Consider the following 114490-nt stretch of genomic DNA (forward strand, 5'->3'; position numbering starts at 1 on the left):
ACTCCGAGGGTGGCCCGGCCCGCCGACGGCGAATGACTCACTCCCGAGGGTGATCCGGCCCGCCGACGGCCACGGGCCGCAGCACGAGGTGGCCGTCCGTCCGGGAGGCCGCCATGGCGAACGGAAAGGTGTCCGCCTCCAGGCACAGCCCCACGTCCTCGGGATGGACACCTGCCGAGCCGCGCCGCACCCAGTCGGCCAGCCGGGCGGCGGCGTCGGAGCGCCGGGCCCGGTCGAGATAGGGGGCCGGGTCGGTGGCGCCGGCCGTGCGGACGCGCTCGGCGATGTACTGGGCGCAGGCCAGATCCTCCGCCGCCTGCCCGCCGTCCCCGGTGACGACGAAGGTCACCGACTCCGGCCGGGCGCGCCGCAGCAGTTCGGCGGTCGCCCCGGCCACCACGAAACTCGCGCACAGCAGCAGCCCGGCGTCCGCCACCGCGAGCGCTCCGGCGGTCCCGGCGGTGGTCTTCTGCACCACCGTGCGGCCTCGCACATCCAGCGAGCGCAGCCGGGCGGGTGAGTTGGCGAGGTCGAACCCCGGCACCGGCTCCCCGTCCTGGAAGGCGAGCCACCCCGGGTGACGGGCCTTCAACTCCAGCGCCTCCTGTTGGCTGCCCGCGAACACGATCCGCTCGGCGCCGCGCCGGAACGCCCAGGCCGCCACGGTGAACGCGCGCATCACATCGACGACGACGGCCACGGCCGGGGCCTTCGGAGCACCGGTGATGCCGGTGAACACGGTTTCCATCGCACCATGGTGCCGCCCGCACCGTCGGTCCGGCAGGCGTTTTCCCGGCGGGCGGACGTCCTACGACGGCAGGTCGTGACCGGTGCCGGTTCCGCCGGCGGTGCCGGTGTCCTCGGCGTCGGCCTTGCCCCGGCCGCCGAACCGCAGCCGCTCGAACGTGCGCGTCAGCTGCTGGAGCGCGGCGGGTGCCTTGACGGCGGGCCGCTGCTGCGGCAGCGCGGCGGGCGGGACGTCCCGGTAGGCGGCCAGCGCCTCCAGGGCCTGCTCGGCGGCCTCCTTGTACAGGTCCCGGGACTTCGTCATCGCCTCCAGCGCCTCGGCGTACATCGTGACCCGCCGCCGTTCGCGCTCCAGCTCCTCCTGGAGGGTCATCAGGGTCCAGTGGTCACGCAGATCCGTCAGCGCGGCCGCGGCGTCCTGGGGCAGGGGGCGGGGCACGGCCACGAAGTGCCGCAGCGCCGCGAGGAGTTCCTCCGGCACGGAGCCGTCCAGGAAGACGGTGCGCACGCGGTGGTCCCCGCCGTCGTAGCCGTCCGGTGCCGGGTCCGGTGGCAGCAGTACGGCCCCGCCGCGCGGCACCTCGACGCCGAGGTCCTTCAGCGCCCAGTTGACGGCCCGGAACTGGTGCGGGGCCGCGCGGTGCTCGATCACCCGGTGGCGCAGGCCGGGCGGCAGCAGCCGGGCCAGCGGCAGCCTGCCCTGCTCGTCCGGGGTCATCGCCTCGTGCACGACGAGGTTGACGCACCAGGCCTCGCGGGCCGCGTCCCGCAGCCGCCGCTTCATCTCCTTGTCGTCCGCGGGCAGCGGGTTGACCTGGCGGAAGCGCACGCCGACGGCCGTGGCGTGGTGGTCCCAGGAGCCGTCGGCCCCCTCGGCGGGGCCGCCCTCGGGCCAGAACAGCGTCGCGGGGGATGGCCATGCGTCGTCCCAGGGGCGCTCCGCCTCCGCGACGAGCCGCCACTCGTGCCCCTGCGGCCTGGCCCGGCGGGGTTCCAGGAAGAGCCGGGCCCGGACCGTCACCGTGCCGCCGGCCCGCCATCGGGCCTCGAAGATCCGGCCGGTCGCCCCCTCGGGCGCCGGCGGCTCGGCGAAGTCGTCGATGTCCCCGCTCTCCTTGTGCCGGCGCAGGGTGCGGCGTACGACGTCGTCCGGGTCGGGACCGGTGTGGCGGCCCCGGGCCGCCCAGAGGGTCTGCGGAAGGGTGGCGTGGTCGGTGGCGGAGTTCGACATGAGCCAATCTGCTGATGGGGGCGGGTGTACCTCCCAGTATCACCGCTCGGCCGCCCGGACCGAAGGCGGGGGGCGGCGCGCCGCGCGACACGCGCGGGCGGACCCGCGCACGGGGTGTGCGGCGCGCGTCCGGAGTGCGCGGTGAACGCCCCGGTCGACCGCCGCACACCCGTGGTCCGGCCCCGGCACGCCGCCCACAATGGTCCGGCGAACGGGGTCCGCCCGTCCATCCGCTCAGGGGCGGATCCCGTTCCGCGGCCCGTCCGCTCACGGGCGGATCCCGTTCCGCGCCCCGTCCGCTCACGGGCGTGTCCCCCTTCGGCGACCCGCACGAGTGAATCGCTCGATATATATCGGCGGCCGATATATCCTGGCCGTATGACAGCGAAGAGCATGACCCGGGCGGCGTTCTTCGTCCTCACGGCGCTCGCCGACCAGCCGCGGCACGGCTACGGCATCCTGCGCGAGGTCGAGGAACTGTCCGACGGCGAAGTGCAGTTGCGGGTCGGCACCCTGTACGGCGTGCTGGACCGGCTCACCGCCGACGGCCTGATCGTGCTGGACCGGGAAGAGGTCCAGCAGGGCCGGCTGCGCCGCTACTACCGGCTCACCGACGACGGCGTCACCGCACTCGACGCCGAGGCCGAACGGATGGCCGCCGGTGCCGGTGCCGCCAAGCGGCGCATCGCCGAGGGCCGCCGCACCGGCACCGCGGCCCGCCCCGCTCCCGGCACCCCGGCGGGCCACGAACCCCCCACGGCACCCGGACTCGCGGGAGGCTACGCATGACCACCCTGCTGGAATCCCGCTACCGCACCGTCCTGCGCCTGCTCCCCGCCTACTACCGCAGGGAGCGCGAGGAGGAGATGGTCGAGACCTACCTGGGCGACCTCGACCGGGACACCCAGGACCAGAGCCGGCCCACGCTCGGCGAGATGGCGAGCATCGCGGCCCTCGCCGTACGGTGCCGGCTGGGCGCCCCCGGCGCGCCGCGCGGCTACGCCCTCCTCGGCTCGTCCGTCCGCGTCTTCGTGCTGTGGGCCGTGCTGCTCCAGGCGGCCTCCGCGGTCGTCACGCCGGTCCTCCAGCTGACCTGGTCGTTCACCCGCGGCAGCGCGGAGCGGCAGATGTTCCTGGCGGAGTTCACGGACCACGGCCCGCTCGCCGCGGCCGTCGCCGCCGCGCAGTGGATCCTGCCGCTGGGCTGGGCGGCCGCCTACTTCGCCCTGCTGTACGACCGCCGCCGCCTCGCCCGGATCTGCGCCGCCGTGGCCGCGCTGCCGACGCTGTGGCCGCTGCTCGGCTCGGTGCTGGGTATCGCCTTCCTCTCGATGCCGGCGTTCACCTTCACCTATCTGCTCTTCACCTGGCTGCCGGTCCTGGCGCTGTGCGCCGCCCACCACCGGGACGCGCCCCCGGCCCGGCTGCCGGTGGGCTCGCCCGGGCTCGTGCTCATGGCGACGTGCGTGGTGATGGGCGCCTCCCAGGTGGTGCTGCCGGCCGCCGCGGCCGACCTGGCCTGGGCGCCCGCCAACTGCTTCGTCGTCGGGGCGCTCGGCTGGCTGCTGTGGCGCGCCCGCCGGACCGAACCGGGCGGGCCGGGCGTGGCCCTCGCGCTCGCGGCGCTCGGCCTGCTGCTCCTGGCCGTCCGCGTCACCGCCCTGTATCCGTGGCTCGGGCTCGACCTGCCCGCCGTGTACGTCGGCGGCGGCCTCGGCCAGACGGCCGCGCTCACGCTGCTGACGGCGGTCCTGGCCGTGGTGGGAAGCCGCGAACTCGCCCGCCACTGACCGGATGTGACGGATGGGCGGCCGGGGCATGGCGCGGGCCCCGGTGGGGACGACCCCGACCTTTCCCGGGGTGTGCCGGGGGGCCGCGTCCGGGGCTTCCCCGGTTGTCCACAGGCCCGTGACCGGTTGTCGTACCCACGTGCCAAGATCGGTCGCATGCTCACTCACGCCCTGCTGCCCACGGAGTCCCACCGGTCGGCGACCTACGTCCTGTGGGTCACCTCCCACGACCCCGGCGCCGCGCCCGCCGCCGGAGCGCTGCTCGACGAGGTGACCGCGGCCGTGGCCTCGGCGTATCCGAAGATGGGCCGCTGCCTGGAGACGCTGCGGCGGCGGGCGGGCCGGCTGCCGGCCGCCCATCTGCCCTGGTTCTGGGACACGGTGGCACACCGTCTGCTGGGCTACCCCGGCCGCGCCGCCGCCAAGGCCTACAGCCTGGCCCGCAAGGCGGAGCAGGAACACGCGCTGCCCGTCGACCCGGACTGGCGGCGGGCCAACGCACTGCTGTGCGCCTCCCGAGGCGGCCTGCCGGTGAAGGAACTGAGCGAGCATCAGCGCTGGCTGGCCGGGCAGCTGCCGCCCGCCGAGGCACACGCGGAGTATGTGCGCGTGCTCACCGCCTGGGCGGACTCCTCGGGAGAGCTGCCCGCCGACCTCGCCCGCCGCATCAGGGCGTCCGCCCGGGCCGCCGGGCTCGGCATGGACGAGGACGCCCGCGTCCTCGGGAGCGTTCTCGCCGGCGCCCGGGGCAAGGCCGTCCCGGACGCGCTGCTGGAGGCCGCGACCGCGCCGCTGGCCGACCACCCCCAAGGCCCGGACGTACAGGCAGCGTTGCTCGACCTGTTCCCGGACTCCCGCACCGACGCGGCCGCCTGGCTACGGCTGCTGCTGCGCGGGGGCGTCGTGGACGCCGCCGCGGCCGGCCACCTGGTGCCCGAGGACGGCCTCGCGGGCTGGCTCGCCCGGTACACGCGCAGCTACGCCCACCGGAAGGTGCCCTACGGCGGCGTGGCCCGCCAGCCCATGCCGGCCGAACTCTTCGAGATCGTCACCCGCTTCGCACCCCGGCTGCGAGCCGCCGGCACCCCGGTGCGGATCCACGAGGACCGGTACCGCCACCCGGGCCTGGACGCCGACCTGCTGGACGCCTGCCTCGCCGAAGGCATCGTTGTCCACGACCCGGGCGACGCCGTACGGCTGACCTTCTGGGGCGACCGTTCCCGCCGCGACCTCAGGGCACTGGCCGCCCACCCGGTCTTCGGCCGCCGCCTGGAAGGCACCGTCCACGAGGGACTGCGCGGCACCGGTACGGCGATCACCCGCCTCCCGCGGAACGCCGGCATCGCGGCCGAGGTGCACACCCGTGTCGAAAGCCTGCTCGGCGCGCTCCGCGGCGGTGGCCTGGCCGCCGCCGACGAGGCGGTGACGGAACTGGCCGGGCTCCTCGACCGGCCCACGGCCACCGCGCTGGAGGGCATCGAGGAGGCGCTGGCCGCTCTGGACCTCACCGGCCCGCTGGCCCGCGCCCTGCGCGCCGGACTGCCCGAGGAACTCGTCTGGCCCGCCCTGGAGGCGGCCGTCGCCGGCTTCGACCGGGCCGACACCCTGCGCGTCACCTGCACCTGGCCCGTCCTCACCGTCTTCGACGGCGGGCGCGCGGTGGCGGTCGGGCCCGCGGGCACGCGCGCGAGCTGCACCTACCAGGTGCCGGACGAGGCGACCTCGCACGCCGTCCACTACGTCGGCGGGGCGTTCCTCGTCAGCTGGCGGACCGGAGGCCGGTACTCGGTCAGCTCCCAGAGGGCGTTCTGGGCCGACCGCCCGGACGAGGTCTTCACCCCGCAGCACGTCCTCGGCCTCCAGCCGTACGGCGGACTGACCGACGGCGCGTTCGGCTACCAGTTCGAAACCCTGGACGGGACCGGCCGGTTCGACGGGGAGCGGGTGCTGCGTCCCGGCGGACGCGAGGGCATCGGCGACCACGAACTCCAGATGAGCGACGGCCACCGCTTCTACAGCGCCGAGGTCTTCCACTCCCGCGGCCGCTGGACGCCGTACGACCCCGTGACCGGCGCCCCGCTGGGCGGCCCCGACCTGCCCGCGTTCCACCGTGACCGCGAAGTCCCGCCCGGCATGGAGGAGTTCGAGGACGGCCAGTACCTCGCGGCGCTCCCCGAGGACGCCCCCGACTCCCCGCTGGGCCAGTCCGGACGGCTGGTCGGCTGCCGGATCCTCAACCGCACCCCCTACCGAGGCCCGTCCCCCACCGACTTCCTGCTGGAGTCCGTCGACGGCCGCACCGCCCGCTACCGCAGCCGCCGCCTCGGCCGGCGCCCCTGGGGAATCCTCGCCCTCCCGGCGGGCGGCGAGCAGACCGTGACCGTCGGCGACACGACCGTCCGCTGCCACGCGGCCTCGGACAACTCACCGCTCTGGCAGGTCCAGGGCTTCGCGCCGCCGGCCGAGCGGGACCGCGACCACCCGCCCACCCTCGGCGAGCACGCCGGGCCGATGCCCCCGCCCGCCTACTGGCACTTCCTCACCCCACGCGACGAGGCCTCCTCCAAGACCCTGCGCACGGTCGACGAGACCACCGTGCGCGCCCTGCTCGACGCCGCCCTCGACTCCCCCGACGAGGACCGGCTGCGCACCCGCGTCACCCGGCTGCTGCCCGGGGTCGGCGACCCCCGCATCCGCGACGGCGTGGCGCGCGCCGCCCGGCTCGCGGCGGACGTCCTGCGGCGCCGTCAGGACCTGTCCCGGCGCGTCGGCATCATGCGGGCCGGCCCCGTGGTGCACCTGCCCGCCGACATCCCCGACACCGTCCTCGTCCCCGCCCTGTCCGGGCTCCTGCCCGAGCTGCGCGCATACGAGGCCTACCGGCCCGAGCGGCACCCCGGCACCCTCACCGCCGTCGCCGCCGACGGCCGCTTCCTGCGCGGCGACGTCGACGACGAGACCCGCAGCCTGGCCCCGCCCTCCCGGCCGGCGGAGTGGCAGACGCTGCTCGGCGGCATCGACGCGGTCGCCTGGCGGGCCGCCGTCGAGACCACCCCCGACGAGCAGCGGGCAGCCCTGACCGCGCTGCTGCGCACCTGGAGCGGGCAGCTGTTCGCCGCGCCGGGAACCGTCTGGCGCACCGGCCGGGCACCCCAGGAGGAGGTGGCCGCGGTGCCGCGCGCGGCGGCCGGCCCCGCCCGGGGCGGACTCTCCCGCTTCGTGCAGCCGGCCGACGAACCCGCCCCCGCACGGACCGAGGAGGAGCGCACCGTCACGATCGGCCGGGACGACGCCGCGCGCCTCGCCCGCTTCGTGGAACTGGCCGAGCACCACGGACCGCTCCCGCTGACGGAGGAGGCCCTGGCGGTCTTCTGCTGGCGCACCGGGGTACGCCGCTCCATCGCCGCCCTCGCCCTCGGCGGCTTCCCGCAGCGCGACCGGCACGACGACCACCAGAAGATGCTGCGCTCCGCCCCCTACAAGGCGAACAAGGCCATCGCCGCCGAGTACGGCGACTTCCGGTACAAGCTGGGCGTCGACGGCCGGCGCGCGGTGCTGGCCGCCGGCATACCGGACGACCCGGCCGAGCTGTGGACACCGCAGGGCATGAACCGGGCCGCCGAGCGCATGGCCTCGGTCTGGGCCGAGCTGGTCGGCACCCGGCCGTACGCGGACGAGGCGCTGGCCGCCGCGCTGGAGACCGACCTCGGGCTGTCCGCCGACTGGGCGCGCAGCCTCCCGGAAGGACGGCCGCCCGTGGCGGAGCGGGGCTGCGCGCTGGTCGGCACCCGCACCGGCGCCCTCGCCCTGCACCCGGTGCTCGCGGACGGGACGGTGGGGGAGTGGTCCTGGGGCACGTCCGCCACCCACGTCCAGGCCCTCTCCGTGATCGCCTGGGCGCTGACCGAGCGACCGGTCGGCGACCCCGTCGCCCAGGGCGCGCTGCGGCTGCACGAGGCACTGCGGGCGCGGCTCGCCGACCCGGGCACGCTGATCGGGCTGACCGGGGACCGCGCAGCGGCCCGGGCGGCCGCCGACGACCCGGCGTTCCGGCCCTACGAGGGCACGGTGCTGCCCTGCCCGAGGCCGTTGCACGACGGGGTCACCGAGGTGTCGACGGCGGTGGACGACGGGCTGTTCGTCGTCGCCGTACCGACCGGCGACGTCTTCCTCCGCCCGGCCGCCCTCACCGACCAGGAGCGCGTGGCCCGGGCCCTGGACCTGTGCGACCGGGCCGGCTTGGGTTCGCTGCGGCGCTCCCTGGAGCAGACCCGTGCCGTGCTCGACGGGACGGCCCGGATGGCGGCCCGCGCCATGGCGACCCCCGTCCCGGTCGGCGGGTACGAGGCCAACCCGGCGCTCAGCGTCCCCGACCTCGTCGCGAGCACGGCCGGCAGACTCGGGGTGAGCCCGGACGCGGCCGCGCTCCACCTCCAGCTGCACGCGCTCGCCCGCCCCACGGACCGCAACGTCCGCCTCTGGAACGGCTGGACGGCCGCCCGGCACAAGGCGGCACAGGCCGAGCTGGTCGCTGTGGGGGCGGTGCAGACCGGCCGACGGCCCCGGGCCGGCCGCACGGCGTTCGCCCACGACACCTGGGACGTCCTGGACGCCCCCCATCTCCCGGTGGAGAGGGGGAAGCTGACCAGCCATCTGGCGGCGGCGGTGGGCAAGCGGCTGTGGGGCCCCTTCCTTCGCCTGCTGCCCCCGGTCCCCCTGCACGAACTGTTCGCCCGGGCCGCCGAGGCGTGAACGGCTGGGTCGGACGGCCGGGGTCTGAAGGCTGGTGGGCCCTGAACGGCGGGTGGGGGCCGGCGCTGATGCGCCGACCCTCACCCGGGCCCCACGGATTCGGCGATCCGCTGGTCCAGCGGGCTGCCGATCCGTCGGCCGAGGACTTACGCCCCGCTCTCCCGCAGCATGTCCTCGCGCTCGACGATCTTCACGCGCTCGCGGCCCTGCGGCTCGCCCAGCGCGCGCTCGGCGGCGTCCAGCTTGTACCAGCCCTCCCAGGTGGTGAAGCGGACGTTCCGCTCGGCGAGGAAGGCGTCCACGGCCTCCGGCTCGGGTGCCGAGGGGGTGTGCAGCCGGCCGTTCGCGTGGTCGTCCAGCAGATTGGCCACCGTCTCGTTGGCGTCGCCCTTGGTGTGCCCGATCAGGCCGATCGGTCCGCGCCGGATCCAGCCGGTGACATAGGTGGACTGGAGGTGGCTGCCGCTCTCCTCGATCACCCGGCCGCCCTCGTCCGGGACGGTGCCGGACTCGATGTCCCAGGGGAGCTTGGGCAGCTTCTCGGAGAGGTAGCCGACCGCGCGGTAGACGGCGGTGACGTCCCAGTCCTTGAAGACGCCGGTGCCCTTGACGTTGCCGGTGCCGTCGAGGGCGGTGCGCTCGGTGCGCAGACCGACCACCTTGCCGTCCTCGCCGAGGATCTCCGCGGGGGACTCGAAGAAGTGCAGGAACAGCTTGTGCGGGCGGTCGCCGGCGTCGCGGATCGCCCAGTTCTCCAGGGTCTTGGCGACCATGTCGGCCTGCTTGTTGCCGCGCCGGGTCTCGATCGAGCCCTTGTCGTAGTCGATGTCCTCGGGGTCGACGATGACCTCGATGTTCGGCGAGTGGTCCAGCTCGCGCAGCTCCATCGGGCTGAACTTGGCCTGCGCCGGGCCACGGCGGCCGAAGACATGGATCTCCCGCGCCTTGTTGGCCTTCAGACCCTCGTAGACGTTCGGCGGGATCTCCGTCGGCAGCAGCTCGTCCGCCGTCTTGGCGAGGATGCGGGCCACGTCCAGGGCGACGTTGCCGACGCCGAGCACGGCGACCTTCTCGGCCTCCAGCGGCCAGGTGCGCGGCACGTCCGGGTGGCCGTCGTACCAGGAGACGAAGTCGGCGGCGCCGTAGGAACCCTCCAGGTCGACGCCGGGTATCGGCAGCGCCCGGTCGGCCATGGCGCCGGTGGAGAAGATCACCGCGTCGTAGAAGGCGCGGAGGTCGTCCAGGTTGATGTCCGTCGGGTAGTCGACGTTGCCGAACAGCCGGATCTGCGGCTTGTCCAGGACCTGGTGCAGGGCGGTGATGATGCCCTTGATGCGCGGGTGGTCGGGCGCGACGCCGTAGCGGATCAGGCCGAACGGGGCGGGCATCCGCTCGAAGAGGTCGATGGACACACCGGGGTCGGCGGCCACCTCGGACTTGAGCAGGGCGTCGGCGGCGTAGATCCCGGCGGGGCCGGCTCCGACGATGGCTACCCGCAGGGGGCGCGGCATGATCAGGTTCCCTTCGAGCGTGAACAGGCGACTCGATCGGGAAGCCTAAACTAAGGCAGACCTAAGTTGGTACGCGGGTCCGGTCTATGACCTCATAAGGGCATCTTATGACTTGTCCAGTGCGGCCTTATGGTGGGTGTCCGGGTCGCGAGTGCCCCTAGGCGGGCCTGACGATCCGGTGGATCGCCGTCTCCCCGGCGCCGAGGACCGACTCCTCGCGGATCGACGACCCCGGGCCCGGTGCGTGCACCATCATGCCGTCGCCGGTGTACAGACCCACGTGCCGGTCGTCGTCGAAGAACAGCACGAGATCACCGGGTTCGATCGCGTCGAGCGTGACCGGGGCACCGGCGAGCGCCTGCTGGTGCGCGGCGCGCGGCAGGGTGACACCGGCGGCCTTCCATGCGGCCTGGGTCAGGCTGGAGCAGTCGTAGGAGTCCGGCCCGGTCGCACCCCAGACGCAGGGCTTGCCGAGCTGCGCCCGGGCGAACGCGATGGCCTTGGCGGCCCGTGGGCCGACGACCGGCGCGGCCGTCGTACCGGCGCCTGCGGTCCGGGCCGGCTGCTCGGCAGCCCGGGCGAGCAGATCGCGGGCTGCGGTGAATCTGCGCAGGTTCTCCGCCTTGGTCACGGTGGGCGCGGCGCGCCCCGGCGCGGCGACCCCGGGCAGGGTCCAGGGCCCCGGCGCCGCTGCTCCGGCCGCACCGGTCACGGGAAGCACGGCCGTTTCCATGGCGCCGTCCCCGCCCGCCGCCGGGCCGGCTCCCAGAGGGGTTCCTTCCAGCGCGCCGAGGCCGACGGCTTCGGCCGCTCCGGTACCGGGAACCGGCGGCTCCGGCGGAGCCGTGGTGCCGAAGTCCGTTGCGGGCCAGTCCATGGGCGCGGCAGTGTCGAGAACGGGGGCGGGCCAGCCTGTCGTGCGTTCCGCTGTGTCGGGGCCCGGACCGACGACCGACCAGTCGAGTCCGGACGGCGCCGACAGCGGGGCCGGGCCGGAAGCGACCGGCAGCGGTGCCGTGAGGTCGGGGAGGTACGGCGATGTCTGTGCAGCTGTCCCGGCAGCGGTGGGCAGTTGGGGCTGGAGCAGCGCCGGGGGTGGGCCGGATGGGCCGGTCAGCGCCGGGTATCCGGGGGCCGCGCTGACGGCCGGCATAGGGCTGGTCGTGTCCGGTGCGAGGGCGGCCGGCATGAGGCTGGTCGTGTCCGGTGCGAGGGCGGCTGGGGTACGGCTGGTCGTGTCCAGTGTGAGGCTGGCCGGGGGGAGGCTGATCGCGTCGGACGTGGTGGTGGCCGGCGGGCGACTGGGCGTGTCCGGTGTCGGTGCCGGGGGCAGCTCGGCCATCGGGCGCCCCGCGGCTCGCTCCAGGGCGGGGGCCGGGAGCGCGGCCCGCAGGGGCTCCTCCCCGGTTCCGGGAGCCCCGCCGGACTGGCCGAGGGCGCGCGGGGGTGCGGCCGGGCGGGGCGGGAGCCGGTCGGCCGGCAGCACCGCGGGGACGGTCGGGCCGAGTTGGGCGCGTGCCGCCTCGAACCACTGCCGGGCCACCTGGTCGAGCACGGGATCGGCGGTCCGCCCCGCCCGCCCGGCCGGCGGAACCGCCCGTGAGCGCGTCCGGGCCGACAAGGCACGGGTGGCGTTGTAGTTACCGGTCGCGTTCTCGGCCTGGTCGTACAGCGAAGCGACCCGCCGCCGCACCTCGTCGCGACTCTCCGGCGCCATGGAAGACGTGCTCCTTCCTTGCCCCGCAAGGCAGTTGGACGGCGGGCACCCGGTGGTCAGCCGGGCGGCCTCCGCGTCAACCTAGCCAACGTGTGTACCCCCTGTGAAGGTTGAGGCGTGGAATGTCCGATACGTATTTGTGATGTTCGCCGCGATGTTCGACGGGGAAGAAGCGATGCCCGTGTTTTCCTGTGAGAATCCGCTGAATGCGCGATTCCGTTGAACACGTCGGCCCCGCGCCGCGTATGACACGGGGGCGCTCCATGCCAACGAGCAGTGATCAGACACAGAGGCCCACCTTGGCACGCAACCGGCCCAGACGCCCGACCGGTCCCCGGCGCACGACCCTCGCGGCGCTCGCCCTGCTGCTCGGCGGAGCAGCTCTCGCCGCGGTGAACGCCCCCACAGTCCCCGCCGTGGCCGCCGAGGGCCGCAGCGGCGCGGGCCAGGCCGGCAACGGCCCCGTCGTCTCCGACTACGCCGACATCACCGCCGTACCACCCGCCGCGCCGAACCCGGCCCTCCGACCCGGGGCCTCGCGCGGCAGCTTCAGCTCCGACTGCGGGGCCGACGCGGAGGGACTGTTCAACTCCGACAACCTCATCGTCGCCCCCGGCGTGTCCGATGGGGCCCACCACGTCCACGACTACATCGGCAACCAGGGCAACAACGCCTTCGCGAGCGACGCCGACCTGGCCAAGGCTCGCACGAGCTGCGCCGACCAGGGGGACAGGTCCTCGTACTACTGGCCGGTGCTGCGCCTCCAGGACGGCACACGGGAGCGGGACGCCGACGCCCCGGGCGGGGGCACGGAGGGCAACGCGGGCAGGATCCTCACGCCCAAGCAGGTGACGCTCACGTTCGTGGGCAGCCCGGTCGGCAGGGTCACGGCCATGCCGCGCTTCCTCCGCATCATCACCGGCGACGCCAAGGCCCTGGTCAACGGCCCCGGCAACGCCAACGCCTCGTGGAGCTGCACCGGTTACGAGGACCGGCAGCTGACGGACAAGTACCCGCTGTGCCCGTCCGGCAGCGACGTCGTCCGCGCGTTCCGCTTTCAGAGCTGCTGGGACGGCCGCAACACCGACAGCGCCGACCACCGCACCCATGTGGCCTTCACCGACGCCGACGGATCCTGCCCGGCCGGATTCCGCGCCATCCCGCAACTGGTGCAGCGCATCGTCTACGACGTGCGCGCGCCGAGCCTGCGGGACGGCGGCCGTACGGTCCCGCTGTTCGCGGTGGATTCCTTCCCCGACCAGCTGCACAAGCCCGTCACCGACCACAGCGACTTCATCGCCGTCTTCGCCCCGGACCTGATGCGGAAGATCGTCGACTGCATCAACACGGGCCGTGTCTGCGGCCGCCCGGACCCCGCCGCCCTCACGGCCGCGGCCACCCCCGCGGCGGGCTCCGGCGCCGGTGCCGCGCCCGTGACCGACGCCCTGACCCCCGTCTCCGCCGCACCGCGCCCGGCCACGCCCGGCCGGAGCGCAGCCCACCTCTGGCCCGCGGCCGTCGGCACACTGCTGGGCCTGTCAGGGCTGTTCATGTTCCTGCGGGCCCGGCGCCTGCGCTACTGACGCAGGACTGAGCGCCGGCACACCGGTTGCGGCCCTCAGCCGAGCTCGAGGGTCTGCTTGGCCAGGTCGTACGCCGGCCGCATCGCCTCGTGCTCCTCGGTGTCCATGCCGCCGAGGTGCAGGACGACCGGGCCGTCCGGCGTGCTCACCGCGAACGCGCACTCCTTCTTCGTCTCGTCCAGGAGCTTGCTGGTGTAGAGGTACTCGACCTCCACGCCGGAGACCCCGCCGCCGGTCGTGAAGGAGTGGTACTTCTCCTTGCTCACGTTCTCCTCCGCGGCGACGAACTCCCGCAGCACACGGCCCGGGTCGGAGGAGCCGGGCTTGCCGGTCCACACCCGCAGGAAGCCGATGTTGCCGGCCGGCTTGGCGTCGACCTCGCAGGCGGCGGTGACCGGCCCCTGCCGCAGCAGGGCTTCGGCGAGCGCCCCGCCCGGGTCGCCGCCGGATCCGTCCGAGCCCTTCGACGCCTTCGACGACTCCGCCCCGGAGTCGACGGACTTGGCCTTCCAGTGCCGGGCGATCTCGAAGCGGACGGGGAGTTCGCAGGCGCTTCCGGCGGCGCCGATCGTGCCCCCGCTCGCCGCCTTCGCCGTCGCCTTCACGGTGCCCGCCGAGGTCGAGGCACCCGGGCGGCCCGCGCCGTCCGAGTCGGCGCAGCCGCTCAACACCGCCGCGAGCAACGCCGTCCCCGCCGCCGCGCACACCGCGGTCCTCCGTACGATCCCCACCTTGACCTGCACCTTTTCCTCCCCTTGGTCCGGCCGGACACTGTAGCCGAGGGCACGGACGACCGAGGAGGCAATAACGGGCGGGGTTTGCGGCGAGCGGCGGCCGCACGGCAGGGTGCTGGACGTGCCTACCTTGCTGATCGTCCATCACACCCCGTCGCCCAACTGCCAGACCCTGTTCGAGTCCGTCGTCTCCGGTGCGACGGCCCCGGAGATCGAGGGGGTGCGCGTGCTGCGGCGGGCGGCCCTCGCCGCCACCGCCTCCGATGTGCTCGAGGCCGACGGCTACCTGCTCGGCACGCCGGCGAACCTCGGCTACATGTCCGGCGCGCTGAAGCACTTCTTCGACCAGATCTACTACCCCTGTCTGGACGCGACCCGGGGCCGCCCCTTCGGCTACTACGTCCACGGCGGCAACGACGTCACGGGTGCCGTCCGCGCCATCGAGTCCGTCACCACCGGACTCGGCTGGCGGCGCGCGGCCGAACCGGTGACCGTCACCGGCGAGCCCGGCAAGGCCGACACGGAGGCCTGCTGGGAGCTGGGTGCCACGCTGGCGGCGGGTCTGATGACCGGCGACTGACGACTGTGAGGGAGGGGGTTCGGGTGCTCTCCCGTGTCGAAGCGCTTCGACACCGCATGGCCCTGCGTCGGGGGTCAATCGACATGTAGTTCAGTTTTCAAAACCCCCTTGTTCAGCATGGGCGTCGCCGGAAAGGCGCAGCTCAGGTGTGGAAACGCCACGTGAGAGACCCTGTCTTCAGTCGATTCGAACAGGTCAGTTACCGGAACGTTACCTAACGGACCGTTGTCGCGTCCGGTTGCGCGGTCCTACTGTCACCGAACGTCGAAGCGCATCGATTCGCATTGCTTCCGCCCCTCCCGACGTCAGGCCACCGGACGACTCGGCGTCGGCCGCCCGCCGGTCGGACCACGAAAGCGAAGCGCCGCACCTACGGACCCGCACCCGAAAGGCCAGGACCCGCCATGCACCCTGCCCCGCGCCTCTCCCGGCGAGGACTGCTGGCCGTCGGCACGGCCGCGGCCGCTCTCCCTGTGCTCGCCCCTTCCACCGCCTCCGCCGCGTCCACCCGTGCGTCAGGGAAGGTCGGACACACGCCCTACACCTTCCGCAACGCGGAAATAGTCGGCGGCGGTTTCGTCCCCGGCATCGTCTTCAACCAGCGCGAACCCGGACTGGTGTACGCCCGTACCGACATCGGCGGCGCCTACCGGCTCGACAGGGCATCCCAGCGGTGGATCCCGCTCACCGACTGGATCGGCTGGGACGAGTACGGACACACCGGCATCATCAGCATCGCCACCGACGAGGTCGACCCGGACCGCGTCTACCTGGCGGCGGGCACCTACACCATGCCCGAATGGGACCCGAGCATGGCGGCGATCCTGCGCTCGACCGACCGCGGCCGCACCTGGAAGACGACTCCCCTTCCGTTCCGGCTGGGTGGCAACATGCCCGGCCGGGGCATCGGCGAGCGGCTGGTCATCGACCCGAACCGCAACAGGATCCTCTACCTGGGAGTGCGCGGGGGCCACGGGCTGTGGCGCAGCACCGACTACGGCAAGTCCTTCGCGAAGGTGACGAGCTTCCCCAACGCGGGCAACTTCGTCATCGACCCCACCGACCCCGACGGCTACAACGGCGACAACCTGGGCGTGCTCCAGGTCGTCTTCGACAGGCGCACCGGCAGAGCGGGCAGGGCCACCCGGACCATCTACGTCACCGTCGCCGACAAGGACAACATCCTGTACCGGTCGACCGACGCGGGCGCGACCTGGGAACGCGTCCCCGGGCAGCCCACCGGCTTCATCCCGCACCACGCGGTCTTCGACCACGTCGGCGGCTATCTGTACCTGGCGACCAGCAACACCGCCGGCCCGTACGACGGGTCCAAGGGCGACGTGTGGAAGCTGGACACCGCCACCGACACCTGGACCCGCATCAGCCCGGTCCCGTCCACCAGCGACGACGACCAGTACGGATACAGCGGTCTGACCATCGACCGGCAGAACCCGGCCACCCTGATGGTGTCCACCCAGGTCAAGTGGTACCCCGACTGCCTCCTGTTCCGCTCCACCGACGGCGGCGCGAGCTGGACCCGCATATGGGACCTGGGCGCGAACTCCGAGCGCACCCTGCGCTACGACATCGACATCTCCGACGCCCCCTGGCTGACCTGGAACGCCTCGCCGTCGCTGCCGGAGATGGCTCCCAAGCTGGGCTGGATGATGGAGTCGGTGCAGATCGACCCCTTCGACTCCGACCGCTTCCTGTACGGGACCGGCGCCACCATCTACGGCTCGGACAACCTGACCGACTGGGACCGCGGCGGCACGGTGCACCTCTCCGTGCGGGCCCGGGGGCTGGAGGAAACCGCCGTCACGTGTGTGATCAGCCCGCCCGTGGGCCCCGCGCACGTCTTCTCCGGCGTGGGCGATGTCGGCGGCTTCCGGCACACGGATCTCCGCAGGGCGCCGAAGATGTACGACAGCCCGACCTTCGGCGGCACCCCGGCCCTGGACTTCGCGGAGCTGGCGCCGCACACCATCGTGCGGGTCGGCAACCCCACCAGCGGCTGGACCCAGCATTTCGCCATCTCCACCGACAGCGGCGGCACCTGGACGCCGTCGCGCAGTGAGCCGTCCGGCGTCACCGGGCCCGGAGCCGATGACCAGGCCGTCGCCATCAGCGCCGACGGCAGGCGGATCGTCTGGTCCCCGGCCGGAGCGCCGGTCAGCTGGTCCGACGACCACGGAGCGACCTGGACGGCTTCGAAGGGGCTGCCGGCCGGGGCCCCCGTACGCTCCGACCGGGTGAACCCGGCGACGTTCTACGCCTACGACTCCGGCGTCTTCTACGTCAGCACGGACGGCGGCAAGAGCTTCACGGCCACGGCGGCGACCGGTCTGCCCACCGCGGGGAACGTCCGGTTCAAGCCGGTACCGGGCCACGAGGGCGACATCTGGCTGGCCGGCGGCACCGACAAGCCAACCACCCCCACACCGTACGGGCTGTGGCGCTCGACCGACTCCGGAACGTCCTTCACCAGGTTCGACGCGGTGGACGAGGGCGACGTCGTCGGATTCGGCAGGGCCGCACCCGGCGCCACGTACCCCGCCGTGTACACCAGCTCCAAGATCCGCGGAGTGCGCGGCATCTTCCGGTCCGACGACGCGGGCCGGAGCTGGACCCGCATCAACGACGACCGCCACCAGTACGCCTGGACCGGCAACACCATGACCGGAGACCCCCGGGTCTTCGGCCGCGTCTACTTCGGGACCAACGGCCGCGGAGTCGTCTACGGCGATCCCCGGTGAGGTTCGGCTCCCGGCCGCCTCGCTCCGCACCCGCCGTCCCGAGGGGGAGACCGACGTAGCCCTGCCCCCACGGCAGGACGACCGATTTCTCCCCTCCTGTGTGATCCCCCACCCAGCACACATTCCGGAGGGCTGATGAAATTCCGTATCGGCTGGGCCGCGCTTCTTGCGGCTCTCGCTCTCGTCTGCGCCCTGCCGAACTCGGCAGCGGCAGCGTCTTCGACGTACTGGTTCAAGTACTACGCGACCGGCGGCAACGCCTCGACGTGGTACAGCGACGACAACAACTGGGGCGTGAACTCCTCCACCGGCACCGGCTTCGTCGCCATGGTCAACGGCAAGGACTGGGGCTGGACGTCCCCGGTGACCACACTCCCCAAGAAGATCCGCGACGTCAGCCCCAACAACACCACCTGGTTCAGCCAGTCGGCCTACCCGAAGTCCGGCTCGTACTACGACGCCACGTACGACATCTTCATCGACCCCTACCCCGCGCCGACCGACCGCAACTCCAAGACCGAGCTGATGATCTGGCTCAACTGGTACAACGCCAAGCCGCTGGCCGACCACTACGACGCGAACGGCAACGCGGTCCCGGCCGCGACCAACGTCAGCCTGGGCGGCCGCAGCTGGGACATCTACGAGTACACCTGGAGCAACGGCGGCCACACCCTCAGTTTCCTGGACAGGAACAGGTCCGGCTGGTGGTCCGGCAGCCTCACCCCGTTCTTCCACTACGGTCTGAACAGGGGCTTCTACACCCAGGACCACTACCTCAACAGCGTCATGGCCGGCTGGGAATTCGGGCCGGGTGACTACACCGCTCACTCCTGGGGAGCCGTGGGCTTCTGACGCCCCCACCAGCCGCCCGGCTCTCCGTACGCAGAGCCGGGCGGCCCGGGGACCCCACGCAGTATCACCGACCGCAACACGCTCGGACGGGACACAGAATCCACCCGGACAGCGCCGACCGGCACTGACCGTTCGTCAGCGAGATTCGCGCATCCGGGTGGCAGCGCGCCCTCCGTCTGGACCGATCGAGTTGTGGCGGCCCGGGACCGGCACCGGGAGCCCGAATAATCACGGTCCATGCAGCTCGTGACAGCACAACGCCGCGCGGGGCGCGCCCCCGTCGCCGTCACCGGACTGGGACTGGTCACCCCGGCGGGCGTCGGCCGCGAGGCGGCCTGGGCCGGGCTGTGCGCCGGGCTCTCCACCGCCACCGCCGACCCCGCCCTGGCCGGGCTGCCCGTGGCGTTCTCCTGCCAGGTGCCCGAGCTGGACGCGACCGGAGCACTCGGCCACCGGCTGGCCCGCCGACTGGACCGGTTCACCACCTTCGCGCTGCTCGCCGCCCGGGAGGCCGCCGCCGACGCCGGGCTCACCCCGGACACCTGGGACGACACGCGCGTCGGCGTGGTGATGGGCGTGGGCACCGGGTCCATGCAGAGCTGGCAGGCCGAGTTCGACCGGCTCGCCGAGCACACACCCGAACGCGTCTCACCGCTGGCCCTGCCGCGCAGCGTCCCCAACATGGCCGCCGCCGAGATCGCCCTCGACCTCGGCGCCCGCGGCCCCAACATGGTCGTCAGCACCGCCTGCGCCTCCGGCACCAGTGCGATCGGCGTCGCCCGCGACTGGCTGCTGTCCGGCCACTGCGACCTGGTCCTGGCCGGCGGCAGCGAGTCGGCCCGGCTGCGGATGACCGCCGCCTGCTTCGCCCAGATGCGTGCTTTGTCCCGCCGCTCCGACAGCCCGGAGAGCGCCTCCCGCCCGTTCGACCGCGACCGCGACGGTTTCGTCCTCGGCGAGGGCGCGGCCGTGCTCGTCCTGGAGCGCACCGCGGACGCCCGCGCCCGCGGCGCACGCCCCGCCGCCCTGCTCGCCGGGTTCGGCGCCTCCTGCGACGCCCACCACTTCACCGCCCCGCACCCCGGCGGCGACGGCGCCGCCCACGCCATCCGCGGCGCCCTCGCCGACGCCGGACTCGCCGCCGAGGACATCGACCACGTCAACGCGCACGGCACCGCCACCCCGCAGGGAGACGCGGCCGAGCACAACGCGCTGCACCAGGTCTTCCGCCGGCCGCCACCGGTCACCGCGGTCAAGGGCGCCATCGGGCACGCCATCGGCGGCGCCGGCGCCATCGAGGCCGCCTGCACGGTGCTGACCCTGCGCCATCAGCTGATCCCGCCCACGGCCAACCTGGACACACCCGACCCCGCGATGGACCTCGACGTCGTCGCCAAGGCCCCGCGCCCGCACCGGATACGAGCCGCCCTCAGCAACTCCTTCGGCTTCGGCGGCCAGAACGCCGTCCTCGCCTTCACCGCCGCCGACCAGTAGACCCGATCCCGGAAAAGGTATCCATGTCCTCGGAATCCACCTCCCTGGCAGGCGGCACACGCTCCTGGCCCACCGGTGAGCAGCTGATGGTCGGCGTCTTCGTCGCCGTACCCTTCCTCGCCCTGCTCGCCGCCGTGCCGCTGGCCTGGCGGCACGGGCTCGGCCCGGTCGACCTCGTGCTCGCCGTCGTCTGCTACCTGGTCAGCGGGCTCGGCATCACGGTCGGCTTCCACCGGCACTTCACCCACGGCTCGTTCAAGGCGCGCAGGCCGCTCAGGATCGCGCTCGCCCTCGCCGGCAGCCTGGCTGTGCAGGGCCCGCTGATCACCTGGGTGGCCGACCACCGCAAGCACCACAAGTTCTCCGACCGGGACGGCGACCCGCACTCGCCCTGGCGCTACGGCCGCACACCCCGCGCCCTCGCCAAGGGCATGTTCTACGCCCATGTCGGCTGGCTCTTCGAGACCGATCACGCCTCACCCCGGCAGTACGCCCCCGACCTCGTCCGGGACCGCGCGCTGATGCTGATCTCCCGGCGGTTCGGGCTGCTGGTCCTCGCCTCGATCGCCCTGCCGGCCCTGCTCGGGGCCGTACTGACCCGGTCCTGGCAGGGCGCGCTCACCGCGTTCTTCTGGGCCGGGCTGGTCCGCATCTGCCTGGTGCACCATGTGACCTGGTCGGTCAACTCCATCTGCCATGTCACCGGCGCCCGGCCCTTCCGCAGCCGGGACCGCTCGGGCAACGTCTGGTGGCTGGCGCCGCTGTCCTTCGGCGAGTCCTGGCACAACCTCCACCACGCCGACCCCACCAGCGCCCGGCACGGTGTGCTCACCGGCCAACTGGACGCGAGCGCCCGGCTGATCCGTTGGTTCGAACGCCTCGGCTGGGCCTACGACGTGCGCTGGCCGGACCGGCAGCGGGTGGCCGGGCGGCGCCAGGCCCCCGACGCACCCGCTGCGCCGCCCGGGTGAAGTGCCGCCGGACCGGCGGTCAGGGCTTGCGGGCCACGCCCCCGTACAGCGGCTGCTGCACGCGGATCCGCATGTCCGGCTCCGGGTGCCAGTCGGTGGCCGGGACGACACCCGGCTCGCACAGCTCCAGACCGTCGAAGAACCGCAGAACCTCGGCGTGCGACCGCAACCGCACCGGGGTGCCCCCGGAGCGGTACACGGCGTCGATCCGCTCCCACACCTCCGGGTCGAACAGGTCCGAGCCGCCGTGGGACAGCATCAGGTAGCTGCCCGACGGCAGCGGGTCCAGCAGCGTGCGTACGACACCCCACGGGTCGTGCTCGTCCGTCACGAACGGCAGCAGCGCGACCAGCGACAGCCCCACGGGCCGGGTCAGGTCCAGATGCTCGCGGGCGAACGCCACGATCTGCTCCGGCTCGCGGACATCGGCGTGCACATAGGCGGTACGGCCCTCCGGGGTGCCCTGGAGCAGGGCCTCGGCGTGCCGCAGCACGATCGGGTCGTTGTCCGCGTACACCACCCGGGCGGCCGGCACGACGGACTGGACGACCTGGTGCAGGTTCGGCTCGGTGGGGATGCCGGTGCCCACGTCCAGGAACTGGTCGACGCCCTGGCGGGCGACGAAGCGGGCGGCCCGGTGCATGAACTCGCGGTTGGCCCAGGCCGTGTCCTTGGCGCCCGGGTAGAACGCCAGCACCTGCTCCGCCGCCTCGGTGTCCACCGGGTAGTGGTCCTTGCCGTCCAGGAACCAGTCGTACATGCGGGCGGAGTGCGGCTTGCTGGTGTCGATCCGGTCCGGGCTGAATCCGGTGTCTGTCACGTCGGGTCTCCGTGGTCGAGGAGGATGGGTGTTCTCGCTGAGAGGGCGGTTGGTTGTCGTTGAGGAGGCGGCTGCTCCTGCCGGCGGGGGCGGTTGTCTCCGGTTGCTCGGCGGCAGGTGCCGGTCAGCGGCAGTGGCGGACCGCCGTGCTGTCGTGCCGTACCCAGACCGCGTCCACCACCCGGCCGTCGGGCAGGGTGTGCCGGGGCGGCCCGGTGTCCGGCACAAAACCGGCGCGGACCAGGGCGCCCAGGCTCGCGGCGTTCCCCGGTTCGGCGCCGGCCCGGATCCGGGCCAGTCCGGCGTGGGTGTGGGCGAGGACCAGGCCGGCGCCGAACAGCTCCGCGCCCAGCCCCTGGCCACGGCAGCCCGGCGCCAGCCAGCCGCCCATCTCGCCCCGGTCCGGGTCGAGTTCGAGCCCTCCGGCATAGCTCAGGTCGGAGCTGCGGACGCAGACCAGCAGCAACGCCCCGCTGCGGTCCGGGACATACGGCACGGCCAGCTGCCGCGGCAGCCTGCGGCCGTCGTCCCCGGCGGGCCGCCACGCGAGCAGCGAGCGCCGGCCGGCCGGGTCGGGCAGTACCTGGTCCGCCCGGGTGCCGAGCCAGCGCTGCGCCTCGGCGTCCGCGCTCGCGGCGAGCACCGCCGCCACGTCGAGCCGGTGGCGCGGCGTGAACAGCAACAGCCGCTCCGTGGCCAGGACATGCCGGTCCGGCCCGCACCGCCCCGGGACCGGCAGCGCGGACCTCGACCGCACCCGGCGGATGAGCGACCACACCACGAATGCCCCCGGCCGAACGGTGAACGCGGCGACCCGGAACCCGTACGGATGACGGACCGCCGTCGGGCACGGACTTCCCGCACCGGCGGTGAATCTACCGGGGATCGGGACGGCGGGGGCGTGCGGGGAGCCCGGCGCGTGCGGATCAGCCGACCCGCTCCTGCGAGCCGGGCTTGGGCCGGCTGGTCCAGGACGGGTCGGCGGCCGATCCGGAGACAGGGGTGATGCGGTGCATGGAGATCCTTCGCAGGAGTGGGGGGATGGTCCCGGTCCGGGGCGGGGCGGATGCCGCGCCGTGCCGGTACGGGGGTGGAGACGCCGGTGATGCCGCGGAACCGCCCGCGGTACGGCGGGGTCGTGGTCGAGCCGTGCGGGCCCGGCGCGCCGGGCGGGGTGGTCAGCTGCGCGCCGCCGGCGCCACCGCCCGGTCGGGTATGGACGGCATGTCCCGGCCGCTGCCGGCCGTGTGCGCCACCGCGTCGGTGACCGGCTCGGAGGCGGCGAACACCGCGTCCACGCGCAGCTTCGCCGGCACCGCCCGGGCGGCGGCCGGGCCGGGGCGCGGGGCCCCGGAGGCGAGCCGGTCGAGGCCGGAGGGCCCAGGGAGTCGACCGAGGCGCTCGCCTCCGGGTGGTCCGTACGGTCGGTGGAGGGAGGGCAGAGCCATCGCTGTGCGCCTTTCGTCCGGCCTCGCGTGCGGGGGTTTCGGTCCGGGCCGTGCGGCGTGGGGGTGAACTCGGGGTGTCGGGTTCTGCCGGCCGCTCGCCTGCTCCTGGCCGGCCGGAGCAGTGCATCCACTCTGACACCAGCCAACAACAGACCGCAACCAGCAAGTTGAAATTTGCAAATAGCCACATGCATGCTTCAGCCAGGACGCGATCGCATCACCGACGGGCGCGGTCGCGTGGCAGGCTGAGCCTGACACCGGTGAGGGGGTTGGGGCATGACCGCGGAGACCGACTGGGGCGGTGCCCCGTCCGTCCTGCGCATGATCCTCGGCCGCCGGCTGGAGGAACTGCGCAACCGGGCCGGCCTCAGCTACGCCGAGGCGGGCACGGCCATCGGCGTCAGCCACTCCACGATCCGCCGCATGGAGGCCGCGAAGGTGGCCCGGCTGCGGCTCGCGGACGCCGAGAAACTGCTCCGGGTCTACGGCGTCACCGACCAGGGGGAGATCGACACCTTTCTCGAGTCCGTGCGGGAGGCCAACAAACGCGGCTGGTGGCACACGTACCGCGATGTGATGGCCGACTGGTTCGCCGCCTATCTCAGCCTGGAACAGGCGGCGTTGCAGATCCGCGCGTACGAGAACCAGTTCGTGCACGGCCTGTTGCAGACCGAGGACTACGCCCGCGCCCTGCTGACCGCCAGTCATCCGCACGCGCCGGCGGAGGAGACGGAACGCCGGCTGGCACTGCGGCTGCGCCGGCAGCGGCTGCTGGCCCGGGAAGGGCCGCCGCGGCTGTGGGTGGTGATGGACGAGACCGCGCTGCGCCGGCCGGTGGGCGGCCCCGAGGTGATGCGGGCGCAGATCGGCCATCTCATCGACGTCGGCCGGCTGCCCCATGTCACCCTGCAACTCATGCCGTTCGCCAACGGACCGCATCCCGCGCTGACCGCCGGCGCCTACCACCTCTTCCGGTTCCGCGCCCGCGAACTGCCCGACGTCGTCTACCTCAGCGGGCTGGTCGGCGCGGTCTATCTGGACAAGGCCGACGAGGTCGTGGTGTACCGCGAGGCGCTGGACCGGCTGGGCGCCCAGGCCGAGCCCGCCCGTCGCACCGAGCCCCTCCTCGAGGCGCTGCGCAAGGAGATGTGAGGCCGAAAAGCGACGCAACCGGGCTCGTGGAAATACGGTCTTAGGTTCCGCCGACGGCCGGGAGCGACCCGGTCGCGACGTATCACGGGGGAACAGAAACATGTCCATGCCCAGCCGCAAGACCCTGCTCACCGCCACCGCCCTCACCGCCGGCCTGGCCCTGACCGCCGTGACACCGGCGCTCGCGAGGACCACCGAGAGCCGGCCCGCCCACGCCGCGGTCGCCCACTCCGCCCAGGGCGACGCGCGCAACGCCACCCAGCACGTCGCCGACTTCTACGGCGCCTACATCGACGCCGTCTGGGCCACCGATGACACGTCCGCCGGCCCCGCCGCCAAGGCACTGCGCGCCTTCTACCTCTCCACCGCCGCGCAGCACAAGGTCGCCACCTTCGAGCGCAAGGAGCACGCCGACGGCGTGCTGTTCGCCCAGAACGTGCCGGTGAAGTGGCAGGTCGCCTACACCGGTTCCGCCGCCGGGCACGCCACCAGCCGGGTCACCCTGACCTGGAGCGACGGGCCGCACGCCGAGGTCAGCCGGATCGACGTCCAGTCCGACCTGAAGACCCTGAAGATCACCGACCTGAAGCCGGTCCGCTGACCGCGGGCGTGCGGTCCCGCCCCGCCCCACTCGAGGCGGGGCCCACGCCCGCCGTGCCGCTCGGCCGCGCCCCCAGGGGAAGCGGGGGCGCGGCAGGGGCTCACCGGCCGGGCCCACGGCACACCGGCAGCCGGGATGCGCAGGCGGCCCCGGGTGCCGGGGCCGCCCGCGGGCGTCAGGCCGGGACGTGCTCGTGGTGGCGGCTGATGTTCCGCTCCAGCAGCGCCAGGCACTCCGCGACACCGACACTGTCCGGTCCGGTCCCGGGCAGCCGGCCGTCCGCCTCCTTCAGCTCCAGCAGGGCCCGGTCGATGGCGGTCTGCGCCGCGAACAGGCACGGGGTGCTGTAGATGGCGACGTCGACGCCGAGTTCGGACAGCTCGCCCAGCGACAGCCGGGGCGACTTGCCGCCGGCGATCTGGTTGAACAGCAGCGGCTTGTCCCCGATGACACGCCGCACCTTGTGGATCCAGTCGACGCTGCGCACCCCGTCCACGAGGACGACATCGGCGTCGGTCGCGGCCAGCGCCTTGGCCCGGCGCAGGATCTCGTCCTCCTCGGTCGCGTCGGTGCGGGCGACCACGACCAGCTCCCGGCGCGCCGACAGCACCATGTCGAGCTTCTCCAGGTACTCCTCCAGCGGCAGCACCTGCTTGCCGTCCACGTGCCCGCACCGCCGGGGCCGCTTCTGGTCCTCCAGGATGACCCCGGAGGCGCCGGCCGCCTCCAGGCTCTGTACGACGTGGCACGCGGTCTCCGGGTCGACGTAGCCGTCGTCGATGTCCACGAGCAGGTGCTGGCGCGGGAACGCCAGCCGCAGGCGCTGCACGAAGCCGACGATGTCCGGCCAGGCGATGAAGCCGATGTCCGGCAGGCCGTAGTGGGAGGCGGCGAAGCCGAACCCGGAGACGAACATCCCGTCGTAGTGCTGCGCCGCGACCGACGCGGAGAACATGTCGAACACGCCGATCAGGGGCGTGGTGCCGGGGGAGCCGATGGCGGAGCGTAGCCGGTTGGGGTGGGTCACGGTATCCTCCGTGGGAATGGTTGCGTGAGTCGTCTGCCGCTGCGGCCCTGCCCGCCAAAGCCGTGGCCGCGCGGTGTACTTCGCACCGGACAGGCCGGGTGCCCTTCAGCAGAAGGAGCGTCCGGCCTGTGTCGTCCGGTGCGGCGGCAGACTAAAGAACGGCTTTACCGAATCACAACCATCTCTTGGGTCTTCCGATACGGAAATGGCCGGACTCCGCCCCGCCTCCGCGCCCCGAAGTGTCTCCTTGCACGGCAGTGACCGCCGGGTTCGGTGGCACGGACGGAACAGGATGACCGGAAAGGTGCGTCCGCCCCTGCCGGTCGACCCGTTTTCACGCCTCGGGTTCGGCGCCGTGGTTACTCGCGCGGCCGTGATGGCGGCGCCGCTCGACCCGGGTGCGGTGCAGCGCGATCAGCGCGGCGTCGTCGTCCAGCCGGCCGCCGACATGCAGCAGTAGATCCCGCCGCACATGGTGCATCAGCGCCTCGGGACTCTCCTCCGTCCACCGGGCCACCCGGTCCGCGAGCGGATAGAACCGCCCCTGGGCGTCCCGCGCCTCCACCACCCCGTCGGTGTACAGCAGCAGCGTGTCACCCGGCTCGAAGGAGAACACGTCCAGCGTGTGCTCGTCGCTCGCCTCCACCCCGAGCGGCGGCGACGGATGCAGACTCGGCACGGTCACCACATGGCCCGGGCTCAGCAGCAGCGGCGGCGGATGACCGCAGCTGGTCATCCGGGTCACCGGATCCCGGTCCGGGATCTCCACCAGCAGCGTGGTGGCGAACCGCTCGCCCATCTCCTCCGGGGTGTCCAGATCGGCCGCGTACCGGGTGATGCTCTGCTCCAGTACGGCGGCCAGCTCCGCCAGGGTGATCCGCCGGTGCGCACTCTCCCGGAACGCGCCGAGCAGCAGCGCCGCCTCCCCGATCGCCGGCAGGCCCTTGCCCCGCACATCGCCGATCATGACCCGGACGGCGTTGTCGCTCCGGGTCGCCGCGTACAGGTCACCGCCGATCTGCGCCTCGTCCTCGGCGGCCAGATAGATCGAGGCGATCCGCAGCGGGCCGATCTGCTCGGGCAGCGGCCACATCAGCACGTGCTGAGCGGCCTCCGCGACCGTACGGACCTGCGCCAGCTGCGCCTGCCGGCGCTCGCGCAGCGCGCCGTAGACCACCAGCAGGATCGTCAGCACCGCGAGCGTGATGATCTGCACGACGTGGTTCTCGGTGCTCACCCCGCCATGGGTGAGACCGATCAGGATCTGCGCGGCCAGCGCGAGCCCCCCGATGGCCGCGGTGGTCCGCGGCCCGGCGAACGACAGCGTCAGCGCGGGCGCGATCACCAGGGCCGGGCCGAGATGGACATTGACCGGCGCCTGCATATCCACCGCGGTGATCACCACGATGAGCACCACCGGGAACAGCAGCAGCGCGCGGGGCCTCATGCCTTCCAGCCTGCTCCCGGCCCCGGCGCCCGGCCACTCGCCCCGCGCGTGCCGCTCCCTCTGCCACCCGTGCGCGCCGTGTCGGTGCGGGCCCGCCGGGTACCCGTACCTCCCCGGAGCGGCCCCGGCCGTGCGGGGCCGCAGAGTGCCGTGAATGGAGAACCCATGACACACAACGGGGAGGAGTCCGCGCCGGTCCGGCGTCCGGAGGTCACCGAACTCCGCCTCGCCGCGGACGGGCCCGACCGGTCGGCCGCACCCCCGCCGGACACCCCGGACCTGCCGCACGACCGCAGCCAGGCCATCCTGGAGGCCGCCAAGCAGATCGGCGCGCTCCTCAAACGGGCCGGCCACCCCTTCGCCCTGGCCGGCAGCGTGGCCGTGTACGCCCACGGCGGCAGCCGCTACCTCCAGCACGACGCGGACTTCTGCGTCCTGCCCGAGGACGCCGAGGCGGTGGCCGCCACCCTGCGCGAGGCCGGCCTGCCCATCCGCACCCCGCCGGAGGACTGGCTGATCAAGACCACCTGCCGCGGTGCGAACGTCGACATCATCTTCGCGCTGGCCCACCAGCCGGTCAGCAAGGACCTGCTCGCCCGCGCCCACGTCCTGCCGGTCGACTCCGTGCTGATGCCCGTGCTGTCCCCGACCGATCTGATCCACAGCCTGCTCAGCGCCTTCTCGGAGCACTACTGCGACTTCGGGGCGGTGCTGCCCGTGGCCCGCGCCGTCCGCGAGAAGGTCGACTGGGACGAGGTACGGGCCGCCTGCGGCGGGCAGCCCATGCCGGCCGCCTTTCTCTTCCTGCTCGAACAGCTGAACGTCATCGACCCCCAGGAGGGGCAGCCATGACCGAGGCAAGCCCGTCGCCCCCGCCGGAGGCCGGGAACCTGGACTACCGCGTCGCCCACCTCGCCGACCACCTGGCCGCCGGACCGCTCGGCGAGCTCGGCGTACGGCTGGAACTGCGCGGCGACGCCGTACTGCTCACCGGCACGGTGCCCTCCACCCAGTGCCGGGACGAGATTCTGCACATGGCCCGCGAGGAGCTGGCAGGGCATCCGGTGCACTGCGACCTCATGGTCGCCGGCACCTCCTCGCCCGACCACGGGGAGGACCTGACATGATCCGCGTCGCGGCCGTCGGCGACATCCACATGGGCCCCGAGAGCCAGGGCGCGCTGCGCCCCTCCTTCGAGAGGCTGCCCGAGTGCGCGGACATCCTGCTGCTCGCCGGCGACCTGACCCGGCACGGCACCACGGAGGAGGCCCGGGTCGTCGCCCGGGAGATCAAGGACCTCGGTGTCCCGGTCGTCGCCGTCCTGGGCAACCACGACCACCACGACGAGCGGCCCGAGGAGGTCAGCGCGATCCTCCGGGACGTCGGCGCCCATGTCCTGGAAGGCCAGGCCGTCGCCGTCGCCGCCGACGGGGCCACGATCGGGGTCGCCGGGACCAAGGGATTCGGCGGAGGCTTCGTCGGACGCTGCGCCGGGGAGTTCGGCGAGCCGCTGATGAAGGAGTTCGTCCGCCACACCCGGCGGTGCGCCGACGGTCTGTACGGCGCGCTGAAGGAGCTGGACGAGTGGGGCTGCGACGTCCGGATCGCCCTGACCCACTTCTCCCCGGTGCCGGACACCCTGGCCGGCGAGCCCCCGGAGATCTACCCCTTCCTCGGCAGCTATCTGCTCGCCGAGGCGATCGACACCGCCGGCGCCGACCTCGCCGTGCACGGCCATGCCCACGCCGGCACCGAACACGGCATGACCAGCGGCGGCGTCCGGGTCCGCAACGTGGCCCAACCGGTGATCGGCCAGGCCTTCCACGTCTACCACCTGCCGACGGGGGAGGGCTGAGAGGGCCGATCAGACCGGCTGGACGGGGCCCGAGAGGCGGGTCCGACGATGGGCGGCGGGGCTGAGAGGTCGGTCAGGCCCGCCGCGCAAGGGCGAAGAGGCCGGTCAGATCGACCGCGCAAGGACGAAGAGGCCGGTCAGGTCGACCGCGCAACGACGAAGAGGTCGGTCAGGCCGGCCGCGCAAGGACGAGGAGGTCGGTCAGGCCGGTCACGCAAGGACGAGGAGGCCGGTCAGGCGGCCGTGCCCAGTGCTTCCCGGCCGGTCAGATCGCCGTCCCGCGCGGTCAGCGGGGCCACCGGCAGCGCCTCCCGGCGGCGCCGGACCAGCAGCCCCGCGCCGATCGACCCGGCGATCACCAGACCCCCCGCGACCAGCGCGCCCCGGGCCCCCGCCCACTCCATGAGCAGACCCAGCGCCGGCGGCCCGCCGAGGCTCCACACCGTGCCGACGCTGCTCCACACCCCGAGCACCCGGCCCCGCAGATGCGCGGGCGGATCGGTCTGGAGCACGGCCGTACCGGCGGTGTCCGAGACCGACTCCACGACGGCCATCGGCAGCACCAGCACCAGCAGTACCGCCAGCGACGGCGACAGCCCCGCCACCACCTGGAGCAGCGCGCCCGCGGCGGCGAGCAGGCCCACGGTCCGCACGGACGGCCGGCGCAGCCGGGCGCCGAGGACCGCGCCGAGGATCCCGCCGACGGCCAGCACCGTGGAGACCGTGCCGAACGCCCCGGCTCCGCCCGCGAGCGGCCCGGTGACGAGGACGGCCAGGGTCAGGCCGTAGTTGCGGCCGAAGACCGAGCTGAGCCCGGTGATGCCGGCGAGGGCCACCAGCCGCGGCCGGCGCACGAAGAAGCGCAGCCCCTCCCGTACGGTCATCTCCGCGGGCGCCGGTACGGCCGACGCCTCGGCCGCCGACTGCCCGGCACCCCCGCGGACGGGCCGCAGGAACGGCACCACCGACGCCACGAACAGGAACGACACCCCGTTGGCGGCATACGCGGCGCCCGTGCCGAGGAAACCGACGGTCACGCCCGCGAGCGCCGTACCGGCGAGCCGGCCCGCGCTGTGCACGAGGGCGCCCACGCCGATCGCGGACGGCACGTCCTCCACCGGCACGAGATCGTTGCCGAGCAGCGCGCACGCCGGTCCGTCCACGGTGGCGATGACACCGGTCACGGCGGCCAGCACCAGCAGCGCCGGCATGTCGATCCGGTCCAGCGCCACCAGCAGCGCCGTGACGAAGGCCACCGCGCCGAGCAGGGCCTGGCTGATGGTGACCGTCAGCTTCCGGGGCCAGCGGTCCACGGCCGCGCCGCCCAGCAGGCTCACGAAGAGCGCGGGCGCAGCCTGCACGGACATCGACAGCCCGGTCGCCGCGGCCGAGCCGGTGATGTGCAGCACCAGCAGGTTCTGCACCGTGAGCTGCATCCACGTACCGGCGTTGGAGACGAAGTTCGCCGCCGACCACCAGCGCATGCCGCGATGCCGCAGGGAGCGCCAGGGCGAACGCGAGGCGGATGCGGAGCGGGGCGCGGGTGTGGGCGCGGACGTGGGCAGGGCAGGGGCAGCGGACACAGCGGGGTACTCGCCAGAGACACTCGGGGAAGGGACCGGCGAGCCGCGTAGAACCGGCTGCACTGCACGTCCGGGCCGCCTTGGTCAGGGCGCCGACCATGGTGGCAGACGAAGCCCCGCAGTGGTCGCCACCCTGCCCTCCGCCGGGTCTGCGCAAGCCCCAAATACCTCCGCCCGTAAGCGACTTGGGCCGAGCGTGTGCTTGCTCACAGGATCCGGGGCCACCCCAGGAGGCCTCAGCGGTTCACGGTGCGCATCCCGGCCTCGTCGTACCGCTCACCCGCCGCGGCCGGCAGCTCGGCATCGATCCGCGCCAGCTCTTCCGCGCTGAGCCGCACCGTCCCGGCGGCGGCGTTCTGCTCCAGGTACTCCCGCCGCTTGGTCCCCGGGATGGGCACCAGATCCTCCCCCTGCGCCAGCACCCAGGCGATCGCCAGCTGGGCCGGGGCGACGTCCTTCTCCGCGGCGATCTCCTTCACCTTCGCCGCGAGCCGCAGGTTCGCCGCCAGGTTGGCGTCGGCGAAGCGGGGGTTCTCGCGCCGCCAGTCGTCCTTGTCCAGCTGCTCCGGCGAGTCGAAGCGGCCGGCGAGGAAGCCACGGCCGAGCGGCGAGTACGGCACGAAGCCGATGCCCAGCTCCCGGCAGGCGGGCAGCACCTCGGCCTCCACGTCCCGCGTCCACAGCGAGTACTCGCTCTGCACCGCGGTGACCGGATGCACCGCGTGGGCCCGCCGGATGGTCTCCGCGCTCGCCTCGCTCAGCCCGATGTACCGCACCTTGCCCTCGGCGACCAGCTCGCCCAGCGCGCCGACCGTCTCCTCGATCGGCACGTCCGGGTCGACCCGGTGCTGGTAGTAGAGGTCGATGTGGTCCGTGCCGAGCCGCTCCAGCGAGCCGTGCACGGAAGCGCGGACATGCTCGGCCGAGCCGTCCTGCGGGCCGACGGTGCTGATGTCGCCCGGCACCGCGTCGTCCATCCGGTAGTTGAACTTCGTGGCGATCACATACTCGTCGCGATGCCCCCGGATCGCCTCGCCGACCAGCGACTCGTTGGTCAGCGGGCCGTACATCTGCGCGGTGTCGAGAAAGGTGACCCCCAGCTCGAGGGCCCGCCGGATGGTCGCGATGCCTTCCTCGCGGTCGGCGGCGCCGTAGAAGGCGGACATGCCCATGCACCCGAGGCCGATGGCCGACACCTGTAGATCCCGCAGACTGCGCTTTTGCATGCGATGTCCCAGCCTTTCTTGCACACTCGACGGTCGTCGTGTACGGCACACGAGGGGCATGCCCTCGTGTGCCGCACGTCTGTGACGCTACGAGTTGGAGCGCTCTCGAAGTCAAGCAACGCTCCGGGGCCGGTCAGGAACCCAGCCGTACCGGGAGTTCGTACAGGTCGTTCTGGGTGACGACCGGCTTGTGGCGCAGCTCGCTCGCGGGCACCGCCAGGTCCAGGCCGGGGAAGCGGGCGTACAGCGCGGGAAGGGCGACCGCGGCCTCCAGGCGGGACAGCGCGGCGCCGGGGCAGACGTGGGGGCCGTGGCCGAAGGAGATGTGCCGGTTCCGGCTCTCCCGGGTGATGTCGAACTCCCCGGCGGTCGGGCCGTGGGCGTGCTCGTCGCGGCCGATCGCGGCGTACGACACGATCAGCGCGTCCCCGGCCGGGAGCACCTTGTCGCCGACCGGCACGTCCTCGGTCGCGAACCGGATCAGCACATGCGAGGACGGGGTGGACCAGCGCAGGGTCTCCTCGATCACCGCCGACCAGTCGGCCGCGCCGGACAGCACCAGGGCGCGCTGCTCGGGGTGGGTGGAGAGGTTGACCACGGCGTTGACGATCAGCGAGATCGTCGTCTCGTGGCCGGCCGCCACGATCAGCTGGAGCGTGGAGACGATCTCCTCGTCGGTGAGGCGGTCGCCGTCCTCCGAGGCCAGCACCAGCGCGCTGGTCAGGTCGTCGCCCGGCTCGGCCCGCTTGGCCGCGACCGTCTCGGCCATGATCTGCGCCAGCTCGGTGAGCGTGGCCATGACCTCGTCGCCCGGGGTCAGCGTGGAGAAGAACCGGTCGAACAGGACCCTCAGCCGCGGCAGGCGGGCCGGGTCGAGGCCCATCAGGTCGGCGATGACGTACATGGGCAGCGGGTAGGCGAAGGCCGCCTTCAGATCGACGGTCTCCCCGCTCGCGGGCAGCGCGTCCAGCAGATCCTGGGTGAGCTTCTCGATGCGCTCGCGCATCCGCTCCACCCGGCGCGGGGTGAGCGCCTGCGCGACCAGGCCGCGCAGCCTGCGGTGATCGGCGCCGTCCACGGTGAGCATGGAGCGGCCCGGGTTGACCAGACCGATCAGCGGCCAGTCCGCGGGGATCTCGCCACGCCGCCAGGCGCCCCACACCTCGATGTCCTTCACCAGACGCGGATCGGTGAGCAGCGCCTTGGCCTCCGCGTGGTGGGTGACGGCCCACACCGGGACACCGCCCGGCAGCTCGACGGCGGCGAGCGGACCGGCCGCGCGCAGCGCCGCGCTCTCGCCGTCCAGGTCGGTGACGAAGGGGTCGAGCGCGATCCGGGGGGTTTCGGTACCAGTCGTCATCGTGACATGCCTCCCAGGGCAGGGGTCGGGGTGCTGCGCCGGTCCGGGGGATGGCCCCGGACCCATCGCAGGAGCGGGTGACGCTCGCTCAGAGGGCGGGTACGGGGGTGAACCGCACGGGCAGCTCGGTCAGCCCCCGCAGCCAGGGCGAGGGCCGGCGGGTGAGGGAGTCGGCGGGCCCCGCCAGGTCGATGTCCGGCAGCCGGTCCAGGACCACCTCGATCCCGGTCCGCGCGATCACTTCGGCGATCTCCTGCGCGGGGAACGGACAGCGGTGCTCGCCGTGACCGAACGCGAAGTGCGCGTTGTTGCCGCCGGTCAGCGCGGAGGCGTCGGTGCGCACCTGGGGGTCGGAGTTGGCGCCCTGGAGCCCGAGCAGCAGCAGGTCGCCGGCCTGGATGCGGCGGCCGCCGAGGTGGGTGTCCCGGGCGGCCCAGCGGCCGGCCACGTTCTGGGTGGGGGTGTCCTCCCACAGCACCTCGTTCATCGCCTCGGCGACGCTGTGCCGGCCGCCGAACAGCGAGGCGGCGAACCGGTCGTCGGTGAGCATCAGCCGCAGCGAGTTGCCGATCCAGTCGGCGGTCGGCTGGTGCCCGGCCGCCATCATCACCATCAGGTCCTGGGTGATCTCCTCGGCGGTGAAACCGCTGTCGTCGGCGAGCATCCGGGACACCACGTCGTCGGCGGGCTCCTTCGTCCGGTCGGCGATCAACTGCCCCATGGACGCGGCGAGATGGGCCTGCCCGGCGAGTGCCCGCTCCCGGCCGTCGATCATGTCGTTGAGGGCGGTCACCAGGCCGGGGCCGTCCTCGTCCGGGAAGCCGTACAACCGCGCGAGCACCCGCACCGGCAGCAGCATCGCGTACTGCCCGACCAGATCGGCCTCACCCGCCGTGCACAGCGCGTCGATCAGCTCGTCGGCGAACCGCTCGGCGTGCCGCCGCAGTTCGAACGGGTCCACCGCCTCCAGCGCGCTGCTGATCATCGCGGCGCGCTGCCGGTGCCGTTCGCCGACCGTGTAGAGGATCGAGGGCTGCCTGCGGCCGATCATCGGCAGCAGCGGCCAGTCGGCCGGGATGTTCTCCCACTGGTTCCACAGCTCCGAGTCCCGGCTGAACAGCACCGGGTCGCCGGTGACCTGGTGCAGTTCCCGGTAGCCCAGCACCAGCCAGGCCGGGATGCCGCCGTCGAGCAGCACCGGTACGACGTTGCCGTGATCGCGCCGCATCTCCCGGTACAGCCGGGCGGGTTCGGTCTGGAACCGGGGTCCGCTGAGCGGGACGGCGTCGGGGGTGGTCACACGAACTCCTGTCGGGGCAGGCCCGCCCGCGCGGACGGGTCGGCGTACCGGTGCTTCACATGCTGGACGAGCGTGATCAGGACCTGTTTGCTCGACTCCCGGGAGCGGGCGTCGCAGTCGACCAGCGGTACCTGCGGGTCCAGGTCGAGCGCCTCGCGGACGTCCGCGCCCGCGTGCACCGGCCCGCCGAAGTCGTTGCAGGCCACGATGAACGGGGTCCCGTGGTGCTCCAACCGGTCGATGGCGTACCAGGAGTCGTCGATCCGCCGGGTGTCGACCAGCACGACCGCGCCGAGCGTGCCGGAGAAGAGCCGGTCCCACAGGAACCAGAACCGCTCCTGGCCGGGCGCGCCGAACAGGTACAGCACATTGTGCGCGTCCAGGCTGATCCGGCCGAAGTCGAAGGCGACCGTGGTGGCGGACTTGCCGCGCACCTGCCGGATGTCGTCCACCGTCGCGCCCGCCTGGGTCATCGTCTCCTCGGTGTTGAGGGGGCGGATCTCGCTGACGGAGCGGACCAGGGTGGTCTTGCCGACGCCGAAGCCGCCCACCACCACGATCTTGAGACCGTTGTCGGCCGAGGCACCCAACGGCGTGCGCGCGCCGGAGAGTTCAGAGATTGCGGAGTCCAACGAGCACCTGCTCCAGGATGTCGGGGTCGGTTATGGCCGGTCTGCGCGGATGCCGGGCGCTGACACGGCCCGCCGCCAGCAGGTCGCACAGCAGCACCTTGGTGATGCTCACGGGCAGCTTCAGCTCCGCGGCGATCTCCACCACCGAGGTGGGGGAGCGGGTCAGCTTCAGGATCGCCACGTGCTCCGATTGCAGCCCGGCCACCGGCTCCGACTCGGCGACGACAAGGGTGACCAGGTCGAACGGGTTGTCCGGGGCGGTCCGGCTGCGTCCCTGGGTGATCGTGTAGAGACGGTCGGGCGCGTCGTCCCTGCCCGGACGGCTCATGACGTACGCGGCAGCGCGGTCAGGTGCTCGCCGAGCTGCTCCACCAGTTCGCTCATGGTGTGCCCGACGACGCCCGGGTCCGCGTCCTCCGTGGTGACGACGGCCAGATGGGCGCCGGCGCCGGCCTCCACGATGAACAGCACGCCGCCGTAGAACTCGGTCATCGCCGAGCGCACACCGCCGCTGCCGTCGCCGAACTCGACGGACGCCCCGTGCGACAGCGACTGGATGCCGGCGGCTATCGCGGCGAGCTGGTCGGCCTGGTCGACGCTCAGCTCCGGGCTGCGGCACAGCTTCAGCCCGTCCCGGGACAGCACCAGCGCGTGCCGGGCGCCCGGGGTCCTCTCCAGCAGGCCCTCCAGGAGCCAGGTGAGCTTGTCGTCGGCGGTGGTCGGGCCGGTCATGAAGTGGTGTCGCCTTCCGGGTGCGCGTGCGGGTGGGAGGGGACGGCGGGGGAGGAGGAGTCGTCCGCCGCCGCGGTTCCGGGGGAACCGGACGGAATGCCGCCCGGTGCGATGGCGCCGCCCGGCACCGCGGTCTCCGCGCCTCCGGGGGAGTCTTGGCGTACGCCGGAGCCGTGGGGGACACCGGTGTCCGCCGGGCGCTGGGTACCGCGGTGGCCCGGCCCCGCGTCCCCGGCCGGCCCGGTCGAGCCGACCGAGGGCCGCTGGTGGGAGTCCCGGCTGTCCGGCGCGGCGTCCGGGATGGGTCCGGCTGTGCCGCTGGCCGGGTGGGGGCCAGGGGATTGCGTGGGCGCGGCCGAGTCGGCGGTGCCGGAAGCCGGGCCGTGTTCGGCGCCCTCGCCGTCCGGCACCGGGGGCGTGGCTGAGCGGGTTGCTCCGGTGGAGGGTCCGCGCTCGGCGTGCCGGCCGGTGTGTGCCGCGTCCGCGGTGGAGCGGGCAATGCCGCCGGACGGCCGGTGCTCCGGGCTGTCCGGCGCGGCGTCCGGGATGGGTCCGGCTGTGCCGCTGGCCGGGTGGGGGCCAGGGGATTGCGTGGGCGCGGCCGAGTCGGCGGTGCCGGAAGCCGGGCCGTGTTCGGCGCCCTCGCCGTCCGGCACCGGGGGCGTGGCTGAGCGGGTTGCTCCGGTGGAGGGTCCGCGCTCGGCGTGCCGGCCGGTGTGTGCAGCGTCGGCAGTGGAGCGGGCCGTGTCGCCGGAGGGCCGGTGTTCCGGGCTGTCCGGCGTGGCGTCCGGGATGGGTCCGGCTGTGCCGCTGGCCGAGCGGAGGCCAGGGGGTTGCGTGGGCGTGGCGGAGCCGGGCGCGGCGGTGTCGGGGCCGTCAGGGTTCGAGGGCGGGGCCGTGGCGGTGGTCTCGGGGCCCCGCTCCTTTGCGGTGGGGCGGACGGCCTGGCGGAAGCTGCTGAAGCGGGCGGCGCGGATCTTGCCCTCGTCGGCGCCGGGCGCGGGCCGGGTCTCGCCGGTGCGGGCCGCCGACCGGGCGCTCTCGGCCTGAGCGAGGGTACGGCCGCGGCGCCGCTTGGGCAGTCCCGCCGGGCCCTCCTCGGCCGGTGCGGCCGGTTCGTGGACCGGGGCGGTGTCGGCGGGCGCCGGAGTCCGGCGCGGCTCGGCGGGCGCGGGCCGCGCCGGGGCGGGCGCCTGCTCGGCCGCGACCGGGCCCGCCAGGATGTCCTGCGGGATCAGCACCAGCACACCGGTGCCGCCGCGGGCCGACGGCCGGAAGGACACCTTGAGCCCGTGCTTGCGGGCCAGCCGCCCGACCACGGCCAGCCCGAGCCGGGTGCCGGTCAGACCGCCCAGCTCGGAGACGTCACCGGCCACCGCCCGCTCCGCGCGGCGCAGTTGCACCTCGCCCATCACCAGGCCGCTGTCCTCCACGGACACGATGACCCCGGCCGGGACCTCCTCCACATAGACATGGACCTCGGCGGTCGGCGGCGAGAAGTTCGCGGCGTTGTCGAGGATCTCCGCGAGCGCGTGCATCACCCCCTCGGCGGCATGCCCGGCCACGGCGGTCTCGCTGGCCGAGTGCACCCGCACCCGCCGGTATCCGGCGATCCGCCCCATCGCACCGCGCAGGATCGATTCCATGCCGATGGGCCGCGCCCACCGTCGGCCCGAACGTGCTCCGGTCAGTACGGCGATGGAGTCGGCGAGCCGACCCGCCTGGGCGGTGCGGTGGTCCAGATGGAGCAGATCGGCGAGGACGTCCTCGTCGGTGTGCCGGTCCTCCATCGCCCGCAGGTCGGCGAGCGTGGCCGTGGCCAGAGCCTGCATCCGGGCGGCCGTGTTGGAGGTCGCCGAGACCGCCGCGGCCCGGTCCCGCCTGGCCCGGGTCAGCTCGCCCGTCAGCCGGGCGTTCTCCTGCCGCAGCCGGTCCAGCTCCCGGGTGGCCTGCTGCTCCAGCCGGGCCCGCTCGGCCGCGAACGACTCGGTGAACTCGGCACGCTGCGCGGCGAGTTCGTCGACGAGTCGCTGCCGCTCCTGGCGGGCCTCCTCGCCGGTGCGGGCCTGCTGCTGGAGCAGGCGCCCGATGTCCTGGGTGGCGGCGTCCAGCCGCTGCCGGGTGGCGCGCGCGGTCCGCAGGGCGTGCGCGGCCACCGCCACGGCCACGCTCAGCACCACGGCGGCCGCGCCCGCGCCGCCGGCGAGCGGGGCACGCGCCCGGCCCGGCGCCATCGCCACGGCCACGCAGACCACCACCGCGGAGAGTGCACCGGTCACGGCGAAGGCGGGGACGAACGAACGGAGGAAGGGGCGGTCGCCGGGGTGCGTGGGCGCGGTCATCGGTCCGGTCTGGTCCTCGCGGCAGGAGCGGGTGGCTGACGGGCGGGCAGGTGGGGAGCGTGAACTGGCGGTCACTATACGAGAGTTCGCGATCGGATCAGAAAGGTTCGCCGCTCGTTCCAGGAAGTGGACGGTCATATCCGTGCGTTGGCCGTGAACGGGGCGTCTTGAACACGTCGGTACGGGAGGGATGGCTCCCCGGTAGGGGAGGTCGCTCTGCGGTCCGGGATGTCCGCTCTGTACACCTGTGGGTCCTACCACCCGTAAATGATCTTGACGGGCGTCTCCCGGCTCGCAGAACTGTCCCGGGCCGGGGGCGAAGGGGGCGATGGACATTCCCGCACCGGCGCCCATCCACACCCCGGCACCGGCCCCCACCCACACCCGGCACCAGCGACCATCCACGCCCGCACACCCCCCGCGCCGGGGGACCGTTCCGCCGTTCGCGCGACTGTGGCGCCGCACACCCTCACGATGTGACCGTTGTCGCACCTCGACCCCTGCGGGTACCCCCTAGGGTGACCGCGAGGTACGGCAGGGCGTGGCAGACACGATCGTGTGCGTCGCCGACAGGCAGCTGAAGGGAATCCAGGATGTTCCGCAAGGTGCTGGTCGCCAACCGTGGCGAGATCGCGATCCGCGCGTTCCGGGCGGGCTACGAACTCGGCGCGCGTACCGTCGCCGTGTTCCCGCACGAGGACCGCAACTCACTGCACCGGCTCAAGGCCGACGAGGCGTACGAGATCGGCGAGCCGGGCCACCCGGTGCGCGCCTACCTCTCCGTCGAGGAGATCGTGGCCGCCGCCCGCCGGGCCGGCGCGGACGCCGTCTACCCCGGCTACGGCTTTCTGTCGGAGAACCCCGAACTCGCCCGCGCCTGCGAGGAGGCGGGCATCACCTTCGTCGGCCCGAGCGCGGCCACGCTGGAGCTGACCGGGAACAAGGCCCGTGCGGTCGCCGCCGCCCGGGCCGCCGGCGTCCCGGTGCTCGGCTCCTCCGCGCCCTCCACGGACGTCGACGAGCTGGTGCGCGCCGCCGAGGAGATCGGCTTCCCGGTCTTCGTCAAGGCCGTCGCGGGCGGCGGCGGGCGCGGCATGCGCCGCGTCGAGGACCCCGCCCAGCTGCGCGAGTCCATCGAGGCCGCCTCCCGGGAGGCCGCGTCCGCCTTCGGCGACCCGACCGTCTTCCTGGAGAAGGCCGTGGTCGACCCGCGCCACATCGAGGTGCAGATCCTCGCCGACGGCGAGGGCAATGTCATCCACCTCTACGAGCGGGACTGCTCGCTCCAGCGCCGCCACCAGAAGGTCATCGAGCTGGCCCCGGCCCCCAACCTCGACCCCGAGGTACGGCAGCGGATCTGCGACGACGCGGTGCGCTTCGCCCGCGAGATCGGCTACCGCAACGCGGGCACCGTCGAGTTCCTCCTCGACCCCGACGGCAACCACGTCTTCATCGAGATGAACCCGCGCATCCAGGTCGAGCACACCGTCACCGAGGAGGTCACGGACGTCGACCTGGTCCAGGCCCAGCTCCGGATCGCCTCCGGCGAGACCCTCGCCGACCTGGGCCTCGCCCAGGAGACCATCACCCTGCGGGGCGCCGCCCTGCAATGCCGTATCACCACCGAGGACCCCGCCAACGGCTTCCGCCCGGACACCGGCCGGATCAGCGCCTACCGCTCGCCGGGCGGCTCCGGCATCCGCCTGGACGGCGGCACCACCCACGCCGGTACGGAGATCAGCGCCCACTTCGACTCGATGCTGGTCAAACTCACCTGCCGGGGCCGGGACTTCCGCGCCGCCATCGGCCGGGCCCGGCGCGCGGTCGCCGAGTTCCGCATCCGCGGCGTGGCCACCAACATCCCCTTCCTCCAGGCCGTCCTGGACGACCCGGACTTCCAGGCCGGGCGGGTCACCACCTCCTTCATCGAGCAGCGCCCCCATCTGCTCACCGCCCGCTCCTCCGCGGACCGCGGCACCAAGCTGCTCACCTACCTCGCCGACGTCACCGTCAACAAGCCGCACGGCGAACGGCCCGACCTGCCCGACCCGTTGACCAAGCTGCCCCCGCTGCCCGCCGGCGAGCCGCCGGCCGGCTCCCGGCAACGGCTCGTGGCGCTGGGCCCCGAGGGCTTCGCCCGCGACCTGCGCGAGTCGCCGACGCTCGGCGTCACCGACACCACCTTCCGCGACGCCCACCAGTCGCTGCTCGCCACCCGGGTGCGCACCAAGGACCTCCTCGCCGTCGCCCCGGCCGTCGGCCGCACCCTGCCGCAGCTGCTGTCCCTGGAGTGCTGGGGCGGCGCCACCTACGACGTGGCGCTGCGCTTCCTCGCCGAGGACCCCTGGGAGCGGCTGGCCGCCCTGCGCGAGGCCGTCCCCAACCTCTGCCTCCAGATGCTGCTGCGCGGCCGCAACACCGTGGGCTACACCCCGTACCCCACGGAGGTGACGGACGCCTTCGTGCAGGAGGCGGCCGTCACCGGCATCGACATCTTCCGCATCTTCGACGCCCTCAACGACGTCGGCCAGATGCGGCCCGCCATCGACGCCGTACGGGAGACGGGCACCGCGATCGCCGAGGTCGCCCTCTGCTACACGGCCGACCTCAACGACCCCGCCGAGCGGCTCTACACCCTCGACTACTATCTGCGCCTCGCCGAGCAGATCGTCGAGGCGGGCGCCCATGTCCTGGCCATCAAGGACATGGCCGGCCTGCTGCGCGCCCCGGCCGCGGCCAAGCTGGTCTCGGCGCTGCGCCGCGAGTTCGACCTGCCCGTGCATCTGCACACCCACGACACGGCAGGCGGCCAGCTGGCCACCTATCTCGCCGCGATCCAGGCGGGCGTCGACGCCGTCGACGGAGCGGTGGCCTCGATGGCCGGGACGACCTCGCAGCCGTCCCTGTCGGCGCTCGTCGCCGCCACCGACCACTCCGAGCGGCCCACCGGCCTGGACCTCCAGGCCGTCGGCGACCTGGAGCCGTACTGGGAGGGCGTACGGAAGATCTACGCCCCCTTCGAGGCGGGTCTGGCCTCCCCGACCGGCCGCGTCTACCACCACGAGATCCCCGGCGGCCAGCTGTCCAACCTGCGCACCCAGGCCGTCGCCCTCGGCCTCGGCGACCGGTTCGAGGACATCGAGGCGATGTACGCGGCCGCCGACCGCATCCTCGGCCGCCTGGTCAAGGTCACCCCGTCCTCCAAGGTGGTCGGCGACCTGGCCCTGCACCTGGTCGGCGCCGGCGTCTCCCCGGACGCCTTCGAGCAGACCCCCGACCGGTTCGACATCCCCGACTCGGTGATCGGCTTCCTCCGCGGCGAGCTGGGCACCCCGCCCGGCGGCTGGCCCGAGCCGTTCCGCACCAAGGCCCTCCAGGGCCGGGCCGCCGCCAGGCCCGCGCCCGAGCTGTCCGCCGAGGACCGCGAGGGGCTGGCGAAGGAGCGCCGGTCGACCCTCAACCGGCTGCTGTTCCCCGCGCCGACGCGCGAGTTCGAGACGCACCGCCAGACCTTCGGCGACACCAGCATCCTGGACAGCAAGGACTTCTTCTACGGTCTGCGCCCGGGCAAGGAGTACGCCGTCGATCTCGAGCCCGGGGTGCGGCTGCTGATCGAGCTCCAGGCGATCGGCGAGGCCGACGAGCGCGGTATGCGCACGGTGATGTCCACGCTCAACGGCCAGCTGCGGCCCATCCAGGTCCGGGACCGCGCCGCGGCCTCCGACCTGCCGGTGACGGAGAAGGCCGACCGCGCCAACCCGGGCCATGTGGCGGCCCCGTTCGCCGGTGTGGTGACCCTCGCGGTCGCCGAGGGCGACGAGGTGGCGGCCGGTGCCACGATCGCCACCATCGAGGCGATGAAGATGGAGGCCACGATCACCGCGCCGAAGGCGGGCCGGGTGGCGCGGCTGGCCATCAACCGCATCCAGCAGGTGGAGGGCGGCGACCTGCTGGCCGAGATCGCCTGAGACACCGTGCGCCGCGGCCGGAGACTTCGGCCGCGGCACCCTGGCAGGGCTTCAGCTGCGGTGGATGTGGTCCGGGGCGTCAGTCCCAGAGCGGGTAGACCATGACCGGCTGGAAGCCTTCCGGCCGGTCGGCGGTGTAGGTCAGGCTCATCCGGGTGTAGTGCTCCAGGCCCGGATGCTTCTTCCAGGGCTTGGGGCCGTCGAGCCGGACGGTCACCGGATAGGCGTGGAAGCGGCCGGCCGCGCAGTACGGCTTGCAGTCGTTGACCATGTTGACGCCCGTCGCGGTGGCCGCACCCCGGCTCCACGCGGTCCAGTGCAGTCCGACGAGGCGGCTGTTGCCGTCGCCGCAGGCCAGGATGAAGTCCGTCGGCCGGACATTGCGGTGCCACAGGCAGTCGACCAGGACGGGCCGTGCCGGGCCGTCCTGTGCGGTCGCGCTGGCCGGGGGCGCGCTGGCCGAGGCCGTCGTCATGGCCGCTGTCAGCATGGCTCCCGCCGCGAGGGTGACCACCGTTCCCACCACTGATCCGCGCATGGCCGCTCCCACCCGTCGTGCTGTGTCCGACCGTGCCCCCGACGCTACGACCGTACGGCCGTTTGCACCAGTCGCGCAGGTCGGACCGCGTGTCAGCCGTGCCGGACGGTCAGCCCGTAGAAGGCGACGCGGGCGCCGTCCACGGTGCTGTCGGAGGAGGACTGGTTGTAGGCGCCGGCCTTGAAGTACTGCTTGTACTGCCGGAAGGACGAGGCGATGGGGTAGTGGGTCGTCGTACCGTTCACGGTCAGGTCGATGGTGGTGCCGCCGGAGACGGCGATGGTGTAGCTCCAGGTTCTGCCGACCGGCACATGGCCGACCGGGTGCGGGGTCTGGCCGCCGGAGGGCGAGTCCTCGGTGCCGAGGACGATGTCCCCGTTCGCGTGGTAGTACAGCTCCAGCAGTGGCTTGGTGGAGGAGCCGCCGGTGCCGAGGTGGATCTGGCCCACGCAGACGTTCTTGGTCACCGACACCACCCGCAGGGTCGCGCTCATCCGGTGCGCCCCGCCGAGCGCCCAGTCGGCCGGGCTGCCGTCACGGTTCGTCTCGCGCAGCTCGGAACGGGCGTAGTGCGAGTTCGGGGTGGTGACGCCCTTCTCGGGTGCCCAGAACGTCATCGCGCCGTCGCGGGGGTCCGTGGAGAAGTAGGCGTCCTGGTAGCCGTTCGGCCCCTGGAGCCGGGAGGACGGGATGGTGGTGGGGCTGCCGGGGGAGCCGACCGGCTCCTGGAGCTCCCAGACGGAGAGGTCGAAGGTGCCGCCGGGAGCGGGCCGCGTACCGGCGGCGGCCGCGCCGCCGGAGTCGAGAAGGGTGAGGGCGAGGGCGAGGACCGCGGTGGCCGTCGCCGTGCGGAGCCGAGAGCGGGTCATGTGGGGGTCCCTTCATTGGACCAAGGATGCGTTCAGTCACATGAACACTGAACGCATCCTTGGTCATCGGTGACCCGTGAACCTAAAGGTCTGAACCAAACACGTCAAGAGGGTCAGCAGCTGCCCTCGTCCTGCCAGGGACCCCACTCGGAGGCGCCGGGCACCTCGTTCTGGGTCCACCACTTGGCCTTCCAGTTGTGCTTGTTGTACGAGACCTCGTTCCCGGCGGTGTACACGGCGGAGGAGCTCCAGGCCGTCTTGCAGGAGGTGGGGGTGGGCGTCGGCGTGGGGGTCGGGGTCGGCGTCGGCGTCGGGCTCGGCGGGGTGGCGCCGGCGAACCTCACCGAGTACGTGGCGAACTCCCAGGGCTTCTGCGCCACGCTCGAGCATGTCCCGGACGTACGGCCCCCGTTGTCGACCGGGTCGCACTGCCGGTCGCGGTTGAGCGACCAGAAGGTGAACCGGTCCATGGAGTGGCTCGTCGCGTAGTCCAGCACGGTCTGGAAGTCCGCCTGGGTGAAGTACTCGCCGGTGTCGCTGCGGCCGTTCATGCCGGAGAAGCCCTCGTGGGCGTAGGCGGTCGCCTCGTCCCAGCCGAAGGTGGACCGCAGGACGGAGTTGAAGTTGGTGAGCGCGCTGGTCTGGCTCGCCCCTCCGTTGAAGCCGCCGTCGAACGGCATGATGGAGAAGTTGTTCGGCGTGAATCCCTGGGACTTGGCCTCCAGCAGCATCTGCTTGCCGAACCAGCCGGTGCCGTCCGCCGTACCCGCCGTCGTCACCGAGACATAGAGCCCGGGGTTGTTCTGCTGGAGGATCTTCGCGGCGCCGATCTCGTTCTTGATGGCCGCGCTGTTCTCGTACTCCGGCTCCTCCAGGTCGAAGTCGATGGCGTGCAGCCCGTACTTGGTGATGACCTGCTGGTAGGCCGCCGCCGTCGACGCCGCGTCCGCGCAGGCCTGGCCGAGCTTCGTGCCGCCGTAGCCGCCGATGGAGACCGAGACGTCACCGCCCTTGCTCCGGATGGTGCCGATCATCGACTGCACGGCGGTGTCCGAGGAGACGGCCGCGGTGCCGCCCCAGGTCGGCGAGCAGCCGCCGCCGTCGGGCGCCAGGATGAACGCCAGCTGGAACGCCTTCAGGCCGGTCGCGTCCATGATGGCGGCCGGGTCCGGCGGGTTGTTGTCCAGCGGCATCAGATAGGGCGCGGCGGCGTACCAGCGGTTGCTCAGCGCGGTGGTGGCGCCCGAGGCGCTGCCCGCGACGAACGCGGTGGTGCCGGCGGCGGCGAGCGTCACGGCCGCCGCCGCGCCCAGACAGGCCCGAAGAGGTCTCATTGCGTGCCTCCCAGAGGGGTGGGGTGGGGAGTCGCCCCAGGCTCTGGGAGGTGAAGCGGTCACGTCAATAAGTTGGACTAGACCAACACTCGCTTTGGACTAGACCATACGATTGCTTTACCTCCCGTCGACCAGCCGCAGGGCGAAGCCCCGGTCGAGCGGCAGCATCGGGGTGCTGACGGTGGTGACGTGGGTGGCGGGGTCGTAGGACCAGGCGGTGTCCGGCAGCCGGCGTCCGTCGAGCAGCACCCGTGCGGGCGCCCCGGCGCCGTGGACCGTGAACCGGTACGTGCGCGCGGCCACCTTGCCCGCGTACGCGCCCCGGCTCGCACCGACGGAGACGGCCGTGCCGTCGGCGTCCCGCCGCACCGAGACCCGCTGCGTGGCCGCAGCCCCGCCGGCGAAGTCACGGGTCACGCCGTCGTCCTCGTACAGGGTGTAGCGGCTGCTGCCGTGGGCCGCCGGATACAGGTCCCAGTCCAGCTCGTGCCGGTCCCGGGTCTGCCAGCTCGTGGTGCCCTTCGGCCACATGGGGACCACCGCCCCCTCGCGCACGAACAACGGCAGGGTGTCCAGCGGGGCGTGATAGCCGTTCAGGATGGTCGGGCCCCGGTAGGTGCGCCCGGTCCAGTAGTCGGTCCAGGTGCCCTTCGGGAGGTAGATGCCGTCGCGGGTGTCGGAGTCCTGGTAGACCGGGGCCACCAGGAAGTCCGGACCCGACAGGAACTCGTACTGCGCCTGGGCGCCCAGCGTCGCCGGGTCGTCCGGGTACTCCAGCCAGAGCGGACGCACCGCTCCCACACCCGTCTTCGCCGCCTCGGCCGACAGGGTGTACATGTACGGCAGCAGCCGCTCCTTCAACTGGAGGTAGCTGCGGTTGACGGAGGTGTACGGCTCGCCGTCGCGCCAGGGTTGCTGGTCGGCGGGCTGCTTGGTGGTGAGGTCGGTGGCCCAGCCGTCCATGGTCATGATCGCCGGCAGGAACGCCTTCCACTGGAGGTCGCGGGTGTACATCTTCGCGTCGTGGCGGTAGATGCTGCCCACGTCACCGGTGTCGTAGACGATGCCCGACAGGGTCGCCCCGGCGTAGGTCGGGATCTGCCAGCGGATGTAGTCCCAGGACAGCTTCTGGTCGCCGCTCCACAGCACCCCGCAGCGCTGCGCCCCCGCCCAGGACACCGGCAGCCAGACGAACCCGCGGGCGTCGCTGTTGTCCTCGATGCCCTTCTTGGCCGCGTCGCAGGCGTCCAGCGCGAACTTGTAGCCGTTGCCCACCCAGGCCACGTCCAGCTTGGCCACCCGCTGGCCGGCCTTGACCTGGTCGGCGAGCTTGCCGATGCCGTCCTGGGTCCACAGGCCGAGCTGGGTGTGGTGGTCCTGGAGGCCCTTCGCGGTCTGCTCCAGGTTCTCGTACCCGCAGCCGTAGCCGTCGTTGACCAGCATCCAGCCCAGCGGCATCCGGTTCTCGGTGTACTGGTCGGCGATCTTCAGCGCGTCCAGGGTGTGCCGTTCGCCCCGGTTGGCGTTGTGCAGGTAGCAGTCGGAGTCGCCCGGCTCCAGGCCGTAGACCGGCGGCATGAACGGCCTGCCGACCAGTGCCGTGTACTTCCCGATCACCTGCTTGGCGTCACCGAGGAAGTAGTAGGCGTCCAGCCGCCGTTCCTGCTGGCCGGTGGTGACCGGGTCGCCGAAGGTGTACACGCCCGGCGCGAAGGTGTTGCGGAAGACGCCGTAGCCCGCACTGGAGAGGTAGAACGGCTGGGAGTTGTTGTAGCCGCCCTCGTTCCAGTCGAAGCTGTTGGCCACGTACATCGTCTGCCCGCGGTGGGAGAAGCTGCCGTTCTGCTCGCCGCCGCCGAAGAACTGCTCGTCCGCGCCCCGGCCGAGGCTCTGCCGCATCCCCCCGGTGGACCAGCGCAGCGGCTTGTCCTCCTGCCAGATCCGGGTGCGGTTGTCGGGCTTGTACAGACCGAACCGCAGCGGCTTCTTGTACACGCGCAGTACGGCCTCCGGGGAGCGGATGCCGTAGTAGTCGCCCGCGTCGAAGGACGAGGTGTGCCGCTGGAGGGCGGGCCGGTCGCGCACGATGGCGGTGCCCGCCGGGTCGCTCAGCGAGCCGGACGGGTCGGCCTGGAGCCGCAGCCGGCCTCCCGTCAGGAAGTCGGCGCGGGCCAGCAGTTGCCCGGCCCGCACGGTGTAGCTGCCGTCGCGGCCGGAGAAGGCCGTGAGGTCGCCGGCGTCCGTGGTCGCGGGCAGATAGGCGCTGCCCGTGAAGGGGTCGTCGTGCACGTCGTACGGCACCACCACCACGTGGTAGGTGCCCGAGGCGCGCGGGATCACCGTGGCCTCGGGGTCCGCCGTGCCCGCGCTGGAGGCCACCTGCTTGCCCTGGCCGTCGTACACGTACAGGTCGAAGTCGTCGGAGGGGCGCGCCCAGTTGATCGACAGGGGGACGCCGCCCTCGGGGTTGTCGTCCCAGTAGCCGTCCGGCACCGAGACGGTCAGGTCGAAGCGGTCGCAGACCGTGTTGTCGGGGTCGGTCGCGGCGTCGGGGCAGTTCTCCGGGCCGCCGCCGGTGCCCTTGGCGTAGACCGGGCTCTGCCAGCCGACGCTGCTGTGGGCCGGGTCCAGGACGGCGCCGGATGCGGTGGCGGCGGCCCGGGCGGGTGCCGGCGTGGCCAGCAGCGCCCCGGCCAGGGCGGTCGCCAGCCCCAGCGGCACCCAGGCCGGCCATGGCACACCCCGGCGCAGTCTTCGTGGTCTCTGCACGGCGGAACAGCTCCCCTCGCGTCATTGCGGACTGACTGTTCTTGCTCGGTGTGCTTGGAAGCGCTCGAAATGCGCTTCAATCAAGCAACTTCACGCACGAAGACTCGGAGTCGAAGCAGGTTCATGTCAATACCGCGGAACGGACCGGACCGGGGCGCTCTTGACAGGGTGCGTCTGTTTCGCGACGTTTGAGCATCAGCGCGTCTTGGGGGGAGGGGTCGCCATGCGATCCACCAGTCACGGTCCACACGCCTCACCGGCCGGCGCCGCCCACGGCGCGTCGCGCAGGGCGCCCGGGGAAGGGCGGGCGAGCTGAGGTGGAGATCACCATCCACAGACCCGGCGAGCTGACGGCCGGGCTGCGCGGGGCCTGGCACCGGGCGATGGACGAGTCGCCCGAGTACGCCAACCCCTTCCTCGCACCGGAGTTCGCCATCGGGGTCGGCCGGCACCGGGCCGGGGTGCGGGTGGCCGTGCTCCGCGAGGGCGGCGAACCGGTCGGCTTCCTGCCCTACGAGCGCAGCCCGCTGGGCGCCGGACGGGCCGTCGGCCTCGGCCTGTCCGACTGCCAGGCCCTGGTGCACCGGCCCGGGGTCACCTGGGACACCGGGGAGCTGCTGCGGGCCTGCGGGCTCAGCATCTTCGAGTTCGACCATCTCGTGCAGGAGCAGCGGCCGTTCGACCCGTATGTCACCGGCACCTTCGCCTCACCCGTCATCGACGTCAAACCCGGCGACGGCGGCTATCCGGAGTGGCTGCGCGGCGCCTATCCCGGGCTCGCCAAGACGACCCTGAAGAAGGAGCGCAGGCTCGGCCGGGACGTCGGAGAGGTGCGGTTCGTCTTCGACGAGCGCGACCCGCGGGCGCTGCGCACCCTCATGCGCTGGAAGTCCGCCCAGTACCGCAGGACCGGCCGCATGGACCGGTTCTCCCGCCCCTGGATCGTCGGCCTGGTCGACCATCTCTTCCACGTCCGCGAGGAGCACTTCACCGGGGTGCTGTCCGTGCTCTACGCGGGCGACCGCCCGGTCGCCGCCCACTTCGGCCCCCGCTCCGGCACCGTGCTGGCGGCCTGGTTCACCGCGTACGACCCCGAACTCCCCGCGTATTCGCCGGGGTTGATGATGCATCTGCGCACCGCCGAGGCCGCCGCCCGGCACGGAGTGACCCTGGTGGACCTCGGGCGCGGCGACAAGGAGTACAAGGACTGGCTGAAGACGCGTGAGCTGCGGGTCGGCGAGGGCTTCGCGGCCCGTCCGCACCCGGTGGCCCTCACGCAGAAGCTGTGGCGCCGCCCGGTCCGCGGGCTGCGCAACACCGTGCTGGCCCACCCCCGGCTGCGCGAGCCGGCCGACCGGCTGCTGAGGAGCGTGGGCGCGCTGCGCACCCGGAACCAGATCCCGGGCGGCAAGTCCGCGACCGCAGAAGGGAATTGACGGCGCTCACCGCTACGGGACACCGGAACGGCGTCAGCCCTCGCGCGGGTACGGCACCACGTCCACGTCCAGCGTGAACGCGGTCCGGGCCGCGCCGGCCAGGTCCGGCGCCTTGGCCGCCGCGGTGACCCGGGCGGCACCCCCGCGGCTGCCGGCGCAGCGCAGCGAGGCCCGGGCCGTGCCGTCGGCGGCCACCTCCCAGCCGGACACCAGGACCAGCGCGGGCGCCGAACTCCGCACCCCCGTCCAGCGCTCGTCGTCCGCCCGCGGGCGCAGTTCGAGCGTCACCAGCGTCCCGGGCCGTACACACAGCCGCCGCCGCACCGCGTCACCGGGGGAGACCGCGACGACGGCCCGCCCGGTCGCACAGCGCAGGCCCGGCGTGCCGGTCGTGCCGGGCGGCAGCGAGGACCCGGAGGGCCGCGGGGAGGCGGGGGAGCCGGCGGTGGACGGCGGCCGCGGCGAGCGGCTCCCGGACGCCCCCGCACCCGAGTTCGCGCCGGAGCCCGGCCCCGCCGACGTCCCGCACCCCGCCAGCACGACCACCGCCGCCAGCGCGCACCCACCGGCCCACCACCGCATGCCCCGCCACCTCTCCTCGCATCCGGATACGGCCACCAGGATGCCTCAGCCGCCGCGCACCGCCCGTCCCACCTCCGTGCGCAGCCGCACGAAGTCCGGCAGCCCGCGGGTGGTGAGCTGGTCGCGCCCGGCGGGCAGGCCGACCGGCAGGTCCCGTACGACCCGGGAGCCCGGGCCGGGGGAGAGGACCACGACACGGTCGCCGACGTAGACGCTCTCGTCGATGTCGTGGGTGACGAACACGATGGTCGGTCCGTCGGCGCGGTGCACCTCCAGGAGCAGGTCCTCCAGGTCCTCCCGGGTGCGCGCGTCCAGGGAGCCGAACGGCTCGTCCATCAGCAGCAGCGCCGGCCGGCAGACCAGGGCACGGGCGATGGCCACCCGCTGCTGCATCCCGCCGGACAGCTCCCGCGGGTGCCGGCGGGCGGCCCCGGGCAGGCCGACCCGCTCCAGCATGGCCTCCGCCTCGGCCCGGCGCGCGGCCCGGCCGAGGCCCCGGCGGCGCAGCGGCAGGGCCACGTTGTCGCGGACCGTGAGCCAGGGCAGCAGCGAGCGGCCGTACTCCTGGAAGACCACCGCGAGCCGGTCCGGGACGCCCGTCACCGGCGTCCCGTCCAGCGTGACCGTGCCCTCCTGGGCGGGCAGCAGCCCGGCGATGGTGCGCAGCAGCGTGGACTTGCCGCAGCCCGAGGGCCCGACCACACAGAGGAGCTGCCCGTCGGGCACCGTGAGGCTGATCCCGTCCAGGACGTGCTGGTCCCCGAAGTGCCTGCCCACCGAGTCCAGGCGCAGCATCCCCTCACCCGGCCCAGGGCTCGTACAGGGTGCCCGTGCTGCCGGTGACCCGCACGTGCAGCAGGAAGGGGCCCGCGGTGTCGCCCGGGCCGAGCGCGCGGTCCAGCGCGGCCGGCAGCTCCCTGGGGTGGGCGACCCGGGCGGCCGGGCAGCCGAGCGACTCGGCGAGGGCGGCGAAGTCGATGCCGGTGATGTCCGTACCCGGGACCGGCGCCACGCCGATCCGCCGGCCGAGGGCCCGCACCGCGCCGTAACCGCCGTTGTCCAGCAGGACATAGCTGACCGGGACCGCGTGCCGGGCCGCGCTCCACAGGGCCTGCACCGAGTACATCGCCGAGCCGTCACCCACCACGCACACCAGCCGGCGCCGGTCGGCGAGCGCCCGGCCGGCCGCGAGCGGCAGGCCCCAGCCGAGCGCCCCGCTGCCGGTGGTGAGGAAGCCGCCGCCGCGCTCGACCGGCACCCGCGCATGGAGCGTGTCGCGGTGGCTGGGGGCCTCCTCGACGAGGACGCGGTCGCGCGGGAGCCGGGCCCGCAACAGGTCGAAGAACAGCTCCGGCGTGATGTGCCCGTCGGGGGACTGCGCGGGCGGCGCCGCCGGGCGGGGCGGCGGTGGGTCCCGGTCCGGCCGCTGCGGCACCAGCTCGGCCAGCCGGGCCAGAGCGGGCCGCAGGGTGGTGACGAGGCTGGTGCCGACGGGCAGCCAGGCCGCCTGCTCCGGGTCGCAGTCCAGGTGGAACAGCTCGGTGCCGGGCGCCAGCCGGGGCCCGTCGTCCGGCACGTGGTAGGTGAACAGCGGGGCGCCGAGCGCCACCACGACGTCGTACGGCGCCAGGCGCGCGGCCAGCTGCCCGGCCACTGGTGGCAGGAAGCCCTGGAACAGCGGGTGCGTCTCCGGGAACCCGGACCGGCCGGACAGCGGGCTGATCCACACCCCGGCCCGGATCCGCTCGGCCAGCGCCCGCACCTGCTCCAGCGCGTCCTCGTCGTCCACGCCCGGGCCCACCACCAGGGCCGGGCGCGCACAGCCGGCCAGCCGCGCGGCGAGCGCGGCGAGCGCGTCCGGGTCCGCCGTGAACCCGCCGTGCACCGCGCGCGGCGCGACCGGCTCGGCGGGCCGGTCCCAGTCGTCCTCGGGCACGGACACGAACACCGGCCCGCGGGGGTGCGCCAGCGCCGTCCGGTACGCCTCGGCGAGCACGGCCGGCACATCCTCGGCCCGCTCCGGCTGGCAGGCGTACTTCACGTACGGGCGCGGGAACAGAGCCGGTTCGTCGGCGCCCAGGAACGGCCGCAGCCGGAGCAGCGAACGCGCCTGCTGGCCGGCCACGATCACCAGCGGCACCCGGTCCCGGAAGGCGTTGAACACCGCGCCGAGCGCATGCCCGACCCCGCCCGCCGAGTGCAGGCTGACGAAGGCCGCGCGCCGGGTGCCGAGCGCGTACCCGGCCGCCATGCCGACGGCCACGGACTCCTGGAGGGCCAGCACATAGCGGAAGTCCTCCGGCCAGTCGCGGAACATCCGCAGCTCGGTGGAGCCGGGGTTGCCGAACACCGTGGTCATGCCGGTGTCCCGCAGGAACCGTACGACCGCGTCGCGCACCGTGGTGGTGGTCATGCCGTCTCCCTTCCGGACCCGGCCGGCCGGGTGCCGACGAGCCGTCTCTCGACCGCCAGCAGGCCGGTGTTGAGGAGATACCCGAGCGCGCCGAGCAGCAGCAGCGCGGACCACACGGTCAGCAGGTCGGAGCGGGTCTGGGCGTCGGTGAGCGTGAACCCGATGCCGTCGTCGCTGCCCGGCAGCAGCTCGGAGAACACCATCAGGACGAGGCTCAGCGACAGGCTCAGCCGGAGCCCGGCGAAGATCCTGGGCAGCGCGGACGGCAGCAGCAGGAACCACAGCCGCTCGGGCCCGGTCAGCCGCAGCACCCGGGCCACGTCCAGCCGCAGCGGGTCCGTGGCCCGGGCACCCTCCGCCGAGTTGACCAGCACCGGCCATACGGCGCTGAACGCGATCGACGCCACCTGCATCGGCGTACCGAAGTCGAACACGACGACGAACACCGGCACCAGAGCGGGCGGCGGCACCGCACGGGCGAACTGGAGCACCGGGTTGCACAGCGCGTACGCCCGGCGCGAGCGGCCCACCGCGACGCCGAGGGCGATCCCGGCGAGCGCGGCGAGCCCGAACCCGGCCGCCATCCGGCCGAGGCTGGGCAGGATCGTGTCGACGGCGGCCGGGGTCAGGAACAGCCGCCCGGCGGGCCCGGAGAACCAGAGGTCGCGGGCGTGCCGGGCGATGCGCAGCGGCGGCGGGAAGTAGACGCTCCTCCGCACCCGGGCGGCGGCCTCCCAGCCGCACAGGGCGAGCAGCAGCACCGACCAGCGCAGCAGGAAGGGGACGCCGGAGCGGCGGGCACCGGCACGGGCGCGCCGCGTGCCGCGGGCGCCCGGCACCGGGATGCCGGCCCCGAAGCGGCCCGTCCCACAGCCGTACGGCCGCCGGCCCGGCGTCCCCTTCCCGCTCCGGCTCTCTTCTGCACCCCCGTCTCTCACGCCCGCGCCCCCTCCGCGGGCCGCCCGGACTCCCGCGCCCACCCGAACAGCCGCCGTTCCGCGCCCACCAGCACGCCGTCGACCACCAGCCCCAGCGCACCCGCCCACACCACCCCGGCCAGCACGTCCCGGGTGCCGTCCGGGTCCGTCCCGGCCTGCGCGATGAAGATGCCGAGACCCTGCCCGAAACCGGAGAGCAGCTCGGTGGCGACGGCGAGGATCAGCGCGACGGCGGCGGAGATCCGCACCCCCGCGGCGATGAACGGTGCGGTGCCGGGCAGCTCGACCCGCAGCAGCACCGCGAGCCGCCCGAAACCGAAGGCGCGCAGCGTGTCCTTGGCGAGCGGGTCGGTCTCGCCGAGACCGTAGACGGTGTTGAACAGCACCGGCCACACGGAGGCGTACGCGATCAGCGTCACCTCCGTCCCGGTGCCCGAGCCGAGCAGCAGCGACACCAGCGGGATCAACGCCACGGACGGCAGCGGCCGCAGGAACTCGACGACGGCGCGCACGGCGGCCTCGACGACCGGCACCGCGCCCAGCAGCAGCCCGAGCGGTACCGCGACCGCGCAGGCCAGGCCCAGGCCCAGCGCCCACGCCCGCAGGGTCACGCCGACCCCGTCGAGGAAGGACCGGTCGCCCGCCAACTGCACGGCGTGGACGAGGACTTCGGAGGCGGGCGGCAGATAGGTCCGCCGTACCAGCCCGGCGCGGGACACCGCCTCGCAGACGCCGAAGGCCAGCACCGCGCCGAGCAGGCCGAGCAGCAGTTCCCGGCGGCGCGTCATATGACCAGCAGCGGGGCCGGATCGATGTCCTTCGTCAGCATGCCCTGGTCGCGCATGAGCCGGATCAGGCGGCGCAGCCGGCCGGTGTCGGCGGTCGCCGGGTAGGCGGGCAGATGGAGCGACCCGGCCTGCTCCGCGGTGACCTTGGTGTACTTCGGCAGCTCGGCCCGTACGGCCCCCGGCTCGTCCGCGGCCAGCTTCGAGGCGGCCTCGATCGCCCGCCGGAAGGCCGCGGCGGTCTTCGGATGCTTCGTCACGAAGGTGGCGGTGGTGACGTACCCGCTGGCGGGCAGGCCCCGGGCCGGTCCCGAGCCGCCGTCCAGCAGCACCCGGGCGCCCGAGGTGCCCTGGATCGCGGTGTCGAAGGGCTCGACCGCGTGCACGGCGTCAACCTGGCCCCGCTCCAGCGCCGGTCCCATCTGTGGGAAGAGGACCTGCCGGTAGACGGGCCGGCCGGCGCCCTCGGCGTCCAGGACGGCGTTCAGGGTGAGGGACTGGATGTTGTTCAGCACGGCGACGGCGACCTTCTTGCCCGCGAGGTCGGACGGTTTCCTGAGCGCCGAGTCCCTGGACACGAGGACGTCCATCATGTGCGGGGCGATCCGTACGCCCTCGGCGAGGATGCGCAGGTCCAGGGTGCCCTTGTCGTACGCCTGGAAGTAGGTGACGTAGTTCGCGCTCGCGATCACGTCCACCTGGCCCTTGAGCAGCGCGGGCAGTGCCTGGATGCTCTGCTGCACGGGCTGGATGCGCACGTCCAGGCCCTCCTTGGCGAACAGCCCCCGGTCCCGGGCGAGATAGAGGGCCGCCGAGTCGGTGAGCGGCAGGGCGGCGACCGTCAGCCGCTGCCGTCCGTCGTGCGCGGGTGTCCCGCCGCTGTCGCAGCCTGCGAGGAGCAGGGCCGCGGCGGCGGCGAGGACGGCGAGCCGTTTCGTTCCCGATCGTGATCGACGTAATGCCGTGAACGCCCTACGGGATGCCATACGGGCATGCCTACCCTCCTTTTGTCATGATCGCTACATGTCGGCGGGTCTCCGTCATTGCTCCGTGCTGGGAATCCGCGCCGTTCACCCCAGGGGACCGGCGATGCGCAGCGCCGCCGCGGGCGCCGGTGCCGCCGTCTCGGGCGATGCGGCGATGTCAGTCCACCAGTCGGCGCCGTCCTCGATATAGCGGAGCAGCACACCCTCGCGGATCGCCCACGGGCTGACCATGGCCCGGCGCACCCCCATGAGCTGCAACGCGGTGTGCCCGACGACGGCCCCGGCCAGGCTCTGCGCGGCGCGCGGCGCGGAGATGCCGGGCAGCCCGGCGCGCTCCGCGGCGGGCAGCGCGGCGAGCCGTCCCACCGCCCCGCGCAGATCCCGGCGGTGCAGCTCACGCCGTACGAACGGGCCGTACCGCCCGGGCGCGGCCCCGCACAGCCGGGCCAGCTGCTGGAAGGTACGGGAGCTGACCGCGACGGTGCGCGGCCCCTCCCAGCGGATCCGCGCGGCCACGTCACGCAGATCGTGCCGGACCCGCCGGCGCAGCTCCTTCAGCTCCGCCGCCCCCGGCGGATCCTGCGCGCCCAGGTACTCCCGGGTCAGCCGGGCGGCGCCGAGCGGCAGCGAGGCCGCGAAGTCCGGCAGCCGCCCCCGGCCGAAGGCCACCTCCAGCGAGCCGCCGCCGATGTCCAGCAGCGCCAGCGGGCCCGCGTGCCAGCCCAGCCAGCGGCGCGCCGTCAGGAACGTCAGCTCCGCCTCCGTCTCGCCCGGCAGGGTGCACATCCTGACCCCCGTTCCGGCCGCCACGCGCCCCAGCACGTCCTCCCGGTTCGGGGCGCCCCGGACCACCGCGGTCGCGAAGGCGAGCGGACCCGTCGCACCCCACCGACGCGCGGTGGTGGCCGCCGCGGCGACCGCCGCCACCAGCCGCTCCACCGCCTCGTCGGCGATCGCGCCGTCCGCACCGGCGTGTTCGGACAGCCGCAGCTTCCACTTGACGGTGTGCACCGGCAGCGGAACGCCGCCCTCCACATCAGCGATCACCAAACGAACCGTGTTCGAACCCGCATCCACCACGCTCACCCGCATGGCCGGGACGTACCCACTTCCCCGCCGCCCACCCGTCAGCCGCGCGCCTGCGGGGTGCACGGTGGGACCTTCCGGGCGGCTTTGGGGCAGTGCGCGGCAGACCACTGGCGCGCGGGACGTGAACCGGGCGCCGGAGGCTCCCCGCCCCGCGCGCGCCATGACCGGGCGTCAAGGGCTGCTTCCGGCCCCGCGCCCGAGCGAAAGTGCAAGAGGCGGAGCACGGGAGTCCATTGCCGGGGAAGCCGTCCCGGCCGGATCGTCTCAGCAACCTGTCCGGACAACACCAAGGCACACCTCGGCACCAAGGAGCACCCGTGCGACTCTTGAGCAGAGCGGGCGGCGCCGTCGCCGCGGCGGTCGCCCTGGCCCTGGGCGGCACCGCCGCGTCCCCGGCGACGGCCGCGTCCCCCGGGGACGCCGCCTACCGCGTGACCGTGGGCACCCCGGTGCCGTTCCCCCACCCCACGGACACCCCCGCGAGCCCCTACATCGACCGGGACGGCACCTTCCACTACCAGCAGTCCGCCGCCCTCTACGGCGCCCAGGACCCGCGCACCTGGGACTTCTACACCGGCACCGACTTCGACACCGCCCGCTTCACCGCCTCGCTCAGCAAGGCGGTGAACCCCGCCGACCCCGCCGACCGCAACGACGACACCACCTGGCGGTGCAACAACAGCCCGACGGGACGCGAGGCGACGTACGCCCCCGGCGGATCGGGCTACGCGCAGAAGAACTACTGCGACCTGTCGGGCGTGTGGGTCGACCCGGACACCGGCGACTGGTACGGCCTGGTGCACAACGAGTTCACCCCGCAGCCCTTCGGCGACCGGCTGCACTACGACGCCATCGACTACGCCGTCTCCACCGACCGGGGCCGCACCTGGACCATCCAGGACCACGTGATCACCTCGCCGTACAGCACCCGGCGGGGCGACACGACGGCCTTCCCGAACCAGACGTACTCCTACGGCGACGGCGACCAGCGCCTGTTCGTGGACACCGCATCCGGCTACTTCTACGTCTATTACGGCTCGCGGATCATCGACAAGAGCGGCGGCTGGAAGGCCTTCTACGAGCACGTGGCCCGCGCCCCGATCTCCGCGAAGATGGCGCCCGGCTCCTGGCGCAAGTGGTACGACGGCGCCTGGTCCCAGCCCGGCACCGGCGGCCGGGAGAGCAATATCGTCCCCGCCGACGCCGGCCACCCCACCGGCTACACCCCGGTCACCGCCGAGTACGACCCGGCCAACACCGGCACCGCCGCCGAGCAGATCGCGGCCGGCACCATGCCTCCGACCTCGCCGCTGTTCGTCATGAACATCACCTACGACGCCTATCTCGGCCTGTACCTCGGCACTCCCCAGGCCGTCGACCAGAGCGGCGGCTCACCGCAGTACCTCTATGCCACCGACGACCTCACCACCCAGAAGTGGCACCTCGTCGGCGACACCGGCGGCTACACCACCGCCTCCTGGTACCGCTGGTTCCTGGACCGCGCCAACCGCACCAGCGCCACCATCGTCGGCCGCACCTTCCGCTCCTACTGCGCCTTCGGCTGCTCCCACGACGCCTCCGGCGAGTACGTCGACCTCACCGTCGACCCCTCCGCGCCCGCCGCCCCGCCCGTGGACACCACCCGCGGCTACCGCATCGCGAGCGGCACGGGCCGCGTCCTCGCCCAGTCCACCCTCGGCTCCGCCACCACCTCGCTCGCCCGGCCCGCCGGCACCGCCCGCGAGACCTGGCGGTTCACCCCGACCGGCGACGGCGCCTACACCCTCACCAACACCGCCACCGGCCGGCTGCTCGGCGTCGACTCCACCCCGGCGGGCCGCGCCTGGGGCACCAGGCCCACGGTCACCGCCGCCCCGGCCGGCGGACCGGCCGTCGGACAGGAGTGGTTCCTGATCGCCTCCGGCCCCGGCACCTACCGTCTCGTCAACCGCTGGAGCGGCCTGGTGCTCGGCCTCTCCGCCACCTCCGCCCGGCGCGCCGAGACCACTCCGCTGCGCACCTGGACCGACACCGGCGGCAGCTCCGTCGGCGGCGGGCGCAGCGCCGCGGAACAGACCCTCTCCCTCGTCCCCGGCAGGCCGTAACTCCCGCAGACCCCACACGGGTTATGGCTATCCTGCCGCCATGTCGATCATCAACGGGGAAACCGACGCCCACCTGGCCGTACGCGCGGCCCAGGAGGGCGCCACCGTCGTCCGGGACCTGTACGGCGGCAGGCTCGCACGCTACGAGAAGTCCGCCGGCGACTTCGCGACGGAGGCGGACGTCGCCGCCGAGCGGGCCATCCTGGACGTGCTGCGCGCCGCCCGGCCCGATGACGCCGTGACGGGCGAGGAGAGCGGCCGCACCGGCGCCGACGGCGCACCCCGGCGCTGGCTGGTGGACCCGCTGTGCGGAACCCTCAACTACGCCGTGCGCACCATGCTCGCCGGGGTGAACGTCGCCCTGCGGGAGGGCACCCGGATCACGGCCGCGGCCACGGCCGACCCGTTCGGCGGCGAGGTCTACTGGACCGACGGCGAGCGGGCCCGGCTGCGCCACGACGGCACCGACACCGAGCTGACGCCCTCGGCCGCCTCCGCCTTGGTCGACGTCAACCTCGACCCGCCGTTTCCCAACGCGCCAGGTTTCCGCGCCGTCCGCCTGCTGGCCGACCCCGGCTTCACCGAACGCTTCCGGCCCCGGGTGATCTCCAGCACCCTCGCGGTCGCCTGGGTCGCCGCCGGCCGCCGGGCCGCCTATGTCACCGACGGCGACCTGCGCGACAGCGTGCACTTCGAGGCCGGCATCGCGCTGTGCCGGGCGGCCGGATGCACGGTGACCGACCTGCGCGGCGAACCCCTGCACAGCGGCTCCGGCGGCCTGATCGCGGCGGCCGACGCGGAGACCCACGCGGTGCTGCTGGACCTCGTGAAGAACCAGAGCGAGCTGGGTGGCTGACCCCGCGCGGGGGCCGTCGTAGCGCTCGGACACGAGCCCTCCGGCCGGGCGCGTGGGGCCGGGCCGGGGTTTGGGGTGCGCGAGCGGTCCAACACGGTCGGTGCGGTCCCGACCGTCTCAGGAGGACCGTCATGGATCACTCGCGCGCCCCCGTGCTGGAAGCCCTGGAGGCGTTCCGGCGACGCGGAGACGTGGTGTTCGGTCCACCGGGCCACAAACAGGGGCGCGGTACCGATCCACGGGTCGCCGACGTCCTCGGCCTGGACGTGTTCCGCTCGGACGTGCTCACCCTCAACGGGCTGGGCGACCGCCGCGAGTCCCAGGGCGTCGTGGCACAGGCGCAGGAGCTGATGGCCGACGCCGTCGGCGCCACACACGCCTTCTTCTCCGCCTGCGGAAGCTCCCTGTCGGTCAAGACCGCGATGCTCTCGGTCGCCGGCCCGGGCGAGAAGCTCCTGCTCTCCCGCAACGCGCACAAGTCCGTCATCGCCGGCGTGATCATCAACGGGGTGGAGCCCATCTGGGTGCACCCCCAAGTTCGACGCCGAGCGCCATATGGCCCACCCGCCCGAGCCGGACGACGTCCGCGACCGGCTGCGCGAGCACCCGGACGCCAAGGGCATGCTGCTGATCACGCCCACCGACTGGGGCACCTGCGCCGACGTCCGGGGCGTCGCGGACGTCTGCCACGCCTTCGACGTGCCGCTCATCCTGGACGAGGCCTGGGGCGCCCATCTGCCCTTCCACCCGGATCTGCCCGTCTGGGGCATGAACGCCGGCGCCGACCTCGTCGTCACCAGCGTGCACAAGATGGGCGGCGCCATCGAGCAGAGCTCGGTCTTCCATCTCCAGGGCGACCGGATCGCGCCCGACGTGCTCAAACAGCGCGAGGACCTGCTCGGCACCACCAGCGCCTCCTGCCTGGTCTACGCCGCCCTCGACGGCTGGCGCAGGCAGATGGCGGAACACGGCCACGAACTGCTGGACGCCGCGCTGCACCGCGCCGAGCGGATCCGGGCCGGGCTGCGCGAGCTGCCGGGGCTGCGGGTGATGGGCGGCGAGGTGATCGAGGAGGGGCTGGCCGCCGAGTTCGACCCGCTGAAGATCGTCATCGATGTGCGGGGCCTCGGCATCAGCGGCATGCAGGCCACCGAGTGGCTGGGCGAGCACTGCCACGTCGACATGGGCGGCTCCGACACCTGCCGGGTCAACGCCTCCATCACCCACTCGGACGACGACGAGACCGAGGAGATCCTCATGGACGCCGTACGCGCCCTGGTGGCGCACGCGGACGGCATCGAGCGCCGCCCGGAGGTCCGGCTGCCGGAGCCCCGCGCACTGGAGCTGGAACAGGCCCTGCTGCCCCGGGACGCCTTCTTCGGACCCGCCGAGCAGATCCCCGCCGACCGGGCCGTGGGCCGGATCTCCGCCGAGATGATCAGCCCCTATCCGCCCGGAGTGCCGGTCGTGGCGCCCGGCGAGGTGATCACCGAGGAGGTGCTGGACTTCCTGCGCAGCGGAGTGGCGCACGGCTTCCTGATCGCGGAGGCCGCCGACCCCTCGCTGGACACCCTGCGGGTGGTGGCCCGCCCCTGACCGGCCGGTCCCGACCTGCGCGCACCCCGGGCAGCACCTAGGGTGGCGTATGCGGGCGGCCGGCTACCGGGCTGCCCCGGGTCAAGAAGCCGGCCCTCCTGACGAACAATCGCTCGACAGGGGGCACTTGGCCCTGCCGCTGGTCTCCGGGCCCGGACGAGCGCGTCCGGCGGGCCCGCTGTTCCCGGCAATTCGATGGGAGACGGCCCGACTTCACCCCGACCGGGAAAACGTCCGCGCTTCCCGGTTTCGGACGCCCCGGCCCGGGGACCTCGGTACGACGGCCGCACCCCTGTGACCTGCTCCGTCCCCGGTGCCGGCCGTATGCCCCGGGTGTGGCCGCGGCGCGTCGGACAGCCTCTCGCCCATGCCGGGCCCGCCCCCATGACCAGCGAAGGAACGGGTAGTGATGAGCGAGACGAACCCGCTGAAGCGCGCGGCGGACAAGGTGACAGGCGCCCTGCACGGTGACGGCACCGGCCCCGGCGACGGCATCCCCGGCAAGCCCGGCGCCGAGTCCCCGCCGGTCGCCGAACCCACCGAGGCCCGTGAACCGCTGCCCCCGAAGCCCGACCAGAGCGGCCCCGACACGGTCTCCCCGACCGGACAGCCCACCGGCGCCGAGCAGGCCCGCGCCGCCCAGAGCGGCCGGTACCTGACCAATGCGCAGGGCACCCGGTTGTACGACACGGACCACTCGCTGAAGGCGGGCCCGCGCGGACCGGTGCTCTTGCAGGACCACCACCTGCGCGAGAAGATCACGCACTTCGACCACGAACGCATCCCCGAACGCGTCGTACACGCCCGCGGCGCCGCCGCGCACGGCGTCTTCCGCAGCTACGGCACGGCCGCCGGCGTCACCCGGGCCGCCTTCCTCGCCGAGGCCGTCGAGACACCGGTGTTCGTCCGCTTCTCCACCGTGCTGGGCTCCCGCGGCTCCGCCGACACCGTCCGCGACACCCGCGGCTTCGCGACGAAGTTCTACACCAGCGAGGGCGTCTTCGACCTGGTCGGCAACAACATCCCGGTGTTCTTCATCCAGGACGCGATCAAGTTCCCGGACGTGGTGCACGCCGCCAAGCCGCACCCCGACCGGGAGATCCCCCAGGCGCAGAGCGCCCACGACACCTTCTGGGACTTCGTCACCCTGCACACCGAGGCCACCCACCACACCCTGTGGAACATGTCCGACCGGGGCATCCCGCGCTCGTACCGCACGATGGAGGGGTTCGGCATCCACACCTTCCGCCTGGTCGCCGCCGACGGCGGGACGACCCTGGTGAAGTTCCACTGGAAGCCGAAGCTCGGCGTGCACTCCCTGGTGTGGGAGGAGGCGCAGCTGATCAACGGCATGGACCCCGACTTCCACCGCCGCGACCTCGCCGACGCCATCGAGGCGGGCGCGTACCCGCAGTGGGAGTTCGGCATCCAGACCTTCCCCGACACCCCCGACCAGACCTTCGAGGGCATCGACCTGCTGGACCCGACGAACATCGTCCCCGAGGAACTCGCCCCCGTGCAGCCGATCGGCCTGCTCACCCTCGACCGCAACCCCGCCAACTTCTTCGCCGAGACGGAGCAGGTCGCCTTCCACCCGGGCCATCTCGTCCCCGGCATCGACATCACCGACGACCCGCTGCTGTCCGGCCGGCTCTTCTCCTACCTGGACACCCAGATCACCCGCCTGGGCGGCCCCAACTTCGCGCAGCTCCCGGTCAACCGGCCGCAGGCACCCGTCAACGACATGCTCCGCGACGGCATGCACCAGACGGCCGTGCACCGGGGCGTGGCCCCCTACCGCCCCAACTCCCTCGACGGCGGCTGCCCGTTCATGGCCGGAGCCGACCTCGGCGGCTATGTCGAGACGCCGGTACGGGTGCCGGAGGCGGCCAAGGTCCGGGAGGCACCGGAGACCTTCGCCGACCACTTCAGCCAGCCCCGCCGGTTCTGGCTCAGCATGAGCCCGGTGGAGCGGGAACACATCATCGGCGCCTACACCTTCGAACTCGGCAAGTGCTACGAACAGGCCATCCGCGAGCGGGCGTTGCAGGTGCTGGCCAATGTCGACCCCGAGCTGTGCGCGGGCGTCGGCGACGGCCTCGGGCTGCCCGCACCCGAGCCCACCGTGCCGCTCGCCGACGTCGCACCCAGCCCCGCCCTCTCCCAGGTCGGCCGCAGCTGGCCCACCGACGGCCGGATCATCGGCATCGTCACCGGCCCCGACGGCGACCTCGACGGCGTACGCGCCGTCCGCCAGGAGGTGCTCGACGGCGGAATGGTCCCGCTCGTCGTCGCCCCCGCCGGCGGCACGCTCGGCGCCGGCCCGGACGCCGTGACCGTCCAGCGCAGCTATGCCACCGCCCGGTCCGTGGAGTTCGACGCCATCCTGGTCGCCGGCACACCCGGCGTCGGCACCGACGCCTACGGCGCCCGCGACGCCAAGGCCGGGCTGCCCGCCGCCTCCGGGGCCACCCCCGACCCCCGGGTGGGACTGCTGCTGGCGGAGGCCTACCGGCACGGCAAGGCGATCGGTGCCTCCAAGGGCGGCGAGAGTGCGCTGGAGGCGGCCGGCATCCCGCTCGACGCCCCCGGAGTGATCGCGGGCGACGGTGCCACCACGGTGCTCCAGCAGCTCACCCAACTCCTCGGCGCCCACCGGGTCTGGGAACGCTTCCCCACCCCCGCCTGACGGCCGCCCGGCACAAACACGCGACGGCAGACGGCACTTCGGCGCGGACCCGGTGAACCACGGCCCCCTGAACGGCGTACCCGAAGAGGCGAGCGGCGCACGGCGCGGTTGTGATGGAAGAGTCCAATCGCCGACCAGTGAGGCACATCATGCGTATGCGCAGCTTCTTCACCACCGCCGCTCTTGCCGGGGTCCTTGCGATGGGAGGCTCGGCGACCGCCTTCGCGGCCGACCCGGACCCGACCACCGGCACCGCCAACAACAGCCCGGGCGTCGTCTCCGGCGACGTCGTCCAGGTACCGGTCGACGTCGACGCCAACGTCTGCGGCGACACCATCGACCTGATCGCCCTGTTGAACCCGGCCAGCAACAACACCTGCGCCAACAGCTGACGGCACGCGCGCCGGCCCCGCCATCAGGGGCCGGCGCACGGCTGCGCGGGCCCAGGTGCACGCCCGCCCCGGAGCGATCAGCCCCCGCTCAGTCCGCCTGTGCCGGGGCCGGGGCCGGGGCTTCGTGGCGGGCGGGAAGTGGATCCCGCACCGTGGTCGGGCGGCGGTGGCGGAGCAGGAGGCGGCGGGCCGGGACCTCCACCGCCTCGTACAGGATCCAGGACAGGCCCAGCGACAGGGCGAACACGACGGCGGTGACGGCCGTACCCGCCAGCAGTCCGAAGTGCGGCTTGGTGCCCAGCAGGGGGGTGGCGCACCGCAGCACCAGCAGATGGATCATGTAGAAGGCGAACGACAGCTCACCGAGCCGCACCAGCCACCGGCGCCGCCACAAGGACGGCAGCCCGTGCAGGTCCGCCTGGGCGGCCGCCGGGATGAGCAGGACGAAGCCGGTGAGGGTGCACATGGTGGCGGAGTAGCCGAGCGGCACCTGCGGGACGAAGAAGTAGCCGATGACCGCGAGCGCCAGCGAGGCCTCCAGACCGGGCCCGCGCCACCGGCCCAGCAGCACCAGCCGCGCGGTGACCGCGCCGAGCACGAACTCGGGCAGCCGGACCGCGGGGAAGGAGTAGAGCGCGTAGCTCCACCAGTGGTGGGCGTCCGCCCGGCCCAGCACCACCACCGCCACCACCGACAGCCCGCCCAGCACGACCGCCCCTCGCGCGCCGAGCCGGCGCAGCACCAGGATCAGCAGCGGGAACGAGGCGTAGAAGAACGCCTCGCAGGCCAGCGACCAGCTGACCGGGTTCAGCGTCTGCCACCACGGCCGCCACCAGGAGTGCAGCAGCAGCGCGTTGGCGAGGGCCTGCTTCGGCGTCGGCCGGGGCTGGTGGGCGAGGCCGTATGTCATCAGCAGGGCCACGGCCAGGGTGACCAGGTGCACCGGGTAGACGCGGGCGATGCGCCGCCGCCAGAACGCGAGCGCCCGGTCGCGGGGTCTGGCGGACCAGGTCAGGACGAAGCCGGACAGCACGAAGAAGAACGACACACCGGTGGCCCCGGCGCCGAACCCCCAGGACATGACGCGGCCACCGGTCCCGCCGAAGTAGCCGAAGTTGTTCACGTGCAGCCCGAACACCAGCAGCGCCGCCATCCACCGGAGCCCGGTCAGGGACGGGAGGGAGGGGTTGGCGGCGGACGGGGAGGATCTCCCGGTCGTGTCGTCGGTTCGGGTGGGCGGCGTCCGGAGCGCCCGGGTCGTCGCCGTGATCATCGAATCACCTGCCGCAGGGGTTTGGCGTGGGGCATGAAGGGGAGCGTTACCCGTTCAGCGCCGTCCATCACATTGCATGGCCAACATCACACTGCTGGCGAACGACGAAACCTCCCCTATGCCACGGACGGCCGCGCCTGTACACCCGTACGAGTGAGACCGTCACTCACGGTTGCCCCTTGGCGGACATCGGGCCGCTCCGCCACCTGGCACTCTGCCGTCCGACCGGGCCGGCCGCTGAACTCCGACCCTATCAGCGGGCATTCGAGGTCCGCGGCAGGAAGTCGAACGGCGTAATGCCCGCGACGGCACCGACCAGCAGGCGGGCCAGCGCCGCGGGTAGCCGCACCCTCCGACCGGACGGGGACCACGTGGGTGCGGTGGGTGCGACGGGTACGGGGCGGCACACCACCGCCGGGGCGGCACCGGTGGCCGGAACCGTGGCCGCGCCTCCTGCGTCCCCCGTCGCGCCGTCGAGGCCGGTCAGAAACGTCGCCCCATCCCTACCCGCAGTGGGGGCGCGGAAGTGTGTCCGGTCCGCGGGCGGCCGCGCGCGCCGTGGGACCTCGGGCCGGACGCCGGACGCCGTCAGGCCGCCTCCGGGTGGGCGGCGGGAGGCCGACGGTGGCGACTAGCCATGGCCCGCGGCCGCGCGTGCCCTCTCGGCGCGGCGGCGCGCCTCCCGTGCCGCTCGGTCCGCCTGCCTGGTCCGGTCCCGGGCGGACTGCTCGGCCGTGCGGGCCCGGTGCTGTTCCTCCTCGGCCTGGCGCAGCTCGGTGCGCAGGGTGCTCACACGGTCCGTCGCCTCGGCCAGCCGGCCGGCCGCTTCCTCCGCCTCCCGGGCAGCGGTCTCGGCCTCCTTGTCCCGTCCCCGGAGTTCCCGTTCGGCGGCCTCGGCCTCCCGCTCCCGGCGTTCCCGTTCGGCGGCCTCGGCCTCCCGCTCCCGGCGTTCCCGTTCGGCGGTGCGGGCCTTCTCGTGGGTCTCGGTGCGGCGATGTGCGGCGGACGCCGTGCGGTCCTGCCCGCGGGGGCGCTTCTCCGGGCCTTGCGCGGGGGTCGTGCGGCGTCGGCTGAGCGTGGCCTCGTCGGCCGCCGGGAAGCCGAGGGTGGCGTGCAGCGGCCGTACCAGCCGGCCCGCGGCCCACTCCCGGGCGGCCTCGGGGTCGGCCAGCACCGCATGCAGGGTCTCCTCGACCTCGCGCCGTACCTCCTCGCCCACCGGATGCCCGGCCTCCGCGGCCAGCCGGCCGGCCTGCCGGGCGAGGGCGGCGATCACCTCGTGCTGCCGGCGCGCGAGGGTGCGCAGCCGGGGCCCGTCCAGTTCGCGGTGGGCGCGGCGCAGCTCCTCGCCCAGGCCGAGCAGCGCTCCCACCTCCTCCGGCCGGCCGCGGACCAGGAGGTTGCTGACCCAGGCGGCGAGATTCGGCCGCCGCAGCGCACCGATCCGCCGGGCGAGGTCCGGGTCCCCGGAGCCGCGGGCGTCCCGGGCACGGCGGTCCCGGGCGGCGACGAACTCCTCCGGCCGCAGTCCGTACAGCTCGTCGGCGACGGCGTCCAGATCCACCGGCGCTCCTCTCGGGGATGCGGTGACCGCTCCCGGGTTCCGCGCCGGGCGGGGTTCACCCGTTCGGGGGACGGTTCGGCTCGCCGTGCCCTTCTCGGCGAGGGCCGGCCGGATGATGCCGTGCAAGCCCGCGGCACCGGGCCGGGGCCGGGCGACGCCGAGGCGAACAGCGGACGCCGGGACACGGCCAGAATTGCATCTCTCGTTTTCTTGAACCACTCGTGTTTATGAGGGTAGGTTCGGCCCCATGACCGCCTCCCCGACCCCGACCACCGCCGAGGAGCTCCGCGGTGCCGGCCTGCGCGTGACGGCAGCCCGCGTCGCGCTGCTGGAGACCGTCCGGGACGGCGACCACCTCGGCGTCGAGGCGATCGCCTCCGGGGTCCGCGACCGCGTAGGCCACATCTCCCTGCAAGCCGTCTACGAAGCGCTGCACGCCCTCACCGCGGCGGGTCTGGTCCGCCGGATCGAGCCGGCCGGGCACCCCGCCCGGTTCGAGGGGCGCGTGGGCGACAACCACCACCACGTCGTGTGCCGGTCCTGCGGTGCCGTCGCCGACGTCGACTGCGCGGTCGGTGACGCGCCCTGCCTGACCGCCTCCGACGACCGCGGCTTCTCCATCGACGAGGCCGAGGTCGTCTACTGGGGCCTGTGCCCCGACTGTTCCACTGGCCGCAGTTCCTGAGCACCGAGTTCCGCACAGTTCGGAAGGATTGCCATGACTGAGAACCACGACGCGATCGTCACAGACGCCAAGTCGGAAGGGGCGAGCGGCGGTTGCCCCGTCGCCCATGAGCGGGCGCTGCACCCGACCCAGGGCGGCGGCAACCGCCAGTGGTGGCCGGAGCGGCTCAACCTGAAGATTCTCAGCCCGAACCCGCCGGCGACCAACCCGCTGGGCGAGGAATTCGACTACGCCGAGGCCTTCCAGAGCCTCGACCTCGCAGCGCTGAAGCAGGACATCGCCGAGGTGCTCACGACGTCGCAGGACTGGTGGCCGGCCGACTTCGGCAACTACGGCCCGCTGATGATCCGGATGGCCTGGCACAGCGCGGGCACCTACCGCATCAGCGACGGCCGCGGCGGTGCCGGTTCCGGCCAGCAGCGCTTCGCCCCGCTCAACAGCTGGCCGGACAACGTCAACCTGGACAAGGCCCGCCGTCTGCTGTGGCCGGTGAAGAAGAAGTACGGCCAGAAGATCTCCTGGGCCGACCTCATGGTCCTCGCCGGCAACGTCGCCCTGGAGTCCATGGGCTTCACCACCTTCGGCTTCGGCGGCGGCCGCGAGGACGTCTGGGAGGCCGAGGAGGACGTCTACTGGGGTCCCGAGACCGCCTGGCTCGACGACAAGCGCTACACCGGCGACCGCGAGCTGGAGAACCCGCTCGGCGCCGTCCAGATGGGTCTGATCTACGTCAACCCCGAGGGCCCCAACGGCAACCCGGACCCGCTGGCCGCGGCCCGCGACATCCGTGAGACGTTCCACCGGATGGCGATGGACGACGAGGAGACCGTCGCCCTGATCGCCGGCGGCCACACCTTCGGCAAGACCCACGGCGCCGGCCCCGCCGACCACGTCGGTCTCGACCCCGAGGCCGCCGGGATGGAGGAGCAGGGCCTCGGCTGGAACAGCACCTTCGGCACCGGCAAGGGCAAGGACGCCATCGGCTCCGGCCTGGAGGTCACCTGGACCACCACGCCGACCCAGTGGAGCAACAACTTCTTCGAGATCCTCTTCGGCTACGAGTGGGAGCTGACCGAGTCCCCGGCCGGCGCCAAGCAGTGGCGGCCGAAGGGCGGCGCGGGCGAGGGCACCGTGCCCGACGCCCACGACCCCTCGAAGAAGATCGCCCCGGGCATGCTCACCACCGACCTGGCGCTCCGCTTCGACCCGATCTACGAACCGATCTCCCGCCGCTTCCTGGAGAACCCGCAGGAGTTCGCGGACGCCTTCGCCCGCGCCTGGTACAAGCTCACCCACCGCGACATGGGCCCGAAGTCGCTGTACCTCGGCCCGGAGGTCCCGGAGGAGACCCTGCTGTGGCAGGACCCGCTGCCGGAGCGCGAGGGCGAGCTGATCGACGAGGCCGACATCGCGGCCCTGAAGACCAAGCTGCTCGACTCGGGTCTCACCGTCTCCCAGCTGGTCTTCACCGCCTGGGCGTCCGCCTCCACCTTCCGCGGCAGCGACAAGCGCGGCGGCGCCAACGGCGCCCGCATCCGCCTGGCCCCGCAGCGCGGCTGGGAGGCGAACGACCCCGACCAGCTCGCCCAGGTGCTGCGCGTCCTGGAGGGCATCCAGCAGCAGTTCAACACCGGCGCCAAGAAGGTCTCCCTGGCCGACCTGATCGTCCTCGGCGGTGTCGCCGCGGTCGAGAAGGCCGCGAAGGAGGCCGGCTTCGAGGTGCGCGTGCCCTTCACCCCGGGCCGCGTCGACGCCGGTGAGGAGCACACCGACGTCGAGTCCTTCGATGCCCTGGAGCCGACCGCGGACGGCTTCCGCAACTACCTCGGCAAGGGCAACCGCCTGCCGGCCGAGTACCTGCTGGTCGACAAGGCGAACCTGCTGACGCTGAGCGCCCCCGAGATGACCGTGCTCGTCGGCGGTCTGCGCGTCCTGGGCGCCAACCACCAGGGTTCGCAGCTCGGTGTCCTCACCAGCACCCCGGGCGTCCTCACCAACGACTTCTTCGTCAACCTGCTCGACATGGGTACGACGTGGAAGTCGACCTCCGAGGACCAGACCACCTTCGAGGGCCGCGACGCCGTCACCGGCGAGCTGAAGTGGGCCGGCAGCCGCGCCGACCTGGTCTTCGGCTCGAACTCCGAGCTGCGCGCGCTCGCCGAGGTCTACGCCAGCGACGACGCGAAGGAGAAGTTCGTGAACGACTTCGTCGCCGCCTGGACCAAGGTCATGGAACTCGACCGGTTCGACCTGCGCTGACCCCCGCGGTAAGCACATCCGGGGCCGCCCACCGGGCGGCCCCGGATCGTCATGTCCGCTCGCCGCGCACCGTGCGAGGGGCATCAGTCAGTGTGGCATCAGTCGGTATCGAGGCCGTCGATCAGACGGTTGAGGAACCGGGTGAAGGTGGCGTCGGGGGTGAGGGGACGCCCGGGAGCGGAAAGGGCTTCGGCGAGTTCCGGATGGCGGCCGTCGGCGGCGACAGCGGCCAGGTAGCGGGCCTCGGCTGCGGCCCGGTCCGGTGATCGTGACACCGCGGCCTGCGCGATCTCATGGGCGACGTGCCCGGCCACGAACGCGGTGATCTGGGCGAAGACCTCCAGCTTCGCCGCACCGTCCAGCCCGGTCGGCCGCAGGACGGCCAGCACGTGTTCCAGGAAGGCCAGCGTGTTGGGGCCCGGGACGCGACGGGTGGACAGGGCGGCGGGCAGCCAGGGGTGGCGCAGCATGTGGGCGCGCTGTAGCCGGGCCACGGTCTTCAGACCGGCACGCCAGTCACCGCTGGGTGGGTCCGTGAGCGTGAGTTCGCCGCTGACGTGGTCGACCATCAGTTCCAGCAGCGTCTCCTTGTCAGGGGCGTAGCTGTAGAGCGACATGACGCCCGCCCCGACCTCGGCGGCCACCCGCCGCATGGTGACCGCGTCGAGTCCTTCCGAGTCCGCCAGAGTGACGGCCGCCGCGGTGATCGTCTCCCGGCTGAAGGAGGGCCTGCGGCCCCTGCGGGGCTCGGCGGGTCGAAGCCAGAGCTGTTCGGGATCGACGCTCTCGGCGCCGGACTTTCCGTCCCTGGACACGACGTCGCACTCCTTCCCCAGGTAGTTGAGGTGGCTCTTGCCAAGGTCATCCAAGCATCCTCTATTCTCGTACGGCGTACGGAAATAGAGGAGTGGAACGATGCCATCACGCATGCCCGACGCCGTAGCCGGACCGGCCTGGGTGCCACCCGCCGGAAAACCGCCCCTGTCCTCCCGCATGATGAGGGCGACCTGGCGAGGTCTGCCGGAGAAGCGGCACGAGGTCGGTTGGGAGCCGGGACTGGCAGTGCCGGCCGCCGACGGCAGCCCGTTGATCACTGACCACTACTTCCCGCGCGCCCAGGGCGACTTCCCCACCCTCCTGGTCCGCTCCCCCTACGGCCGAGGCCTGCCCTGGTCACCCCAGTACGGCCTGCTCTTCGCCGAACAGGGCTTCCATGTGATCCTTCAGAGCTGCCGCGGCACCGGAGGGTCGGGCGGCATGTTCGATCTGTGGCGCAACGAGGCCGCCGACGGCCAGGCCACGGTGTCCTGGCTGCGCGAGCAGCCCTGGTTCAACGGAACACTGGGGACCGTCGGCCCCAGCTACCTGGGCTATGTGCAATGGGCCCTGGCGTTGGACCCACCGCCGGAACTGAAGGCCATGGTGGTGCAAGTAGGGCTGCACGATCCCTACGCCCTCTTCCACGCAGACGGTGTGCTGCGTCTGGAGAACGCCCTCGCCGTGGGCGTGGGCATGAACTACCAGCACCAGGGCATGGCACCGTTCCTCAAGGCGACGCTGCGCCTCCAGCGCCGCCTGCGCGACGTCACCACCGCGCGGCCCCTGCGGGGGGCGTACGTGTCAGCCCTCGGCGGCGAACTTCCCTGGCTGGACGACGTGATGACACACCCGGACGCCAAGGACGCCTACTGGCAGGGCGCGTCGTTGGCGGAGTCGGCGCAGCGGCTCCGCGTGCCCACGGCTCTGATCACCGGGTGGTACGACGCACTGGCCGACCAGACCTTCGAGCAGTACGACCGGCTGCGCCAGGCCGGATGTGAGACCGCCCTGCTCGTCGGTCCCTGGACCCACACCTCCGCCCTCCAGCAGGGATGGCCCGAGGTGTTCGCCGAGAGCCTCGCGTGGCTGCGCGCCCACCTGTACGCCGATCCCTCCGGCCTGCGTCCCACCGCGGTGCGTGTGCACCTCGGCGGCGAAAACGCCTGGCGGGACCTCGACGACTGGCCGCCGGCCGCGGCTGCCACCTCGTGGTACCCCGTCCCCGGCGGGCATCTCACCCGGCAGGCCCCCACGGACCCCGCACCCGTGGCCTCGTTCCGCTACGACCCGGCCGACCCCACCCCCTCCCTGGGCGGCCCACTGCTCTCCCGCACCGCCGGTCCCCGGGACAACACCACCCTGGAGGCCCGGGACGACGTCCTGACCTTCACCGGCCCACCACTGACCGAGCCCATGGACATCCTGGGTCCCGTCTCCGCACGGCTGAGCATCTCCACGGACACCGGACACGCCGATGTCTTCACCCGCCTGTGCGACGTGGACCCGCAAGGCCGCTCCGTCAACGTCTGTGACGGGTTCGGCCGGCTACAGACGGCCGGGCAGACGCCCTCGCAGGTCGTCGTGCCGATGAGCTCCACCGCCCACCGCTTCCCCGTCGGCCACCGCATACGCTGGCAGATCAGCGGAGGCGCCCACCCGCGCTACGCCCGCAATCCCGGCACCGGGGAGTCGCAGCTGGACGCCACCACCTTCACACCGGTGCGCATCACGCTCCACACGCACTCGACCCTGGTACTTCCCAGCAGCTCTGGTCTCACGTAATTCGCCGGCTCTCCGGCGAACGTCGACGAGCCGGGCCGTGCGGCCCGGCTCGCAGCCGTACGGTCCGAACGGCTCGCGGAGGGGCCGGACCGGCCCAAGAGAACGCTCCCGCGCGCATGCGAGGGTGGGACCGTGCTCCGCGCCGCACCCTGCCCACGACCCGCCGACGGCCCCGCCCGCGGGCCCGGGCGGCGGCGCTCCACCGCAGCCGCCGGGCGGCACCGGCCGCCCGGCGAGGAGTGAACGACCATGGCCGAACGCACCCCGCCCCCGCACCAGCAGAGCCCACCGCACGATGAGCCACCGCACGAAGGCGCACTCGACCAGGACCCGCTGCACCCCGCGGCCCCACAGCCGCCGGGCGACCTCGGCCGCCGGATCCGGCGCCGCCGCACCGAGCTGGGCCTCAGCCGGGACGAGCTGGCCTTCCGCGCCGGCATGGCCGAGGCCTACGTCGCCCACCTGGAGGAACACAGCACCGCAGCGCCGGACGCCGGCACCCTGCTGCGGCTCGCCGGCGCCCTGCGCACCAGCCCCGTCGACCTCGCCGGCGGACACACCAGCCTGCCCGCCGGCATCGGACAGGCCGCCCGCTACGCCCGCCTCGGCGAACTGGACGAGCAGGAGTGCAGGGAACTGCTGGCGACCCATGGCGTGGGCCGCGTCTCCGTGAGCACCGAGGGAGCGCCGGTCGTCGTACCCGTCAACTACAGCGTCGTGGACGGCGCGATCGTCTTCCGCACCAGCCCCGGCTCGGTCACCACCCGGGGACTGGGCCACGAGGTCGCCTTCGAGGTCGACCGGGTGGACGACGCGCTCAGCCAGGGCTGGAGCGTGCTGGTACGCGGCACCGCCCGAGCCGTGACCGACCCGGCCGAGACCCGACGCCTCGCCGAGCGCGCCTACAGCACCCCGTGGGCCGGCGGCGAGCGCGATCTCTGGGTGCGCATCGAGCCGAGCGCGCTCACCGGCCGCCGTATCGACGTGTGGTGACCCCCTCGGACCCGCCCCTCCGCTTCTCGTCACCCGCGCGGTCCAGCGGTCGGTCCTGCGCCCGCACCGCCGTTCCCGTGCCTCCCGCTGGGCCGAAGAGACCCGCACCGGGACCGCCCGGCCCCTGGGCGCGCCACGGTGCCGGGAGGAGGCTCGACGTGGAGGCCCGGACGAGGGAGGGACAGTCATGGGGTGGTACATCGCGGCGGATGTCGACGGATCCCCGCATGCCCTCGCGGCCGCACACCGGGCCGATCAGCTGCTCCAGGACACGGTCGGCCATGTGCGCGCCGCGCGCCCCGCGCCGACCGGCGACGCGCCCGTCACCGCGCTGCTCGCGGCGGCCACCGACACCGACACGCTGGTACCGGGCTCGCTCGGGCTGGGCCGGACAGCCGGCCCTGGCCTCAGCGTCGGCCCGGCCTGCGATGACCTGTTCGCCCGCGCCCGCGACTCTGCCCGGCGACGCGTCGGCGGCGTCGCACCGGCCGTGTCCGCCGCGGAGGCGCTCGCCGCCGAGCGGGCAGCCGGCGCGGTGTTGCGGCTGTGGTGCGTGAGGTACCCGGAGGCGGCCGTCAGCCGGACCGTCACCGACGGGCCGGTGGCCCCCGCCGTCATCCACCACGCCCGCCACCCGCACGCCTGAGCCCCCGCCGCCCCCACCCGAAGGACACGGTCCCATGCGTATCGTCATCGCCCTCGGCGGCAACGCCCTGCTCCGCAGGGCCGAGTGCCCCGGTCCGGACGTGCTGCGGGCCAATGCCCTGCGGGTGGCCACCGCGCTCGCCCCGCTGGCACACGAGCACGATCTCGTGCTCACCCACCCCGAACTCCCCGACGCGGGCGGCCCGCTCCCGCCGGACCTCTCCGTGGCGCAGGCGCAGGGGGTGATCGGCTCGCTGCTGGCCCGTGCGCTGCGGGACGCGCTGCCCGGCCGCCGGATCGCCGCGCTGGTCACCCACACGCTGGTCCGGGCGACCGGCCCCGCCTCCGCGCCGGAGCGCATCCTGGAGACGGCCACGGTCCGGGAGCTCCTCGCGAGCGGCACCCTGGTGATCTGCTCGGGTGGCGGCGGCATACCGGTGACCGCCGGTGGCGGCCTGCTGGAGGGGACCGCGCCGGAGGCCGACAAGGACCTGGCAGCGGCCCTGCTCGCCGAGGACATCGGGGCCGACTTCCTGCTGATCCTCACCGATGTGCCGCACGTCTACACCCGCTACGGCACCCGCGACCAGCGGCCCGTCCTCGAGGCCACCCCCGCCGAGCTGCGCGACGGCCGGTACCCGGCGGACTCCATGGGACCGAAGGCGGAGGCGGCGGCACGGTTCGTGGAGCGTACGACGGGACTGGCGGCCATCGGCTGCCTCGACGCGGCCTACCAGATCGTCCACGGCCGCTCCGGCACGCTGGTGCGCCCCGAGCTGTCCGTCGGCTGAGCGCCCGGCTGTACGAGTTTCCCAGTACCGCCAGTAACATGATCACCTTGTCTCTGGGTGTACCTGTCAATGAAATCCGCGCCGTCCCTGGACGCGCCCTGCCCGGAGAAGTCCATGTCTTCTGTCGACGACGCGCTGGAGAACGCGCGCCTCACCTACGAGCAGCACCTGCACACGTGCCGTCAGTGCCACGCCCACGCCGTGCCCTGTGCCGTGGCGAAGCACCTGCTGCGGCTGTACAACCTCGCCCGCCGGGACCGGATGCGCGGCGCCGGACCGGGCGCCGCACAGGCCTGACGGACTCGGCCTGACGGACTCAGCTTCCGTACAGCTCCCCGGTGTTGGGGTGCGGCGGCGGGGCGTGCCGGGCCGCCGGGCCCCGTGCGAACACGCCGAGCAGGTTCTCCGTGGTGCGGGTGACGAAGGCGCGGGTGCGGGCGTCCATGCCGTGGTCCCGGCCGAGTTCGCCGGTCCCCGCCACCAGCGCCTCCACCCAGCGCATGGTGCCGGTCGCGAAGACCCCGGCCCCGCCGGCGGTGGTGTAGTACGCCGAGTCGCTGTGGCTCGCCCGGCCGGCGCACACCAGCGGGGAGTGCGCGGTGATCTCCAGCGGACCCGGCGCCGGCATGCCCGGCACGACCCGGTCGTACTCCACCCCGACGAGATGCGCGAAGCCCTCGCCGGCGCGCACCCCGGTGCGCTCGTACAGCCAGTGGCCGGCCGCGTGCACCACATAGGGCGCGTCGACCGGATACCCCTCGTACAGCACGCCGGTGAGCGAGGACTCGGGGTCGGCCGCCGGCGGCAGCCGGTAGTCGGTGGTGACCAGCTCGGGCCGGGAGGCGTAGCAGGGGTCGGCGCGGTAGGAGGTCTTGTAGCACACGACCGTACGGCCGTCCGCCTGCTCGCCGGGCTCGAGCCGGACCCGGCGGAAGCAGGTGTTGGCACCGAGGAAGGCGACGTTCGTGCCCGCGTCCCGGGCGGCCGTGACGTGGGCACGCTGCTCCGGCGTCCAGTACTCGTCGTGTCCCAGGCAGACGACGGCGTGCGCGCCCCGCAGCACGGCGGGGTCCCGGTGCACGTCGACGCCCGTGCTGTAGGCCAGCGGAACCCCGAGCCGCTCGGCCAGCACCACCAGCGGCCGCTCGTACACCAGGAACTTCTCCGCACCGTTTCCGTCGTACGGACGGTCGAAGCTGACCGCGAGGGATCGCGTGGCGTACGCGCCCGACGCGCCGGCGTACAGGCTGCTGCCGCCCCAGCGGTTGTACGCCTGCCAGGTGGCCGGGGCGTGCAGCAGGACGGTACGGCCCGTGCCGTCGGTGGAGCGGACGATCAGCGGCACGTACCGCTGGTGTCCGGTGTCCGTCTCCAGCCGTAGCAGATAGGCGCCCTCGGGCCAGCCGTCGGTGTCCACCGACAGGGTGGCCGGCCAGTCGGCGCGCACCGTGCGAGTGGCCGGCAGCACCAGGGGGGCGCTCTGTGCACGGCCGGGTATGCGCCCCGAGGTCCAGATCCGGCGCGCCTGCCGGCCGCCGTACCAGCCGACGCGGAACGCGGAGACCCGGAAGGCGCCCGCGGTCGTCGACACATGCAGGGCGAACTCCTCGCCCGGGGTCACACTGACCCGGTCCGTGTAGCCGGCCACCGCGTCCGGCGGACCGGTGCCGGCGAGCCGCCAGTCGGCGCTGCCCGGGGCCTCCCGCTCCGCCTCCGGCCTGAGCCGCCCCGGCTGGGCGTGGGCCGTGTACGTCCGGGTGCGCGTGAACGTGCAGGCGGCCGTGGTGAGCCCGGCCCCGGCGCACACGCCGAGGAAGCGGCGGCGGCCGAGACCGTCCGACGGGGGAGTTCCAGGTGCCGGAGCCACGTCACCTCCCAGGGGTGGATGCCTGCTCCAGCCTCCCGACGGGCCCGCACCCTCCGCAACCCGCGCGGTGGGCCGGATCGTGGCGGGGGAGCGGCGGACAGGCCCGTGCACCGGGATCTCCGGGCTGCCGCCGTACGGGTGACACGCGCGGCTGCCCGGGCCGGCGCGCTAGAAGGGCGGCCGGTCGAGGAGTTGGAGGAGCCACTGGGCGGTCTGTTCGGCGCCCGGCTCGGAGCCGGACGCGGTGGGGAACATCCGGCCCCAGGACGCGGCCCGGGCGAGGGCGCTCAGTCGCCAGGCGAGGCTCGCCGCACGCCGGAGGTCGGTCATCGTGCGGCCGTCGCCGGTCCAGGGCTCCAGGTAGGCGTCGCGCAGCCGGGGCAGCACCTGCGGCCCGTAGCGGTCGCGGGCCCGCTCGGCGGTGACCCGCAGGCTGAGGAACGGGTGGGAGACGGCCGCGTCCCCCCAGTCGAAGAAGGTGAACCGGCCCGGCGCCGGGCGGAACAGCTGGCCGTCGTGCAGGTCGGCGTGGTCGAGGGTGTCGTCGACGCCGAGGGCGGCGAGTTCGGCACACCAGTCGGCGAGCCGGGGCCGCAGGGCCGTGAGCCGGGCGCGCTGTTCCGGGGAGAGGGCCGTGGCCCGGGCGAGCAGCGCGTCGAAGACACCGGGCAGACCGGTGGTCCGGGCGGCGGGGACGCCCAGCCGTTCCATCGCCCGGCCGTGCGGGACGACGGCGCGCTGGAGGCTCGCGTACTGGCGCAGCAGCTCCTCCCACGCGTCCGCGCCGACCGGCTCCCGGGCCAGCACGGCCCGGAACGGTTCGCCCCCGTCCGGCAGCAGCGACCAGCCGCGCCCGGCGTCGACGGCCAGCGGCTCCAGCACCTGCCCGGGCACCCAGCGGGCCAGCGCCGCGGTCAGCGGGCCCTCGAAGGCACTGGCCGGCGGATTCGCCTTGAACCAGACGGCGTCCCGCCCCGCGACCGGTGTCCGCACCAGCACCGACCACGGCCGCAACCGCACCTGCCGGGCGCCGTCCGCCCGCAGGCCGTGCTCGGCGAGACGGTCCCGGACCCAGCCGAGGGCCGAGGCCCGCCACTCCTCCTGCTCCCAGGGAGTCACGGCGTCCGGATAGCCGCCCCGGTCCACCGCCGTCGTATCCGCATGGTCCATCGGGCCATCCCAGCAGCCCGGCCTCCCGCCCGGCCAGCAGATTTCAGCGCCGGACCCCGCACACACGTGCGCCCCCGGAGAGGCTCCGGGGGCGCACGCGCGGTTCAGCCGGTCAGGCCTGCTGCCTGCGGCGCAGCGTCAGGTACGTACCCGTCGCGCCCGCGGCCAGCAGGGCGCCCGCACCGAGGCCCACCGGCAGCACCGGGAAGCCGGAGGAGTCGGTCGCGTCGGCCGTGTTCTGCATCGCCGGGCCGGGAGTGATGTCGGTGGCGACCGGGGCGATGTGGTGGATCGGGCCGACGGAGCGCACCGAGCCGTCCGCCTTCAGCAGCACCTGCTTGTTGTTCGGGTGCCGGAAGTCGAACAGGCCCGCCAGGGAGCCGGCGGTCGCGTCGAAGGAGTGGTCGCCGATCCGGCCGGTGCGCCAGTTGTCCTCGATGAACCGGGTGATGGACGCCTGGTTCGTCAGGGTGTGGTCGACCTTGTTGACCTTGCTGTACGGCGAGACGACCAGCAGCGGCTGCCGGGTGCCGGGGCCGCAGCGGTCGGCGTAGCCGCCGGCCGCCTTCGGGCCGTGCTGGCAGGCCGGGCTGTCGATGGCCTTGCCGTTGGAGCCGGTCGAGGTGTCCGTGGAACCGTTGCGCGGGGCGACGTAGGCGTGGTCGTACCAGCCGTCGGAGTCGTCGTACGCGATCACGATCGCCGTCGACTTCCACTGCGGCGAGCTCTGGATCGCGTTGATCTGCGCGATCAGGAAGTGCTGCTCGTCGGTCGGGTCGGAGTAGGCCGCGTGGCCGTCCTGGTAGGCGCCGGCCTTGACGAAGCTGACCGCCGGGAGCTTGCCCGCCTTCAGGACGGCGGAGAAGTCCGTCAGGTCGTAGTTGTGGTTGGCCTGGCCGCTGTGGCCGATCTCCGAGACGCTCTTCGGCGGCAGGTGGTGCGGGTTGGCCGTCGACTTGTAGTACGCGAACGGGTTGTGGTGCGGGCTGTAGTCCGTGACGGACGCGCCGCCCAGATTGGTGTGCGTGGCGTCGCACTTGGCGTAGTCGCCCTGCTTGCCGTCCCACGCGGTGGTCGGGCGGAAGCCGCCCTGGAACCAGCCCCAGCTCACCTTCCTGGCGTTGAGCAGGTCACCGATGTTCCTGCCCTGCAAGGACGCGAGCGCGTTGCTGCTGGTGTGGTCCTTGCCGGAGCAGTCGTCGTAGGCCGGGTCGGGGTCGTTGACGAGCGTGCCCACGCCGTGGGCGTCCGGGGACAGGACCGTGTACGGGTCCGGGGTCGGGGTCTGCTTCGGGTTCTCGGTGCCCGTCTTCGGGTCCATGGAGACGACACCGTGCGTCTGACCGGAGATCAGGTTCAGCGCGCCGGGCGTGGACGGGCCGTACACCGAGCTGTAGGAGCGGTCGCTCATCGCGTAGTGCTGGGCGTAGTTCCACAGACCGGTGACGGTGTTGCCGTCGTAGTAGTCCATGACCAGGCCGGGCTCGCCGAACAGGCCGCCGCTGCACTTGTCGACCTCGGTGTTCTGCACGAACTGGTCGGCCTTGCCGCCGTTGTAGGCGTACTGCTCCGGACCGTAGGAGTGGTTCTGGTCGCAGGTCATCGCCTGGGCCGGGGACAGCCGCTTCGGCGTGTACTGGTTCGGGTTCTTCGTCAGCAGCCCCGCGTGCGCGAGGGTGTCGATGTTCTTCGGGGTGTTCTTCGCCGCCTTGAACGTCGTGCCGTCGGTGTTGGCGGCCTTCGGGTAGGTGGCGAAGTAGTGGTCGAAGGAGACGTTCTCGTCGTACAGCACGACCACGTGCTTGATGGGAGTGGCGGTCGAGGAGTGTCCGCCCGGCGTGCCGGCGGGCACCGCCGCCCAGCCGGGCGCGTTGCCGCCGAGCGCGGTGAGCGCGGCGGCTCCCGCGAGCGCGCCGAGAGTCCGCAGCGCGGCTCGTCTTCCTCTGCTGGCCATGGTGGTCTACCCCTTCGGACAGAACGTCTGTGCGTCGTACGAGCAGGGATGCTGCGCCCGCCGCAGGACGCGCCGGCGGAGCCATGATGGCCCGTGGGTGAACACCGAGTCAGGGATCCTGGGGCAAAACTTGACTCTGTGTTGACCCGTTCGGCCGTGGAGTTGTCCGGACAGGTTCAGGCGAGCAGCGCGCGCCCGTACCAGTCCGAGGCGTCCCGCACACCGGGCAGCGCGAAGAAGTAGCCGCCGCCGAACGGGGAGATGTAGTCCGTCAGCGGCTCACCGGCCAGCCGGTGCTGCACGGTCTCGAACTGCCGGGCCAGGTCCTGCTGGTAACAGAGGAACAGCAGGCCCATGTCCAGGTTGCCGTTGGCGTCCATGCCCCGGTCGTAGTTGTAGGCGCGGCGCAGCAGCCGCTGGTCCGCGGTGGCCGGGGTGCGCGGGTTGGCCAGCCGCATATGGGCGTCCAGCGGGATGACGTCACCCTTGGGGTCGTCGGCGTACTTCGGTGTGTCGTGCTCGTGGTCGCCGTCCAGCGGCGCGCCCGACTCCTTCGCCCGGCCGAACATGCGCTCCTGCTCACTGAGCGAGACCCGGTCCCAGAACTCCACCAGCATCCGGATCAGCCGGACCACCTGGTAGCTGCCGCCGACCGCCCACTCCGGCTCGCCCATGCCCCGGCCCACCCACACCAGCCGGTCCATCTCCCGGGCGCTGGTCGGGTCCGGGTTGGCGGTGCCGTCCTTGAACCCGAGCAGATTGCGCGGGGTGCCCGAGGGCCGGGGCGGGCTGCTGAAGCCGTCCAGCCGCCAGCGGACCTGGAGGCCGCCGCGGGTGTGCCGGGCGATGTCGCGCAGCGCGTGCAGGGTGGTGTCCGGGTCGTCGGCGTGCAGCTGGAGGCTGAGGTCGCCGTGGCACCACTCGGCCTTCAGATCGTCGTCGGGGAAGGCGGGCATGGCGGTCAGCCGCCGGGGTCTGCGGGCCGCGAGTCCGAACCGGTCGTCGAAGAGCGAGGCGCCCGCCCCCACGGTCACGGCCAGCCGGCCGCCGGGCACCTGTGCGCCGAGGACGCCCGAGTCGGCGGGCGGGCCGGTGATGCCGACCGGGGACGGCGTGCCGCCCGAGGTCAGGAAGCGGGCCCGCTCGGTGAGGGTGCGCAGCAGCTCGGCGAGGTCCGCGCGGCTCTCGGCGGTCACGTCCAGGGCGGCGAACACACAGGTGCGGCGCGGGGCGGCGATGGCGGAGGCCTGGTGCGGGCCGTGGAAGGGGGCCAGGGCGGCGGCCGGCGCGGCGGCCGCCGGCGCGGCGGGGGCGGCGGCACCGGTCGCGAGCCCGGCGCCGGCGAGGGCGGCACCGCGCAGGAAGCGGCGCCTGCCCAGGCCGTCGGCGGGGGCGCCACCGGGTACGCGGTTCACACGGTCCTCCGCGGGTCGCACAGGGTCGCCACCGACGCCAGTTGCTCCACCAGGCCGCCGAGGACCGCGTTCACGTCCTCCCGGCGGGCGCGGTCGAGCCGGTCCAGCGGGGTCCACCCCGCCGGGCCGTGGAACCCGTCGAGGGTGTGCCTGGCCCGGTCCAGTTCCTTGTGGAGCGCGGGCAGGCCGGCGTACCGGGTGGCCAGGACCGGCTCCAGCCGGGACAGCACCTCACGGGTGCCGTCGAGATTGGCCCGGGCGGTGGCCAGATTGCTGCCGCTGCCGTAGTCGGTGCGGCCGGTCAGCTCGAACTGCACGGTGTTCTCCAGGATCTCGTGTGCGCGCAGCCCCAGTTGGGCCGGGTCCATACGGGTCTGCGCCCAGCTGTCGCGCAGTGCGGTCACCGCCTGCACCAGCGCCGCCGCAGGGCCACGCAGGCTCGCGGCCGACGCGCCGTGCCACAGCCCGTACTCGACGCGGTGGAAGCCGGTGAAGTCCTTGTCGCGCACACCGCCGGGCAGGCCCGCGTCGGTGCCGTTGATCCGCCCGTCCGCGTCGCCGAAGGCGTCGTACGCCGCTCCCAGTTGCTCGTACTCCAGATGCGCCGGCAGCCACGCCGACCGCGCCGCCGCGAGGTCGCCCCGGTCGACGGCCTGCCGGAGCTTCGTCGTCAGCCGCACCACCTCGGTGAGCCCGCCGCCGACCCACTTCTGGTAGGCGAGCGCCGGCGGGATCAGATCGTGCTGGCTGACCGGGGCCGCGCCCGGGCCGGGCCGTCCCGCGCTGATGCGCACGGTGGGGCCCGTGACGGCGTCGGCGTCGTCCGGCACGCACTCGAAGGCGTACGCGCCCTTGCCGAGCCGGACGGTCAACTGCCGGGTGGTACCCGGGCCGATGCCCTCCACCTCGCCGTACACCGTGTGGTCGGCCGGGTTCTCCAGGTACACCTCGGCGGCGCCGTCGGAGGTGTTGTGCAGATCGAAGGTCCGCACCCCCGACTCGGGCCGGGTCCAGCCGCGGCCGCAGTGGCTCGGCGACACCTCCACCACGATGTGCCCCGACGGACCGGTGACGGCCCGGCCGTGCCGCGGCCCGCCGGGCGAGAGGGCCGGCGACACGACCGCGAGCACCACGGCGAGGGCGACGAACACGGCGGGGGCCGTCCGGAGACGGGCCCACCGCGTGCCGAGGCGGGGCGACGGCATGGCGAGCCTTTCCGGACGACGTACGCAGCGGCCTCATCGTAGGCGCCCGCACGGTACCGAACAGCCGTCCGGGGGCTCGGGTGGCCGAGAATTTCCCCGGGGTTCACCGGCCCGTGGCCGCGGCCCTCGCTCAGCGCACCGGGTAACCGAACGCGTACCCCTGCTGCTTCAGCCAGGGCAGCAGGGTGCGCAGCGCCGCGACGGTCTGGGAGCGGTCGCCGCCCGCGTCGTGGAAGAGCAGCGTCGGCCCGTTGGCCAGCTCGCTCTTGACGGTGTTGATGATCGCGGCCGTGCCCGGTCGCTCGAAGTCCTTGGAGTCGACGTTCCAGCCCAGCGGACGCATCCCGTGCGAGGCCGCGAGGTGCCGGCTGTACGGGGTGAAGGCGCCGCCCGGGGCCCGGTAGTACATCGGCGCCACGCCACCGGACGCCGTGGTGATCTGCCGCTCGGCGTCCAGGATCTGCTGCGACTGGTAGGCCTCGGACTTCTTGTCCATCGTCACGTCGTGCGACACCGTGTGGTCGCACAGCCGGTGCCCGGCCGCCACCACCTGCTTGACCAGGTCCGGGTGGGCCTGCGCCTGGGTGCCGACCATGCAGAACGTCGCCTTCACCCCGTTGTCCCGCAGCACCCGCAGCACCTGCGGCGTCCAGAGCGGGTCCGGGCCGTCGTCGATGGTGATGTTGACCGCGTGCGCGCCCCCGTCGGAGGCGTGCACGATCGTCTCGGACACGGCCGCCTGCCTCGGCGCGCTCTGCCGGGCCGACGCGTCGGGCGCGGCGGCCGCACGCCCGGGAACGGCGGAACCGCCCGGCTGCCCCGCCTGCGCGGTCCACACCGAGGTCGCGGCCGCCACCGCCGTGACTCCGATCGCCGCCGCGACCATCCGGCCGTACCATCCCCGCCCGCCGTGTCGCGCCATGTCCGCTCCGCCCCCTGTGTCGATGAGTCCTGGTCCGTCTGGCAGGACGAGCGGCGTCCGGCGCCGGCTCACTCTGTTACCGATCGCGGACAATATCGCGGCGGTTCCGGGACAGCGCCGCCGACGGGGTACCCCGTCAGGGGTAACGACGGCCCGGACATGAGCACGAGGTGATCCTGATGGCGCCGGCACCGGCGGGCACATACGACGCGACCCCGGGGCCGCCGCGGCCCGAGGCCCTGACGAGGATCATGCTCAGACCGCTCGCCAGCAGCCTCCCCCTGGGCTTCTTCGCCTTCGGCACCGGCAGTGTGCTGCTGAGTGCGGCCCAGTTGCAGTGGGTGCCCCAGGACCAGACCAGACCGCTGATGCTGCTGGTGCTGGCCTTCGTGGTGCCCCTGGAACTGCTCGCCGGGATCTTCGCGTTCCTGGCCCGCGACGGCGGCGCGGCCTGCGGGCTGTCCGTGCTGGCCTGCGCCTGGGCGGGCAGCGCGCTGGTCAGCCTCTCCGGACCGGCCGGACAGCGCAGCCCCGCCATGGCGGTGTTCCTGCTCACCGTGGCCCCGCTGATGCTGCTCCTGTGCGCCGCGTCGCTCCCCGGCAAACCCCTGTTCGGTCTCCTGCTGCTGACCGGGGCCTGCCGCTTCGTCCTGACCGGCGCGTACCAGGCCGGCGGCCCGGAAGTGCTGCGGTCCGCCGCCGGCTGGATCGGCACCGTCCTGGCCGCGTTCGCCCTGTACGGCGGCTTCGCCCTGCTCCTGGAGGACTCCGCGCAGCGCACGGTCCTGCCCCTGGGCCGCCGGGGCCGGGCGCGGACCTCCCTCCAGGGCGACCTCGGCCACCAGCTGGAGCGCACCGAGCGGGAGGCCGGCGTCCGACGGCAGCTGTGACCCGAGCGCGGGAAAAACGGGCTGCCATCCCCTGTACGCAGCCGCTACCGTGCCCCTGGTCCAGAGCAGCCTCGACTTCGGCAACGTCCTCGGCATCGTCTGGCGGCTGCACCACGCCTGGCCGGACAGCGAGCCGGTGCCGGTCGACCGCACCGGCCACAATGCGGCCGCCCCCGGCATGGCGGACGCCCGGGTGGCGGCCACCGACCGGTACGCGGCCCGCGGCCGGCCGGCGCCGCTCGTCCACCCGGAATCCGTACGGCCCTCCACGCGGAAGAAGGTCACATGACGCCACCGCCCCGCCTCGGCCCGCTGCTGGACCAGTTCGACTTCGCGCACGACCGGCTGGTGAGCCGGCTGGCCGGGCCCGTCTCGGACAGCGGCGACGGGACCGAGACCGAGGTCGGGCCGATGACCGACGACGAGTACTTCTGGGAGCCGGTGCCCGGGTGCTGGTCGGTCAGACGGCGCGCGGACGGCCCCGGGCCCCGCGCGACCCTGCTGGCCGGCGCCGGTGCCTGGGGCCGGGACGCCGCCGCCTACCCGCACCCCTGGCCGCCGCCGGTCACCACCATCGCCTGGCGGCTGAGCCACCTCACCGAGATGCTCACCCTGCGCGCGGACCACACCGCCGGCAGCCGCTCGGCGACCCGGGAGACCCTGCCGGTCAGCGGGTCCGCCGCGGACGCCGTCGCCGCCCTCCGGGCCGGTGCCGCGGCCTGGCGCCGGGCACTGCTGGGCGCCGACGACACCGCGCTGGACACGGTCGGCTACTGCGCGTACCCCTACGGCAGCGACCCGGAGGAGCCGTTCCTGGACATCGTGTGGTGGGTCAACCAGGAACTGCTCCACCACGGAGCCGAGATCGCGCTGCTGCGCGACCTCTACCGGGCGAGTCACCCCGCCTGAGCCGCCGCTCTCGCCGTCACCCGGGGAGCGACATGTACAGGCGCGTCCCGCCGGGCCGGAAGCCCACGCGCTCGTACACCCGCCGGGAGCCCTCGCCCGAGTACTCCAGCCACACCGACCGGGCGCCACGGGAGAACTGGGTCGCGGCCAGCGTCGCGGTGACCGCGCCCGCGATGCCCCGCCCCCGGTACGCGGGCAGGGTGCCCACGCCCGCGAGTTCGGCGGTGCCCTCGGCGATGGCCGAGCACAGGGCACCGCCCGCGCAGCCGCCGCCCGCAGCCCGCACGAACCGGACGGCCCCGCCGCCCTCCGCGGTGCGCCGCAGCCGGGCCGCGCCCTCGGGGGAGGGCGCCCACTCGCCGCCGAACGCCTCGGCCAGGGCCGCGTCGAGCGCGGCGTAGTCCGCGTCCGTGGCCGGAGCCACCACGCGGACCGGCGGCGCCGGCTCCGGGCCGGACTCCGGCGCGACGAGCGTCTCCGGCGTACACACCAGGTACTCGTGGACGGCCTCCGTGCCGAAACCGGCCCGGCTGAGCGCGGGCGCCACCGCGGGGGCGGCGTCCGGGGCGAACTCCAGCCGGGGCATGAGCCCGCGCGCCCGGAACGCGGCGATCAGGTCGGCGACGTCCCGCTCGGACGGCTCGGCGCCGGGCAGCGGGGAGGCGTAGTTGACGTACTGACTGGACGTCGAGGGGTCGAACCCCACGACGAAGCCGCCGACTTCACAGGCCGCCGGGCGGCGCAGAAGGTGGGCGACGGAAAAGCTCTGCACATCGGTGCGCACGCTGAGAACCTCACGGTGAGAGATACATGGATCGACCTCGTCCCACGCAATGCGTGACGAGATGACGACGAGGTGGACGGTGCCGGGAGGGGCACCGCATCGTCGGGCCGCCGTGAGAGGGCGTGACGAGCACGGAGGAACGCTGCCGGAGAGCAGGAGCCTCAGTGCTGACGGCGGCCGCTGCGGGACGCCGGAACCATGGACTTCAGTCCTTCGAGAGAAGAGTTTCCGAAAAAGTCGAACACCGGTGATCTTGCCACCCGTTGGCGCGCGGGGCAAGGGGTCCGGCGGCCCGGGGCTCAGGCGAAGACCACCTCCGCGGAGGCGTGCCGGGACTCTCGGCCGCCGGCGACCCGCAGACGCGCGCCCCCCTCGAAGGGGCCGCCGTCGGCGAGGAGATGCTCGCCGGCGAAGGCCGGCCGGTGCAGCCGGTAGGACAGCGACCGCACCCGGGCTTCCGGCGCGTGCCTGCGCACCAGCTCCAGCATGAGCAGGGCCAGCAGCGGCCCGTGCACGACCAGCCCGGGATAGCCCTCCACCGCCCGGCAGTAGGGCGTGTCGTAGTGGATGCGGTGGGCGTTGGCGGTGAGCGCGCTGAACCGGAACAGCAGCGTCTCGTCCGGCCGCAGCCGCAGCCGCCACGGCCCCTCCGCCTCCGGTACGGCCGTATCGTCGAGCGCGGCCGGAGAGCCGGGCGGCGCGGCACCCGCCCCCGACCGGTAGACGATGTCCTGCTCCTCCACCAGACGGACCCGCCCGCCCTGGCGGAACTCCTGGCGTTCGGTGACGAACAGCAGTTCACCGCTGCGGCCCTGCTTGGGGGTGACCGCGGCCAGGCTGCTGATCCGCTCGGCGGGCTCACCGAGCAGCAGCGGCTCGCGGATCTCGCAGCGTCCCCCGGCGAACATGCGGCGCCGGTCCGGCAGGGGCGGCAGGAAACGGGCCTCGCGCGGATGGCCGTCGGGGCCGAGGGCGTGCTGCGGCACCCAGTGCAGGAAGTACAGCCACTGCCACAGCGGCGGCAGCGGGTCACCGGCCCCGGCCACGCGGTCGGGCAGGTCGAGCAGCGCCGACAGGGCCGCCGCCGGTCCGGGCGGCAGGACGTCCTCGTCGCGGACCGGCCCGGGGTGCCAGGACGCCACATGGGACGCGAGCGGGGAGGGCATGGGCTCGTTCATGCCGCTCATCATGGGGGATCGCACGACAGCGGGTCCCCGAACCCGCTGGACCGGCCGCCAAGTCACAGGAAAGTACGCTTACTTGTGCTCGCCGGTGCCGCCGGTCACCGTCGGGTACGGTGAGCAGGATGAGTCCTGTGGCCGTCTTCCTGCTGGGTATGGTGGGCGCGTTGGCGCCTGAGATCGTCCGCCTCTACGAGATCCGCAATGATCCGGCGCGCTTCCAGTGGTCATGGTTCTACCTGGTCGTGTCGCTCGCCTTCGCGGGGCTCGGCGGAGTGCTCGCGCTGGTGCTCCCCGCGACCACCTACTGGGGCGCCCTGTACGTGGGGGTGTCGACGCCGGTGCTGGTGAACTCCATGGTGCGCAAGGGCCGGGACCGCGCCCGGGCACAGCTGCGGTCCTGGCCGCGCACCCCCGAGCGCTACTCGCTCCTCGACTCCTACGTGTACGGGCTGTAGACCATGGAACTCGGCCCCTCCCACGGCATCAGGTTCCGCTTCGACGACGGTCTGCTCGGCGCCGCCCTGCTCGACATGCACCGCAAGCCCGCGCTCCCGCTGCGCGAAAGCCTGCTCGGTACGGGCGTCCGGCCGGAGCCGCTGCCCGCGCCCGAGGTGCCGGCCACCCGCAGGGAACAGCGGCTCGGTATCGGCACCCGACACCTGGAACTGACCGAGCCGGCGGGCCCGGACCCGGCCGTCGCCCTGGAACTGCGGTTCCAGCTGAGCGCGCCCCTGGAGTGGCGTCTGACGACGGACGCCACCGCGGAGCCGACCGCGCAGGGCGCGCGCTGCGACCTGCCCGGCCGGGTCACCCTGACCGTGGAGACCACGGCCGCCTGCACGGTCGACGGCGGCGAGGTGCGGGTGGCGTTGCCGGCGGGCGGCTCCCGGCTCGTGCTGACGCTGACCAGCCTGCCGGTGTTCGACGTCGGCGACACCGTCGTGGTGTGCCGCCCCGACCAGATCCGGGAGGCGGCCGTCGTCGTGTCCTGCCTCCCCGGGGACCGGCTGACCCCCATCGTCGCCGTCGAGCCGCCGCCCCTGTCCGAGGCCGACTACATCGCCCTCTACGAGCGGTTCGAGCACAGCCAGAACGTCTCGATGCAGCGCATCGGCGGCAAGCTCGGCATGGCCGAGGTGCTGTCCGGCGGCCCGGAGCTCCAGCGGCGGACACTCCTCGAGATCGCCGAGCACCAGCAGCTCGCCCAGGCCCTGAGCGGGTACCGGTCCTGGCTCAAGCACAACGAGATGGCGTCCCGGCTGGTGACCGAGATGCGCGTCCGACGGGCCGTGTTCCTGGCCGACTTCGCCCCCGGGGAACTCAACACCCTCGATCCCGCGCTGCGGGAGGAGGCCGACCGGGTGTGGAGCGCGCACACCGGGAAGGACGCGAAGGACCGCGACGACCCGTCCGGCCGGATGTTCGCCGGACTGCCCGAGCACGTACGCCTGCACTGGGACGGACCGACCGACCTCACCACCGTCGCCTGGCAGCGGCTGCGCGCACCCGGCGGCGAGCCCGAGCAGGTGCTGGAGGTGCCCGAGGACGACCCCGCGAGCTATGTCGCCGCGCTGTACACCGCCCTGCGCACGGGCGCCGCGCTGCGGCCGGTCGCGGCGCCGGGCACGCCGCTCGACCCGCTGTTCGCCGCGGCCGTACCGGACGACGCCGACGAGGCGACGCTCGTCGAGAACACCGCGGACGTGAACGCGCTGCTCGGCGCCGTGTACGCCCATCACCGCGGCGCCCGCCTGGTGGTCACGCCGCCGCCGGACCTGGCGCCGGTGCGCGCGGCCGTCGACGCACAGCAGCGCCGGATCACCGGGTCGTCCCCGCGGGCCCTCGACGCGGGGACGGACGAGGCCGACCGGGGCGGGAAGCTGCGGCGGTGGCTGTCCACCGGGCTGCGCAACCCGTACCGGGCCCTGGAGGCGGCGGTGACCGCCCAGGTGGCCCCCAGCGTGATCAGCGCCGTGGGCGACCGCCGGCTCACCGCGTTCACCACCGGAATGCCGTACTCGTTCGTCCGCACCCAGGAGGCCGACTGGTCGCGCAAGCCCATCGGGCACGTCGCCGCCGACCCGGCGCTGATTATCCTCAACGAGATCTACAGCGCGGGCATCGCACGCTCGGCCGGCACCTTCAGCCTCGTCTTCGACCCCGGGTTCTTCCAGGCCTCGGAGACCGAGGACGTGATGGGCTCGATGGGCGGCCACTTCACCCATCCCATCCTGCTGCCCGGCCCCGACGAGCTGATGCTGGACGCCCTGACCACCCTGCCCCGGGATCTGCCGGTGGAGCTGCTCTTCTTCAACACGCACGGCCTGGACGACGGGATCGTGCTCGGCGAGGCGCTCGCCCTGGAGAACTGGCGCATCCCGCAGTGGCTGACGCTGGAGCACCGGCCCCTGGTGTTCAACAACTCCTGTCAGTCCTGGACGGGCGTCGGCCGGGAGTTCGTCCGCGTCGGCGCCCGCGGCTACATCGGCTCGCTGTGGAGCATCCCCTCCCGGCAGGCGGCGGACTTCGGGCGTACGGTCGTGCACCGCATCACCGCCGAGGAGCGCCCGGTGAGCGAGGCCATCGTGAACACCGGGCTGCCCGCCGGAATCGAACGGTCCTACCTCTACGTGGGCACCGCGAGCGGCCGGCTGGACCAGTGGCGGGACCGTACCGCCACCGCGGGCGAAGCGGCGCTCGCCGAGTGCGCGATCCTGGCGCGCGCCGCGCTCGGCCGCCGTGGCTCGCTGACCCCGCTGCTGCACCGCGAGATGACCGCTCTGCGCCGCACCGTGGAGCACACTCCGCACGGCCGCACACCGGCCTACCTGGACGTGCTGCTGGACGACCTCGCGCTGACCGTCGGCGACGACAGCGCCACCGAGGACGCCGTACAGCGGCTCCTCGCGTCCGTCGACGCGCTGCTGCCCCGGCTGGACCTGCCGGCAGCGGAGGCGGACCGGCGGTGGGCCGTCCGGTTCACGCTGACCGGCCTGCGGCACGAGCGGCGCGACGAGCTCGCCGACGCGCTGGCCGCCTTGCGGCGCAGCGTGGACTACGGCGAGGCCTGCCCGAGCCGCTCGCGCCTGCTGCTGCGGATGGCGCAGCTCCAGATGCGGCGCGGCCACTGGGAGGAGGCGCGCGGGCTGGCGCAGGAGGCGTACGACCTCTTCCAGCGCGAGGACGACCAGACCGGACTGCTCCAGGTCTCGGGTCTCCTCGGCCAGTTGAGCAAGCGGCTGCGCCGCTACGACGAGGCGATGCGCCACGCCCGCGAGGGCTATGCCCGCGCGGTGGAGCTGGCGGACCGGGAGCAGCAGGGCGCCTTCAAGCTGGACGAGGCGACGCTGCACCAGGTGGCCGGCGATCACGACGCCGCGATCGCCGCCGCCACCACCGCCCTGGAACTGGCCCGCATCATCCATCACGACCAGGCCGAACTGGCCGCCGTGGGCAGGCTGTGCGTCTGCCACCGGGAGAAGGGCGACCTGGCCACCGCCGAGGAGTACGCCACCGTGGGACTGGCGCAGGCGGAGCGGCTCGGTGTGCCGAGGGAGGCGGCGAGCTTCCACTGGGATGTCGCCGAGGTGCTGCGGCTGCGCGGCAGGCCCGCCGAGGCGCTGGTCCACTACCGGGCCGCGGTGGACGGACTCGTCCGGATCGGCGCCTGGGAACTGGCCGCACCCATCCTCGCCGGTCTCGCCGCGCTCGCCGAGCAGCAGCAGGACGCGGACGCCCTGTGGTCGGCGGCGGTGTGGGGCGCGATCCTGTGCTCCGCCGCGGACCCCCAGCAGTGGTCCTCGGTGCTGCCGCTGGTGATCGACGCGGTCACCAGGGCCCTGGAGCTGGGCCCCTTCGCGCTGACCGAACGGCGGATGGGCGAACTGTCGGCGGTCCTCACCGCCGGCGGCCGCGAAGGCGCCCCGGAGCACATGCGGTTCCTGGGCGATGTGTTCACCCTGCTGCTGACCTGGCTGGTGGGCCAGAACCCCGCCGAGGTCGCCGAGTTCGCCCGGCATCTGGACGGGCAGGTCGAGGGCGTCGCGCTGGGACTGGCGGAGTTCGTGTCGGTGCCCTACCTCCGGCGCGCCGCTCACGGCCTCCGCGAGGAGCCGCACGAGCCAGTGTGATGGAGCCGCGCAGAACCCCAAGTTAGACGTATCGCGGCCGGTCACCTAGCGTTCCGCGCATGACAGAGCGACGCGCGATCCTGAGTGGTTCGGTCTTCGAGGAGCAGATCGGCTACGCCCGGGCCGTGGTCGACGGCGACTGGGTGCATGTGTCCGGCACCACCGGCTTCGACTACACCACCATGTCCATCTCGGACGACGTGGTCGAGCAGGCCGAGCAGTGCCTGGCCAACATCGGGGCGGCGCTCACCGAGGCGGGGTGCACCTTCGCCGATGTGGTCCGGGTGCGCTATCTGCTGCCCGACCGCGCGGACTTCGAGCCCTGCTGGCCGGTGCTGCGCCGCTGCTTCGGCGAGGTACGCCCGGCCGCGACCATGATGGTGTGCGGACTCGCCGACCCGCGCATGAAGATCGAGATAGAGGTGTACGCCCGCCGCCCCGGGCGGTGACCGGTTCAGCTCCGCCGGGCGGCGGCGGGACCGGCGGAGCCACGGGCGCGCCGCGCCGGGCGCAGGAACGCGCCCCAGCCGCCGTCCGGCCGCTCGCCCACCTGGAGCGTGCGCAGCCGGGCGAGGATCCGCGGGTCCTGGACGTCCAGCCAGTCGACGAACTGCCGGAAGGAGACCAGGCGGACGTCCGCACGGCCGGCGATCTGCCGGAGCGCCTCCTCGGCCGCGTCCATGTAGATACCGCCGTTCCACTGCTCGAAGTGGTTGCCGATGAACAGCGGCGCCCGGTTCGTCTCGTAGGCCCGGTCGAACCCGGCCAGATACGACTGCGCCGCCTGGGCCCGCCAGTACGGGTAGTGGTACGACGGTGCCCGGGTCGAGTTCCCCGACTGGTTCGCCAGCATGTTGTAGTCCATGGACAGCACCTCGAAGGTGTGCCCGGGGAACGGGATGCTCTGCAACGGCAGGTCCCAGACGCCCTGCCGCTTGCGCGGCCAGCGTTGCAGCCCGCCCGGTGACGAGGCGTCGTACCGCCAGCCCAGCGCGCGGACGGTCGGCAGCAGGTTCTCCTGCCCGAGCAGACACGGGGTACGGCCGCCCACCAGCTCCCGGTCGTAGTCGAAGGGGAGCGGCGGCTCGGAGTGCCAGCCGGTGTGGGTGCGCCAGGCGGTGACGAAGGTCCGGGCCTGCTCGATCTCCGAGCGCCACTCCGCCGGCGTCCAGTGGGCCACCGACCCCGGGCCGGCGCAGAAGTGCCCGTTGAAGTGGGTGCCGATCTCATGGCCGTCGAGCCAGGCCTGGCGGACGTACCGCAGCGTCTCCTTGATGTGGGCGTGGCTGAGGTAGCCGATGTCGGAGGCGCCGGCCGGGTTGTTCGGCGGACGGTACCTGTGCCGGTGTTCCTCCGGCAGCAGATAGAGAGCGGACAGGAAGAACGTCATGTGCGCGCCGTGGGTGCGGGCCAGCTCCAGGAAGCGCGGGAACAGGCCGGTGCCCAGCTCGCCGGCGCCGTCCCAGGAGAACACCACGAACTGGGGCGGGGTCTCGCCCGGTTCGAGCGGCGTGGGCGTGTCCGGCTGGCGGGGCTGGCCTCCGGTGTACGACGTGGAGCCGTCCCCGATCAGCCGGGGCGCCCCCTGCCCCGGCGCGCCGGGTTCGCCGCCCTCCCGCCCGCCGCAGCCGGCGAGCGGGGCGGTGGCCACACCGAGACCGGCTCCGAGGCCGAGACGCGCCAGGCCCCGGCGGCTGATTCCACTCATCGCCCCCATTAGATGGGATAAGCGCATGAATGCGGGGGATTGACTCCGGTGTGGCGCGCGACCGGGCCGCCGGGGCCGCCTGGCTGCCGGTCAGGACAGGGCGAGGTCGTCCGCGTAGACCGCGCCCTGGCCGTACCAGCCGTGGACGTACACGGTGACCGTGCCGGAGGAGCCCGTCGTGAAGGGCACCGTCAGCTTCGTCCAGGCGGAGGACGACGCCCAGGTGCTGGCCGTCGCGCCGCCGCTGACCCCGAGATAGGCGTACGGACCCTGCACCCAGCCGCTGAGCGTGTAGGAGGTGTTCGGCTTCAGGGTGAGGGTCTGGGCGCACTGGCCGGTCGTGCTGTCGGAGGGCGTGGTCTTCAGCGCGTGGCTTCCGCCGTGCACCGGGGAGGAGACCACGGTGGCTCCGCTCCCGCAGGTCCACGGGGCGAGCGAGCCCGTCTCGAAGCCGCCGTTGCCGAGGGCCGCCGTGCCGCCGGACCCGTTCACGGTCAGGGAGAGGGTGGCGCTGTGCCGGGTCGAGCCGGCCGTGCCGGTCACCGTCAGGGTGTAGGTGCCCGGTGCCGCCGAGGTGCCCGCCTGCACGGTCAGGGTCGAGGTGCCGCCGGCGGTGACCGAGGAGGGGCTGAGCGAGGCGGTCACCCCGCTCGGCGCGCCGCTCACCGCGAGGTCGACGCTCTGTGCGCCGCCCGAGGTCACCGAGGTCTGCACGGTCGCCTTCGCCGAGCCGCCCGGGTCGAGGGAGGCGGCGGCGGGAGAGAGGGAGACCGCGAAGTCATTGGCCGGCGGGGTCGTCGTACCGCCCGTGAACGGTGCGAAGGTGTGGGTGAAGTACCAGGTGTCCTGGGCGATGCCGGAGCAGGTGTCGGAGGCGGGGGAGCCGGGACAGCTGCCGTTGTCGCGCTGGAGCGCCCAGAAGGACAGGGTGTTGATGCCCCGGGCGACGGCCCAGTCGTACACGGTCGTCGCGTCGGCCGTGGTGAAGGTCTCCGCCGGACCGTAGTCGTCCACGCCCGGCATCTCGGTGACCCCGATCATGCCCCACAGCTGGCTGTCGCTCAGGTTCGGGTACAGCGACGCGAGCTGGCCGTGCAGCCCGCTCGCGGCCGTCTGGGTGTCCGTGGCCATGTGGTGGGTGGCGCCGTCGTAGTAGTCGAACGTCATGATGTTGACGACGTCCACCTTCGCGCCGGCGTTCTTCGCGCTGCGCAGCACGGCGAGCCCGCTGTCGGCGAGGCCGGTCGTCGTGGTCGGCAGGGTGTACGAGAACTGCACCGAGCGCCCGTTGGCGGCGGCCCAGTCCTGGACCTTCTTGATGGCCTGGTTGCGGCGGTCGACGCCGGCGGTGTTGGTGAGCGAGTTGTCCTCGACGTCCATGTCGAGCCGGGAGACGTCGTAGGTGGTGATGATCTTCTCGTAGGCGGCGGCGATGGAGTCCACGCTGGTGCAGCTGTCGGCTATCTCGGTGCCCCCGTTGTCGGCGGCGTATCCGCCGAGGGAGGGGATGATGTCACCGCCCCGCGAGCGGATGGTGTCGACGTCGGCGCCGAAGACGGAGCGGTCCACGGGCTTGCCGCTGTCGCCGTTCCAGTACGGGGTGCACGAGCCCTTCTTGTCGGCCTGGAGAAAGGCCATGGTGAGGTACTTGGCCCCGGAGGACTGGGCCAGCGCGGCGGGGCTGTCGCCGTTGTAGGACTCGAAGTAGGGCGCGAAGACATGCGCGGGCAGCGGGGTCGCCGCGTGCGCGGTGCCCCCGATGCCCAGGGCGATCCCCGCGGACGCGGCCAGGGTGGCCACGCCGGTGAGCAGGGCGCGAACGGATCTCGGACGTGTCATCGGGTACTCCCGGAGAGCGGACGACAGGGCGGTCGAGCGGGGGTGTCGCACGGTGCGGAGCCCGGCCGGGGCTATTGGTCTAGGCCATGATTGGTCTGGACCAAACCCTGGTCAAGGTGCGCGACCCCCGTTTTTGCCCGTTCATGGGAGTCAACTGGCTGAGATGTCTTGAGAGTTGGCCAATCGGAGTTCAGCTGGCCCGGGTGCCGCCGCCGCGGCGGATACGGCCCAGCAGATCGCGGTGATAGGCCGCGAGCTGCCCGGCGGGCACCGGGGCCGGGCTGCCGCTGAGGGTGTACCAGACGTCGCTGCCGGAATGCTGCACGGCCACACGCGCGCTGCGGCCGTCGGCCCGCAGCACGGTCGCGACCATCAGATCGCCGGTGACGATGCCGATCTCCTCGGTCAGCGCGCCGCCCGGGCCCGCGGTCACCCGGTCGACGTAACAGTTGATGCTCGGAGGGCTGTTCATGGAGCGCAGGCTTCCATCCGGGCGGCCGGGAAGCAGCGCACCGCGCAGACGCCGCCCGCACATGTCCCCGGGTCGGACGTGCCGCCGGGCGCACCCGGCGCCGGAAGACTCAGCCGAACAGCGGAAAGCGGTCCGCCGCCGCACCGAGGGCGGTGCGTTCGGCCTCGGTGAGCGCGGCCCGGCCGGTGCCCACCCGCGCATAGTGCCGGTCGCTCCACTCCGGCAGCCCGGGCCGGCCCAGCAGCCCGTCCAGGGTGGCGCGCACCGCGGCCAGCCCCTCGGGCGAGGGCCCCGGCGCGAGCGGCAGGGCGGCGGTCAGGTCGAGATGGTGCACGGTCGCCTCCACCGCGAGGGTGAGCAGCAGATCGCCGGCCGTCAGCACATGCCCCTGGGTGGCGACATGCCGGCCGGGACCGACGCCGTCCGCGGCCCCCGCGGCCGCCGCCAGCGTCTCCAGGAACAGCCCGCGCAACTGGCCCCAGTCCAGGAACATGCTCGCGCTCACCCGCGCCCAGCGCCGGCCGTTCGCCGCACCGACGCCGTCCGGCCGCCACTCCTGCCAGTAGCTGACGGCGTCCCGGTCCGCCGGCCCGGACGCCGGGGTGTGCAGGGCCACCAGAGCGCGCTGGGCATCGCCCAGACAGTGGAAGACGAGATCGCGGACCGCCCACCCCGTGCAGTCCGTCGGCAGCCATGACTCCTCGTCACCCAGCTCCGCGACCACCGCCGAGAGCGCCTCGTACGCCGCACGCACCGTGCGCGCCGGGGCGGAAGCGTCGGCACCGGCCATGCTGCTCCTGTCCGTCGTCCCGGATCGGCTCACCCGGACAGCGTACGACGCGGCCGACGCCCGGGACGTTTTCAGGTGTCGATCGGTGTGAGGCCCGGATAGATGTCGTTCCACCGATAGCGGCGGCAGCGGAGGTGGAAGGAGAACGCGGGGCGCAGCGATTGACGTCGACCGCCCACGATTGCGCGTCCGCACCGACGCCGTAACTGCCTCGGGACGACGTTCAGGGAAGCCGGGAGGCGCTCTGGCGGCGGACCGCCGAGATCAGTCCGCCGGGCCCCTCCTCGCGCTGCGGCGGGGTGCTGACCGGGCGGCCATAGGCGGCAGCGCGCTCGCGCAGGGTGTGGCAGTCGGCCTCCCAGCCGTGGCCGGCCAGCCAGCCCACCGGGTCGTCGGGCATCTCCGAGACCCACAGGGACGCCGCCGATCCCGGCACGGCGTCCGCGCCGAAGCGCTCGATCACGCCGCGCGAGCCCAACGTCAGCCCCATCCGGCTGCCCGCCGCCGACTGCGCGCCGATCCGGGCCAGCAGCAGGTCCACCGCGTCCTCGGGCAGATAGATCAGCAGTCCTTCGGCGATCCACACGGTCGGCACCGTCGGGTCGTGCCCTGCTGCGGCCAGCGCGCCGGGCCAGTCCTCACGCAGATCCACCGGGACGGTGATCCGCTCGCAGCGCGCGACGGCCCGCTCCTGGAGCAGCACCGAGGCCTTGAAGTCCAGTGGCGCGGCGGTGTCGACCTCGAACAGCCGGGTGCCCTCGGGCCAGTCCATCCGGAAGGCCCGGCTGTCCATGCCGGCACCGAGCAGCACGACCTGCCGGACCCCGGCCGCACAGGCCTCCCGCAACAGGTCGTCGAGGAACTTCGTCCTGATGACGATGGAGAACGACACGGCCAGCCGGCGGCGTCGCGCGCCCTCGTCCTCGGGCAGCGGCGGCGAGGAGGGCCACAGGCCGCCGGCGGTGGCGAAGGCCTGTGCCAGTGGGTCGCGGAACAGCGCGTTCTCCCGCTCGGTCTCCAGCGCCCGCACCCGGGCCACCCCCACCGCCGTGGCCCACACTCCCGACGGCCGCACCCGCTCCTGCTCATCAGTCACCGCGCCAGCGTAGACGACCGGCTCCGAGGGGCACCGTCGTCCGCACCCCGGCCGGCCGGCGCATCAGGGCGTCTCAGTCCACCGGCCAGGTGTGGACCGGGGCGTTGAGGTGCATGTAGTCGATGTACACCTGGGTCATCCGCCGCAGCGCCTCATGGCGGCCGGTGTGGGTCGTGTCCTCGATCCGGTGCAGCATCTCCTTCTGCCACACGGACCCGTTGCGGGCCGTCACACAGCGCTGCTCGATGATTCCCAGCAGCGGCTCACGCCACGCCGCGTCCATGCCGGAGTGTTCGAGACCGCGGTGCGCGAGCGGCAGCAGCCGGCGCAGGACCAGTTCGGGCACCGGCACCTCGCCCGTCCCCGGCCAGTACAGCAGCGCGTCGATGCCGTGCCGGGCTGCGGCGTGCAGGTTGTCCTCGGCGGCCGCGAAGGACATCCGCGACCACACCGGCCGGTCCTCCTCCACCAGGGCCCGGGTGAGCCCGTAGTAGAACGCGCCGTTGGCCAGCGTGTCGGCGACCGTCGGTCCGGCGGGCAGCACCCGGTTCTCCACCCGGATGTGCGGGCGGCCCTCGGCGACCGCGTAGACGGGCCGGTTCCAGCGGTAGATGGTCCCGTTGTGCAGGGTGAGTTCGCTCAGCTCCGGTGTGTCGCCCCCGTCCAGCGTCTCCACCGGATCCTGCTCGTCGCACAGCGGCAGCAGGGCCGGGAAGTAGCGCAGGTTCTCCTCGAACAGGTCGAAGACGCTGGTGATCCAGCGTTCCCCGAACCACACCCGGGGCCGTACCCCCTGCACCTTGATCTCCTCCGGGCGGGTGTCGGTGGCCTGCTCGAACAGCGGGATCCGGGTCTCGTGCCACAGCTCCTTGCCGAACAGGAACGGCGCGTTCGCCGCCAGCGCCACCTGCACCCCGGCGATGGCCTGCGCCGCGTTCCAGTATCCGGCGAACTCCTCCGGGGACACCTGGAGATGGAACTGGGTGCTGGTGCACGCGGCCTCCGGGGTGATGGTGTCCGCATAGGTCCGCAGCCGGTCCACACCGTCCACCTCGATGCGCAGATCCTCGCCCCGGGCCGCGAAGATCTGGTCGTTGAGGAGCCGGTAGCGCGGGTTCTCGGACAGCGTCTCCTCGCCGATGTGCTGCTGGCGCAGCGTGGGCAGGATCCCGATCATGATGAGCCGGGCACCGGCCGACCCGGCGCGCAGGTCGGCGTGGTTTAGCGCGGCACGGATCTCGGACTCCCAGGCGTCCGGACCGCCCGCCGTCAGCCGCCGTGGCGGCACATTGATCTCCAGGTTGAACCGGCCCAGTTCGGTGGACCAGGCGGGGTCGGAGATCGCCTCCAGCACATCGCTGTTGCGCATCGCCGGCTCCGCCGCCTCGTCGACCAGGTTCAGTTCGATCTCCAGCCCGACCTGCGGACGCTCCGCCTCGAACCGTGCCTCGCGCAGCATCTGCGCGAACGCCTCGAGGCACTCCTGCATCTTGATCCGGTACCGGCGGCGGTCGTCGCGGGTGAAGACGAGCGCCGGGACGTCACGTCCCATCGGCCCTCCAGGCATCTCCCTCGTCGGGCACCTCTGTCCCCAGCGTCGCACCATCGCCGCAGGCGCACCATGCGGATGTCCTCGCCGCCGGGGACCGTTGATCGGTGTATGGGGCAAGATGGCCGCATGACCACCTCCCGCGGCGCCCGCCGGCCCACCATCGCCGATGTCGCAGCGGCGGCCGCGGTGTCCCGGACCACGGTGTCCCACGCGCTGAACGGCATCGGCAAGGTCGATCCGCGCACCCGCGAGCGGGTCCGCCGGATCGCCGCCGAGCTGGGCTACCGGCCCAACCTCCGCGCACAGCGGCTGCGCCGCGGCGAGGCCCGGGCGATCGCGCTGGCCTCCTCGATGCCGTTCGCGGTGGCCGGCGGACCCTCCCGGCTCGGCTTCTACATGGAGGTGGCGGCCGCGGCGGCCGAGCGGGCCCTGCTGCACGAGTACGCGCTGGTGCTGATACCGCCCGTGCAGTCCGAGTCCGCGCTGTACACCGTGGACATCGACGGCGCGATCGTCGTCGAGCCCGAGGCGGACGACCCGGCCGTGGCCCAGCTGCGCGAGCGCGGACTGCCGTACGTCACCCTCGGCCGGCCCACCGATCCCGACGACGACGCCCCGCACGTCGACCTGCACGGCGGCCGCGTGGTCGACCTGCTCCTCGACCACCTGCGCGCCCAGGGCGCCCGCCGCCCGGCGCTGATCGTCGGCGCGAGCACCCGGCACTCCACCGTCGACGCCCGCGCGGCCTTCGAACGGGCGGCGGCCGCGCACGGCTGGCCGCCGATCGTCGCCACGGCACCGGAGGACGGCGGCGAGCAGGCCGGGTACGACCGCTGCGCCGCGCTGCTCGCCGAGCATCCCGGCATCGACGCGCTGTGCGTCCTGGTCGACGCCTTCGCCGTCGGGGCCGTACGGGCGCTGCGCGCGGCCGGCCGCCGCATCCCCGAGGACGTCATGGTCGTCACCCGCTACGACGGGCTGCGCGCCCGGACCTGCGAGCCGCCGCTCACCGCGGTCGACCTGCGGCTGGACCGGGCCGCCGCGGACGCGGTGGAACTGCTGCTCACCCGGCTGTCCGGCCCCCCGGCCGAGCCCCCGGAAACGCCGCCGCTCCCCGCCCCGGCCCCCCGCCTCGTCCCCCGGGCCTCGTCCCAACGGTGAGAGGGGCTCGGGCGGTGCCCGGTGCCGATCCAGGGGGCGCGCCACTGCTCGGCGGTGGGATGGTGTCCGTCTGGGGTGGAGCGGGTGGTTGGGCCGGCCGGTCCTTCTGGGAGCCGGGGTCAGGCCCGGGCTGGGCCGGCTGTCGCTCTGCGTCGAAGCAGCGGTCCACGGGCGTTGGACAAGCGCTGTGCCGGTGGTCCATCGGCGTCGGGTCAGGCGGAGCCGGTCGTCCACCGGGGTTGGGGCAGGCCGAGCCGGCGGTCGGCCGGCGGAGCCACCGGGCAGCGGTGAGGGCGGTCAGCCTCCCGCCATCAGCGCCGCCCCGGACACCAGCGCGAAGAGGAGGACGAAGGCGCGCATCCGGCGGGCGTCGACGCGTCGGTGCACCAGTCGGCTGAGCCAGGCGCCGGCCGCCAGGGCCGGCAGGAGCAGCAGGGCCCAGCCCATGTCCGCCGGGTGTCCCCGCCCGGTGCCCAACAGCAGGGCCAGCGAGGCCACTTCGCCGACCAGGAAGCAGACGGCGACCGTGGCGCGCAGCTCGCCGGGCGGGCGGTGCTGGTAGACGAGGGCGAGCGGTGGGCCGCCGACGCCGGTCGCCGTCTCGGTCAGCCCGGTGACGACGCCCGCGACCGCAAACGCGCCGCGCCCCGGCTCGAACGCGGGCGCCACCAGGCTCACCAGCGCCGCCAGCACCGTGGCGGCCCCGACGGCCGGGCCGAGCGCGCCGGCCGGGATCACCCACAGCAGCGCCAGCCCCGCCGGTGTCGCCGCCAGCCGGGCCGCCGTGATCCATCCGGCACCGCGCATGTCGAGGCTGTGCCGCTCGCGCCAGGCGACGTACAGGTTGAGCGGGATCATCGCCGTCAGGACGAACACCGGCAGCAGCCCTGGCGCGAGCAGTCCCGCGACCGGCGCCACGATCAGCGCGAATCCGAGGCCGCTCGTGCCCTGGACGAACGCTGCCGCGGCCACGGTCGGCGCCAGTACGGCCAGCGTGGCCCCGGTCACCGCCCACCGCCCGCGACCGGCTCGGGCGCGGTGTCCGGCGGGGGCGCGGAGGCTGTCGTACGGCCGCGGGCCACCACCGAGGTGGGGTGCGCCCGCGTCACCCGGGCGCGCCGCAGCACCCGCGGGGCCAGCTCCGCCGCCCGGCGGACCAGCGCCGCCGCGTCCCAGTCCAGCGGCCGGCCGTGCCACAGCCGCAGCTGTCCGGCGACGAACACGGCGGTCAGCTGGTCCCGGTTGCCGCGCCGGACCAGTTCCCAGGGCAGGTCCCAGGACGGCTGCATCTCCGGCCCGGTGACATCCACCAGCAGGAAGTCGGCGGCGGCCCCGGCCGTGACACGTCCCGTGAGCCGGCCGAGGCCCACCGCGTCCGCGCCGCCCGCGGTGGCCCGCTCCAGCCAGGTCCAGCCCGCGCCGCAGGACGAGTCCCCGCTGGTCAGGCCATACGTCAGCCGCTGTGCGAACTCGGCTGCCTCGGTGAGCCGGAAGGCGTCCCCGCGGGTCCCGTCGGTGCCCAGCCCGAACCGGATGCCCCGCTCGGCGAACAGGGTGGCGGGAGCGACCGCGTTGCCCTTCCAGGCGCTGGCGACCGGGTTGTAGCTCACCGCCGTACCGCTGTCGGCGAGCAGGGTGACCTCGGCGGGAGTGAGCAGCGTCGCGTGCGCGGCCAGCAACTGCGGTCCCAGCGCGCCCACATGGTGCAGATGTTCCAGCGGCCGCAGTCCGTGCCGGACCAGTGAGCGTTCCACCGCCACGAGATGTTCGTTGACATGGATCTGTACGACCGTCCCCGCCTCGGCGGCGAGCCGCGCGGTGGCGGCCAGTACGGGCGCGGTCGCGGCCTCGGGCACGCTCACGGCGAGCGAGGGATGGACGAGGCCGCCGCCGTACCGGGCCAGATGCCGTTCGGCGGCGGCGAGCACGGCCCGCGGGTCGGCGTCCGCGCCGGTGCCGTCCGCGGCGTCGTTGCAGACCAGCCCCAGCACACAGCGGATCCCCGCGTCCCGGGTGGCCGAGGCCACCACGTCCACGTCCACCGCCGCCCGGGTGCCGGCCTCGGCGACCGTCGTGAAGCCGCCCCGCAGCGACTCCAGCGCGGCGAGCTTCGCGGCGACGTACGCAGACTCCTCGTCCAGCGCGGTCTCCAGCGGCACCCACACCCGGCGGAAGATCTCCGACGGCTCACCGAAGGCCAGCGAGCCGCCGAAGCTCTGGGTCAGATGGTGGTGGCTGTCGGTGAAGCCGGGCATCAGCAGCTGTCCGGGCAGCGGTACGGGCGTCAGCGAGGGGTGAGCGGAAAGGATCCGCTCGACCGGGCCGACGTCCTGGAACACCCCGTCGCGCACCACCACCGCGTGCCGCTCCTGGGGGCCCTCGGGGGTCAGGGTGAGGTCGGGGACCAGCAGCAGCGCGTCGTCGCGGAGCGGGCCGGGGGACAGGTCGGGCATGGTTCTCCGTCGGTCGGGTGCGGTGGGGGCGGGGTGGGGGAGCGGATCACCCATGGAGGGCCGGTCCGGGTGTCTCGGCCGGTTGGGGGGCGGGGGCTTTCGCGGCCCCGCGTCCGAGGTGGTGGAAGACGACGTTGAGGACGGCGGCGACGAGCGCGCCCACGGCGACCCCGCTCTCCAGCAGGATCCGCACGCCGGACGGGAAACCGGCGTACACCCCGGGCACCAGGATCGGCAGGAGGCCCAGCGCGAGGGCGACCGCGCAGGTCACGGTGGCCGTGTGGTCCTCCAGCCGGGCCCGGCCCAGCATCTGCACGCCCAGCACGGTGACGACCGCGAAGACCACCATCGCCGCGCCGCCGACCACCGCGGGCGGCATCGCGCTGATCGCCCGCGCGACCGGGGTGAGGAAGCCGAGGAGGACGAGGACCAGGCCGGCGGCTGCCGTGACGTACCGGCTGCGGACGCCGGTCACCCGGACGATGCCGATGTTCTCGCCGCTGGTGACCATCAGCGGCAGCCCGAAGCAGCCGCCGAGCAAGGAGGTCAGCGCGTCACCGCGCACGGTGCGCGGCACGTCCCTGCGTATGTCGATGTCCTTGCCCACGGCTTCGGCGTTGATGACGGTCTGCCCGGTCGCCTCCGCCATGGACGCGATGCTGTACAGCATCAGCGGCAGGGCGGCGAGGAGGTCGAAGACCGGCGCGCCGAAGGGCAACGGCCGCGGGACGCCGACGAGTTGTCCGGCGAGCGGTGCGTCCGGGTGTGCCTGGCCGAGCGCGAAGGCGACCGCTGTTCCCGCGAACAGGCCCAGCATGACGGCGAGTTGGCGCAGTGTGCCGCGCAGCAGCCGGGTGAAGGCGACGATCAGGGCGATGGTGGTGAAGGCCAGCCCGAGGCGGGCGGGATCGCCGAAGCCGGGGCTGCCGGGCGGACCGGTGACCAGCAGTCCGCCGACCTTCACCAGGTTGACCCCGACGATCACGATCATCGTGCCGATGACCAGCGGGGGAAAGTACTTCAGCAGCCGTGCGAACAGCGGCAGGACCAGGAAGGTGAAGGCGGCGGTGAGCAGCACCGCACCGGTGGCGGTGCGCAGCCCGTGCTGCTGCGCGATCGACAGGAAGAGGATCAGCGGCGCACCGCCGGGCAGCATCACGAAGGGCAGCCGCGGCCCGAACCTCCACGGGCCGAGGGACTGGATCAGCGTTCCTGCCCCGGACAGCAGCAGGGACGCCGAGAGCAGGTCGACGGTGAGTCCCGGGCCCAGCCGGAGGGTGGCGCTCATCAGGAAGATCGCGGAGATCGGGGTCGCCGCCATCACGAGGACGTGCTGAAGCCCGAAGAGGAGGATCCGGCCCAGCGGCCGGGACTCGTCGACGGGGTGGACGGCAGGGGGACCGGCGTCGGACGGCTGGGGCGGGAGGGCTGCCGGCTCGTCGGGTCGGGGGTCGACAGGATGTGCGGGACTGGACACGCGCGGGCTCCGTTCGGCTCGCTCGGGCTCAGGCCTCGACGATCCGGCCGGGACGGCGGCCAAATCGATTTGGCCGATCGATTCGGCCGTCAGTATGGAGGGGCCCACAGGGGGCTGGTCAAGGGGTGCGGCCCGAGTGACCGGTGAGGGAACCGTGCGGGCGCAGGCAAAGGCGCCGGGTCCGTCGGCACGGACCCGGCGCCGTCGATGTGCCCGCGAGCACCGGGGTCAGGACGTCTTGCGGCCCACGCCCGCGTAGAAGCCGATCTCGTCGGAGCCGGGCGGCGGGGTGCCGTCCGGGCGCCAGAACGCCACCTGTGCGAGTCCCGGCTCGACCAGGTCGAACCCCTCGAAGAACCGCTCGACCCCGGCGCGGGGGCGGAGGTTCAGGGAGGCGGTGGCCTTGGTGTAGACGGCCTGGGCCGCGGTGCGGTCGGCGAAGTCGCCCGTGGCGTGCGAGAGCACCAGGAAGCTGCCGGCGGGAAGCGCGTCCCGCAGGGTGGCGACGATCCCGGCCGGGTCGTCCGCGTCGGTGAGGAAGTGCAGTACGGCGACCAGCAGCAGGGCGACCGGCCGGTCGAAGTCGATGACCTTGCGGACGTCGGGGTGGTCCAGGACGGACCGCGGGTCGCGCAGGTCGCCGAGGACGATGCTGGTCGCACCCGTCCGGCTGAGCAGCGCGTTGCCGTGGGCGGCCACGATCGGGTCGTTGTCGACGTACGCGACCCGGACGTCCGGCGCCGTCTGCTGGGCGACCTCGTGCACGTTCGGGGAGGTGGGCAGCCCGGTGCCGATGTCCAGGATCTGCCGGACCCCGCTGCCGACGACATACCGGACGGCGCGGTGCAGGAACGCGCGGTTCGCCCGGACGCCGATCCGCGCCTCCGGTGCGGCGGCCGCGAGTGCGTCGCCCGCCGCCTGGTCCACCGCGTAGTTGTCCTTGCCGCCCAGGAGGTAGTCGTAGATCCGGGCCGGGTGCGGCTTGCTGGTGTCGATGTGCACGGCCTGGACGCCGTCCTGTGTCACGCTGTGCTCCTCTCGGCGGCCGCCACGGCCTGGGTGAACGGTTGGCCAAAGCTTCGCACACCAACTTCTCCGCGGGTGTGCCGAGTTCCCGCGTCCCGTCGGCACCTGGACCCGCACGCGCAGCCGGTCGGACGGCCCGGGGTGGGTGCGCGGGCGTGGGCGCGGACGCCGTCGGCTCACCCGTCCGGCCCGTCCCGGATGGCCTGCGGGCCAGCGGCGACGGAGGGTCTGAACAAGATCCTCTCTCTCCCTCTGCACGACACACACGACCGTACGACCGGGCGTACGAAGGGCGGCCGCCAGGACCGCCCCCCAGACCGGTCCGCCGCCGCACCGCCGGCGAGACGGCGGCGGGCCGACCCGGAAGGGGCGGGGAACGCTAATCCACGCGCTCGGGTCGTTCCCCGCCCCCTCCACCGGCCGGCAATCGGTCACTCCCGGTCGCCCGGCCGGTACCTGGTCACTCCCGGTTGACGGGCCGCCCCGGTCACTCCGGGCCGGAAGGGCCGGGCCGGCGCTTCGCCGGGGGCCGCCAGCCGCCGCTGACCTCCTTGGCCGGCTTGTGCGGGAAGCGGCGCCGCGCATACGCCTGGGCGTCCGAGCCGGGCAGGACGTAGAGGGTCTCGGTCTTCTCCTGCAAGGGCCGCAGCACCGTGTCCAGGTATGCCTTGCGGTCGTCCAGGTAGGGTCCGAGGACGTCCTCGCCGGCCGGGCAGACCGCCAGGCAGTACCCGGACTTGTAGCTGGGCTTGAAGGCGAGGCTCTGCCACATCGAGGCGTTCTCCGGGTCGGTGACGCGGGAGCGGAACTCGGCGGCGTCCTCGCTGTCGGCCACGGTCTGCGCCCAGTCCGTGAACCCGCTCATGAACTCACGGTAGTTGTGGGTCGTACAGGCGAGCGCGTCGAAGGAGCCGTCCTTGCCGATGGCGCCCACCGGGCACGCGGCGACGCACAACTTGCAGTCCACGCACGGGCTGTAGTCCAGCGGCTGCCCGTACGCGCTCACCTCCGCGTCCACCAGGACCGTCGCCAGCAGCACGAAGTTGCCGAACCGGGGATGGATGACGTTGCGGTGCAGGCCCATCACGCCCAGCCCCGCCGCCACGGCCACGGTCTTGTGGGCCACCACCCAGATGCGCCCCGGAAAGTTCTCCATCTCCTGCGGGAAGCCGGCCGAGGGGTTGAGCGCGTGGTAGCCGGCGTCCTCCAGGGCCCGGGAGACCGCGCGGGCCGCGGCGTTGACCTGTTCGTCGGTCTGGTGGAACTCCTGGTTGGCCACGCTGCGGGCGGGCGAGCGCGTGTTGTCGCGGTTCATGCGGACCATGAGCGAGATCAACGAGCGGGTGCCGGGCAGGGCGGCGCGTACGTGCTCACGCTCCCCGGCCAGGTCGGGGTGGTCCAGGCTCACCGCGGCCGCGTCGTCGGCACCGGCCTCCAGACACAGCGCGCGCAGCCAGTCCGCGTCGATCACCGGTGGCGGGGCGCTCCGGCCGCCCTCCGCGCGGCTCGCCAGCACGGCCTGCACGGAACGATGGCCGGCGAGCCCGGCGGGAAGCTTCCGCCGCCCGGTGCGGCCCTCGGTGTCCTGCTCGCTCATGATGTCCCTTCCCCGTACGGCGCAGTGAGTTGAGCTGGCGAGTTGGAAATTCAAACTCACTATGGCGGGAGAGTGGCCGTCAGGGCAAGAGCGGAATCCCGCGGGAGGGTCTGGACGCGGGCCGCACACCGACTTAGTCTTCCTGTCCAGAAATGGAAATTCGGTCCAAGGAGTGCGGGTGGACAACGACGAGCACCTCATCCAGGAGGCCGAGAAGATCGCCGTCGCCGTGGGGCGGATGTTCCCCGGGCTGTGCGAGGTGGTGCTGCACGACCTGCGGGACCCCCGGCATGCGATCCGTGCCATCGAGAACAACCTGTCGGGCCGTCAGATCGGTGATCCCGCAACCGAGTTGGGGCTGGCGCGGATCGCCGACCCGGAGTATCCGAGCATCGTCCAGAACTACCCCAACCGGTTCCCCGACGGCCGGCCCGTGAAGAGCACCTCCATCGGCATCAAGAACGCCGACGGCACCTATGTCGCGGCGCTCTGCCTGAACCTCGACGTCTCCGTGCTGTCCCCCGTGGCCCTCGCCCTGGCGAACCTCGTCGCCACCGACCCCGACTCCGGCGACCGGCCGCTGGAGACCCTGCGGGACCGCACCGCGCGCGAACTGCGCCGGACGGTGGAGGAACTGTCCGCACAGCGCGCCGCCACCCCCCGGTCACTGAGCCGGCCGGACAAGAAGGCACTGGTCCGGCAGCTGTACCAGGACGGCTGGTTCGACTCGCGTGACGCCGCACAGACCATCGCCGACCTGCTCGGCGTCTCCCGCGCGACCGTCTACAACTACGCCAAGTGACGGGCGGGCCGTCGTACCCGTACGGCCCGCGCCGACGCGCCGACCGCAAGGAGCCCGCCATGGCCGCCACCCCGACCGTGACCTTCGACGACGTCCGCGAGGCCGCCGTACGCCTCAAGGGCGTCGCGCACCGCACCCCTGTCGTCACCTCCCGCGCCCTCAACTCCCGCGTCGGCACGGAGGTGTTCGTCAAGTGCGAGAACTTCCAGCGCGTCGGCGCCTTCAAGTTCCGCGGCGCCTACAACGCCGCCGCCCGGCTCACCCCCGAGCAGCTGGCGCGGGGCATCGCCGCCTACTCCTCCGGCAACCACGCCCAGGCCGTCGCCCTGGCCGCCCGCGAGGTCGGTGCCACGGCCGTCGTCCTGATGCCCGAGGACGCTCCGCGTGCCAAGCGGGAGGCCACGGCGGGGTACGGCGCCGAGATCGTCACCTACGACCGGTACACCCAGGACCGCACCAAGCTCGGCGAGGCCCTGGCCGCGGACCGGGGGCTGACCCTCATCCCGCCCTACGACCACCCGCATGTCATCGCCGGCCAGGGCACCGCCGCCCTCGAACTCCTCGAGGAGACCGGCCCGCTCGGCGCGCTCGTCGTACCCGTAGGGGGCGGCGGACTCATCGCGGGCAGCGCCGTCACCGCCAAGGCGCTGCACCCGGGCATCCGGATCGTCGGGGTCGAGCCGGAAGCGGGCGACGACACCAAGCGGTCCCTGGAGAGTGGCACGCGCGTCACCGTGCCGGTGCCGCACACCATCGCCGACGGTCAGGCCCTGCCCACGCCCGGCGAGCTCACCTTCCCGCTCAACCGGCGGCTGGTCGACGCGATCACCCTGGTCACCGACGTGGAGATCGTCGAGGCCATGCGGTTCGCCTTCGAACGCCTGAAGATCGTCCTGGAACCGAGCGGCGCCACCGGCCTCGCCGCCCTGCTGGCCGGACACCTGACCCCGCTCCCGCCCCGCATCGGCGTCATCGCCTCCGGCGGCAACATCGACGCCGGCAGGTTCGCCGAGCTGCTCGCGGGCTGAGCCGCCCCGGTGTTGACGGGGTGTCGGAGCGGATGCCCCGGCGGCCCGGTCGCCGCCCGGCCGATTGTCAGTGGCCCCGCCTACGGTGTGAGCAGTGAGGACCTGCGGGAGTGCCGCGGTCCGGCTCGGGGAGGGGTGTGCCATGTCCACGGCGTCCGCGGTGTCGACGACATATCTGGAGCTGTCGCAGGAGGGCGGCGGTGCCCACAAGTTCTACGAGGTCACCGTCGACGGCCAGGTGGTGACCGTGCGGTACGGCAGGATCGGCGCCGCCGGACAGACCCAGACCACGACGTTCCCGACCGCGGAGAAGGCGCGGGCCGCCGCCGCGAAGAAGGTGGGGGAGAAGGTCCGCAAGGGCTACGCACCGGCGGTGCCCGGCGGCCGCGCCCCGCGCGCGGTGACCCGGCGTCAGGTCAGCTCGGCCCCGTCGACCGCGCGTGCCGTGGCGCCGGTGCTGTGGCGCTTCCGCACCGGCTCCGCCGCGTTCGGCATCCATGTCGACGAGGACCGCGCCTGGGTCGGCAACCAGGCCGGTGACGTCTACACCCTGGACCACGAAGGCGCCGTGCTGGCCCGCTTCAGCCTGCCCGACGGTGTGAAGTGCCTGGTCGCCGACGACTTCTGGATCTACGCGGGCTGCGACGACGGCAAGGTGTACGACCTCTCCGCCAAACTCCCCTTCGCCGCCTACGACATCACGGCCGACGTCGACATCTTCTGGCTGGACATCCACGAGGGCGTGCTGGACGTCTCGGACCGCCAGGGCCGGCTCACCGTCATCGACCACGAGGACGAGCACCAGTGGGCCCGCCGCAGCCGGGGCGAGCACGCCTGGATGGTCCGCGCCGACGACCGGGCCGTCTACCACGGCCACCACCAGGGGGTCACCGCCTACGCGCCGGACGGCAGCGGCGAGTTGTGGCACACGACCACCCGCGGTGGCGTGCTGTTCGGCTGGCAGGAGGACGACGCCGTGTACGCGGGCACCGCGGCCCGCGTGGTCCAGCGGCTGTCGAAGACCACCGGCGCGATCGAGGCGACGTACGCCTGCGACGGCCCGGTGTACTCGTGCGCCACCTCGCCCGGCGGCCGGTTCGTCTTCGCCGGGGACGCGGCCTCCTCCGTCTACTGCTTCGACCGGGACGGCACCCGGCTGTGGAAGCTCGGCACGGGCAGCGGCTCGGCCCTGTCGATGCAGTACCGCGACGAGCGGCTCTACCTGGTGACCACGGACGGCTCGCTGGTCTGCGTGGACGCCAGTGAGCAGGCCGTCTCCGCGGCCCAGCAGGGCAGCGTGCCCGTGGTGCGGGACGTGAAGCTCGCCGCCGCCCTGCCGGCCCGCGCACCGGCCACCGCCGTCGCGGCGGTGGCCACCGTGGACCGGGCCCCGGCCGGCTCGGTCGTCGTCGAATGCGTCCAGGAGTCCGGACGGGTGCGGGTCCGGGTGGTCTCCGAGGGGTACGACACCGCGTGGCATGTGCAGTTCCCCCGCGCGATACGCGAGCCCGGCGCCCGCTACGTCGTGGACGCCCTGCACCCGGCGGCGGGCGGCTTCTACCGCGTCCGCGGCGACATCCGCCGCCTGCTGTGAGCACACCGGCGAGCAGGGCGGCCCCCCTCGCCCCGTTCCGGGCGTGACAGCATGCGGCCATGGCCTTGAGACACCCCGACGGCGACTACACGATCACCGAGATGTACTCCGTGCCCGATGACGCCTGGTACCTGGAACTGGACGTCGTGGCCGGGCAGCGCAACCTCGTGACCGCGATCGTCCCCGACGAGGATCCGGGCAGGGAGCCGACGGTGTGCTTCAACCCGCACGAGCCCCACGTGGACGTTCCCTACGAGGTCATGCGCTGGTTCATGCACCAGGTCGACGAGACGGTCCGCACCTCCCGTGCCTGGATGCGGCTGCGGCCCGAACTCGTCGAGATCATCCACCGGCTCCGTCAGGAGCACATGGGCGTCATCGACGACGACACCTTCCCCCAAGTCCTGGCGGAGGTCCGTGCCACGGTCCCCGAGGCGGACCTCCCCGCCGTGCTGGAGGCCGCCTTCGGATGGAAACCGGACGGCACCGCCGTGGACCAAGCGCAAGCGTCCCGGCCCGCGGATGGTCCATGAGGGGGCCCGGGGTCGCTGCGCGGGACAGCAGGGCCCGCATCAGGGCCGCGGGGCCGCCGCCTCGTCCAGGACGGTCCGCGCTGCGGCGAGGGCCTCGGCGCGGTCCTGCGGGACCAGGCCGATACGGGTGCGCCGGTCCAGCAGGTCGGACACGTCGAGGGCGCCCTCGTGCCGGGCCGCCCACACGAGTTCGGCCCGGGTGACCGGATGGCCCGGCAGCACCGGCTCGGCCAGAGCGGGATCCGCGGCGGCGAGTGCGTGGACGGCGACGGCCTCGGTGCCGTAGCGGCGGACCAGCCGCCGGGGTGCGGCCAGGGCCCGCAGCCGGGCCGGTGCCGCAGCGCCGACGAGGGGCAGTCCGGCGGTGGGGGAGGGCCCGGCGGTCAGGCCGCGCGCCTCGATCGCCGCGTCCACCGCGTCCTCGGCCATCCGCCGGTAGGTGGTGAGCTTGCCGCCGACCACCGTGGTGACACCGTCGGACGAGGTCAGCACGGCGTGCCGGCGCGAGACGTCGGCGGTGCGGGCCGGAGCCCCGCCCGAGGAGGTGTCCAGCAGGGGCCGCAGTCCCGCGAAGGCACCGACGACCTCGTCCCGCCGTACCGGCGTGTCCAGGACGGAGCCGAGGACGTCCAGCAGGAAGCCGATGTCCGTCTCCGGCACCTCCGGCACATCCGGGATGCCGCCCTCCACCGGCTCGTCGGTGAGCCCGACGTACACCCGGCCGTCGCCCTGCGGCAGGACCAGCACGAAGCGGTTGGTCTCGCCGGGGACCGGGATGTGCAGGCCCGCCGGCAGCAGCCCGAGCCGCTCGGAGCGCAGCACCAGATGGGTGCCGCGCGACGGCCGTACCCGGATGCCGTCGACGAGCTCGCCCGCCCACACACCCGTGGCGTTGATGACCGCGCGGGCCCTGAGCTCGCCCTCCTCGCCGGTGAGTTCGTCACGGATCCGCGCGCCCGTCCCGGTCAGCTCCCGCACCCTGACCCGGGTCAGCACCCGCGCGCCGTGCGCGGCGGCCGTCCGGGCCACGGCCGTCACCAGCCGCGCGTCGTCGGTCAGCCGGCCGTCCCAGGACAGCAGCCCGCCGCGCAGCCCGTCCGCGCGCACCCCGGGCGCCAGATGCCGGGCCTCCGTCGCGGACAGCCGGCGCGGCGCGGGCAGCGCCTGCCGCGGTGTCCGGGCCGCCAGCCGCAGCATGTCACCGGCCCGGAACCCGGCCCACGCCAGTGATGCCTGTCCGCGCGACACCAGCGGGGTCAGCGGCAGTACGAACGGCTGCGCGGCCACCAGATGCGGTGCGGTGCGCGTCATCAGCACCCCGCGTTCGACCGCGCTCTCGTGTGCCACGTCGAACTGGGCCGAGGCCAGATAGCGCAGCCCGCCGTGGATGAGCTTGGAACTCCAGCGGGAGGTGCCGAAGGCCAGGTCGTGGGCGTCCACGGCGACGACGTCCAGTCCGCGGGCGGCCGCGTCCAGGGCGGCCCCGGCCCCGGTCGCGCCGAGCCCGACGACCAGCACGTCGGCCACCCGGCCGTCCGTGGCCTCGGCCAGTTCCCGGGCCCGCCGGGCGCCGTCGAGGGACGAGCCGGGTCGGGCGCTGGTGTGGCTCATGGCGTGAGGGTCCTCTCCAGGAGGGTGCGCAGCTCGCCGAGGAAGGCGGCGGAGTCCAGTTCCGGATCGTCCTCGTCGGTCATCGTGCGCAGGGACAGGGTGAAGGACTGCACGGTCAGCAGCAGGGCGCGGGCCTGCCGTTCGGTGTGGCCGGGGCGCACGGAGCCGTCCGCGTGGCCCTCCCGCAGGGCGTCGGCGAGCAGCGCCAGCAGGGCTTCCTGGCTGGTCCCGCGCCGGTCGAGCACATAGGGGAGCAGCAGCTCCGGATCGACGTCGACGATCTTGCGGAAGAGGGGGTGCGCGCGGAACGCCTCGACGCCCGCCACCATCCCGTCCACGATCCGCGCGCGGGTGTGTGCGCAGGCGCCGGGCTCGGGGATCGCCCGGGTGGCCACGTCGATCCACTCACGGGTCATCAGATCGCCCACCAGTGTCCGCAGGTCCGGCCAGCGCCGGTACACCGTCATGCGGGAGACACCGGCGCGGCGGGCGACGTCCGCGAGGGTGGTGCGGCGCACGCCGACGGCCAGCACACAGTCGCGTGCCGCGTCGAGCACGGGATTGCTGTCCGGGCCCTGCTGGCCGTCGGCGCCGCTGTGACCGTCCGAACCGTTGTGACGAATAGGCGTCATGTGTCACAGTGTAACGCCCCGGGGGCCGGGCGGAAGCGGCGGACCGCCGCCGCAGCCCCCGCACCGAGCACACCGACCTTGTGAGGACGACCGTTCAATGGACATGCTGTGGAACGGCTGGGGCGACCCGGCCAAGGCGGCCCCCCTGCCCGAGACGGTGACCGGACTGCTGCGCGACCTGCTCGGCGTCAAGCCCGTCAGCACGCCCCCGCTCGCGCTCGAGGACATCCGCCTGGCCGCCCCCACGGCCGCTCCCGCCGCCCTCACGGCGCTCGCCGAGGCCGTCGGCGGCGCACAGCACGTGCGCACCGACGAGGACAGCCGCATCCGGCACACCCGCGGCAAGTCCACCCCCGACCTGCTGCGCATCCGCGCCGGTGACATCGCGGACGTCCCCCAGGCCGTCGTCCTGCCCGCCACTCACGACGAGGTCGTCGCCGTACTGCGGGTCTGCGCCGCACACGGCCTGGCCGTCGTGCCCTTCGGCGGCGGCACCTCCGTCGTCGGCGGACTCGCCCCCGAGCGCGGCGCCTTCGTCGCCCTGGACCTGCGCCGGATGAACCGCCTGCTCGACCTGGACCCCGTCTCGCGCATCGCCGTCCTGCAACCCGGCCTGCGCGCCCCCGAGGCCGAGGCCCTGCTCGCCGAAGAGGGCTTCACCCTCGGCCACTTCCCGCAGTCCTTCGAGTGGGCCACCATCGGAGGCTTCGCCGCCGCCCGCTCCAGCGGACAGGCGTCCGCCGGGTACGGACGCTTCGACGAGATGGTGCTCGGCCTGACCCTCGCCACGCCCGCGGGCACCCTGGAGACGGGCCGCGCCCCGCGCTCCGCGGCCGGCCCCGACCTGCGCCAGCTCGTCCTCGGCTCGGAGGGCGCCTTCGGCGTCATCACCTCCGTCGCCGTACGGATCCGTCCGCTGCCCGAGACGCGGGTCTACGAGGGCTGGCGCTTCGACTCCTTCGAGGCGGGCGCCGCGGCCCTGCGCCGGCTCGCCCAGGACGGGCCCCGGCCCACCGTGCTGCGGCTGTCCGACGAGACCGAGACGCTCATCGGCCTCGCCCAGCCCGACGCCATCGGCGCCGAGGCGGACCTGAGCGGCGCGGGCTGCCTCGCCGTCACCGGATACGAGGGCACCGAGGAGGACACCGCACGGCGCCGCGCCCAGGCCGCGGCCGTCCTGACCGACTGCGGCGGCACCCTCCTCGGCACGGAACCCGGCGAACGCTGGGCCCACGGCCGCTACTCCGCGCCGTATCTGCGCGACGCCCTCCTCGACGTCGGCGCCTTCGCCGAGACCCTGGAGACCGCCGCGTTCTGGTCCCGCGTCCCCGACCTGTACACGGCAGTCCGCACCGCCCTGACCGACACCCTCACCCAGGCCGGCACCCCGCCACTGGTGATGTGCCACATCTCCCATGTGTACGAGAACGGCGCCTCGCTGTACTTCACCGTCGTCAGCGCCCAGGGCGAGGACCCGGTGGCCCACTGGACGCCCGCCAAGCACGCCGCCAACGAGGCCGTACTGGCCGCCGGCGGCACCATCTCCCACCACCACGGCGTCGGCACCGACCACCGCGACTGGTACGTCCGCGAGGCCGGACCGCTCGCCGTCGAGGCGCTGCGCGCCGTCAAGCGCACCCTGGACCCGGAGGGCCTGCTCAACCCCGGCGTCCTGCTGCCCACGGACTGACCCGAGGTGACCGACGGCGCCACGGCCGACCACGACCGGTCCCGACCCACCCCGCCCCTTGCGACCCCGACCGACCCCGCCCCTTGCGACCCGCCTGACGGAGACACACCGATGCGACAGTTCACCGCCGTCGTCAACCCGACCGCGGGCGGCTCCACCGCGGCGGCCACGCTGCTTCAGGTGGCCCGGCTGCTCCGGGCGGCCGGGGCCGGGCTGGAGACCGAGTACAGCCACAGCCTCGCCCACGCCCAGGACATCGCCCGCCGGGCCGGCGAACGCGGCCGCGTCGTGCTGGCCGTGGGCGGCGACGGCATCGCCGGCGGCATCGGCGGCGCACTGAGCGGTACCGGCACGGTCCTGGGCCTGGTACCCGCCGGACGCGGCAACGACTTCGCCCGCGCCCTGCGGCTGCCCACCGACCCGGCCGCCCTCGCCGACCTGCTGCTGCACGCCGAACCCAGCCCCGTCGACACCATCGAGATCGAATCGTCCGTGCACCGGGGCACCGTGGCCCTCGGCAGTGTCTATGCCGGGGTCGACGCCCTCGCCAACCGGCACGCCAACCACGCCCGACTGCTGCGCGGACCGGCCTCCTACTAC

At 73.5% G+C, this 114490-nt stretch carries 91 protein-coding genes and 3 pseudogenes (1 of these 94 only partly in view); 41 read left to right on the forward strand and 53 right to left on the reverse strand.

Annotated features, from left to right (window positions below; genetic code table 11):
- Positions 1-37 precede the first annotated feature (37 nt).
- Both ACZ5CZ_RS10065 and ACZ5CZ_RS10070 read right to left on the reverse strand, forming a co-directional pair.
- A complete protein-coding gene (locus tag ACZ5CZ_RS10065) occupies positions 38-748 on the reverse strand; it encodes a 2-phosphosulfolactate phosphatase (RefSeq protein ID WP_468941031.1) in 711 nt (236 codons plus the stop codon).
- 60 nt (positions 749-808) lie between these two features.
- The gene (locus ACZ5CZ_RS10070; RefSeq protein ID WP_468941034.1) at positions 809-1978 is read right to left on the reverse strand and encodes a hypothetical protein; all 1170 of its coding nucleotides are present in this window, start codon (positions 1976-1978) and stop codon (positions 809-811) included.
- A 393-nt stretch (positions 1979-2371) separates the two neighbouring features.
- On the opposite strand from ACZ5CZ_RS10070, the gene ACZ5CZ_RS10075 reads away from it, so the two are divergent.
- The 3 genes from ACZ5CZ_RS10075 to ACZ5CZ_RS10085 all read left to right on the forward strand — a co-directional run bounded on the left by ACZ5CZ_RS10075 (position 2372) and on the right by ACZ5CZ_RS10085 (position 8520).
- A complete protein-coding gene (locus ACZ5CZ_RS10075; RefSeq protein WP_385842793.1) occupies positions 2372-2767 on the forward strand; it encodes a PadR family transcriptional regulator in 396 nt (131 codons plus the stop codon).
- Positions 2764-3768: a hypothetical protein gene (locus tag ACZ5CZ_RS10080; protein WP_468941037.1), complete on the forward strand. Its 1005-nt coding sequence runs from the start codon at positions 2764-2766 to the stop codon at positions 3766-3768. Before ACZ5CZ_RS10075 ends, ACZ5CZ_RS10080 begins: the two co-directional genes overlap by 4 nt.
- A gap of 156 nt (positions 3769-3924) precedes the next feature.
- Positions 3925-8520 carry a hypothetical protein gene (locus ACZ5CZ_RS10085; protein WP_468941039.1) on the forward strand — a complete coding sequence of 1532 codons (4596 nt, stop codon included), beginning with the start codon at positions 3925-3927 and terminating at the stop codon, positions 8518-8520.
- Between the two features lie 146 nt (positions 8521-8666).
- Here ACZ5CZ_RS10085 and ACZ5CZ_RS10090 read toward each other — a convergent pair whose 3' ends face one another.
- Together ACZ5CZ_RS10090 and ACZ5CZ_RS10095 are read right to left on the reverse strand one after the other, a co-directional pair.
- Complete coding sequence (locus ACZ5CZ_RS10090) at positions 8667-10031, reverse strand: FAD-dependent oxidoreductase (RefSeq protein ID WP_468941042.1); 1365 nt, start codon at positions 10029-10031, stop codon at positions 8667-8669.
- Positions 10032-10188: 157 nt separating this feature from the next.
- Positions 10189-11748: a C40 family peptidase gene (locus ACZ5CZ_RS10095; protein ID WP_468941045.1), complete on the reverse strand. Its 1560-nt coding sequence runs from the start codon at positions 11746-11748 to the stop codon at positions 10189-10191.
- A 437-nt stretch (positions 11749-12185) separates the two neighbouring features.
- Between ACZ5CZ_RS10095 and ACZ5CZ_RS10100 the strand changes: the two are divergent.
- A pseudogene (locus ACZ5CZ_RS10100) lies at positions 12186-13331 on the forward strand (DUF1996 domain-containing protein); the annotation flags it as partial.
- A 35-nt stretch (positions 13332-13366) separates the two neighbouring features.
- Here ACZ5CZ_RS10100 and ACZ5CZ_RS10105 read toward each other — a convergent pair.
- Entirely contained in the window at positions 13367-14074 is a 708-nt protein-coding gene (locus tag ACZ5CZ_RS10105) for a lipoprotein (protein ID WP_468941048.1), read from the reverse strand.
- A 112-nt stretch (positions 14075-14186) separates the two neighbouring features.
- Here ACZ5CZ_RS10105 and ACZ5CZ_RS10110 point away from each other — a divergent pair, with 112 nt between their 5' ends.
- From ACZ5CZ_RS10110 to ACZ5CZ_RS10130, 5 genes are all read left to right on the forward strand, one after another.
- A complete protein-coding gene (locus ACZ5CZ_RS10110) occupies positions 14187-14645 on the forward strand; it encodes a flavodoxin family protein (protein WP_467541626.1) in 459 nt (152 codons plus the stop codon).
- 404 nt (positions 14646-15049) lie between these two features.
- Complete coding sequence (locus ACZ5CZ_RS10115) at positions 15050-17401, forward strand: WD40/YVTN/BNR-like repeat-containing protein (RefSeq protein ID WP_468941052.1); 2352 nt, start codon at positions 15050-15052, stop codon at positions 17399-17401.
- A gap of 135 nt (positions 17402-17536) precedes the next feature.
- Positions 17537-18253: a GH12 family glycosyl hydrolase domain-containing protein gene (locus ACZ5CZ_RS10120; RefSeq protein ID WP_385842579.1), complete on the forward strand. Its 717-nt coding sequence runs from the start codon at positions 17537-17539 to the stop codon at positions 18251-18253.
- 237 nt (positions 18254-18490) lie between these two features.
- On the forward strand, positions 18491-19747 hold the full coding sequence (locus ACZ5CZ_RS10125; RefSeq protein WP_468941056.1) for a beta-ketoacyl-[acyl-carrier-protein] synthase family protein: 1257 nt from the start codon (positions 18491-18493) through the stop codon (positions 19745-19747).
- Between the two features lie 23 nt (positions 19748-19770).
- Complete coding sequence (locus ACZ5CZ_RS10130) at positions 19771-20718, forward strand: acyl-CoA desaturase (RefSeq protein ID WP_468941058.1); 948 nt, start codon at positions 19771-19773, stop codon at positions 20716-20718.
- A gap of 19 nt (positions 20719-20737) precedes the next feature.
- On the opposite strand, the gene ACZ5CZ_RS10135 is transcribed toward ACZ5CZ_RS10130, so the two are convergent.
- From ACZ5CZ_RS10135 to ACZ5CZ_RS10145, 3 genes are all read right to left on the reverse strand, one after another.
- Complete coding sequence (locus ACZ5CZ_RS10135; RefSeq protein ID WP_385842582.1) at positions 20738-21538, reverse strand: SAM-dependent methyltransferase; 801 nt, start codon at positions 21536-21538, stop codon at positions 20738-20740.
- A 124-nt stretch (positions 21539-21662) separates the two neighbouring features.
- Positions 21663-22319 carry a GNAT family N-acetyltransferase gene (locus tag ACZ5CZ_RS10140; RefSeq protein WP_468941062.1) on the reverse strand — a complete coding sequence of 219 codons (657 nt, stop codon included), beginning with the start codon at positions 22317-22319 and terminating at the stop codon, positions 21663-21665.
- Between the two features lie 397 nt (positions 22320-22716).
- Positions 22717-22986 (reverse strand): hypothetical protein, encoded by a 270-nt coding sequence (locus tag ACZ5CZ_RS10145; protein ID WP_468941064.1) that lies wholly within the window; start codon positions 22984-22986, stop codon positions 22717-22719.
- A 276-nt stretch (positions 22987-23262) separates the two neighbouring features.
- On the opposite strand from ACZ5CZ_RS10145, the gene ACZ5CZ_RS10150 reads away from it, so the two are divergent.
- Positions 23263-24138, forward strand: a complete 876-nt coding sequence (locus ACZ5CZ_RS10150; RefSeq protein ID WP_385842585.1) for a helix-turn-helix domain-containing protein — start codon at positions 23263-23265, stop codon at positions 24136-24138.
- A 100-nt stretch (positions 24139-24238) separates the two neighbouring features.
- Positions 24239-24739, forward strand: a complete 501-nt coding sequence (locus ACZ5CZ_RS10155) for a hypothetical protein (RefSeq protein WP_468941068.1) — start codon at positions 24239-24241, stop codon at positions 24737-24739.
- 175 nt (positions 24740-24914) lie between these two features.
- Here ACZ5CZ_RS10155 and ACZ5CZ_RS10160 read toward each other — a convergent pair whose 3' ends face one another.
- Positions 24915-25766: an isocitrate lyase/PEP mutase family protein gene (locus ACZ5CZ_RS10160; RefSeq protein ID WP_468941071.1), complete on the reverse strand. Its 852-nt coding sequence runs from the start codon at positions 25764-25766 to the stop codon at positions 24915-24917.
- Positions 25767-26100: 334 nt separating this feature from the next.
- A complete protein-coding gene (locus ACZ5CZ_RS10165; RefSeq protein ID WP_468941074.1) occupies positions 26101-27213 on the reverse strand; it encodes a PP2C family protein-serine/threonine phosphatase in 1113 nt (370 codons plus the stop codon).
- A 165-nt stretch (positions 27214-27378) separates the two neighbouring features.
- Here ACZ5CZ_RS10165 and ACZ5CZ_RS10170 point away from each other — a divergent pair, with 165 nt between their 5' ends.
- Genes ACZ5CZ_RS10170 through ACZ5CZ_RS10180 form a run of 3 tightly spaced genes read left to right on the forward strand, consistent with a single transcriptional unit; the run spans position 27379 to position 29068 of the window.
- Entirely contained in the window at positions 27379-28065 is a 687-nt protein-coding gene (locus ACZ5CZ_RS10170; RefSeq protein ID WP_385842590.1) for a nucleotidyltransferase family protein, read from the forward strand.
- Positions 28062-28340: a BON domain-containing protein gene (locus tag ACZ5CZ_RS10175; RefSeq protein WP_385842591.1), complete on the forward strand. Its 279-nt coding sequence runs from the start codon at positions 28062-28064 to the stop codon at positions 28338-28340. The genes ACZ5CZ_RS10170 and ACZ5CZ_RS10175 overlap by 4 nt, the downstream gene beginning before the upstream one ends.
- The gene (locus ACZ5CZ_RS10180; RefSeq protein ID WP_468941078.1) at positions 28337-29068 is read left to right on the forward strand and encodes a metallophosphoesterase family protein; all 732 of its coding nucleotides are present in this window, start codon (positions 28337-28339) and stop codon (positions 29066-29068) included. Before ACZ5CZ_RS10175 ends, ACZ5CZ_RS10180 begins: the two co-directional genes overlap by 4 nt.
- 233 nt (positions 29069-29301) lie before the next feature.
- Here the strand turns inward: ACZ5CZ_RS10180 and ACZ5CZ_RS10185 are convergent, their stop codons facing one another.
- The 8 genes from ACZ5CZ_RS10185 to ACZ5CZ_RS10220 form a co-directional block, all read right to left on the reverse strand.
- A complete protein-coding gene (locus ACZ5CZ_RS10185) occupies positions 29302-30552 on the reverse strand; it encodes an MFS transporter (protein WP_468941081.1) in 1251 nt (416 codons plus the stop codon).
- Between the two features lie 335 nt (positions 30553-30887).
- Entirely contained in the window at positions 30888-31877 is a 990-nt protein-coding gene (locus ACZ5CZ_RS10190; protein WP_468941083.1) for an aldo/keto reductase, read from the reverse strand.
- A 133-nt stretch (positions 31878-32010) separates the two neighbouring features.
- Complete coding sequence (locus ACZ5CZ_RS10195) at positions 32011-33237, reverse strand: cytochrome P450 family protein (protein WP_385842595.1); 1227 nt, start codon at positions 33235-33237, stop codon at positions 32011-32013.
- Between the two features lie 88 nt (positions 33238-33325).
- Entirely contained in the window at positions 33326-34537 is a 1212-nt protein-coding gene (locus ACZ5CZ_RS10200; protein ID WP_385842596.1) for a cytochrome P450, read from the reverse strand.
- Positions 34534-35169 (reverse strand): GTP-binding protein, encoded by a 636-nt coding sequence (locus ACZ5CZ_RS10205; RefSeq protein ID WP_385842598.1) that lies wholly within the window; start codon positions 35167-35169, stop codon positions 34534-34536. Before ACZ5CZ_RS10205 ends, ACZ5CZ_RS10200 begins: the two co-directional genes overlap by 4 nt.
- Entirely contained in the window at positions 35150-35497 is a 348-nt protein-coding gene (locus ACZ5CZ_RS10210; RefSeq protein ID WP_385842599.1) for a DUF742 domain-containing protein, read from the reverse strand. Before ACZ5CZ_RS10210 ends, ACZ5CZ_RS10205 begins: the two co-directional genes overlap by 20 nt.
- Positions 35494-35901, reverse strand: a complete 408-nt coding sequence (locus ACZ5CZ_RS10215; RefSeq protein ID WP_385842600.1) for a roadblock/LC7 domain-containing protein — start codon at positions 35899-35901, stop codon at positions 35494-35496. Before ACZ5CZ_RS10215 ends, ACZ5CZ_RS10210 begins: the two co-directional genes overlap by 4 nt.
- Positions 35898-38243, reverse strand: a complete 2346-nt coding sequence (locus ACZ5CZ_RS10220) for an ATP-binding protein (RefSeq protein ID WP_468941089.1) — start codon at positions 38241-38243, stop codon at positions 35898-35900. Before ACZ5CZ_RS10220 ends, ACZ5CZ_RS10215 begins: the two co-directional genes overlap by 4 nt.
- A gap of 593 nt (positions 38244-38836) precedes the next feature.
- Here ACZ5CZ_RS10220 and ACZ5CZ_RS10225 point away from each other — a divergent pair.
- On the forward strand, positions 38837-42211 hold the full coding sequence (locus ACZ5CZ_RS10225) for a pyruvate carboxylase (protein WP_468941091.1): 3375 nt from the start codon (positions 38837-38839) through the stop codon (positions 42209-42211).
- A gap of 79 nt (positions 42212-42290) precedes the next feature.
- Here the strand turns inward: ACZ5CZ_RS10225 and ACZ5CZ_RS10230 are convergent, their stop codons facing one another.
- The 4 genes from ACZ5CZ_RS10230 to ACZ5CZ_RS10245 all read right to left on the reverse strand — a co-directional run bounded on the left by ACZ5CZ_RS10230 (position 42291) and on the right by ACZ5CZ_RS10245 (position 47691).
- Positions 42291-42749 (reverse strand): hypothetical protein, encoded by a 459-nt coding sequence (locus ACZ5CZ_RS10230; protein WP_468941094.1) that lies wholly within the window; start codon positions 42747-42749, stop codon positions 42291-42293.
- Between the two features lie 92 nt (positions 42750-42841).
- Complete coding sequence (locus ACZ5CZ_RS10235; RefSeq protein ID WP_385842604.1) at positions 42842-43618, reverse strand: polysaccharide lyase family 7 protein; 777 nt, start codon at positions 43616-43618, stop codon at positions 42842-42844.
- 113 nt (positions 43619-43731) lie between these two features.
- Positions 43732-44952, reverse strand: coding sequence for a carbohydrate-binding protein (locus ACZ5CZ_RS10240; protein WP_468941097.1), 1221 nt, complete (start codon positions 44950-44952; stop codon positions 43732-43734).
- A 117-nt stretch (positions 44953-45069) separates the two neighbouring features.
- Positions 45070-47691 carry a glycoside hydrolase family 31 protein gene (locus ACZ5CZ_RS10245; protein WP_468941101.1) on the reverse strand — a complete coding sequence of 874 codons (2622 nt, stop codon included), beginning with the start codon at positions 47689-47691 and terminating at the stop codon, positions 45070-45072.
- Between the two features lie 347 nt (positions 47692-48038).
- Between ACZ5CZ_RS10245 and ACZ5CZ_RS10250 the strand changes: the two genes are divergently transcribed.
- On the forward strand, positions 48039-49157 hold the full coding sequence (locus tag ACZ5CZ_RS10250; RefSeq protein WP_468941104.1) for a GNAT family N-acetyltransferase: 1119 nt from the start codon (positions 48039-48041) through the stop codon (positions 49155-49157).
- Positions 49158-49190: 33 nt separating this feature from the next.
- Here ACZ5CZ_RS10250 and ACZ5CZ_RS10255 read toward each other — a convergent pair whose 3' ends face one another.
- From ACZ5CZ_RS10255 to ACZ5CZ_RS10285, 7 genes are all read right to left on the reverse strand, one after another.
- Complete coding sequence (locus tag ACZ5CZ_RS10255) at positions 49191-49739, reverse strand: hypothetical protein (protein WP_468941108.1); 549 nt, start codon at positions 49737-49739, stop codon at positions 49191-49193.
- 45 nt (positions 49740-49784) lie between these two features.
- Positions 49785-50534 (reverse strand): ABC transporter ATP-binding protein, encoded by a 750-nt coding sequence (locus ACZ5CZ_RS10260; RefSeq protein WP_385842610.1) that lies wholly within the window; start codon positions 50532-50534, stop codon positions 49785-49787.
- Positions 50535-50538: 4 nt separating this feature from the next.
- A complete protein-coding gene (gene mdlC / locus ACZ5CZ_RS10265; RefSeq protein WP_468941111.1) occupies positions 50539-52152 on the reverse strand; it encodes a benzoylformate decarboxylase in 1614 nt (537 codons plus the stop codon).
- Positions 52149-53090, reverse strand: a complete 942-nt coding sequence (locus tag ACZ5CZ_RS10270; RefSeq protein ID WP_468941114.1) for an ABC transporter permease — start codon at positions 53088-53090, stop codon at positions 52149-52151. Before ACZ5CZ_RS10270 ends, mdlC begins: the two co-directional genes overlap by 4 nt.
- On the reverse strand, positions 53087-53878 hold the full coding sequence (locus ACZ5CZ_RS10275) for an ABC transporter permease (RefSeq protein WP_468941117.1): 792 nt from the start codon (positions 53876-53878) through the stop codon (positions 53087-53089). Before ACZ5CZ_RS10275 ends, ACZ5CZ_RS10270 begins: the two co-directional genes overlap by 4 nt.
- Complete coding sequence (locus tag ACZ5CZ_RS10280; RefSeq protein WP_468941120.1) at positions 53875-54861, reverse strand: ABC transporter substrate-binding protein; 987 nt, start codon at positions 54859-54861, stop codon at positions 53875-53877. The genes ACZ5CZ_RS10275 and ACZ5CZ_RS10280 overlap by 4 nt, the downstream gene beginning before the upstream one ends.
- 84 nt (positions 54862-54945) lie before the next feature.
- Positions 54946-55953, reverse strand: a complete 1008-nt coding sequence (locus ACZ5CZ_RS10285; protein ID WP_468941123.1) for a Ppx/GppA family phosphatase — start codon at positions 55951-55953, stop codon at positions 54946-54948.
- 314 nt (positions 55954-56267) lie between these two features.
- Here ACZ5CZ_RS10285 and ACZ5CZ_RS10290 point away from each other — a divergent pair, with 314 nt between their 5' ends.
- The 5 genes and pseudogenes from ACZ5CZ_RS10290 (at position 56268) to ACZ5CZ_RS10310 (ending at position 63588) form a co-directional block, all read left to right on the forward strand.
- A complete protein-coding gene (locus ACZ5CZ_RS10290) occupies positions 56268-58055 on the forward strand; it encodes an RICIN domain-containing protein (RefSeq protein ID WP_468941127.1) in 1788 nt (595 codons plus the stop codon).
- A gap of 40 nt (positions 58056-58095) precedes the next feature.
- On the forward strand, positions 58096-58911 hold the full coding sequence (locus ACZ5CZ_RS10295; RefSeq protein WP_468941130.1) for an inositol monophosphatase family protein: 816 nt from the start codon (positions 58096-58098) through the stop codon (positions 58909-58911).
- A gap of 131 nt (positions 58912-59042) precedes the next feature.
- Positions 59043-60507 (forward strand): annotated as a pseudogene (locus tag ACZ5CZ_RS10300) (aminotransferase class I/II-fold pyridoxal phosphate-dependent enzyme).
- 409 nt (positions 60508-60916) lie between these two features.
- Positions 60917-63196, forward strand: a complete 2280-nt coding sequence (locus ACZ5CZ_RS10305; protein WP_468941133.1) for a catalase — start codon at positions 60917-60919, stop codon at positions 63194-63196.
- Positions 63197-63345: 149 nt separating this feature from the next.
- On the forward strand, positions 63346-63588 hold the full coding sequence (locus ACZ5CZ_RS10310; protein WP_468941136.1) for a chaplin: 243 nt from the start codon (positions 63346-63348) through the stop codon (positions 63586-63588).
- 88 nt (positions 63589-63676) lie between these two features.
- Here ACZ5CZ_RS10310 and ACZ5CZ_RS10315 read toward each other — a convergent pair whose 3' ends face one another.
- Together ACZ5CZ_RS10315 and ACZ5CZ_RS10320 are read right to left on the reverse strand one after the other, a co-directional pair.
- Positions 63677-64861 (reverse strand): acyltransferase family protein, encoded by a 1185-nt coding sequence (locus tag ACZ5CZ_RS10315; protein ID WP_468941138.1) that lies wholly within the window; start codon positions 64859-64861, stop codon positions 63677-63679.
- Between the two features lie 631 nt (positions 64862-65492).
- A complete protein-coding gene (locus ACZ5CZ_RS10320) occupies positions 65493-66425 on the reverse strand; it encodes a hypothetical protein (RefSeq protein WP_468941141.1) in 933 nt (310 codons plus the stop codon).
- A gap of 247 nt (positions 66426-66672) precedes the next feature.
- Here ACZ5CZ_RS10320 and ACZ5CZ_RS10325 point away from each other — a divergent pair, with 247 nt between their 5' ends.
- Together ACZ5CZ_RS10325 and katG are read left to right on the forward strand one after the other, a co-directional pair.
- Entirely contained in the window at positions 66673-67110 is a 438-nt protein-coding gene (locus tag ACZ5CZ_RS10325; protein ID WP_385842625.1) for a Fur family transcriptional regulator, read from the forward strand.
- 33 nt (positions 67111-67143) lie between these two features.
- Positions 67144-69369 (forward strand): catalase/peroxidase HPI, encoded by a 2226-nt coding sequence (gene katG, locus ACZ5CZ_RS10330; RefSeq protein ID WP_468941143.1) that lies wholly within the window; start codon positions 67144-67146, stop codon positions 69367-69369.
- Positions 69370-69467: 98 nt separating this feature from the next.
- Here the strand turns inward: katG and ACZ5CZ_RS10335 are convergent, their stop codons facing one another.
- Positions 69468-70184, reverse strand: a complete 717-nt coding sequence (locus ACZ5CZ_RS10335; RefSeq protein ID WP_468941146.1) for a TetR/AcrR family transcriptional regulator — start codon at positions 70182-70184, stop codon at positions 69468-69470.
- A gap of 178 nt (positions 70185-70362) precedes the next feature.
- On the opposite strand from ACZ5CZ_RS10335, the gene ACZ5CZ_RS10340 reads away from it, so the two are divergent.
- The 5 genes from ACZ5CZ_RS10340 to ACZ5CZ_RS10360 all read left to right on the forward strand — a co-directional run bounded on the left by ACZ5CZ_RS10340 (position 70363) and on the right by ACZ5CZ_RS10360 (position 74696).
- On the forward strand, positions 70363-71970 hold the full coding sequence (locus tag ACZ5CZ_RS10340; protein WP_468941427.1) for a CocE/NonD family hydrolase: 1608 nt from the start codon (positions 70363-70365) through the stop codon (positions 71968-71970).
- A 249-nt stretch (positions 71971-72219) separates the two neighbouring features.
- On the forward strand, positions 72220-72963 hold the full coding sequence (locus ACZ5CZ_RS10345; protein ID WP_468941149.1) for a helix-turn-helix domain-containing protein: 744 nt from the start codon (positions 72220-72222) through the stop codon (positions 72961-72963).
- Positions 72964-73150: 187 nt separating this feature from the next.
- Positions 73151-73609, forward strand: coding sequence for a hypothetical protein (locus ACZ5CZ_RS10350; RefSeq protein WP_468941152.1), 459 nt, complete (start codon positions 73151-73153; stop codon positions 73607-73609).
- A 34-nt stretch (positions 73610-73643) separates the two neighbouring features.
- Complete coding sequence (locus ACZ5CZ_RS10355) at positions 73644-74399, forward strand: amino acid kinase family protein (RefSeq protein ID WP_468941155.1); 756 nt, start codon at positions 73644-73646, stop codon at positions 74397-74399.
- Positions 74400-74513: 114 nt separating this feature from the next.
- A complete protein-coding gene (locus ACZ5CZ_RS10360; RefSeq protein ID WP_385842633.1) occupies positions 74514-74696 on the forward strand; it encodes a hypothetical protein in 183 nt (60 codons plus the stop codon).
- A gap of 19 nt (positions 74697-74715) precedes the next feature.
- On the opposite strand, the gene ACZ5CZ_RS10365 is transcribed toward ACZ5CZ_RS10360, so the two are convergent.
- The 6 genes from ACZ5CZ_RS10365 to ACZ5CZ_RS10390 form a co-directional block, all read right to left on the reverse strand.
- Positions 74716-76266 carry a N,N-dimethylformamidase beta subunit family domain-containing protein gene (locus ACZ5CZ_RS10365; RefSeq protein ID WP_468941158.1) on the reverse strand — a complete coding sequence of 517 codons (1551 nt, stop codon included), beginning with the start codon at positions 76264-76266 and terminating at the stop codon, positions 74716-74718.
- 168 nt (positions 76267-76434) lie between these two features.
- Complete coding sequence (locus ACZ5CZ_RS10370) at positions 76435-77436, reverse strand: aminoglycoside phosphotransferase family protein (protein WP_468941161.1); 1002 nt, start codon at positions 77434-77436, stop codon at positions 76435-76437.
- A gap of 112 nt (positions 77437-77548) precedes the next feature.
- Positions 77549-79390 (reverse strand): phospholipase C, encoded by a 1842-nt coding sequence (locus tag ACZ5CZ_RS10375; RefSeq protein WP_468941163.1) that lies wholly within the window; start codon positions 79388-79390, stop codon positions 77549-77551.
- 176 nt (positions 79391-79566) lie between these two features.
- Entirely contained in the window at positions 79567-80805 is a 1239-nt protein-coding gene (gene efeB, locus ACZ5CZ_RS10380) for an iron uptake transporter deferrochelatase/peroxidase subunit (RefSeq protein ID WP_468941165.1), read from the reverse strand.
- Entirely contained in the window at positions 80802-82010 is a 1209-nt protein-coding gene (locus tag ACZ5CZ_RS10385) for an EfeM/EfeO family lipoprotein (RefSeq protein WP_468941168.1), read from the reverse strand. Before ACZ5CZ_RS10385 ends, efeB begins: the two co-directional genes overlap by 4 nt.
- Positions 82011-82140: 130 nt before the next feature.
- Positions 82141-82932 (reverse strand): polysaccharide deacetylase family protein, encoded by a 792-nt coding sequence (locus ACZ5CZ_RS10390; protein WP_385842641.1) that lies wholly within the window; start codon positions 82930-82932, stop codon positions 82141-82143.
- A 179-nt stretch (positions 82933-83111) separates the two neighbouring features.
- Here ACZ5CZ_RS10390 and ACZ5CZ_RS10395 point away from each other — a divergent pair, with 179 nt between their 5' ends.
- The 3 genes and pseudogenes from ACZ5CZ_RS10395 (at position 83112) to ACZ5CZ_RS10405 (ending at position 84731) form a co-directional block, all read left to right on the forward strand.
- The gene (locus ACZ5CZ_RS10395; RefSeq protein ID WP_468941172.1) at positions 83112-83822 is read left to right on the forward strand and encodes a GPR1/FUN34/YaaH family transporter; all 711 of its coding nucleotides are present in this window, start codon (positions 83112-83114) and stop codon (positions 83820-83822) included.
- A 55-nt stretch (positions 83823-83877) separates the two neighbouring features.
- Positions 83878-84111, forward strand: a pseudogene (locus ACZ5CZ_RS10400) (prolyl aminopeptidase); the annotation flags it as partial.
- Positions 84108-84731, forward strand: a complete 624-nt coding sequence (locus ACZ5CZ_RS10405) for a DinB family protein (RefSeq protein WP_468941175.1) — start codon at positions 84108-84110, stop codon at positions 84729-84731. The pseudogene ACZ5CZ_RS10400 and the gene ACZ5CZ_RS10405, both read left to right, overlap by 4 nt.
- A 16-nt stretch (positions 84732-84747) precedes the next feature.
- Here the strand turns inward: ACZ5CZ_RS10405 and ACZ5CZ_RS10410 are convergent, their stop codons facing one another.
- Together ACZ5CZ_RS10410 and ACZ5CZ_RS10415 are read right to left on the reverse strand one after the other, a co-directional pair.
- Positions 84748-85515 carry a GNAT family N-acetyltransferase gene (locus ACZ5CZ_RS10410; protein WP_468941177.1) on the reverse strand — a complete coding sequence of 256 codons (768 nt, stop codon included), beginning with the start codon at positions 85513-85515 and terminating at the stop codon, positions 84748-84750.
- 299 nt (positions 85516-85814) lie between these two features.
- Positions 85815-86693 (reverse strand): HTD2 family dehydratase, encoded by an 879-nt coding sequence (locus ACZ5CZ_RS10415; protein WP_468941180.1) that lies wholly within the window; start codon positions 86691-86693, stop codon positions 85815-85817.
- Between the two features lie 128 nt (positions 86694-86821).
- Between ACZ5CZ_RS10415 and ACZ5CZ_RS10420 the strand changes: the two genes are divergently transcribed.
- From ACZ5CZ_RS10420 to ACZ5CZ_RS10430, 3 genes are read left to right on the forward strand one after another with little or no spacing between them, the layout of a single operon-like run.
- Complete coding sequence (locus ACZ5CZ_RS10420; RefSeq protein ID WP_385842648.1) at positions 86822-87154, forward strand: hypothetical protein; 333 nt, start codon at positions 86822-86824, stop codon at positions 87152-87154.
- A 3-nt stretch (positions 87155-87157) separates the two neighbouring features.
- On the forward strand, positions 87158-90829 hold the full coding sequence (locus ACZ5CZ_RS10425; protein WP_468941183.1) for a tetratricopeptide repeat protein: 3672 nt from the start codon (positions 87158-87160) through the stop codon (positions 90827-90829).
- Between the two features lie 59 nt (positions 90830-90888).
- The gene (locus ACZ5CZ_RS10430; RefSeq protein WP_385842650.1) at positions 90889-91278 is read left to right on the forward strand and encodes a RidA family protein; all 390 of its coding nucleotides are present in this window, start codon (positions 90889-90891) and stop codon (positions 91276-91278) included.
- Positions 91279-91283: 5 nt separating this feature from the next.
- Here ACZ5CZ_RS10430 and ACZ5CZ_RS10435 read toward each other — a convergent pair whose 3' ends face one another.
- From ACZ5CZ_RS10435 to ACZ5CZ_RS10460, 6 genes are all read right to left on the reverse strand, one after another.
- Complete coding sequence (locus ACZ5CZ_RS10435) at positions 91284-92537, reverse strand: polysaccharide deacetylase family protein (RefSeq protein WP_468941187.1); 1254 nt, start codon at positions 92535-92537, stop codon at positions 91284-91286.
- A 90-nt stretch (positions 92538-92627) separates the two neighbouring features.
- A complete protein-coding gene (locus ACZ5CZ_RS10440; protein ID WP_468941189.1) occupies positions 92628-94376 on the reverse strand; it encodes a carbohydrate binding domain-containing protein in 1749 nt (582 codons plus the stop codon).
- A 190-nt stretch (positions 94377-94566) separates the two neighbouring features.
- The gene (locus ACZ5CZ_RS10445; protein WP_385842654.1) at positions 94567-94848 is read right to left on the reverse strand and encodes a hypothetical protein; all 282 of its coding nucleotides are present in this window, start codon (positions 94846-94848) and stop codon (positions 94567-94569) included.
- Positions 94849-94957: 109 nt separating this feature from the next.
- A complete protein-coding gene (locus ACZ5CZ_RS10450) occupies positions 94958-95638 on the reverse strand; it encodes a maleylpyruvate isomerase N-terminal domain-containing protein (RefSeq protein WP_385842655.1) in 681 nt (226 codons plus the stop codon).
- Positions 95639-95861: 223 nt separating this feature from the next.
- Entirely contained in the window at positions 95862-96698 is an 837-nt protein-coding gene (locus tag ACZ5CZ_RS10455; protein WP_468941430.1) for a class I SAM-dependent methyltransferase, read from the reverse strand.
- A gap of 109 nt (positions 96699-96807) precedes the next feature.
- Complete coding sequence (locus tag ACZ5CZ_RS10460) at positions 96808-98286, reverse strand: glutamate-cysteine ligase family protein (RefSeq protein WP_385842657.1); 1479 nt, start codon at positions 98284-98286, stop codon at positions 96808-96810.
- 126 nt (positions 98287-98412) lie between these two features.
- On the opposite strand from ACZ5CZ_RS10460, the gene ACZ5CZ_RS10465 reads away from it, so the two are divergent.
- Positions 98413-99447 carry a substrate-binding domain-containing protein gene (locus ACZ5CZ_RS10465; protein ID WP_468941194.1) on the forward strand — a complete coding sequence of 345 codons (1035 nt, stop codon included), beginning with the start codon at positions 98413-98415 and terminating at the stop codon, positions 99445-99447.
- 297 nt (positions 99448-99744) lie between these two features.
- On the opposite strand, the gene ACZ5CZ_RS10470 is transcribed toward ACZ5CZ_RS10465, so the two are convergent.
- The 5 genes from ACZ5CZ_RS10470 to ACZ5CZ_RS10490 all read right to left on the reverse strand — a co-directional run bounded on the left by ACZ5CZ_RS10470 (position 99745) and on the right by ACZ5CZ_RS10490 (position 106000).
- Complete coding sequence (locus ACZ5CZ_RS10470; protein WP_385842659.1) at positions 99745-100455, reverse strand: sulfite exporter TauE/SafE family protein; 711 nt, start codon at positions 100453-100455, stop codon at positions 99745-99747.
- Complete coding sequence (locus tag ACZ5CZ_RS10475; protein ID WP_468941198.1) at positions 100452-101900, reverse strand: amidohydrolase family protein; 1449 nt, start codon at positions 101898-101900, stop codon at positions 100452-100454. Before ACZ5CZ_RS10475 ends, ACZ5CZ_RS10470 begins: the two co-directional genes overlap by 4 nt.
- 46 nt (positions 101901-101946) lie before the next feature.
- Positions 101947-103377, reverse strand: a complete 1431-nt coding sequence (locus ACZ5CZ_RS10480; protein ID WP_468941200.1) for a uracil-xanthine permease family protein — start codon at positions 103375-103377, stop codon at positions 101947-101949.
- A gap of 228 nt (positions 103378-103605) precedes the next feature.
- The gene (locus ACZ5CZ_RS10485) at positions 103606-104403 is read right to left on the reverse strand and encodes an SAM-dependent methyltransferase (RefSeq protein ID WP_385842662.1); all 798 of its coding nucleotides are present in this window, start codon (positions 104401-104403) and stop codon (positions 103606-103608) included.
- Between the two features lie 487 nt (positions 104404-104890).
- Positions 104891-106000, reverse strand: a complete 1110-nt coding sequence (locus tag ACZ5CZ_RS10490; protein WP_385842663.1) for an epoxyqueuosine reductase — start codon at positions 105998-106000, stop codon at positions 104891-104893.
- Between the two features lie 178 nt (positions 106001-106178).
- On the opposite strand from ACZ5CZ_RS10490, the gene ACZ5CZ_RS10495 reads away from it, so the two are divergent.
- The 4 genes from ACZ5CZ_RS10495 to ACZ5CZ_RS10510 all read left to right on the forward strand — a co-directional run bounded on the left by ACZ5CZ_RS10495 (position 106179) and on the right by ACZ5CZ_RS10510 (position 109957).
- Positions 106179-106802 (forward strand): helix-turn-helix transcriptional regulator, encoded by a 624-nt coding sequence (locus ACZ5CZ_RS10495; RefSeq protein ID WP_385842664.1) that lies wholly within the window; start codon positions 106179-106181, stop codon positions 106800-106802.
- Between the two features lie 59 nt (positions 106803-106861).
- Positions 106862-107830: a threo-3-hydroxy-L-aspartate ammonia-lyase gene (locus ACZ5CZ_RS10500; protein ID WP_468941205.1), complete on the forward strand. Its 969-nt coding sequence runs from the start codon at positions 106862-106864 to the stop codon at positions 107828-107830.
- 142 nt (positions 107831-107972) lie between these two features.
- Positions 107973-109424: a WGR domain-containing protein gene (locus ACZ5CZ_RS10505; RefSeq protein ID WP_385842667.1), complete on the forward strand. Its 1452-nt coding sequence runs from the start codon at positions 107973-107975 to the stop codon at positions 109422-109424.
- Between the two features lie 59 nt (positions 109425-109483).
- Complete coding sequence (locus ACZ5CZ_RS10510) at positions 109484-109957, forward strand: hypothetical protein (RefSeq protein ID WP_468941208.1); 474 nt, start codon at positions 109484-109486, stop codon at positions 109955-109957.
- A 39-nt stretch (positions 109958-109996) separates the two neighbouring features.
- Here ACZ5CZ_RS10510 and ACZ5CZ_RS10515 read toward each other — a convergent pair whose 3' ends face one another.
- Together ACZ5CZ_RS10515 and ACZ5CZ_RS10520 are read right to left on the reverse strand one after the other, a co-directional pair.
- Complete coding sequence (locus tag ACZ5CZ_RS10515) at positions 109997-111568, reverse strand: glycerol-3-phosphate dehydrogenase/oxidase (RefSeq protein ID WP_468941211.1); 1572 nt, start codon at positions 111566-111568, stop codon at positions 109997-109999.
- Positions 111565-112200 (reverse strand): TetR/AcrR family transcriptional regulator, encoded by a 636-nt coding sequence (locus ACZ5CZ_RS10520; protein WP_385842670.1) that lies wholly within the window; start codon positions 112198-112200, stop codon positions 111565-111567. The genes ACZ5CZ_RS10515 and ACZ5CZ_RS10520 overlap by 4 nt, the downstream gene beginning before the upstream one ends.
- 97 nt (positions 112201-112297) lie before the next feature.
- Between ACZ5CZ_RS10520 and ACZ5CZ_RS10525 the strand changes: the two genes are divergently transcribed.
- Positions 112298-113890, forward strand: coding sequence for an FAD-binding oxidoreductase (locus tag ACZ5CZ_RS10525; protein WP_468941214.1), 1593 nt, complete (start codon positions 112298-112300; stop codon positions 113888-113890).
- A 111-nt stretch (positions 113891-114001) separates the two neighbouring features.
- A protein-coding gene (locus ACZ5CZ_RS10530; protein WP_468941217.1) for a diacylglycerol kinase family protein crosses the window boundary here: on the forward strand, positions 114002-114490 show its 5' portion. 426 nt of this gene lie beyond the right edge of the window; only the first 489 of its 915 coding nucleotides appear in the window; its start codon is at positions 114002-114004; the stop codon falls past the right edge of the window.

This window comes from Streptomyces sp. NPDC031418 (genome assembly GCF_055581605.1).

Excerpts from the sequence above, each read along its gene's own strand:
- ACZ5CZ_RS10220 (WP_468941089.1), bottom strand. The coding sequence starts at position 38,243 with ATGACCGCGCCCACGCACCCCGGCGACCGCCCCTTCCTCCGTTCGTTC.
- ACZ5CZ_RS10130 (WP_468941058.1), top strand. The coding sequence starts at position 19,771 with ATGTCCTCGGAATCCACCTCCCTGGCAGGCGGCACACGCTCCTGGCCC.
- ACZ5CZ_RS10275 (WP_468941117.1), bottom strand. The coding sequence starts at position 53,878 with ATGACGCGCCGCCGGGAACTGCTGCTCGGCCTGCTCGGCGCGGTGCTG.
- ACZ5CZ_RS10305 (WP_468941133.1), top strand. The coding sequence starts at position 60,917 with ATGAGCGAGACGAACCCGCTGAAGCGCGCGGCGGACAAGGTGACAGGC.
- ACZ5CZ_RS10515 (WP_468941211.1), bottom strand. The coding sequence starts at position 111,568 with ATGAGCCACACCAGCGCCCGACCCGGCTCGTCCCTCGACGGCGCCCGG.
- ACZ5CZ_RS10090 (WP_468941042.1), bottom strand. The coding sequence starts at position 10,031 with ATGCCGCGCCCCCTGCGGGTAGCCATCGTCGGAGCCGGCCCCGCCGGG.
- ACZ5CZ_RS10445 (WP_385842654.1), bottom strand. The coding sequence starts at position 94,848 with ATGAACAGCCCTCCGAGCATCAACTGTTACGTCGACCGGGTGACCGCG.
- ACZ5CZ_RS10285 (WP_468941123.1), bottom strand. The coding sequence starts at position 55,953 with ATGCGGGTGAGCGTGGTGGATGCGGGTTCGAACACGGTTCGTTTGGTG.
- ACZ5CZ_RS10230 (WP_468941094.1), bottom strand. The coding sequence starts at position 42,749 with ATGCGCGGATCAGTGGTGGGAACGGTGGTCACCCTCGCGGCGGGAGCC.
- ACZ5CZ_RS10385 (WP_468941168.1), bottom strand. The coding sequence starts at position 82,010 with ATGCCGTCGCCCCGCCTCGGCACGCGGTGGGCCCGTCTCCGGACGGCC.
- ACZ5CZ_RS10260 (WP_385842610.1), bottom strand. The coding sequence starts at position 50,534 with ATGCTGCGCCTGGACTCGGTGGGCAGGCACTTCGGGGACCAGCACGTC.
- ACZ5CZ_RS10430 (WP_385842650.1), top strand. The coding sequence starts at position 90,889 with ATGACAGAGCGACGCGCGATCCTGAGTGGTTCGGTCTTCGAGGAGCAG.
- ACZ5CZ_RS10095 (WP_468941045.1), bottom strand. The coding sequence starts at position 11,748 with ATGGCGCCGGAGAGTCGCGACGAGGTGCGGCGGCGGGTCGCTTCGCTG.
- ACZ5CZ_RS10440 (WP_468941189.1), bottom strand. The coding sequence starts at position 94,376 with ATGACACGTCCGAGATCCGTTCGCGCCCTGCTCACCGGCGTGGCCACC.
- ACZ5CZ_RS10340 (WP_468941427.1), top strand. The coding sequence starts at position 70,363 with ATGATGAGGGCGACCTGGCGAGGTCTGCCGGAGAAGCGGCACGAGGTC.
- ACZ5CZ_RS10520 (WP_385842670.1), bottom strand. The coding sequence starts at position 112,200 with ATGACGCCTATTCGTCACAACGGTTCGGACGGTCACAGCGGCGCCGAC.
- ACZ5CZ_RS10120 (WP_385842579.1), top strand. The coding sequence starts at position 17,537 with ATGAAATTCCGTATCGGCTGGGCCGCGCTTCTTGCGGCTCTCGCTCTC.
- ACZ5CZ_RS10215 (WP_385842600.1), bottom strand. The coding sequence starts at position 35,901 with ATGACCGGCCCGACCACCGCCGACGACAAGCTCACCTGGCTCCTGGAG.
- ACZ5CZ_RS10345 (WP_468941149.1), top strand. The coding sequence starts at position 72,220 with ATGGCCGAACGCACCCCGCCCCCGCACCAGCAGAGCCCACCGCACGAT.
- ACZ5CZ_RS10405 (WP_468941175.1), top strand. The coding sequence starts at position 84,108 with ATGACGCCACCGCCCCGCCTCGGCCCGCTGCTGGACCAGTTCGACTTC.
- ACZ5CZ_RS10310 (WP_468941136.1), top strand. The coding sequence starts at position 63,346 with ATGCGTATGCGCAGCTTCTTCACCACCGCCGCTCTTGCCGGGGTCCTT.
- ACZ5CZ_RS10460 (WP_385842657.1), bottom strand. The coding sequence starts at position 98,286 with ATGGGACGTGACGTCCCGGCGCTCGTCTTCACCCGCGACGACCGCCGC.
- ACZ5CZ_RS10165 (WP_468941074.1), bottom strand. The coding sequence starts at position 27,213 with ATGAGGCCCCGCGCGCTGCTGCTGTTCCCGGTGGTGCTCATCGTGGTG.
- ACZ5CZ_RS10235 (WP_385842604.1), bottom strand. The coding sequence starts at position 43,618 with ATGACCCGCTCTCGGCTCCGCACGGCGACGGCCACCGCGGTCCTCGCC.
- ACZ5CZ_RS10155 (WP_468941068.1), top strand. The coding sequence starts at position 24,239 with ATGTCCATGCCCAGCCGCAAGACCCTGCTCACCGCCACCGCCCTCACC.
- ACZ5CZ_RS10450 (WP_385842655.1), bottom strand. The coding sequence starts at position 95,638 with ATGGCCGGTGCCGACGCTTCCGCCCCGGCGCGCACGGTGCGTGCGGCG.
- ACZ5CZ_RS10475 (WP_468941198.1), bottom strand. The coding sequence starts at position 101,900 with ATGCCCGACCTGTCCCCCGGCCCGCTCCGCGACGACGCGCTGCTGCTG.
- ACZ5CZ_RS10185 (WP_468941081.1), bottom strand. The coding sequence starts at position 30,552 with ATGCGCTGGTGGTCGGCGGCGAACTTCGTCTCCAACGCCGGTACGTGG.
- ACZ5CZ_RS10355 (WP_468941155.1), top strand. The coding sequence starts at position 73,644 with ATGCGTATCGTCATCGCCCTCGGCGGCAACGCCCTGCTCCGCAGGGCC.
- ACZ5CZ_RS10510 (WP_468941208.1), top strand. The coding sequence starts at position 109,484 with ATGGCCTTGAGACACCCCGACGGCGACTACACGATCACCGAGATGTAC.
- ACZ5CZ_RS10490 (WP_385842663.1), bottom strand. The coding sequence starts at position 106,000 with ATGAGCGAGCAGGACACCGAGGGCCGCACCGGGCGGCGGAAGCTTCCC.
- ACZ5CZ_RS10315 (WP_468941138.1), bottom strand. The coding sequence starts at position 64,861 with ATGATCACGGCGACGACCCGGGCGCTCCGGACGCCGCCCACCCGAACC.
- ACZ5CZ_RS10280 (WP_468941120.1), bottom strand. The coding sequence starts at position 54,861 with ATGGCATCCCGTAGGGCGTTCACGGCATTACGTCGATCACGATCGGGA.
- katG (WP_468941143.1), top strand. The coding sequence starts at position 67,144 with ATGACTGAGAACCACGACGCGATCGTCACAGACGCCAAGTCGGAAGGG.
- ACZ5CZ_RS10360 (WP_385842633.1), top strand. The coding sequence starts at position 74,514 with ATGTCTTCTGTCGACGACGCGCTGGAGAACGCGCGCCTCACCTACGAG.
- ACZ5CZ_RS10415 (WP_468941180.1), bottom strand. The coding sequence starts at position 86,693 with ATGAACGAGCCCATGCCCTCCCCGCTCGCGTCCCATGTGGCGTCCTGG.
- ACZ5CZ_RS10125 (WP_468941056.1), top strand. The coding sequence starts at position 18,491 with ATGCAGCTCGTGACAGCACAACGCCGCGCGGGGCGCGCCCCCGTCGCC.
- ACZ5CZ_RS10390 (WP_385842641.1), bottom strand. The coding sequence starts at position 82,932 with ATGGCGCGACACGGCGGGCGGGGATGGTACGGCCGGATGGTCGCGGCG.
- ACZ5CZ_RS10070 (WP_468941034.1), bottom strand. The coding sequence starts at position 1,978 with ATGTCGAACTCCGCCACCGACCACGCCACCCTTCCGCAGACCCTCTGG.
- ACZ5CZ_RS10080 (WP_468941037.1), top strand. The coding sequence starts at position 2,764 with ATGACCACCCTGCTGGAATCCCGCTACCGCACCGTCCTGCGCCTGCTC.
- ACZ5CZ_RS10075 (WP_385842793.1), top strand. The coding sequence starts at position 2,372 with ATGACCCGGGCGGCGTTCTTCGTCCTCACGGCGCTCGCCGACCAGCCG.
- ACZ5CZ_RS10325 (WP_385842625.1), top strand. The coding sequence starts at position 66,673 with ATGACCGCCTCCCCGACCCCGACCACCGCCGAGGAGCTCCGCGGTGCC.
- ACZ5CZ_RS10225 (WP_468941091.1), top strand. The coding sequence starts at position 38,837 with ATGTTCCGCAAGGTGCTGGTCGCCAACCGTGGCGAGATCGCGATCCGC.
- mdlC (WP_468941111.1), bottom strand. The coding sequence starts at position 52,152 with ATGACCACCACCACGGTGCGCGACGCGGTCGTACGGTTCCTGCGGGAC.
- ACZ5CZ_RS10170 (WP_385842590.1), top strand. The coding sequence starts at position 27,379 with ATGACACACAACGGGGAGGAGTCCGCGCCGGTCCGGCGTCCGGAGGTC.
- ACZ5CZ_RS10085 (WP_468941039.1), top strand. The coding sequence starts at position 3,925 with ATGCTCACTCACGCCCTGCTGCCCACGGAGTCCCACCGGTCGGCGACC.
- ACZ5CZ_RS10195 (WP_385842595.1), bottom strand. The coding sequence starts at position 33,237 with ATGACGACTGGTACCGAAACCCCCCGGATCGCGCTCGACCCCTTCGTC.
- ACZ5CZ_RS10175 (WP_385842591.1), top strand. The coding sequence starts at position 28,062 with ATGACCGAGGCAAGCCCGTCGCCCCCGCCGGAGGCCGGGAACCTGGAC.
- ACZ5CZ_RS10255 (WP_468941108.1), bottom strand. The coding sequence starts at position 49,739 with ATGCGGTGGTGGGCCGGTGGGTGCGCGCTGGCGGCGGTGGTCGTGCTG.
- ACZ5CZ_RS10465 (WP_468941194.1), top strand. The coding sequence starts at position 98,413 with ATGACCACCTCCCGCGGCGCCCGCCGGCCCACCATCGCCGATGTCGCA.
- ACZ5CZ_RS10435 (WP_468941187.1), bottom strand. The coding sequence starts at position 92,537 with ATGAGTGGAATCAGCCGCCGGGGCCTGGCGCGTCTCGGCCTCGGAGCC.
- ACZ5CZ_RS10065 (WP_468941031.1), bottom strand. The coding sequence starts at position 748 with ATGGAAACCGTGTTCACCGGCATCACCGGTGCTCCGAAGGCCCCGGCC.
- ACZ5CZ_RS10425 (WP_468941183.1), top strand. The coding sequence starts at position 87,158 with ATGGAACTCGGCCCCTCCCACGGCATCAGGTTCCGCTTCGACGACGGT.
- ACZ5CZ_RS10350 (WP_468941152.1), top strand. The coding sequence starts at position 73,151 with ATGGGGTGGTACATCGCGGCGGATGTCGACGGATCCCCGCATGCCCTC.
- ACZ5CZ_RS10180 (WP_468941078.1), top strand. The coding sequence starts at position 28,337 with ATGATCCGCGTCGCGGCCGTCGGCGACATCCACATGGGCCCCGAGAGC.
- ACZ5CZ_RS10115 (WP_468941052.1), top strand. The coding sequence starts at position 15,050 with ATGCACCCTGCCCCGCGCCTCTCCCGGCGAGGACTGCTGGCCGTCGGC.
- ACZ5CZ_RS10295 (WP_468941130.1), top strand. The coding sequence starts at position 58,096 with ATGTCGATCATCAACGGGGAAACCGACGCCCACCTGGCCGTACGCGCG.
- ACZ5CZ_RS10420 (WP_385842648.1), top strand. The coding sequence starts at position 86,822 with ATGAGTCCTGTGGCCGTCTTCCTGCTGGGTATGGTGGGCGCGTTGGCG.
- ACZ5CZ_RS10150 (WP_385842585.1), top strand. The coding sequence starts at position 23,263 with ATGACCGCGGAGACCGACTGGGGCGGTGCCCCGTCCGTCCTGCGCATG.
- ACZ5CZ_RS10375 (WP_468941163.1), bottom strand. The coding sequence starts at position 79,390 with ATGGCCAGCAGAGGAAGACGAGCCGCGCTGCGGACTCTCGGCGCGCTC.
- ACZ5CZ_RS10190 (WP_468941083.1), bottom strand. The coding sequence starts at position 31,877 with ATGCAAAAGCGCAGTCTGCGGGATCTACAGGTGTCGGCCATCGGCCTC.
- ACZ5CZ_RS10500 (WP_468941205.1), top strand. The coding sequence starts at position 106,862 with ATGGCCGCCACCCCGACCGTGACCTTCGACGACGTCCGCGAGGCCGCC.
- ACZ5CZ_RS10370 (WP_468941161.1), bottom strand. The coding sequence starts at position 77,436 with ATGGACCATGCGGATACGACGGCGGTGGACCGGGGCGGCTATCCGGAC.
- ACZ5CZ_RS10210 (WP_385842599.1), bottom strand. The coding sequence starts at position 35,497 with ATGAGCCGTCCGGGCAGGGACGACGCGCCCGACCGTCTCTACACGATC.
- ACZ5CZ_RS10525 (WP_468941214.1), top strand. The coding sequence starts at position 112,298 with ATGGACATGCTGTGGAACGGCTGGGGCGACCCGGCCAAGGCGGCCCCC.
- ACZ5CZ_RS10240 (WP_468941097.1), bottom strand. The coding sequence starts at position 44,952 with ATGAGACCTCTTCGGGCCTGTCTGGGCGCGGCGGCGGCCGTGACGCTC.
- ACZ5CZ_RS10395 (WP_468941172.1), top strand. The coding sequence starts at position 83,112 with ATGGCGCCGGCACCGGCGGGCACATACGACGCGACCCCGGGGCCGCCG.
- ACZ5CZ_RS10505 (WP_385842667.1), top strand. The coding sequence starts at position 107,973 with ATGTCCACGGCGTCCGCGGTGTCGACGACATATCTGGAGCTGTCGCAG.
- ACZ5CZ_RS10145 (WP_468941064.1), bottom strand. The coding sequence starts at position 22,986 with ATGGCTCTGCCCTCCCTCCACCGACCGTACGGACCACCCGGAGGCGAG.